This window comes from Klebsiella grimontii, assembly GCF_900200035.1.
Lineage (GTDB): Bacteria > Pseudomonadota > Gammaproteobacteria > Enterobacterales > Enterobacteriaceae > Klebsiella > Klebsiella grimontii.
Map to the genome: position 1 here is coordinate 1 of NZ_FZTC01000006.1, position 101972 is coordinate 101972.

Annotated in this window: 90 protein-coding genes and 1 riboswitch; of the genes, 51 read left to right on the forward strand and 39 right to left on the reverse strand. The window is 55.7% G+C overall.

Annotated features, from left to right (window positions below; translation table 11 throughout):
• Positions 1-58: 58 nt before the first annotated feature.
• Positions 59-3109 carry a formate dehydrogenase-N subunit alpha gene (fdnG, locus tag KOSB73_RS01525; protein ID WP_098140182.1) on the reverse strand — a complete coding sequence of 1017 codons (3051 nt, stop codon included), beginning with the start codon at positions 3107-3109 and terminating at the stop codon, positions 59-61.
• 156 nt (positions 3110-3265) lie between these two features.
• Between fdnG and fdhD the strand changes: the two genes are divergently transcribed.
• The 3 genes from fdhD to KOSB73_RS01540 all read left to right on the forward strand — a co-directional run bounded on the left by fdhD (position 3266) and on the right by KOSB73_RS01540 (position 6099).
• The gene (fdhD, locus tag KOSB73_RS01530) at positions 3266-4102 is read left to right on the forward strand and encodes a formate dehydrogenase accessory sulfurtransferase FdhD (protein WP_004132858.1); all 837 of its coding nucleotides are present in this window, start codon (positions 3266-3268) and stop codon (positions 4100-4102) included.
• A gap of 128 nt (positions 4103-4230) precedes the next feature.
• Entirely contained in the window at positions 4231-4443 is a 213-nt protein-coding gene (locus KOSB73_RS01535) for a YdgH/BhsA/McbA-like domain containing protein (RefSeq protein WP_098140183.1), read from the forward strand.
• Positions 4444-4587: 144 nt separating this feature from the next.
• Positions 4588-6099 (forward strand): glycoside hydrolase family 43 protein, encoded by a 1512-nt coding sequence (locus tag KOSB73_RS01540; protein WP_098140184.1) that lies wholly within the window; start codon positions 4588-4590, stop codon positions 6097-6099.
• Between the two features lie 48 nt (positions 6100-6147).
• Here KOSB73_RS01540 and KOSB73_RS01545 read toward each other — a convergent pair whose 3' ends face one another.
• From KOSB73_RS01545 to KOSB73_RS01575, 7 genes are all read right to left on the reverse strand, one after another.
• Positions 6148-6846, reverse strand: coding sequence for an oligogalacturonate-specific porin KdgM family protein (locus KOSB73_RS01545; RefSeq protein WP_098140185.1), 699 nt, complete (start codon positions 6844-6846; stop codon positions 6148-6150).
• A gap of 223 nt (positions 6847-7069) precedes the next feature.
• The gene (locus tag KOSB73_RS01550) at positions 7070-7912 is read right to left on the reverse strand and encodes a PTS system mannose/fructose/sorbose family transporter subunit IID (protein ID WP_024360602.1); all 843 of its coding nucleotides are present in this window, start codon (positions 7910-7912) and stop codon (positions 7070-7072) included.
• The gene (locus KOSB73_RS01555) at positions 7905-8708 is read right to left on the reverse strand and encodes a PTS mannose/fructose/sorbose/N-acetylgalactosamine transporter subunit IIC (protein ID WP_004132855.1); all 804 of its coding nucleotides are present in this window, start codon (positions 8706-8708) and stop codon (positions 7905-7907) included. Before KOSB73_RS01555 ends, KOSB73_RS01550 begins: the two co-directional genes overlap by 8 nt.
• 11 nt (positions 8709-8719) lie before the next feature.
• On the reverse strand, positions 8720-9217 hold the full coding sequence (locus KOSB73_RS01560; protein WP_024360601.1) for a PTS sugar transporter subunit IIB: 498 nt from the start codon (positions 9215-9217) through the stop codon (positions 8720-8722).
• A gap of 13 nt (positions 9218-9230) precedes the next feature.
• Positions 9231-10409 carry a glycoside hydrolase family 88 protein gene (locus KOSB73_RS01565; protein ID WP_024360600.1) on the reverse strand — a complete coding sequence of 393 codons (1179 nt, stop codon included), beginning with the start codon at positions 10407-10409 and terminating at the stop codon, positions 9231-9233.
• Positions 10406-10888, reverse strand: a complete 483-nt coding sequence (locus KOSB73_RS01570; RefSeq protein WP_024360599.1) for a PTS sugar transporter subunit IIA — start codon at positions 10886-10888, stop codon at positions 10406-10408. Before KOSB73_RS01570 ends, KOSB73_RS01565 begins: the two co-directional genes overlap by 4 nt.
• Before the next feature lie 175 nt (positions 10889-11063).
• Positions 11064-13667, reverse strand: coding sequence for a sigma 54-interacting transcriptional regulator (locus tag KOSB73_RS01575; RefSeq protein WP_098140186.1), 2604 nt, complete (start codon positions 13665-13667; stop codon positions 11064-11066).
• 548 nt (positions 13668-14215) lie between these two features.
• Here KOSB73_RS01575 and KOSB73_RS01585 point away from each other — a divergent pair.
• From KOSB73_RS01585 to KOSB73_RS01615, 7 genes are read left to right on the forward strand one after another with little or no spacing between them, the layout of a single operon-like run.
• Positions 14216-15196, forward strand: a complete 981-nt coding sequence (locus KOSB73_RS01585; protein WP_004132843.1) for a 6-phosphofructokinase — start codon at positions 14216-14218, stop codon at positions 15194-15196.
• Positions 15197-15207: 11 nt separating this feature from the next.
• Entirely contained in the window at positions 15208-15522 is a 315-nt protein-coding gene (locus KOSB73_RS01590) for a PTS sugar transporter subunit IIB (protein WP_004127154.1), read from the forward strand.
• On the forward strand, positions 15515-16882 hold the full coding sequence (locus tag KOSB73_RS01595; protein WP_004127157.1) for a PTS sugar transporter subunit IIC: 1368 nt from the start codon (positions 15515-15517) through the stop codon (positions 16880-16882). The genes KOSB73_RS01590 and KOSB73_RS01595 overlap by 8 nt, the downstream gene beginning before the upstream one ends.
• Entirely contained in the window at positions 16869-17711 is an 843-nt protein-coding gene (locus tag KOSB73_RS01600) for a class II fructose-bisphosphate aldolase (protein WP_004132840.1), read from the forward strand. The genes KOSB73_RS01595 and KOSB73_RS01600 overlap by 14 nt, the downstream gene beginning before the upstream one ends.
• A gap of 56 nt (positions 17712-17767) precedes the next feature.
• Entirely contained in the window at positions 17768-18037 is a 270-nt protein-coding gene (locus tag KOSB73_RS01605; RefSeq protein ID WP_049130090.1) for a hypothetical protein, read from the forward strand.
• A gap of 9 nt (positions 18038-18046) precedes the next feature.
• Entirely contained in the window at positions 18047-18484 is a 438-nt protein-coding gene (locus tag KOSB73_RS01610) for a PTS sugar transporter subunit IIA (protein WP_024360595.1), read from the forward strand.
• Positions 18481-19035 carry a P-loop nucleotide/nucleoside kinase family protein gene (locus KOSB73_RS01615; RefSeq protein ID WP_064342039.1) on the forward strand — a complete coding sequence of 185 codons (555 nt, stop codon included), beginning with the start codon at positions 18481-18483 and terminating at the stop codon, positions 19033-19035. The genes KOSB73_RS01610 and KOSB73_RS01615 overlap by 4 nt, the downstream gene beginning before the upstream one ends.
• A gap of 90 nt (positions 19036-19125) precedes the next feature.
• Here KOSB73_RS01615 and KOSB73_RS01620 read toward each other — a convergent pair whose 3' ends face one another.
• Complete coding sequence (locus KOSB73_RS01620) at positions 19126-19449, reverse strand: AzlD domain-containing protein (protein ID WP_004870654.1); 324 nt, start codon at positions 19447-19449, stop codon at positions 19126-19128.
• Positions 19449-20108, reverse strand: coding sequence for an AzlC family ABC transporter permease (locus tag KOSB73_RS01625; RefSeq protein ID WP_004870653.1), 660 nt, complete (start codon positions 20106-20108; stop codon positions 19449-19451). The genes KOSB73_RS01620 and KOSB73_RS01625 overlap by 1 nt, the downstream gene beginning before the upstream one ends.
• Positions 20109-20208: 100 nt before the next feature.
• On the opposite strand from KOSB73_RS01625, the gene KOSB73_RS01630 reads away from it, so the two are divergent.
• The 13 genes from KOSB73_RS01630 (at position 20209) to KOSB73_RS01690 (ending at position 35932) form a co-directional block, all read left to right on the forward strand.
• On the forward strand, positions 20209-20757 hold the full coding sequence (locus KOSB73_RS01630; protein WP_024360593.1) for a helix-turn-helix domain-containing protein: 549 nt from the start codon (positions 20209-20211) through the stop codon (positions 20755-20757).
• Positions 20758-20986: 229 nt separating this feature from the next.
• Positions 20987-22198, forward strand: coding sequence for a PfkB family carbohydrate kinase (locus KOSB73_RS01635; protein WP_024360592.1), 1212 nt, complete (start codon positions 20987-20989; stop codon positions 22196-22198).
• Positions 22199-22215: 17 nt separating this feature from the next.
• Positions 22216-23139 carry a dihydrodipicolinate synthase family protein gene (locus KOSB73_RS01640; protein WP_098140188.1) on the forward strand — a complete coding sequence of 308 codons (924 nt, stop codon included), beginning with the start codon at positions 22216-22218 and terminating at the stop codon, positions 23137-23139.
• A 15-nt stretch (positions 23140-23154) separates the two neighbouring features.
• Positions 23155-23646 (forward strand): NanQ anomerase/TabA/YiaL family protein, encoded by a 492-nt coding sequence (locus KOSB73_RS01645; protein WP_064342040.1) that lies wholly within the window; start codon positions 23155-23157, stop codon positions 23644-23646.
• Positions 23643-24920, forward strand: a complete 1278-nt coding sequence (locus tag KOSB73_RS01650) for an MFS transporter (protein WP_004870648.1) — start codon at positions 23643-23645, stop codon at positions 24918-24920. The genes KOSB73_RS01645 and KOSB73_RS01650 overlap by 4 nt, the downstream gene beginning before the upstream one ends.
• A 106-nt stretch (positions 24921-25026) precedes the next feature.
• Positions 25027-26022 (forward strand): substrate-binding domain-containing protein, encoded by a 996-nt coding sequence (locus tag KOSB73_RS01655; protein WP_098140189.1) that lies wholly within the window; start codon positions 25027-25029, stop codon positions 26020-26022.
• A 114-nt stretch (positions 26023-26136) separates the two neighbouring features.
• Entirely contained in the window at positions 26137-28260 is a 2124-nt protein-coding gene (locus tag KOSB73_RS01660; protein WP_049085931.1) for an alpha-galactosidase, read from the forward strand.
• A 41-nt stretch (positions 28261-28301) separates the two neighbouring features.
• Positions 28302-29567, forward strand: coding sequence for an MFS transporter (locus KOSB73_RS01665; RefSeq protein ID WP_004870643.1), 1266 nt, complete (start codon positions 28302-28304; stop codon positions 29565-29567).
• A gap of 55 nt (positions 29568-29622) precedes the next feature.
• Positions 29623-30213 carry a maltose acetyltransferase domain-containing protein gene (locus KOSB73_RS01670; RefSeq protein WP_004870640.1) on the forward strand — a complete coding sequence of 197 codons (591 nt, stop codon included), beginning with the start codon at positions 29623-29625 and terminating at the stop codon, positions 30211-30213.
• A gap of 104 nt (positions 30214-30317) precedes the next feature.
• Complete coding sequence (locus KOSB73_RS01675) at positions 30318-31697, forward strand: carbohydrate porin (protein ID WP_098140190.1); 1380 nt, start codon at positions 30318-30320, stop codon at positions 31695-31697.
• Positions 31698-32002: 305 nt separating this feature from the next.
• Positions 32003-33013: a LacI family DNA-binding transcriptional regulator gene (locus KOSB73_RS01680; RefSeq protein ID WP_024360586.1), complete on the forward strand. Its 1011-nt coding sequence runs from the start codon at positions 32003-32005 to the stop codon at positions 33011-33013.
• 69 nt (positions 33014-33082) lie between these two features.
• Positions 33083-34471 carry a glycoside-pentoside-hexuronide (GPH):cation symporter gene (locus KOSB73_RS01685; protein WP_024360585.1) on the forward strand — a complete coding sequence of 463 codons (1389 nt, stop codon included), beginning with the start codon at positions 33083-33085 and terminating at the stop codon, positions 34469-34471.
• A gap of 96 nt (positions 34472-34567) precedes the next feature.
• On the forward strand, positions 34568-35932 hold the full coding sequence (locus KOSB73_RS01690) for a NosD domain-containing protein (RefSeq protein WP_049088285.1): 1365 nt from the start codon (positions 34568-34570) through the stop codon (positions 35930-35932).
• Positions 35933-35986: 54 nt separating this feature from the next.
• Here KOSB73_RS01690 and rhaM read toward each other — a convergent pair whose 3' ends face one another.
• The 9 genes from rhaM to rhaB form a co-directional block, all read right to left on the reverse strand.
• The gene (gene rhaM / locus KOSB73_RS01695) at positions 35987-36301 is read right to left on the reverse strand and encodes an L-rhamnose mutarotase (RefSeq protein ID WP_004870631.1); all 315 of its coding nucleotides are present in this window, start codon (positions 36299-36301) and stop codon (positions 35987-35989) included.
• Complete coding sequence (gene fucO, locus KOSB73_RS01700) at positions 36298-37446, reverse strand: lactaldehyde reductase (RefSeq protein ID WP_049085925.1); 1149 nt, start codon at positions 37444-37446, stop codon at positions 36298-36300. Before fucO ends, rhaM begins: the two co-directional genes overlap by 4 nt.
• A gap of 148 nt (positions 37447-37594) precedes the next feature.
• Positions 37595-38599: an ABC transporter permease gene (locus tag KOSB73_RS01705; protein WP_004870627.1), complete on the reverse strand. Its 1005-nt coding sequence runs from the start codon at positions 38597-38599 to the stop codon at positions 37595-37597.
• Positions 38596-39600, reverse strand: a complete 1005-nt coding sequence (locus KOSB73_RS01710) for an ABC transporter permease (RefSeq protein ID WP_098140191.1) — start codon at positions 39598-39600, stop codon at positions 38596-38598. Before KOSB73_RS01710 ends, KOSB73_RS01705 begins: the two co-directional genes overlap by 4 nt.
• Complete coding sequence (locus KOSB73_RS01715) at positions 39600-41111, reverse strand: sugar ABC transporter ATP-binding protein (RefSeq protein WP_049085924.1); 1512 nt, start codon at positions 41109-41111, stop codon at positions 39600-39602. Before KOSB73_RS01715 ends, KOSB73_RS01710 begins: the two co-directional genes overlap by 1 nt.
• Before the next feature lie 95 nt (positions 41112-41206).
• Positions 41207-42193: a rhamnose ABC transporter substrate-binding protein gene (rhaS, locus tag KOSB73_RS01720; RefSeq protein WP_004127197.1), complete on the reverse strand. Its 987-nt coding sequence runs from the start codon at positions 42191-42193 to the stop codon at positions 41207-41209.
• An 82-nt stretch (positions 42194-42275) separates the two neighbouring features.
• Entirely contained in the window at positions 42276-43106 is an 831-nt protein-coding gene (gene rhaD / locus KOSB73_RS01725; RefSeq protein ID WP_004870621.1) for a rhamnulose-1-phosphate aldolase, read from the reverse strand.
• Between the two features lie 137 nt (positions 43107-43243).
• Positions 43244-44503 carry an L-rhamnose isomerase gene (gene rhaA / locus KOSB73_RS01730; RefSeq protein ID WP_024360580.1) on the reverse strand — a complete coding sequence of 420 codons (1260 nt, stop codon included), beginning with the start codon at positions 44501-44503 and terminating at the stop codon, positions 43244-43246.
• A complete protein-coding gene (gene rhaB / locus KOSB73_RS01735; RefSeq protein ID WP_098140192.1) occupies positions 44500-45966 on the reverse strand; it encodes a rhamnulokinase in 1467 nt (488 codons plus the stop codon). The genes rhaA and rhaB overlap by 4 nt, the downstream gene beginning before the upstream one ends.
• Before the next feature lie 311 nt (positions 45967-46277).
• Between rhaB and rhaS (KOSB73_RS01745) the strand changes: the two genes are divergently transcribed.
• The 9 genes from rhaS (KOSB73_RS01745) to KOSB73_RS01780 all read left to right on the forward strand — a co-directional run bounded on the left by rhaS (KOSB73_RS01745) (position 46278) and on the right by KOSB73_RS01780 (position 58259).
• Positions 46278-47114, forward strand: coding sequence for an HTH-type transcriptional activator RhaS (rhaS, locus tag KOSB73_RS01745; protein WP_024360579.1), 837 nt, complete (start codon positions 46278-46280; stop codon positions 47112-47114).
• A gap of 41 nt (positions 47115-47155) precedes the next feature.
• Entirely contained in the window at positions 47156-48037 is an 882-nt protein-coding gene (gene rhaR / locus KOSB73_RS01750; RefSeq protein WP_165774976.1) for an HTH-type transcriptional activator RhaR, read from the forward strand.
• A gap of 146 nt (positions 48038-48183) precedes the next feature.
• On the forward strand, positions 48184-48726 hold the full coding sequence (locus KOSB73_RS30595; protein WP_133116560.1) for a hypothetical protein: 543 nt from the start codon (positions 48184-48186) through the stop codon (positions 48724-48726).
• Positions 48656-48970, forward strand: a complete 315-nt coding sequence (locus KOSB73_RS01755) for a PTS fructose transporter subunit IIB (RefSeq protein WP_098067505.1) — start codon at positions 48656-48658, stop codon at positions 48968-48970. The genes KOSB73_RS30595 and KOSB73_RS01755 overlap by 71 nt, the downstream gene beginning before the upstream one ends.
• The gene (locus tag KOSB73_RS01760) at positions 48963-50090 is read left to right on the forward strand and encodes a PTS fructose transporter subunit IIC (RefSeq protein ID WP_098067506.1); all 1128 of its coding nucleotides are present in this window, start codon (positions 48963-48965) and stop codon (positions 50088-50090) included. The genes KOSB73_RS01755 and KOSB73_RS01760 overlap by 8 nt, the downstream gene beginning before the upstream one ends.
• A 95-nt stretch (positions 50091-50185) precedes the next feature.
• On the forward strand, positions 50186-52783 hold the full coding sequence (locus KOSB73_RS01765) for a glycoside hydrolase family 38 N-terminal domain-containing protein (protein ID WP_098067507.1): 2598 nt from the start codon (positions 50186-50188) through the stop codon (positions 52781-52783).
• Positions 52784-52787: 4 nt separating this feature from the next.
• Positions 52788-55274, forward strand: coding sequence for a phosphoenolpyruvate--protein phosphotransferase (gene ptsP, locus KOSB73_RS01770; protein WP_098140193.1), 2487 nt, complete (start codon positions 52788-52790; stop codon positions 55272-55274).
• Positions 55275-55434: 160 nt separating this feature from the next.
• Positions 55435-56142, forward strand: coding sequence for an oligogalacturonate-specific porin KdgM family protein (locus KOSB73_RS01775; protein ID WP_098140194.1), 708 nt, complete (start codon positions 55435-55437; stop codon positions 56140-56142).
• Between the two features lie 29 nt (positions 56143-56171).
• Positions 56172-58259 carry a metallophosphoesterase family protein gene (locus tag KOSB73_RS01780; RefSeq protein WP_098067510.1) on the forward strand — a complete coding sequence of 696 codons (2088 nt, stop codon included), beginning with the start codon at positions 56172-56174 and terminating at the stop codon, positions 58257-58259.
• Between the two features lie 35 nt (positions 58260-58294).
• Here KOSB73_RS01780 and rhaT read toward each other — a convergent pair whose 3' ends face one another.
• Entirely contained in the window at positions 58295-59329 is a 1035-nt protein-coding gene (gene rhaT / locus KOSB73_RS01785) for an L-rhamnose/proton symporter RhaT (RefSeq protein WP_049130100.1), read from the reverse strand.
• Between the two features lie 291 nt (positions 59330-59620).
• On the opposite strand from rhaT, the gene sodA reads away from it, so the two are divergent.
• Together sodA and yiiM are read left to right on the forward strand one after the other, a co-directional pair.
• A complete protein-coding gene (gene sodA, locus KOSB73_RS01790; protein ID WP_004127220.1) occupies positions 59621-60241 on the forward strand; it encodes a superoxide dismutase [Mn] in 621 nt (206 codons plus the stop codon).
• Positions 60242-60312: 71 nt separating this feature from the next.
• Positions 60313-60987, forward strand: a complete 675-nt coding sequence (gene yiiM / locus KOSB73_RS01795; protein ID WP_024360578.1) for a 6-hydroxyaminopurine reductase — start codon at positions 60313-60315, stop codon at positions 60985-60987.
• Between the two features lie 91 nt (positions 60988-61078).
• Here yiiM and cpxA read toward each other — a convergent pair whose 3' ends face one another.
• Positions 61079-62452 (reverse strand): envelope stress sensor histidine kinase CpxA, encoded by a 1374-nt coding sequence (gene cpxA, locus KOSB73_RS01800; RefSeq protein WP_004107505.1) that lies wholly within the window; start codon positions 62450-62452, stop codon positions 61079-61081.
• A complete protein-coding gene (gene cpxR, locus KOSB73_RS01805; protein WP_004127228.1) occupies positions 62449-63147 on the reverse strand; it encodes an envelope stress response regulator transcription factor CpxR in 699 nt (232 codons plus the stop codon). The genes cpxA and cpxR overlap by 4 nt, the downstream gene beginning before the upstream one ends.
• Before the next feature lie 149 nt (positions 63148-63296).
• On the opposite strand from cpxR, the gene cpxP reads away from it, so the two are divergent.
• The 3 genes from cpxP to pfkA all read left to right on the forward strand — a co-directional run bounded on the left by cpxP (position 63297) and on the right by pfkA (position 66011).
• Entirely contained in the window at positions 63297-63800 is a 504-nt protein-coding gene (cpxP, locus tag KOSB73_RS01810) for a cell-envelope stress modulator CpxP (protein ID WP_004870604.1), read from the forward strand.
• A 149-nt stretch (positions 63801-63949) separates the two neighbouring features.
• Positions 63950-64846, forward strand: coding sequence for a CDF family cation-efflux transporter FieF (gene fieF / locus KOSB73_RS01815; RefSeq protein WP_004870602.1), 897 nt, complete (start codon positions 63950-63952; stop codon positions 64844-64846).
• A gap of 202 nt (positions 64847-65048) precedes the next feature.
• On the forward strand, positions 65049-66011 hold the full coding sequence (pfkA, locus tag KOSB73_RS01820; RefSeq protein WP_004127238.1) for a 6-phosphofructokinase: 963 nt from the start codon (positions 65049-65051) through the stop codon (positions 66009-66011).
• Between the two features lie 60 nt (positions 66012-66071).
• Here the strand turns inward: pfkA and rraA are convergent, their stop codons facing one another.
• The 7 genes from rraA to priA form a co-directional block, all read right to left on the reverse strand.
• Positions 66072-66557: a ribonuclease E activity regulator RraA gene (gene rraA, locus KOSB73_RS01825; protein ID WP_004127241.1), complete on the reverse strand. Its 486-nt coding sequence runs from the start codon at positions 66555-66557 to the stop codon at positions 66072-66074.
• A 92-nt stretch (positions 66558-66649) separates the two neighbouring features.
• On the reverse strand, positions 66650-67576 hold the full coding sequence (menA, locus tag KOSB73_RS01830) for a 1,4-dihydroxy-2-naphthoate polyprenyltransferase (protein ID WP_024360577.1): 927 nt from the start codon (positions 67574-67576) through the stop codon (positions 66650-66652).
• Positions 67577-67820: 244 nt separating this feature from the next.
• Complete coding sequence (gene hslU, locus KOSB73_RS01835; RefSeq protein ID WP_024360576.1) at positions 67821-69155, reverse strand: HslU--HslV peptidase ATPase subunit; 1335 nt, start codon at positions 69153-69155, stop codon at positions 67821-67823.
• Positions 69156-69164: 9 nt separating this feature from the next.
• Complete coding sequence (hslV, locus tag KOSB73_RS01840; protein WP_098140195.1) at positions 69165-69695, reverse strand: ATP-dependent protease subunit HslV; 531 nt, start codon at positions 69693-69695, stop codon at positions 69165-69167.
• A gap of 91 nt (positions 69696-69786) precedes the next feature.
• Positions 69787-70761 (reverse strand): cell division protein FtsN, encoded by a 975-nt coding sequence (gene ftsN, locus KOSB73_RS01845; protein ID WP_071830616.1) that lies wholly within the window; start codon positions 70759-70761, stop codon positions 69787-69789.
• Positions 70762-70852: 91 nt separating this feature from the next.
• Positions 70853-71881 carry a DNA-binding transcriptional regulator CytR gene (gene cytR, locus KOSB73_RS01850; RefSeq protein WP_004127258.1) on the reverse strand — a complete coding sequence of 343 codons (1029 nt, stop codon included), beginning with the start codon at positions 71879-71881 and terminating at the stop codon, positions 70853-70855.
• A 150-nt stretch (positions 71882-72031) separates the two neighbouring features.
• Positions 72032-74227 (reverse strand): primosomal protein N', encoded by a 2196-nt coding sequence (gene priA, locus KOSB73_RS01855; RefSeq protein ID WP_024360575.1) that lies wholly within the window; start codon positions 74225-74227, stop codon positions 72032-72034.
• A 241-nt stretch (positions 74228-74468) separates the two neighbouring features.
• On the opposite strand from priA, the gene rpmE reads away from it, so the two are divergent.
• The gene (rpmE, locus tag KOSB73_RS01860; RefSeq protein ID WP_004107543.1) at positions 74469-74684 is read left to right on the forward strand and encodes a 50S ribosomal protein L31; all 216 of its coding nucleotides are present in this window, start codon (positions 74469-74471) and stop codon (positions 74682-74684) included.
• Between the two features lie 93 nt (positions 74685-74777).
• Here the strand turns inward: rpmE and metJ are convergent, their stop codons facing one another.
• On the reverse strand, positions 74778-75095 hold the full coding sequence (metJ, locus tag KOSB73_RS01865; RefSeq protein ID WP_004107547.1) for a met regulon transcriptional regulator MetJ: 318 nt from the start codon (positions 75093-75095) through the stop codon (positions 74778-74780).
• Between the two features lie 266 nt (positions 75096-75361).
• Between metJ and metB the strand changes: the two genes are divergently transcribed.
• Positions 75362-76522 carry a cystathionine gamma-synthase gene (gene metB / locus KOSB73_RS01870; RefSeq protein ID WP_004127265.1) on the forward strand — a complete coding sequence of 387 codons (1161 nt, stop codon included), beginning with the start codon at positions 75362-75364 and terminating at the stop codon, positions 76520-76522.
• A gap of 2 nt (positions 76523-76524) precedes the next feature.
• Entirely contained in the window at positions 76525-78957 is a 2433-nt protein-coding gene (locus KOSB73_RS01875; protein WP_004870585.1) for a bifunctional aspartate kinase/homoserine dehydrogenase II, read from the forward strand.
• A 39-nt stretch (positions 78958-78996) separates the two neighbouring features.
• Here the strand turns inward: KOSB73_RS01875 and KOSB73_RS01880 are convergent, their stop codons facing one another.
• Complete coding sequence (locus tag KOSB73_RS01880; protein ID WP_004870583.1) at positions 78997-79368, reverse strand: carboxymuconolactone decarboxylase family protein; 372 nt, start codon at positions 79366-79368, stop codon at positions 78997-78999.
• Positions 79369-79459: 91 nt separating this feature from the next.
• On the opposite strand from KOSB73_RS01880, the gene KOSB73_RS01885 reads away from it, so the two are divergent.
• Both KOSB73_RS01885 and metF read left to right on the forward strand, forming a co-directional pair.
• Complete coding sequence (locus KOSB73_RS01885) at positions 79460-80365, forward strand: LysR family transcriptional regulator (protein ID WP_098140196.1); 906 nt, start codon at positions 79460-79462, stop codon at positions 80363-80365.
• 166 nt (positions 80366-80531) lie between these two features.
• Complete coding sequence (metF, locus tag KOSB73_RS01890; RefSeq protein WP_004870579.1) at positions 80532-81419, forward strand: methylenetetrahydrofolate reductase; 888 nt, start codon at positions 80532-80534, stop codon at positions 81417-81419.
• Positions 81420-81551: 132 nt separating this feature from the next.
• On the opposite strand, the gene KOSB73_RS01895 is transcribed toward metF, so the two are convergent.
• The 4 genes from KOSB73_RS01895 to KOSB73_RS01910 form a co-directional block, all read right to left on the reverse strand.
• Positions 81552-82301 carry a DeoR/GlpR family DNA-binding transcription regulator gene (locus KOSB73_RS01895; RefSeq protein WP_004870577.1) on the reverse strand — a complete coding sequence of 250 codons (750 nt, stop codon included), beginning with the start codon at positions 82299-82301 and terminating at the stop codon, positions 81552-81554.
• A gap of 138 nt (positions 82302-82439) precedes the next feature.
• Positions 82440-83543: a bifunctional L-1,2-propanediol dehydrogenase/glycerol dehydrogenase gene (gene gldA, locus KOSB73_RS01900; RefSeq protein WP_024360572.1), complete on the reverse strand. Its 1104-nt coding sequence runs from the start codon at positions 83541-83543 to the stop codon at positions 82440-82442.
• 56 nt (positions 83544-83599) lie between these two features.
• Positions 83600-84262, reverse strand: coding sequence for a fructose-6-phosphate aldolase (gene fsa / locus KOSB73_RS01905; RefSeq protein ID WP_004107558.1), 663 nt, complete (start codon positions 84260-84262; stop codon positions 83600-83602).
• 205 nt (positions 84263-84467) lie between these two features.
• On the reverse strand, positions 84468-85331 hold the full coding sequence (locus KOSB73_RS01910; RefSeq protein ID WP_004870574.1) for an AraC family transcriptional regulator: 864 nt from the start codon (positions 85329-85331) through the stop codon (positions 84468-84470).
• A 151-nt stretch (positions 85332-85482) separates the two neighbouring features.
• Here KOSB73_RS01910 and zinT point away from each other — a divergent pair, with 151 nt between their 5' ends.
• On the forward strand, positions 85483-86130 hold the full coding sequence (zinT, locus tag KOSB73_RS01915) for a metal-binding protein ZinT (RefSeq protein ID WP_049085918.1): 648 nt from the start codon (positions 85483-85485) through the stop codon (positions 86128-86130).
• Between the two features lie 97 nt (positions 86131-86227).
• Here the strand turns inward: zinT and ppc are convergent, their stop codons facing one another.
• Both ppc and argE read right to left on the reverse strand, forming a co-directional pair.
• Positions 86228-88879: a phosphoenolpyruvate carboxylase gene (gene ppc / locus KOSB73_RS01920; RefSeq protein ID WP_098140197.1), complete on the reverse strand. Its 2652-nt coding sequence runs from the start codon at positions 88877-88879 to the stop codon at positions 86228-86230.
• 254 nt (positions 88880-89133) lie between these two features.
• Positions 89134-90285, reverse strand: coding sequence for an acetylornithine deacetylase (gene argE, locus KOSB73_RS01925; RefSeq protein WP_004127321.1), 1152 nt, complete (start codon positions 90283-90285; stop codon positions 89134-89136).
• A gap of 184 nt (positions 90286-90469) precedes the next feature.
• Here argE and argC point away from each other — a divergent pair, with 184 nt between their 5' ends.
• The 4 genes from argC to oxyR all read left to right on the forward strand — a co-directional run bounded on the left by argC (position 90470) and on the right by oxyR (position 94895).
• Positions 90470-91474, forward strand: coding sequence for an N-acetyl-gamma-glutamyl-phosphate reductase (gene argC, locus KOSB73_RS01930; protein WP_004870566.1), 1005 nt, complete (start codon positions 90470-90472; stop codon positions 91472-91474).
• 6 nt (positions 91475-91480) lie between these two features.
• A complete protein-coding gene (gene argB / locus KOSB73_RS01935; protein WP_086544362.1) occupies positions 91481-92257 on the forward strand; it encodes an acetylglutamate kinase in 777 nt (258 codons plus the stop codon).
• A 77-nt stretch (positions 92258-92334) separates the two neighbouring features.
• Entirely contained in the window at positions 92335-93708 is a 1374-nt protein-coding gene (argH, locus tag KOSB73_RS01940; protein ID WP_004870563.1) for an argininosuccinate lyase, read from the forward strand.
• Between the two features lie 269 nt (positions 93709-93977).
• Positions 93978-94895 carry a DNA-binding transcriptional regulator OxyR gene (oxyR, locus tag KOSB73_RS01950; RefSeq protein WP_004127331.1) on the forward strand — a complete coding sequence of 306 codons (918 nt, stop codon included), beginning with the start codon at positions 93978-93980 and terminating at the stop codon, positions 94893-94895.
• On the opposite strand, the gene sthA is transcribed toward oxyR, so the two are convergent.
• Positions 94878-96278 carry a Si-specific NAD(P)(+) transhydrogenase gene (sthA, locus tag KOSB73_RS01955; RefSeq protein ID WP_004116922.1) on the reverse strand — a complete coding sequence of 467 codons (1401 nt, stop codon included), beginning with the start codon at positions 96276-96278 and terminating at the stop codon, positions 94878-94880. The two genes, oxyR and sthA, sit on opposite strands and share 18 nt — an antisense overlap.
• 196 nt (positions 96279-96474) lie before the next feature.
• Here sthA and fabR point away from each other — a divergent pair, with 196 nt between their 5' ends.
• Together fabR and KOSB73_RS01965 are read left to right on the forward strand one after the other, a co-directional pair.
• Positions 96475-97110, forward strand: a complete 636-nt coding sequence (fabR, locus tag KOSB73_RS01960) for an HTH-type transcriptional repressor FabR (protein WP_004107582.1) — start codon at positions 96475-96477, stop codon at positions 97108-97110.
• A gap of 15 nt (positions 97111-97125) precedes the next feature.
• Positions 97126-97485, forward strand: a complete 360-nt coding sequence (locus tag KOSB73_RS01965) for a YijD family membrane protein (RefSeq protein WP_004127333.1) — start codon at positions 97126-97128, stop codon at positions 97483-97485.
• 46 nt (positions 97486-97531) lie between these two features.
• On the opposite strand, the gene trmA is transcribed toward KOSB73_RS01965, so the two are convergent.
• Positions 97532-98632: a tRNA (uridine(54)-C5)-methyltransferase TrmA gene (trmA, locus tag KOSB73_RS01970; RefSeq protein WP_082237990.1), complete on the reverse strand. Its 1101-nt coding sequence runs from the start codon at positions 98630-98632 to the stop codon at positions 97532-97534.
• A gap of 117 nt (positions 98633-98749) precedes the next feature.
• Positions 98750-98931: riboswitch (cobalamin riboswitch) on the forward strand.
• A 65-nt stretch (positions 98932-98996) separates the two neighbouring features.
• On the opposite strand from trmA, the gene btuB reads away from it, so the two are divergent.
• Together btuB and murI are read left to right on the forward strand one after the other, a co-directional pair.
• On the forward strand, positions 98997-100865 hold the full coding sequence (gene btuB / locus KOSB73_RS01975) for a TonB-dependent vitamin B12 receptor BtuB (RefSeq protein ID WP_029669986.1): 1869 nt from the start codon (positions 98997-98999) through the stop codon (positions 100863-100865).
• The gene (murI, locus tag KOSB73_RS01980; protein WP_024360568.1) at positions 100810-101664 is read left to right on the forward strand and encodes a glutamate racemase; all 855 of its coding nucleotides are present in this window, start codon (positions 100810-100812) and stop codon (positions 101662-101664) included. Before btuB ends, murI begins: the two co-directional genes overlap by 56 nt.
• Positions 101665-101972 lie beyond the last annotated feature (308 nt).

Sequence of the window (101972 nt, forward strand, 5' to 3'; positions counted from 1 at the left end):
CGTTAGTCGCGGAACGACGGATAATGTCTTGCGATTGATAAGCCATAATTCGTCTCCGTTACGCCTTTTCCACGTTCACGAGGAAAGCCTTGAACTCCGGCGTCTGCGTGTTCGCATCACCGACAAACGGCGTCAGGGTATTGGCGATAAACCCTTTCTTCGCCACGCCTTCGTAGCCCCAGTGAATCGGAATACCGATAGTATCGATATCCTTACCGTCCGCTTTCAGCGTGCGAATACGCTTGGTCACCACCGCCTTGGCTTTGATATAACCGCGGTTAGAGGAGACCTTCACGGTATCGCCATGGGCGATGCCGAGCTTGTTGGCCAGCTTCTCGCCGATCTCCACGAACTGTTCCGGCTGCGCGATGGCGTTAAGCAGCGCGTGCTTGGTCCAGTAGTGGAAGTGCTCGGTCAGACGGTAAGTGGTGCCGACGTAAGGGAATTTATCCGCTTTGCCCATCTGCTCAAGGTCGCCTTTAAAGACGCGCGCGGCCGGGTTCGAGACCACGTTCGGGTGCAGCGGGTTAGTGCCCAGCGGCGTTTCAAACGGCTCGTAGTGTTCCGGGAACGGCCCTTCCGCCATCTTATCGATAGCGAACAGACGCCCCATTCCTTCCGGCTGCATGATAAACGGCCCGACATCGCTGTCCGGCGCCGCGGCGCTGTAGTCCGCAATATCCACGCCGCCCCACTTCGCGCCATCCCATTTCAGGAGCTGGCGCTTCGGATCCCACGGTTTACCCGCCGGGTCCGCGGAGGCGCGGTTATACAGAATGCGGCGGTTGAGCGGCCACGCCCATGCCCAGCCCAGCGTATTGCCCAGGCCCGACGGGTCGGCGTTATCGCGACGCGCCATCTGGTTGCCGTCCGGCGTCCAGCTACCGGCGAAGATCCAACAGCCGCTGGAGGTGGTGCCGTCATCGCGCAGCTGCGCAAACGAGCTGAGCTGCTGGCCTTTCTTGACGATCACCGCTCCGGTTGCCGGGTCGGTAATATCTGCCAGCGCCTTACCGTTGCTTTCCATCGCGACTTCTTCTGATGCCGGTTCATGCGGTGTGGCGTAGTTCCACGTCATGTTCAGCACCGGTTCCGGCGCCGGTCCGCCCTGTTCGGCGTACATCTTGCGCAGGCGTAAGAAGATGCCGGCGAGGATCTCACCGTCGGTGGTCGCAATCCCCGGGGCGTCCGCGCCTTTCCAGTGCCACTGCAGCCAGCGGCCGGAGTTGACGATAGAACCGTTCTCTTCGGCGAAGCAGGTGGACGGCAGGCGGAACACTTCGGTCTGGATTTTCGTCGGATCGACGTCGTTCGACTCCCCGTGGTTTTGCCAGAAAGTGGAGGTTTCGGTGTTGAGCGGGTCGATGGTCACCAGGAACTTCAGCTTCGACAGCGACGCGACAACCTTGTTTTTGTTCGGGAACGACGCTACCGGGTTGAAGCCCTGGCAGATATAGCCGTTCACTTTACCCTGGTTCATCATCTCGAAGTATTGCAGGACGTCGTAGCCCTTATCCCACTTCGGCAGCCAGTCAAAGCCCCAGCTGTTTTCCGCCGTCGCTTTATCGCCAAAGAAGGCCTTCATCATCGAGACGAAGAATTTCGGGTAGTTACCCCAGTAGTTCACCTGGCCCTTCAACAGCGGTTTCGGCGTGTTGGCGGCGAGGTAGGTTTGCAGGTCAGTCTGTTTCTCGCTCGGCAGCGTCATATAGCCTGGCAAGCTCTGCGACAGCAGTCCCAGGTCGGTGAGACCCTGAATATTGGAGTGGCCGCGCAGGGCGTTTACGCCGCCGCCCGCCATGCCCATATTGCCGAGCAGCAGCTGGATCATCGCCATGGTGCGGATGTTCTGCGCGCCGATGGAGTGCTGCGTCCAGCCCAGCGCGTAGAGGAACGACGCGGTTTTATCGTGCGCGCTGGTTTCCGCGATGTATTCGCAGACTTTGAGGAAGTCGGCTTTTGGCGTCCCGCAGATGTTTTCGACAACTTCCGGCGTATAGCGGGAAACGTGCTGCTTCAGCAGGTTCCAGACGCAGCGCGGATGCTGCAGCGTGGTATCGCGTTTGGCAAAGCCGTTTTCATCCAGCTCATAGTTCCAGGACGTTTTATCGTACTTGCGGGCTTCGGCGTCGTAGCCGCTGAACAGACCGTCTTCAAAGCTGTAATCTTCACGCACAATCAGGCTGGCGTTGGTATAGGCTTCAGTATATTCACGGTTGATTTTTTCGTTGTTCAGCAGGTACAGGATGACGCCTGACAGGAAGGTAATGTCAGTACCGGAACGAATTGGGGTATAGAAATCAGCCACCGCCGCGGTACGCGTAAAGCGCGGATCGATCACAATCAGCTTCGCGCCGTTGTGAATCTTGGCTTCCATCGCCCAGCGGAACCCAACAGGGTGTGCTTCAGCGGCGTTGCCGCCCATCACCACCACGAGATTGGCGTTCTTGATGTCGACCCAGTGGTTGGTCATCGCACCGCGACCAAATGTTGGAGCAAGACTTGCTACCGTTGGTCCGTGTCAGACGCGCGCCTGGTTGTCGACCGCGAGCATACCGAGCGCGCGGGTAAATTTCTGGGTTAAATAACCGGTTTCGTTACTGGAGGCGGAGGCGCACAGCATACCGGTGGTCAGCCAGCGGTTGACGGTAGTGCCTTCGCTATTCTGCGCGACAAAGTTGGCGTCGCGGTCTTCTTTCATCAGCTTAGCGATACGGTCGAACGCTTCATCCCAGCTGATTTGCTGCCATTTATCAGAGCCTGGCGCGCGGTATTCCGGGAATTTCAGACGGCTTTCGGAGTGGATAAAGTCCACCAGACCGGCCCCTTTAGGGCAGAGCGCACCACGGTTGACCGGGTGGTCCGGGTCACCTTCGATATGGAAGATAGACGCTTTGGCGTTTTTCGCGCCGTCGCCGAGGCTGTACATCAACAGCCCACAGCCGACGGAACAGTAAGTGCAGGTGTTACGGGTTTCGCGGGTGCGCAGCAGCTTATACTGCCGTGTTTCCGCGAGCGCTAAACCGGGCGCAAAGCCCAGCGCCGCTGCCGTGGTTCCTGCCATACCGCCAGCGCAGATCTTAAAGAACTGCCTTCTGCTGACCTGCATGGTTCGCTCCTTGTTTCGACATTGTCACATATAGTTATTTGCTTTGCGGTAAGGGCCGCAAAGGTTCAGAATTAGGGGTAATTTCCCTCGTTCCCGAAGGGATATAAACAGAATACCACATTGTGTGTATGCCTGTTCCAATACGGTTAAGACAAAGTGAACAAGAAGCCTCTTGAACAAATCGAAAATGTGACAGATATCACAGGTTATCGCCAGGTATCGCTCTGGAAGCGCCAAAATTTGCAACATCCTCAGCCAGACGAGTTAGCTGAAGAGGTACCCGTTGCGCTGGTCTATAACGGCATCTCGCACGTGGTGATGATGGCGACGCCGAAAGACCTGGCGCAGTTCGCCGTGGGCTTTTCCTTATCCGAAGGGATTATCGAAAACCGGGGCGAGATTTATGGTATGGACGTCCTTCAGGCCTGTAACGGCCTTGAAGTGCAAATCGAACTCTCCAGCCGCCGCTTTATGGGGCTGAAAGAGCGCCGTCGCGCGCTGGCCGGGCGCACCGGCTGCGGCGTATGCGGCGTTGAGCAGCTCAACGATATCGGCAAGCCCGTGCAGCCGCTGCCTTTTACCCAGACGTTCGATCTGGCGAATCTCGATCGCGCGCTGGCGCACCTGCATGATTTTCAGCCGATAGGCCGCCTTACTGGTTGTACTCACGCCGCGGCCTGGGTGCGCCCTTCCGGGGATCTCGCGGGCGGTCACGAAGATGTTGGTCGCCACGTGGCGCTGGACAAACTCCTGGGACACCGAGCGGAGTCAGAAGGCGCCTGGCAGAACGGCGCGGCACTCGTCTCCAGCCGAGCCAGCTATGAGATGGTGCAAAAGGCGGCCATGTGCGGGGTGGAAATCCTTTTTGCGGTCTCTGCCGCCACCACGCTGGCGGTTGACGTCGCCGAGCGCTGCAACCTGACGCTGGTGGGATTCTGCAAGCCGGGCAGGGCGACCGTTTACACGCATCCGCAGCGGTTAATCGCGGGTTAAATTTAAGTCAATTTTTTTGAATGATGACAACAAATCCTTCCGCTTTTTGTTTGGCGGTGTGCGAGCTACTATTTATCACATCAAGGCACGGCGCCTTATTCAAACAACTAACGTAAAGGGTTTATATCATGAAAAGCATCAAAACTTTTGTCGCAGTTATCGCTCTGGCCGCTTCTTTTGGTTCCTTCGCTGCGAAAACCGTGACCGCAACCGCCGCAACGATGGACGGTGCAGAAGCGAAAATCGCCGCTCAGGCCCAGGCCGCAGGCGCATCGTCTTACAAAATTACCGAAGCGTTTACCGGTAACCGCGTGCACATGACTGCGGAACTGAATAAATAAGCGTAAAGCTACTGTCGAAAGAGCGCCCAAGGGGCGCTTTTTTTGTGTCTACAGAAATATTTATTTCATTGTTAATTAAGTATTTTTATTCGATGGTCCGCTTATTGCAACGCGATGAACAGTCGACAATAAAAGGTCCCCGCTATGTCGCTGTTCTATCAAAACCCCGTGATTCATGCCGATTATGCCGATCCCGATGTCATTCGCACAGGCGATGATTTCTGGATGGTGGCTTCCAGTTTCCATCAATTGCCTGGCTTACCGCTTCTCCACTCACGCGATCTCATCCATTGGCAAATCGTTAACCATATTGTTAAACGCCTGCCTTCGCCGGAATATGACAGCGTTCAGCCGGGAAAGGGGATTTGGGCGCCCTCCATTCGTTTTCATGATGGCCAGTTTTGGGTTTTCTACAGTTTGCCCGACGAGGGTATTTTTGTTTCCCACGCCCGGGATCCGTTAGGCGAGTGGAGCGAACCCTATTGTCTGAACGCCTCCCCCGGCTGGATAGACCCTTGTCCGTTCTGGGACGATGATGGGCGAGCCTGGCTGATTCACGCCTTTGCTTTTAGCCGCAGCGGGGTGAAAAATAAGCTCCAGCTTTTTGAAATGGCGCCGGATGCATCCCGGCTGTTGGATAACGGCCGGATCGTTGTTGACGGAACGCCCTCGCATCCCACTCTGGAAGGCCCCAAGCTGTATAAGCGTAACGGCGAATACTGGATATTCGCCCCGGCCGGCGGCGTCAAGCGAGGCTGGCAAACGGTCATGCGCGCCCCGACGCTATCTGGTCCATGGCAAAGTCGCGATGTCCTGCACCAGGGGAATTCGCCGATAAATGGTCCTCATCAGGGGGCGTGGGTTGAACTGGAGAATGGTGAAAACTGGTTTTTCCACTTTCAGGACAAAGGCGTGTATGGCCGGATAGTGCATCTTCAGCCGCTTTGCTGGGGCGCTGACGGCTGGCCGCAAATTGGCCAGAGGCTTAATGACACCGGTAAAGGCCAGCCCGTCAGCCTGCATCGTTTACCCGCATTGCCCGTTGCGCCGTGCTGTTTACAGACCAGCGACGATTTCCGGCACGGCCAGCCCGGTGTTCAATGGCAATGGCAGGCAAACCCCCAGCGCCACTGGCTCACGCCTCATCAGCAAGGGCTACGCTTGCGCTGCGCGCTAACCTCAGGCGATATCAGCCTGTATCGCTTACCTCAACTGCTGCTGCAAAAGTTTCCCGCTGAACGTTTTGACGTGCAGACCGCGGTTGATCCGATGTTTTCTCAGGATGGCGATGAAGCGGGGATCGCGATTTACGGTCAGCGCTTTGCCGCACTGTGCGTAACGTACCGCGCGGCGAATTTGCAGCTCGCGCTATGCCACGGATGGATAGACGATCGCGGTGAAACGCATCAACAATCCATCGGACTTGAGGAGGTCTCCGGTTGCAAGGAGATTGAGCTAGGATTTCAGGTGGACTATGACGGGGTGGTCCATTTTCGTTATCGGCTTGCGCAGCGTGAATGGCGGCAGGTGACGCCGCAGTTTTCCGCCGGGGCGGGAAAATGGATCGGCGCGCGTATGGGTATTTATGCCCGTGGCGAGCGTGAAAACGTCAAAGGCAGCGCCATATTCTCACCGTTTATCGTGCGTTTGCAGTAAGCCCCGCGGGCGACCCCAGAAGGGCAGCGAAGCTGCCCTTTACGGCGTTTAATCGAAGTAATAGCGAATGCCGAGGCGGAATCGCACCTGATCGTCGTGATTCTGATCCTGATCGAGCCAGGCGACTTCCGCATAGGGGAGCCAGTGTTTATCGACGCGGTAGCGCGCCACAATACTTGGCTCCCAGTGAGTTTTCTGCCCGTTAGAGGCATTGAAGTCGTTTGTGTTGACAAAGAACTCCGGGTTGAGCTGGAGCCACAGTTTCTCGGTCGCCTGGTAATTAAGGTACAGGTCAAACTGATGGCTGTCGTTATAATCCATATAGCCGTTGTAATCGCGATCTTTATGGGTCATATGGTTATAGCGATAGCGGCTGCTAAAACTTAAGGTTTTACTGATTTTATAATCGAGACTGATATAAGGAGCCAGCTTTGTTCCTTTATTATCAATATCGGTTAATCCGCCCGGCGTCAGCGTCCATTTTTCATTAAGCGGGATCGGATACCAGCCTTCAAATTCCTGGAACGAGCTTTTCATTTGATTAAAGTCTTGTCCGAGGTCGTACATTGCTGAGGCCAGCACCCCTGCGCCATTATCAAATATATGACCCAGGCCTATTTTATACTGATTTTTCTCCGAAGCCGTAGTATGCGCGTAGCGATTATCAACCCAGGTTGCCGCGGCAAACGTATTTAGCGTAAAGCAGGACAGCGGTATGCCGATTAAAAGCGTGCGTAATGTTTTCATTTTTATTCCTGTAGGATTTATAGAATACCGTCATTTCGATAAAGCAATAAAAGACACTTATTAAATAGCAATTGCTGTGCCAGAATATAAAACCATTTAAATACATGGGGTTGTTTTTATGTGTTGAGTGTTAATTCGACACTGGTTGGTTTTTTTATTTGCGTCGAGACACATCACGAGTAAGAGGACGGCTCCCTTTTATTAAAGGGAGCCAGGGGCAGCGTTAAATTATGCCAATACCCGCAGCGGCAAAGCCAAAGACAATCAGCATAATTAATACCTTATTCGGGCTAACCTTTTTATTCAGTAGCTTCAGGCAGCCCAGGACTAAAAGCAGAGGAATTAATCCAACGCAAATTTTGTCGAGGATCTCCTGCAGCACAAAGGGCTGTCCGGCGATGGTGGTTTTAAAGGTAGTGGTGAACTTCACCATGCTGGCGCTCATCGCCCCCACCATCATCAATCCCATAATCGACGACGCTTTCGTTATACAGCTCAGCAGTCCCGACTGCGTCGCTTCGGCGATATATTTCGAGCCTAAGCGGTAGCCCATGACGCCGCCGTAATAGCGCAGCAGATAGCTGGGAATATTGTAAATCAGCAGGAACAGCAGCGGCCCAAGCGGATTGCCCTGCGACGCCAGGCCAATAGCGATCCCGGTGGCGATAATACGCAGCACGCCGTAGAAAAATGAATCGCCTACCCCGGCAAATGGCCCCATTAAGGCCACTTTGATGCCGTTAATACTCGAAGTATCAAAGTTCGGGTTGGCGGCGTTCTCCTTTTCCATCGACAGCGTCAGGCCCATAATAAAGGGCGCCAGATGCTGGTTGGTATTGAAGAACTGGCTGTTTCGCTTAAGCGATTCAAGATAACGGTGCGGGTCGTTGGCGTAGATTTTCTTCAGCATCGGCGCCAGCGCCCAGCCGTAGCTTAATCCCTCCATGCGGGTGAAGTTCATCGACCCCAGCAGCGGAAACTGGCGGATAAAAAGCTGACGGAAAAGCTTTTTCTCGCTTTTATCATCGGCGTAAGCGCTAACGCCAGGTGTCTGGATATCAGTCATTGAAGAACCCATCCTTATCGTCGACTGAAGCGGGCGCAGCCGCCGTTGCCGTTTGTTTATTCGCTTTAAGTTGATTGAATTCGTTAAAGCACAGATAGACCGCTACCGAGGCCGCGATAATCGCGATCCCCATAATCGGCAGCTGCAAATAAGCCGCCATCGCAAAACCGATAAAAAAGAAGGCGGCGATATTACGGTTCCACAGCGCCTTCAGCAGAATGGCGAACCCGAGAGCCGGGAGAATGCCGCCAACCGCCGTCATGCCGCGCATGACCGTACCCGGAATGCTCTCGACCAGGCTGCGGATGACCTCGGTGCCGAAGAGCACGCCAAAAAAGGCGATCAGGGCGAAGGGGATGCCGTAAAAGAAGGTCATACCGAGCGTCAGACCCAGCGCCGCACGGTCACGCCCTTGTTCCAGTAGCGCATCGTATTTTTCAACCAGAGCGGTATAGACCAGCTTCAGCACCTGATAAACAAACACCGCCAGCAGGCTGATCGGCAGCGCCAGCGCAACGGCCACCGGCGGTTCGGCGTGGGTCAGGATCGTAAAAGCGGTTGCCAGCACCGAACCCACCGCCAGATCGGCAGGAACCGAGCCGCCGATGGTGATGGTGCCAAGGAAAATCAGCTCCAGCGTGGCGCCGATGATAATCCCCTGCTGCAAATCTCCCAGCACCAGACCCACCAGCGCGCCGCAGATGAGCGGACGTTCGATCAGCGGTTGGCCCAGCGTATGGTCGGCGGTTTTCACCAGAAACATAATGACAGCAACAAGAATTGCGGAAGTTAACATAGCGACCTCGTTTAGCTGGCGGCGTTGCCCAGCATCTCAATCAGGTTTTTTACCGGATGAGAAGGCAGGACCTGGTATTCAACGGCAACGCCGCGGTTGGCGATGGCGTGGAAATCCGCCACATCTTCCGGCGTCACGTAGACGGTATCGCTAATGCGCTTTTTCGCCGCCAGATTGTCGGTGATGCGCCCGAAGTTAGCGACGTTTAACATTTTTATTCCCGGCACCTGCTCGACAAGCCGACGGGCGTCGGCGGCGTTGTTAACGATCACCATAATTTTCATGGCTTCTGAACGCGGGTCGTTAAGCACATCCCCTGCATCCTTTACCGCCATGATGGCGCACTTTGCGGTATCGGGAGCCGCCATGCGCAGCGACATTTTCTGCACTTCGTTATTCACGATCTGGTCATTGGCGACCAGGATGCGGTTCACGCCCAGATGCTTGGTCCATACCACGGCAACCTGTCCGTGGATTAAACGATCGTCAATACGTACTAAAGAAATCATGGTGTAGCTCCAGTTAGCAAAAGTAGGGTGTCCAGACGCGGGAAAGGCGAACCAGGGCTTCGAAATAGAAGTAATCGCCCCAGAGGTTAGGTTCGTTAATGCCCATATTGCGGCCAAAGTTATAAACGCCTTCGCGCAGCAGGCCGTCCTGCGCGTGGGCAAAGTAGCGCTCGCGTAAATTGCGCATCATCAGTTCAATAGCGTTGCCGTAGGCCGGACGCAGCGGGTCGGTGAGGGGTAATAGCTTCAGCAGTTCCGCCAGTCCGCAGGCCGCGATCGCCGCCGCAGAGGTATCCCGGTACTGGTTATCTTCGGCAGTAAAAATCAGATCCCAATAGCAGACAAAATCTTCCGGCAGGCGGTTAAGAAAATAGTGCGTCAGGCGGCGAGAGAGCTCGGGCTGCCAGGCATCGCCGGTGTGGGTATATCCCAGCGCAAAACCGTAAATTCCCCAGGCCTGACCGCGCGACCAGCAGGAGCTATCGCTGAACCCCTGGTGCGTATCCCCGCGTAGCGGCTTGCCGTTATGAACATCCATATAGAACGTATGAAAAGTAGAGGCGTCCTCACGCACCAGATAGCGTGCGGCCTGCGCCAGATGACGGCTGGCGGCCTCGCGCCACCGTGGGTTACCGGTTTCGTTGGCGGCCCAAAACAGCAGCGGAACATTGAGGTTGCAGTCGATGATCATTCGCCCCTGACGCGCCGGGTCGTTTAAATCTCCCCACGCCTGAATCACGCCCGCCGTGGCGTTGAAGCGGCGATAAAGCAGTTCGGCCGCGCGCAGGGCGAGTTCGCGGGCGCGCAGGTTGCCGGTGAGTTTCCAGGCGTTAACGCAGGAGAGCAGGTAGAGGAAGCCGAGGTCGTGAGTATCAACCTTGATTTCCTTATCGAGCCGCTCTTCAAAACTATCGAGCAGGCTTTCCGCTACCGCCCGATATTTTTCGTCGCCGGTGACCTCCCAGGCAAGCCACAGCATGCCGGTCCAGAATCCCTCGGTCCAGTCGACTCTTTCAACGCTTTCATAGCGGCCATGGCTGGCGCTGGCGGCAGGAAAGGTTGCCGTAAAGCGCGGCAGCATGGCGTCAAGCCGGATCAGGATGTCGCCGATGGCCCCGTCAAGCCAGGCACGATCCAGCCCCGGCTGCGGTAAGAAGTAGCGGCTATCAAGCGCTTCAAGTGCGATAGTCACAGGCTGTCCTCCCCGGCAAAGAAATCATCAATATTGTCCTGCGTTTTATGCTGTGTCGCCTGGCGCGCCGCCATGATTTCCGGCAGCAGATTCATGTACTGCATTGCTCCGCTGGCGGCGGCAAATGCGTCCTGGAGCCGCTGGGCGGTATCGGTGTGTTCCGACATGCAAAACTCCATCAACATAATCAGATTGGCGCCGCTGATAACGTGCGCGTGAGGGTATTTGACCATCATCTGTACGGCGGTATTGTTGACGCTGCCGCCGGGCATATCGGTAAACAGCACCAGCTCATTGCCGCGACCGGCTGCCAGCCGGGCGATAGCGTCAAAGCGGGTGGCCAGTTCAGCCGTCGAACCAATTTCGCCGCAGTAGGCGCAGACGGGCGTGACGCCATGATCGTCGCCAATCAGCAGATTTAATGCTGAGACAATCCCTTCGGCATAGCGGCCATGAGTTGCGATGTACATCTCTCGCATTTGCGTTCCTTAATATGTTCTGGGTAGCTGAGGGAGATTTAGCAATCACCGTGCCATGTTTTTATCTTTATGTTTTTAAACGATAAAATAGTTTTTCTGGACGCTGTTTTCAGTGTTGAAAGGGCGAGGTTCGGCAGTGTCGAGCGCGCGGCCAGACGACGCCGACCGCGGAGGGTTAATGTTCAGGGGCAAAGGCGATCCATGGCTCCATGATTTCATAAATCATCAGCACTTCAGTGAGCGGCAGGGTGATATTGTATTTGCGGTTCAGGGCCTGGAAAAAAGTGTCATGGACGGCGACAAAGGCCTGCTGTTCAAGCGTCAGCGCAGTTTCTTCGCGATGGCGTACGCCATTATTCACCATCACCCGTTCGATCATCAGCGCGATATGCATAAACAGATTGATGCGCAGATAGCTTTCAAAATGGATTTTGTAGAAGGATTCATACTGTTTAATGACCGCTTCAACTTCATCAATGATTACCACCGGATTGAGGAAATTAAGCCGGCTGGCGACGCCTTCGACCGTGAATAGCTTGACCACTTCATCAATCATGGGCTCCAGACCGCCTTCCATTAGCAGCCCGTTGAAATAATCACGTTTTAACACCTGCGTCTTTTCTTTAATCAGCTGCTCTACGCTAAGTAGCGGAATATACCCGGCTTCCAGATCGGTAGTCGTAATGATGAGCCGCGTACCGTTCAGCGCCGGATCGGCGTGGGCGATTTTCCATTTCAGATCGTCATACTCCATCGTAATGATATCGATCTCCTCCTGGGCCAGGAAACGCTGGACGATATCTTTCAGCTTGCGGGAGATCCCTTCGCCGGAGATGCAGGAGATAATGATTTTATTGCCCGGCAACACGCCCGCGTAGTAGCGCGTTTCCACCTCATACGCTCCTTTGGCGCTCTCAATAATCGCCTCCATCGACAGCTTGTCCTGGATTTTGGCCGCAATATCCAGCGCCATGGCCGTGCTGACGTTGTTGATAACCAACAGCTCACCGTGCAGATGGAGCTTAATCTCTTCGTAAATCTCTTTTAGCGACCCCATATCCACCAGAATAATCAGCCCCGCCCCCTGCCTAAGACGGGAAACATGGGCGATCAGCAGGTCGATAATCTCCCTGGTCGACGTCGCGTTCGCCATGTCGAAGGCTTTAAAGTAGTAGCCGCCGGTCAGCTGGTTGGCGATACCGGCAATGCTCGACGCGGTGGCGCGGCCGTGGGAAACGATAATCCCCAGAATCGGATCGTCTTCGCCGGCGAGAGTATGAAAAGCGCAGCTTAGCAGGGGCAGCAGCAGGGGCAGCGGCTGCCGGGTGACATGTTTGCTCAGCAAAGCGAGACACTCCTCGGCCAGCAGCCGCGCCTTCGCGGAGACATAGTCGGAAATGGTTTGCAGTTCGCTTGCATTGACCGTCTCCTCAGCGTCATGGCGCGCGTAGCTGACGCAGAGCCAGACCGCCTTGCGGATCTCCTGGCTACAGGAGATGCCGGTCAAACTCTCCAGTTCGTCGAGAGCGTGAACGGTGTTCTGCCAGATATAGCCGCTGTACAGCGCCTCGGCGGCAACCGCGCCGCTGACGGTGGTCAGCAGCTGTTCCATTTTGCGATTCAGCAGCAGCACGTTACCGCTGTGGCAAAAGTCGCGAAAAATCACCTCATCGCGCATCGCCTTTGGCAGAAACTGGCTGGCGCACAGCGCGTCATTATCCGCATTAGCGGCAATACGGATTATTTCGCCGCCGGACGCCGGGCCGCGTAGCGTAATAACCTCGGCCTCGCGATTATCGCTCCAGGCGCTGGCGCACATCACTTTAATCTGGTTTTTTAACTCCCCGATATTGCCGCGCACCGGTGAGGCGACCAGCTGATGCATCAGCTGATTATCGAGATGGATATCCCGACGCAGGCTGTGCGCTTCTTGATGCAAAAAGTGGCTGACCTGCGCGACGCGCTCGGTAAGCGGACGCGAAATATAGTTTGGCAGCGTGACGCGCACCGGAATACGGCGACGGAAGGTGTTGAGCAGGACGGTGTCGATATTTTCCGTTGTGGCGAAGATAAAGCGCAGCGACGCCGGATGGCGCGTACGGTTATCGCCAAGGCGGTAGAAATACCCCTTGTCCATAAACAGAAATAGCTTTTCCTGGTTCTCTGCCGAGAGGCGATGAACCTCGTCGAGGAACAGAAACCCGCCATCGGCATCATCAAAGGCGCCGCGTTTTTCGCGGTCGGCTCCGGTGAAAGCGCCCCGGATATAGCCGAAAAGGGTCGCCGAAAGCAGCTCCGGGTTATTGGCGTAGTCGGCGCAGTTAAGCTCAACGAAAGGTTTGTCTGCTGCGATAACGCCGCGTTCGAGGGCATACTGATAAATTAGCGTCGCCAGGTGGCTTTTGCCGACGCCACTCTCTCCGGAGAGCAGGATAGGCAAGCCGTCACCGGGGTAGTCCACCGCTGAGCGGCACAGCGCGACGGCTTCGGCCAGACTGCCGTGTGCGCCAATCAACGGCTGAAAGGCGTCGTGCTTTTTCGACACTATGAGTGATGCCTGAACGCTTTCCTTACCGTTGGTCTGTACAAAGAAGCGCACCGGCCGGGTATTTTCTTTACTCAGATGGCCGTCATCGCACAGCCTGTTAAGGTAATGGCTGATAACGCTGCGGTTAACCTGCATAAAGTCCGCACAGTCCTGAGCCGTGAATCCCGCGGGTTTATGCGCATAATGAGTCACTATTTTCTGGAATAACTTTTCTTTTGCCGACAGCGCCATTTTTCAATGTCCTGGGTAGAGTAGAAAATAGCGTCGATTTTATTTAGACACTAGACACTACTATTTTTATTAGACACTGAGTACTTTCTACGCCATTAGATAAAAATGAAACTACGTTTTGATTAGAATGTGATGAAGATCGCCACCGATTTGATGGGGTGTAAAAGCTGGCGCCCCGCCCGCAAGCGGCCGAAGAACCGGGCAGCCTGAACGGGGCGATAAACGCGCCGTGAACCTTCCTGACGTAAAAAAATGCGCTATTTATCACATTTCTGCTTTTTCATTATCGCTGGGCTTAAAGATGAAAAGGGGCAGCCCGCCGGCGAAATTATCTCCTCAAGTAACCTAATGATATAAAAGAAAATAAAAACGTAACTGTTAAGATGAGCCCATTTTATAAAAGAGATATTGATCACACAAAATGCGCTAATAAACCCGCTGTCAATATTAGGTTGGCAGAGATTTATCAGCATATTGTGATCTCTCTTGCAAATAATGCCCTTGAACTCAGGGAAAAATGTGGGCAGGCAAAACAGCGGAGACGGGCAATGAAAATTGGCATTGTTATTAGCGGCGGCGATGTTTCAGGAATTAATAATTTTATATTCCAGATTGCCAGACTGGCGAATGCCGATATCACCATTTTTAATGGTGGAATACCTGGGCTGTTGGATAAAAACCATCAGGAGGTGGCCTGGCGCGATCTGGTCGATTTCTCCATCGCCTCTATTCCGATCATTACCTCCGGGCGCACCAGTCGTCGGTTGCTGCGCAGTGAATATGAAACAATAGCCAAAAAAATTAAATCACTGCGCATTGATGTGCTGATTATGGCCGGCGGCGACGGTAGCCTGCAGTTTCTCAATACGCTGAGCGAATTTGATATTAACTGCTTTGGCGTCGGGATGACTATCGATAATGATGTGTACGGCAGTGATTATACGATTGGTTTCTCCACCGCCTGCGAGCAGATTATTAAAGAGGTTTCCCGCTTAAGAAATACCGGAAGAGCATTACCGGGCCGCGTCTTTATGGTCGAAATTCTGGGAGGGTATTGTGGAGAGCTAACGTTGCAATCCGCGATAAAAAGTAACGCCGATATCGCCCTGATCCCGGAATCGCAGCTGCCGTTGGAAACGCTGGCCGAGCGGGTGAAGCATAAGCTGACACAGCAGAACAGCGTGGTGATCCTGTGCTCTGAAGGCTACACCAGGGAATACTCTCCCGGATTTCAGGGAGCCATTGATACCATGATTAAGCAGCTCGAACCGCAAATTGGCGTGCGTATTCGTAAAACTATCGTTGGCTACGGTTTGCGCAATGGCGATCCGACCTGCGAAGAGATTTACCAGGGCACGATTATGGCCAGTGAAGTGGTTCGCTGCATTCAGTCAGGGATGAAAAATAAAGCCATTATAATTAATGCAAGTAACAAACCTATTCCGATTGATTTAATTAGTATGAAAAAACGTCTGGTCGACACTGAAGGACATCATTATAAACTTGCCAAACAACTCAATATAATTTGAGGAGACCCTACATGCTGAAAATTCTATGCGTATGTGGCTGCGGCCTCGGTTCAAGCTTTGCCATTGAAATGACGGCGAAGGCGGTTTTAAAGAAGCTGGAGATTCCAGCACAGATTGAACATACCACTATTTCCGAAGCTGGGGCGTTTAAATCAGATATGATTCTGACGCAAAAAACCTTTGCCGATATATTAACAGCGGATGCCAGCGAGGAGGAAATTAAACGCGTAGTGGTACTGCATAAGCTGACGGATAAAGACGAGATTGAGGCAAAGATCGTCGCATTCTTAAAAGAACGTAACCTGAAGGTAGCGGACTATGAATAGCTTTGTAGAGTTTATCGTTAAAGATTTACTCGGCCAGGCATCGATATTAATTGCATTTATTGCGATGCTGGGCCTGATTCTGCAAAAAAAATCAGCGGGTAAAACGGCGGAAGGGACGTTTAAAACGCTGCTCGGTTTCTTAATTATGATGGCCGGGATCAACATTATTGTCGCCACGCTAACGTTCCTTAACGATATTTTCACGCAGGGATTTGGCATGAAAGGCTACATTACCGATGTCGCCGCCATCGCCGGATTAGCCAACCGTGAATTAGGTTCCGAAGTCGCGTTGACCCTGATGGTGATTTTTGCCGTCAACATCATTATCGCCCGCCTGACGCCGCTTAAATATATTTTTCTGACCGGCCAGGCGCTGCTGTGGATGGCGACTATCGGCGCGGTAATTGGCTATAAAGCCGGGCTGACCGGGCTTCCGCTGATTTTAACCGGCGGTATTTTCGGCGGCGTGATGGCGGTACTGATGCCCGCCCTGGCGCAGCCGGTGGTCAGGCGCATTACCGGTTCCGATGACGTGGCGCTGGGGCACTTCTGCACGATCGGCTATCTGGTGCAGGCGGCGGTGGCTAAAGTGGTGGGGAAAGGGTCTCGCTCAACAGAAGACCTTGAATTACCGGATAACTTTAAGTTTCTTCAGGATACCTATCTCGCGATGGCGGTAGTGATGGTGCCGATGTACCTCATCCCCGCGGTTGCGGCGGGCCCGGAATATATCGCGCAGTTCTCCAACGGCATTAACTACCTGATGTACGCCTTTATGCAGTCCATTCAGTTTGTGGCGGGGGTATTCGTTCTCTACAGCGGCGTGCGCCTGTTGCTTAACGAGCTGGTGCCGGCATTTCGCGGGATTGCGATGCGCATTGTCCCGGACGCTAAGCCCGCGCTGGATTGCCCGGTGCTGTTTCCCTATGCGCCTAACGCGGTGATCGTCGGCTTCCTGGCGACCACCGTCGGCTCCATCATCGGCATGCTGGTGTTTCCCATGTTTGGCCTGGCGATGATCCTGCCCGGCCTGTTAACCAACTTCTTTGCCGGGGGGACGGCGGGTGTCTTCGGCAACGCGCTGGGCGGCCGCCGCGGGGCGATGATTGGCGGCGTCATTCACGGCCTGTTTATCACCTTCCTGCCCGCCATTTTGGTACCGATGCTGGAAAGCTACGGTTTTACCGGCGTCACCTTCAGCGATTCGGACGTCATTAGTTCCGGTCTGGTATTAGGCCACGCTTTCCAGAATAACTGGCTATTTGTCGCCCTGTTCATTGTTTTTGTTGCCGCACTGGCATGGTTCGTAAACGGTAAATCAGCGAAGCCGAAAGGGGAAAATGTTCATGAGTCTGTATAACTTCAACGCTATTCTGAAAATTGCGCAGGAAAGAAATTTTAAGGCCATTGGCTCATTTAATTTGCACTGTATTGAAATGCTGCCAGCATTTTTTAAAGCGGCGCAACAAAGCCATAGCCCGTTAATGATTCAAATCTCTACCGGGACGGCGGAATATCTTGGCTACCGGTTACTGGTGGATGCGGTTCGTTCATTAGCGGAAAGTGAAAACGTGCCGACCTGCCTGCATCTGGATCACTGCTCTGATATTAGCGCCATCGAAACGGCCATGGATGCCGGATTTACATCAGTGATGTACGACGGCTCCCATCTGGATTTGGAAGAGAATATCGGCAATACCCGCATCGTGGTGGAGATGGCGCGCCCGCGGAATATCACGGTAGAAGGCGAACTGGGGGCGATCGGCGGATCGGAAGACGGCAAAGCCGTGGCCGCGGAGGATATCTGCTTCACCACGGTGGAGGACGCCAAACGCTTTGTGGAGGAGACCCGGGTGGATATGCTGGCGGTCTCCGTGGGCACGGTGCACGGCCTGTATACCGGTAAGGCGCAAATCCAGCACCAGCGGCTAAAAGAGATTAGCGCCGCGACCGGCGTGCCGTTAGTGCTGCACGGCGGTACCGGCGTCAGCGATGAAGATATGCGCCAGGCCGTCACTGAAGGCATTAACAAGGTGAACGTCGGCACTGAAATGAATGTCCAGTGGGTCGATCGCTGTAAAACCACCTTTGAAAAAGGCAAAGTGAACGACAGCGTACGCAAATTTTTAATTCCGGCGAATAACGCGGTCACCCATGTATTAATAGAAAAAATCGCGCTGTTTAAATAAAAGCTTATTTTAAACCGTATTTTGTTGCCCTGCTGTCCGTCAGGGAGGAGCTCGCTATGTTTGAATCTTTGAAAACGTTGTGGAAAAAAGAGAGTCAACCACCGCAGGATTATGACGAACAGTCCCGTCAGCTGGCCGGGGAAATAGCCAGACTGGAAGCGGAACTACAGGGCAACCCGGCTAATGGCGAAATACAGAAAGCCTTAATGCTGATGTATAACCGGGCGCTGGCGGTGTATGCCAAAAGTAAGAGTCATCGGCAGGAGATAGATGCGCTCTTTGTGCGTATTGATGAGTTACGCAATGTAATTCGCCGCAATATTTAGGGAGTGATGATGACGATAAAAGAACTGCTGATAGAGGCCGATGCGATTCAGGTCGGCGTCACGGAGTCCGACTGGCAGAAAGTGATCCATCTGGCGGCCAGCCCGCTGGTCGCGAAAGGGTATATCTCGGCGGATTACGGTCAGGCGGTAATCGATAATACCCTGAACCACGGCGCCTATTACGTTTTCGATGAAGGCGTCGCTATCCCCCACGCCAGGCCGGAATGTGGCGTCAGGCGTAACTGTTTTAGCCTGGTCGTGTTGGATAAGCCGATTCATTTTGCCGATAGCGAGAAGGCGGATATTGTCATTATGTTCGGCGCGCAGGACAGCAATGCCCATATTGAGGAGGGCATCCGGGCGATTATCGCCCTGCTCGATAATAACGAGACCATGGCGAAGCTGCGGGCCGCCAGCAGCAGAGAGGAGGTCGTCGCGTTGTTATGAACAGACATCTCACACCCGGCTGCAAAACGGTGATTTTAATTAACGGCATTCCCGCCTCGGGCAAAAGCACCGTCACCCGGCAGCTATCGGCAACCTTCAATCTGCCGCAGCTGACTATCGACGGTATTAAAGAGCCGTTTATGGCGTGCTTTAGCGAAATCGACAGATCTTTCAACCGGCAGCTGGGCTGCGCCGCTTATGAAGTCATCTGGTCGATCGTCGGCCACGCTCCGGCAGGCTGTATCTGGTTAATCGACGCCTGGTTTGGTTTTCAGCCGCGCGAAACGTTGCAGCGGCAGCTGCAGCAGGCGGGCGTTGAAAAGGTTCTGGAGATCTGGAACCGCATCTCGCCCGAGCTTGCGGTGTCGCGCTATGCCAGCCGGTTGCAGGATCGCAGGCCGGGGCACCCGGGCGAAGAGTATCTCCCGGAGCTGGCTCAGCTGGCGCAGCGGGCGGAACCCATGCGGCTGGGGCCGGTGTTTACCGTCGATCAGCAAAAACCGCTGGAGATGGCGCCTGTTATCCGTTGGCTCGAAGTACAAATGCAGTAATTCCTTAACTGCAGCTGCCCGGCGGCGCTTCGCTTTCGTGGCCTACAGGAATTGCGTAATTACTTGATATTTCGGGTTTCGTAGGCCGGGTCAGGCGATACCCGCTATCCGCAGCAGCGCCGTCGCCACGGCGGCGGCGATAATCACCACGATCAGCGGCATCTTGCGCCAGGCGAGGAACACCGCCAGGCCAACGCCCAGCACCCGCGCCATCCCGGCAAAATGTTCGCCCTCGTAAAAGGTGGTCGCCAGCGCCACGGAAAAGAGCAGTACCGTCGCCGCATCGGAGAGCAGCGCCTGGGAGCGCTCGGAAAACGCCAGCCGGCTGCCGAGCTTCGCTCCGCCTAAACGCATTAAGTAGGTGCCCAGCGACAAAATCGCAATACCGGCGATAAATAGCGTCATATTGCCCATTATTTTTTCCTCGTCAGCAGGCCAAACAGCGACAGTAAAACCGGCAGACCAACCGGCGCGAAAGGCACGGCGGCCAGCGATAGCGCCGCTCCGCTACAGGCGCGGATCAACGTGGTGCGGTTTTTAAAGGCCGGCACCACCAGCGCCAGAAGAATCGCCGGGAATACCGCATCGAGGCCAATGGTCTCCGGCGCCGGGAGCAGCTTGCCGACGCCCGCGCCTAACAACGCGCCCAACGGCCAGATCAGCGCCACGCCCAGGCCGCACAGCCAGTAGGCGGCCCGCCGCTGCTCGGGGGTTTTCTGCGACAGACCAAACACTACGCTTTCATCGTTCATGATGTGGCAGCCGAGGAAGCTGGCGGCGCGCTGGCCGACCAGGTCGCGCACCGTTACGCCGAAGGGAATATGGCGCGCGTTGACCAGCAGCCCGGCCGCCGCCGCCGCCAGCGGGTTGCCGCCGCTGGCGACAATGCCGATAAACATAAACTCTGAAGCGCCCGCCAGGACGCAAACCGAAAGCACAAAGGGGACCCAAATCGGGAAGCCGTAGGCGACGGCCAACGAGCCGTAGGACATCCCGACGATGCCTACCGCGAGGCAGACTAAAACAATTGCTCTGAGGGTGTCGCCCTTAAGCGCGGCGAAGTGCTGTTTCATACTCTTTAGCCATATCGAACGAATTTCCATTATAATGAACGTAACAGAATCGCATTTCAAGACGAACGAATCGTTCGTTATAAAAAACACGGAGGGCTGTATGACTCAGCCAATTAGCCTGATTGCCAAAAGCCTGGTACGTGAGCGCGCGCGCACCGGCCTTTCCCTTGCCGAAGTTGCGCGGCGGGCGGGAATTGCCAAATCAACGTTATCGCAGCTGGAATCCGGCAACGGCAACCCGAGCCTGGAAACCCTCTGGGCGCTGTGCGTGGCCCTTGATATTCCCTTTGCCCGGCTGCTGGAGCCGCAGGTCAACACCACGCAGGTTATCCGCCGCGGCGAGGGGACGAAGGTGGTCGCCGAGCAGGCGAACTATCAGGCGATTTTGCTGGCCGCCTGCCCGCCGGGCGCCCGGCGCGATATCTATCTTCTGCTGACTCAGCCGGGCGCGGACCGCATTTCCCACCCCCATCCGCCGGGTTCGGTGGAGCATATTATTGTCACCCAGGGGCGGGCGCGGGTCGGCCTGACGGAAGCGCCGGAAGAGCTGGGGGAAGGCGATTACATCTGCTATCCCGCCGATCGGCAGCACGTTTTCCAGGCGCTGGAGCCGGACACCCAGGCGCTGCTGATTGCCGAGCAGAACTAAATTTAATAACATTCTGCGCATTTATTCGTAATCCGCAGAATGTTATGTCGTTATATATGTTAATGATATATATATTATTTTACTTCCTATAGAACCGGGAATATCGCTTTTCCGTTTATTCTTTTTCTTCATTTTTGTTTGCTTCCGTTTCGTCTGGAAACATGGGATTGATGTCACTCTTCCACCCTTAGGTGGTTCGTATACTGCAACGGTGATATCGGGGTTAATTATGTTTCTTGAAGAACGTAGAAAGTCTATTTTACGATATTTAGATGAACATGAACGTGGTTATGTTAATTATTTTTCTGCTCATTTTAATGTCACGAAAGAAACGATTCGCAGTGATTTAAATACTCTTGCGGCGATGGGCTTGGTGCAGCGCTGTTATGGCGGAGCAATTATTTCGCGCCGTAGTTTGCAGGCGGAACTTATTTCTGAAACCGGTGATAGTTTTGAGGTGCTGCTGCAACCTCTTAATCACCGTAAATCACCAGGCGATGAGCGACAAAAAGGAAAAGTTATGCAGGGTAAGGTATGTGTATTTGGCTCGTTCAACGTTGACATTGTGGCGAAGGTGGAACGCTTCCCGCGAGGCGGTGAATCGCTAATGGCGCTGGGTAGCAGCCTGGGACCGGGAGGGAAAGGTGCAAACCAGGCAACGGCCGCCAGTAAAGCCGGTGCTCAGGTGCATTTTGTTGCCAAGGTGGGTAAAGATCAGTTCAGTCATTTAGCAGCAGATCATTTAACTCGCTCTGCAATTCACTCTTACACGCTTTATCAGTCAGAGAGTGAACCAACCGGTAATGCGATTATTTATGTTTCTCAGGAAAACGGCGAAAATATGATTGCTATTTATTCCGGGGCAAATACTACTATTACCTATAGTGAAATTCAGAAAATTATTCCGGAATTATCTTCATCAGATGTTTTATTGGTTCAGCTGGAAAATAATTTCGATGCTACTCATTCACTAATCAAGATAGCGCATGAGCTGGGTAAGCAAGTTATTCTTAATCCCGCCCCCTATTCTGCTGAAATTATCCCCAGCATCCCCTTTGTAGATGTCATTACGCCGAATGAAACGGAAGCATCTTTATTATCGGGAATCGACATTAGCGATTTTGATACGGCAAAAGAAGCGGCGCTACGTATCGCCAGACTCGGCGCTAAAAAAGTGCTGATTACGATGGGGTCGCGCGGTGCGCTGCTGCTGGATAACCACCAGTTCAGTCATATACGCGCTTTCCCAGCCGTCACCGTGGATACCACCGGTGCCGGCGATGCTTTCAACGGTGCGCTGGCCGCATCGCTTGCCGCCGGAAATAGTCTGGTGCAGGCCGCTACCTGGGCCTCCGCCTTCGCCTCTCTGGCCGTGGAGCTGGAAGGGGCATCCAATATGCCTGAATTTGAACAGGCAAACGCACGACTCCGTACCCTCTGAACTCAGGAAAAAACAATATGAAAACGATTAACGGTATTGTCCCAGTAATGCTGACGCCATTTGCCGCTGACGAACGGATAGATTATCCGGTGCTGGCGAAATTAATCGACTGGTATCTGGAGAAGGGCGTTGATGCGCTGTTTGCCGTCTGTCAATCAAGCGAAATGCAGTTCCTTTCCTTAGAAGAACGCGTTGAGCTGGCGCGTTTTGTGGTACAGCGCGTTAACGGCCGCATTCCCGTTATCGCTTCTGGCCATATCAGTGATGATATTGAAGCGCAAAAAGCCGAGCTGCTGGCGATGGCGCAGACCGGTATTGATGCCCTGGTGCTGGTGACTAACCATCTCGATCCGCGTAATGAGGGGAGCGACGTTTTCTATGCAGTGCTGAATACGTTGCTGGAAACGCTGCCAGCCTCGCTACCGCTCGGCCTTTACGAGTGTCCGGCGCCTTATCGCCGGTTGCTTACCGATGATGAATTTACATGGTGCGCCAATAGCGGGCGCTTCGTTGTGCTGAAGGATGTGAGCTGCGATCTACCGACCGTTGAACGTCGCGTACGTCTGGCGCAGGGCACGCCGCTCAACGTCATTAACGCCAACGCGGCGATTGCCTGGCCAGCGATTTTGGCGGGCTCACAGGGCTTTAGCGGTGTGTTTACCAACTTTCACCCTGAACTATATAGCTGGCTGTGGCGAGAGGGGAAAAACCAACGCGCACTGGCCGATGAACTGGCGATTTTCCTCTCTCTGGGGGCGGTGAGCGAAACGCTGGGCTATCCGAAAAACGCCAAAATCTACCATCAGCGTCTGGGGACTTTCGACAGTATCACCTGCCGGGTTAATAAAGATGATGTGCTGAATAAGTACTGGGGGCTGACGGTGATTCTCGACCAGATTCGCGCCGGAACCGAACAGTGGCGTCAGCGTATCGTGGGCTAAGCGGAGGATGCCATTATGATCGTAACCAGTCTGAAGGCATGGCCCGCACAGTCGATGGCTTATCATCCGGTTATTCGCCAGGCGCTGGCTTTTCTTGCAGAGCAAGATTTTCAGGATTTCACGCTGGGAAAAATCGACCTGATCCCTGACCGACTCTTTTGCCTGCTACAGGAGATGGATAGCATGCCTTTTGCCGAGGCTCGTCCGGAATCGCACCGTCAGTTTATCGATATTCAGTACCTGATTTCAGGCCATGAGCGTATGGGCGTCAGCCGCGTGGAAAGCGGTCTGCATACCGTTGTGGATGATCGAACGCCGCAGCAGGACATCATGTTCTGGCGGGTAGAAGAAGCAGAGACGCAGGTAACGTTAACCCCCGGTATGTTCGCGATTTTCTTCCCGGAAGATATTCATCGCCCCTGCTGCCATCCTCTGGGCGGTGGTGTTAGCCATCTGCGCAAAGCGGTCATCAAAATCGATCGCGCATTACTGGAGGTATCGGCATGAGCACCGTGAATCAGACTTCCTCGGCGGTAATCGAGCCGCCGAAACTCTCTCGCCGGCGCTGGGGGATTATTTTGATTTTGCTGCTGGCTGCGGTGGTGAACTATCTTGACCGCGCCAACCTGAGTATTGCTAATACCACCATTTCGAAGGAGTTTGGTTTCTCCGGAACCGAAATGGGTCTGCTGCTATCGGCGTTTCTCTGGCCTTATGCGCTGGCAAACCTGCCGGCCGGCTGGCTGGTCGACCGTTTCGGCCCAAAGAAGATGTTCACCGGCGCGCTGACGCTATGGTCTGCCGTGACCTTTCTGATGGGATTTGTGAATACCTATAGTTTCTTCTACGGCCTGCGGGTGCTGCTGGGGGTGGCAGAGTCGCCGTTCTTTACCTCTGGTATCAAGATCACCCAAAGCTGGTTTTCGGATAAAGAGCGCGGCCTGCCGACATCGATCATCAATACGGGTTCGCAAATCGCTAACGCCATCGCGCCGCCGCTGCTGACGCTTCTGCTGCTGTGGGTTGGCTGGCGCGGGATGTTTATCGCCGTGGGTCTGCTGGGTATACCGTTGATTCTGGCGTGGCTGAAGTTTTATCGCGATCCGGATGCGCGGGAAGCGATGCTGATCCACACCGGTAAGGTGGTGATGGCTGAGGCCGATAAGCCACAGGTTAGCTGGGGCGAGCTGTTTCGCAATAAAACGACCTGGTTCATGATCTCCGGCAACTTCTGCATCATGTTTACTATCTGGGTTTATCTGACGTGGCTGCCGGGTTATCTGGAAACGTCGCTGGGATTCAGCCTGAAGCAGACGGGCTTTATTGCCTCGATTCCATTCTTTGCCGGTATTCTTGGCGTCCTTTGCGGCGGGATGCTCTCTGACCGTCTGGTGCGTAGAGGGATTAATGCGGTAACGGCGCGGAAGGTGCCTATTGTGGTGGGGGCGGCAATGGCGGCCTGTTTTGTGATGCCAATTCCGTTTGTCAGCAACAGCGGTACCGCGATTACGCTACTGACGCTGGGCTATTTCTGCTCGCAAATGCCGTCCGGGGTTATTTGGGCGCTGGCGGCGGATATGGCGCCCAAAGAGCAGGTCGCTTCTCTCGGTGCGATCCAGAACTTTGGCGGTTTTCTCGGTGCAGCGCTGGCGCCGGTGATCACGGGGATTATCCTTGATGCTACCGGTCAGTTCACCAATGTCTTTATTCTCGGCGGCTGCCTGCTGTTCCTTGGCGCCTGTCTCTATGGCTTCTTTGTGCGTAAACCGCTGGCGCAGTAGTTTTTCCTCAGGACAAAGCGCCGAATGGCGCTTTGTCGCTGTTGCTGGACGCCATGCCCGTATTGCGGGACACTAGCCGCATTCTTCCGCGAAGACAGGCATACCTATGTCGCTGAAAGCCATTGCTAAAGAACTTGGGATCTCGGTAACGACCGTCAGCCGCGCGTTAAACGGCTATGACGACGTGTCGCAGGAGACGCGCGCCCGCGTGGAAGCGGAAGCCCAGCGCCGCGGATATCGCCCCAATACTTTCGCTCGTCGCCTGAAGATGGGCAAAATCGACGCCGTCGGCCTCGTTTTCCCCGTGCGCCCCGCGCCGCTGAATAACAACGTCTTTCTCGAAATGGTGGGCGAAATCAGCCACGAACTGGCGAGCTACGAGATTGATTTACTGCTGATTGCCGACGATGAACAGGCCGATAAGCACGGCTATATGCGTATGGTGCAGAGCCGCCGCGTCGATGCGCTGATCGTCGCGCATACGCTCGATGACGACCCGCGCCTGATTCAACTGCTCTCCGCCGGCTTTCCTTTTCTGGCGCTGGGCCGCAGCCGCCTGCCGCAGCCCTACGCCTGGTTTGATTTCGATAACCAGGCGGGAACGTATCGCGCCACCCGCCACCTGATTAGCCAGGGGCACCGACGCATCGCGCTGCTGAGCGAAAATAACAATCAGGCTTTTATTACCCAGCGCCGCAACGGTTATCTGCAGGCGCTGCGCGAAGCGGGCCTGGCGGATACCTGGCTGCGCAGCGTGCCGCCCACCCGCCGCGGCGGGTTTCAGGCAACCATGGAACTGCTGCGCTTGCCTGAACCGCCAACGGCGATTGTCACCGATTGCAATACTCACGGCGACGGCGCGGCGATGGCCCTGGCTCAACTGGGGCGTCTGACTGGCGATAACCGTGTTGCATTAGTGGTTTACGACGGTTTACCGCAGGATAGCATCATTGAAACTCCGGTTGGCGCGGTGATTCAATCCACCCGCCAGGGTGTGGGTCGCCAGATAGCCAGCATGGTTCGCCGCTTAATCGCCGGTGACGATCTCGCCTCGCTCCAGGTGCTCTGGCAGCCTGAATTTATCTCCGGCGAAACCGCCTGATTTCCCGCCCGTCAGATTAATTTCCTGAACTCGATCACGGATCCGAAACGTTTTGGTTGGCGTCCGAAACGTTTCGGATCAACAGTAAGACATTCCTTGTTGTGGAGATGTCTAATGTCTGATTCGATTTTACGCCTGCAAAGCGCAGTGGCCGACGTGGTGATCAAAACCCATCCGTTCGCCGAAATTATCTACTGGGGGCCGCATTTAAGCCACTTTTCGCCGCAGGATGCCGCCAGCATCGCCCGCCCGGTGGCCAACGGTCGCCTCGATGTCGATTCCCCGGTGACCTTGATGGCCGAACTGGGGCACGGTCTGTTTGGCGCGCCGGGTATTGAGGGCCACCGCCAGGGGCTGGATGCCTCACCGATGTTCACCACCACCGAGGTGGTGCAGGACGGGCAGAAGGTTACTCTCTTCAGCGAAGACGCGCAGGCTGGCCTGCGGTTATGCAGTGAAATCCAGCTTGATAGCAGCGGCGTACTGAGCGTGCGCCATGGCTTAACCAACCTGCGCCCGCAGCCGTGGCAGGTGGATCGCCTGGCCGTCACGCTGCCGGTCGCCGAACGCGCCCGCGAAGTGATGGCCTTTCATGGCCGCTGGATCCGCGAATTCCAGCCCCATCGTCTCATTCTGGAACACGACAGCTTTGTGCTGGAAAACCGCCGCGGACGCACCTCTCACGAACATTTTCCGGCGCTGATTACCGGCAGCCGCGCCTTTAGCGAGATGCAGGGCGAAGTGTGGGGCGTGCACCTGGGCTGGAGCGGTAACCACCGCCTGCGGGCGGAAGTGAAAACCGACGGGCGGCGCTACCTGCAGGCGGAAGCGCTCTATCTGGCGGGCGAAATGGCGCTGGCGGAAGGGGAAACGCTGTGGACGCCGAACCTCTACGCCAGCTATTCAGCGCAAGGGCTGAACGGCATGAGCCAGCAGTTCCACCGCTATTTGCGCGAACAGATTATTCGCTTCCCGGACAACAAGGCGCGCCCGGTGCATCTCAACACCTGGGAAGGGATCTATTTTGACCACGACCCGCAGTACATCATGCGCATGGCGGATGAGGCGGCGGGGTTGGGCGTAGAGCGCTTTATCATCGACGACGGCTGGTTTAAAGGGCGCAACGACGACTGGGCGGCGCTCGGCGACTGGTATCTCGATGAAGAAAAATATCCTGACGGTCTGACCCCGGTTATCGACCACGTGAAGTCGCTGGGGATGGAGTTCGGCATCTGGGTTGAGCCAGAGATGATCAACCCGAACTCCGATTTATACCGCGCGCATCCCGACTGGGTGCTGGCGCTGCCGGGCTATACGCCGATCCCCGGACGGCATCAGTTTGTCCTGAACCTGAATATCCCGGAAGCCTTTGATTATCTGCTGGAGCGGATGAGCTGGCTGCTGGGCGAGCACGCCGTGGACTATGTGAAGTGGGATATGAACCGCGAGCTGGTGCAGCCTGCGCATAACGGTAAAGCCGCCGCCGATGCGCAAACTCGCCAGTTCTATCGCCTGCTGGATACGCTGGTGGCCCGCTTCCCGCATATTGAATTTGAGTCCTGCTCCTCCGGCGGCGGGCGTATCGATTATGAAGTGCTGAAGCGCAGCCATCGCTTCTGGGCTTCCGACAATAACGATGCCCTCGAGCGCAACACCATTCAGCGCGGCATGAGCTACTTCTTCCCACCGGAAGTGATGGGCGCGCACATCGGCAACCGCCGCTGTCACGCCACTTTCCGCCAGCACAGTATCGCTTTCCGCGGCCTGACGGCGCTGTTCGGCCATATGGGGCTTGAGCTGGATCCGGTGAGCGCCGATGAGCAAGAGCGCGCGGGTTACCGCAAATACGCGGCGCTACACAAGCAGTGGCGCGATGTTATTCATCACGGCGTGCAGTGGCGTATCGATATGCCGGACGCCACAACCCTCGCGCACGGCGTGGTGAGTGAGGATAAGAGCCAGGCGATTTTCCTCGTCAGTCAGCTGGCGATGCCGGACTACACCCTGATGGCGCCGCTGCGCGTGGCGGGACTGGAAGCGGGAGCCCGCTACCGGGTGACGCTTCTCGACCATCCCGATATCCAGATTACGGGAGAGGGCGGCCATACGATGCGTAAGCTGCCGGAATGGATGACGACACCGCAGACCGTAAGCGGCGAGTGGTTACAACAGGCGGGGCTGGCGCTGCCAATCCTCGACCCGGAAAGCGCCATTTTGATTGGCCTGCAACGCGTGTGATGGTAACGGGCCGCGCGTCGGCCCTTTTTGAGGAGTACACAATGAACCCGACCGTCTGTACCCATAAAAACAACCCCAATTTCTGGATTTTCGGGCTGTTCTTCTTTCTCTACTTTTTCATTATGGCCACCTGCTTTCCGTTTTTGCCGATCTGGCTATCGGACGTCATCGGCCTGAATAAAACCGAGACCGGTATTGTTTTCTCCAGCCTGTCGCTGTTCGCTATCTGCTTTCAGCCGATACTGGGCGTGATCTCCGATAAGCTGGGGCTGAAAAAGCATCTGATGTGGATCGTGACCGTGCTGCTGGTGCTGATCGCCCCCTTTTTCCTCTATGTCTTTGCGCCGCTGCTGAAAACCAATATCTGGCTCGGGGCACTGAGCGGCGGGGCCTACATCGGCTTTGTTTTCTCCGCCGGCGCCGGGGCGATGGAAGCCTATATTGAGCGTGTGAGCCGCAACAGCGGGTTTGAATACGGCAAGGCGCGGACTTTTGGCTGCCTCGGCTGGGCGCTGTGCGCTACCACGGCGGGGATGCTATTCAGCGTTAACCCCGAGTGGGTGTTCTGGATGGGGTCAGCCGCCGCGCTGGTGCTGGTCGTACTGGTGGCTATCGCGAAACCGCAGGCCAGCCAGACCGCGCAGGTGATGGACTCGCTGGGCGCTAACCGATCATCGGTCGATTTAAAAACCGCCGTGCGCATGTTCCGTCAGCGCAAAATGTGGATGTTTATTCTCTACGTTATCGGCGTCGCCTGCGTATATGACGTCTTTGACCAGCAGTTTGCCACCTTCTTTAAATCTTTCTTCGCCACGCCGGAATCGGGCACCCGCGCCTTTGGTTTCGCGACCACCGCCGGGGAAATATGCAACGCGATTATCATGTTCAGCTCGCCGTGGATTATTAACCGCATCGGCGCGAAGAATACGCTGCTGATTGCCGGGATGGTGATGGCGGCGAGGATGATCGGCTCATCGTTCGCCACGACGGCCGCTGAAGTGGTGGCGCTGAAAATGCTCCATGCGCTGGAGGTCCCGTTCCTGCTGGTGGGGGCGTTTAAGTACATTACCGGCGTGTTTGACGTTCGGCTGTCGGCGACGATTTACCTGGTCGGCTTCCAGTTTTCCAAACAGGTGGCGGCGATTTTTCTCTCCGCTTTTGCCGGAAATATGTATGACCGTATCGGCTTCCAGGATACCTATATGATCCTTGGCGGCATCGCCCTGACCGTCACCTTGATATCCGCCTTTACCTTATCGGGCAAGGCCACGTCGGAAAAGATGCGCGATAACGCCATGACGGTTTAGAAAACAGGTCGATAATGCACAGGGATGTGCTGGAGAGATGAGGAAAATTTGCACTATGGATATGAAAGCAAGAATGAACAGCGGCGAGCTCTATCTTGATTCAGGATATGGTTTACCGGAACAGCGGCTGATGGGCAAGGCGCGGGCCTATGAGTACAATCACTCGCATCCTTTTAATCAGGAATTAAGAGACGATATTATTCGACGCATGTTTGCCAGCGTCGGTAAAGCGTGCTGGATAGAACCGCCGATTAATATTGCCTACGGAACTCACACCACTATCGGCGATAATTTTTACGCCAACTTCAACCTGACGCTGGTTGATGATGCCGACATTATCATCGGCAATAACGTGATGTTTGCGCCCAACGTGACTATTTCCACCGCGGGCCATCCGGTTCATCCGGATCTGCGCCACACCCAGCAGCAATTCTCGCAGCCGGTTATCATCGAGGATGGCGTATGGCTTGGCACCGGGGTGATTATCAACCCTGGGGTCACTATTGGTAAAAACTCGGTTATCGGCGCCGGAAGTGTGGTGAATCGCTCAATACCAGCGAATGTCGTCGCTGCTGGCGTCCCTTGTCGGATATTAAGAGAAATTAGCGATGAGGATAAGAATAAATATCAACTGTTTGCGGGGTGAATAGCCAAAATAAAATAGAAAAATCTGCCTGATATAAAAAACAAAAAATAAATACGGGTGAGTTTATGACTCACCTGGCCCTCTTTTACCTCCGGAAAATAAAAATGAATAAAAAAGCATTATCGATAGCCATGGGTTTGTCTTTAATAACGGGTTCAGCGGTAGCAAAAAATAATCACCTGACTCTTGAACAGCGTATGGAACAACTGGAAGCGCGGCTTGCCGCCGCTGAGAATCGGGCGACGGTAGCGGAAGAGCAGGTTCGGAATTTACAGACGCAACAGGATGCCGCTATTCAGGCGGCACAAACCAGCGTAGCGGTTAAAAGCGTGGCTCCGGCTGCAGAGAGTAAAAAGAATATGACCGCGCCGGAGTTGAAATTAACGGGCTATGGCGATCTGAAAATCTACGGTGACGTGGAATTCAATATGGATGCGGAAAGCAAACGTGGCTTGCTGGCGATGACTAACGCTGATGTTGGTAGCGACCCAACCTACGAGAACTGGGATTTAAACGGTCGTATCCTGCTCGGCTTCGATGGTATGCGTAAAACGGACAGCGGCTATTTTGCCGGGTTCACCGTCCAACCGCTGGCGGATATGACTGGTTCGATGAATCTTGATGATGCCGCGTTCTTCTTTGGTCAGGAAAATGACTGGAAGGTTAAGGTGGGGCGTTTTGAAGCTTACGACATGTTCCCGCTAAATCAGGATACCTTTGTCGAGCACTCCGGCAATACCGCCAACGACCTGTATAGCGACGGTCATGGCTATATCTATATGGTGAAAGAGGGGCGCGGGCGTTCTGACGCAGGCGGCAACTTCCTGCTAAGCAAGCAGCTTGATAACTGGTATTTTGAGCTCAACACTTTGTTGGAAGACGGCACTTCGCTGTATAACGACGGCGGTTACCACGGTCGCGATATGGATCAGAAAAAGAACGTCGCTTACCTGCGCCCGGTGGTCTCCTGGGCGAAGGACGAAGTGTCCGTGGCGGCGGCCATGGAAGCGAACGTGGTGCAAAACGCCTATGGCTATCACGATGCGCAGGGCAACTTCGTCGATCAGTCCGGCCGCACAGGTTATGGCCTGACTATGACCTGGAACGGCCTGAAGAGCGACCCGGATAACGGCGTGGTGGTGAACCTGAACACCGCTTATATGGATGCCAGCAACGAAAAAGATTTTACCACCGGGGTGAACGCGCTGTGGCGGCGCTTCGAACTGGGCTATATCTACGCGCATAACAAAATCAGCGATTATGCTGGAGTCATTTGCGAGAACGACTGCTGGATTAAAGACGAAGGTACCTACAATATTCATACTATCCACGCGTCGTATCAAATTCCGAACGTGATGAATATGCAGAATTTTAATATTTATCTTGGGGCCTATTACTCTATTCTGGATAGCGACGATAAGCTGAGCCAGAGCGATGACGACGATCGCTATGGCGCGCGGTTGCGCTTTAAGTATTTCTTCTAATTATTTAAGTATTCAACGATCATATTATTGAATAGTATTTTTATTGATAATAATTTCAATAATATAAAAATTATACCAATGCCTCATTCTTAGTGAACATGAAATCCACAACGTTGTGGTTTACATGGATTATAAGGATGAGGCCCTTTCATACACGCCCTTCCGATTAAACTTGTCTCAGCCAGCTAAATTGAGAAGGCCGAACGTGCTTCCATGTAACAAAGCAACATGTGAACTGGCTTACATTTCCGATCGCGATCACAATTTATAGTAAGCACCAGTGTTAGGGGGCGTACTCAATCATCATGGCATCGATCAAAGACGTAGCGAAAAGAGCGGGGGTCTCGACGGCGACCGTATCACGAGTGCTTAACAATCATCCCAGCGTGGTGCCGGAAACCCGGCAGGCGGTACGCGATGCGATGGATTATCTCTGCTATGTGCCCAGTAAGAGTTCGTTTCAGCTTAGCGGTAAATGTTCAGGGCTGATTGGTGTGGTGTTGCCTAATCTGATGAATCCTCACTTCTGTGAACTGCTGGCGACAGTGGAGGAAGAGGCCCGGTATATTGGCAAATCGGTGATCGTTAAAACGCATCAGAATCAGCCGCAGCAGGATAAACATATTATTCATACCCTGGTGGGAATGGGCATTGACAGTTTGTTATGGGTACCGACGGAAGCGGAGGCCGAACTTTCCGAATGGTTAACCATTACCCGCATCCCGGTCGCCATCGTCACCCAGGTGTCCCGCTTCTTTAATTCCGTTTCGATTAATCAGGATCGCGGGGCGGAAAGCATTGCGGAACATTTTATCCACACGGGTCATGTTTCATTTGGCTTTGTTGCCCAGGAAGGCGTTGATAATCGCAAGGTATCGTCGTATAGCAAAAAAATAGCGAGCCACGGCTTAACGCTCGCCAAAGATAATTCGTTCTGGATAACCAAAGGTGAAGGTGAGAGAGTTTCCGGGCATATTCAAATTCTTGATGTCATTATCGAGAAGCTCAGCGAGCCAGATCGTACCTGTTCATGCCTGTTGGTTTATAACGATATTGCTGCCAACTATATTATCGATGGGCTTAAAGAAAAAGGTATCTCCATTCCAGAAGATATCGCTATTGCCAGTTTTGATAATACCCTGCTGGCGCAAACCAAAAAAATTACCAGCGTGGCACAGCCGGTCAATGAAATTGCTCACCTCGCGTTCCAGATGGTAAAGCATCAACAGCAGCCGGACAGTATTGAAATGCATGAAATCGTCTCCCGGTTAATTATCCGCGAGAGCAGCGTAAAGATTAATATTACCTCCCTGTAAGGGATAGGTATTTAGTAATGGCGCAACGTTAGCGTCATGGGCTCCTTTTAACAAAAAATAGGTGTATTTATGTCTGCTACCGCAATGGAAAAGCCAGGCGCTTATGAAAAGCTCGGGCTCAGGGAGAAGATCGGCTACGGCATGGGTGACGCCGGGTCGGGAATGATATGGAGCGTCCTGGCGCTATATCTGACGTGGTTTTATACCGATGTTTATGGCCTGAATGCCGGGGTGGTTGGCACATTATTCCTGGTTATCCGTATCTTTGACGCTTTTAGCGATCCGCTAATGGGGGCAATCTGCGACCGCACCGTCTCGCGCTGGGGTAAATTCCGCCCATGGTTATTATGGATGGCGTTTCCGTTTGGCTTGGGCGCGGTACTGATGTTTACTACCCCCGATCTCAGCATGAACGGCAAGATTATCTATGCCTGGGTCACCTACCTTGTCATGTCGCTGATTTACACCGCGATTAATATTCCCTATTGCTCAGTCGGCGGCGTGATTACCCTCAATCAGAAAGAGCGTATGGGCTGTCTGTCCTGGCGCTTTTTCCTTAATGGCCTGGCGACATTAATTATTTCCTCCTCTATTCTGCCGTTAACGGACTGGCTGGGTAACGGCGATCGCGCCTCCGGTTTCCAACTGACCATGATCATTATGGGCGGCGCGGCAACGCTAATGTTCCTGTTCTGCTTCTCCAGCATTAAAGAGCGGGTGGTGTCGGTGAAGCAAAACGAGTCGTTAAAGAAAGACCTGCGCGATATCATCAAAAACGATCAGTGGCTATTGATGATCTCTATTACCTTCCTGAACGTTTTCCCGGCATTTATCCGCGGCGGTGTAACCATCTATTATGCTACCTATGTGATGAAGGCGTCTGTCGGATTTATTACCTTCTTTATGGCGCTGGGCGTGGCCTGTAATATGCTGGGCAGCGTGCTTGCCAAACCGCTTACCGATCGTTTTGATAAGCTGGCGCTGTTCCGCGTTATTAATATTATCCTTGGTATTCTCTCGTTTGCGCTGTGGTTTATTGATCCGCAATCGCTGACCCCGCTGATGACGCTGTTCATCATTATTAACGTCCTGCATCTCATCCAGTCTGGCCCTATTCTGTGGGCGATGATGTCCGACGTCGACGACTACGGCGACTGGAAATTTGGTAAACGCCTGACCGGTATCTCCTTCGCCGGTAATCTTTTTATGCTGAAAATGGGGCTGGCGGTGGCCGGCGCTATCGTCGCCTGGATTCTGGCGTTTACCGGCTATGTCGCGAATGAGCCGCAGCAAAATTCGCAAACCCTCCAGGGCATTATCGTGATGTTCTCCCTGCTGCCGATGGTGAGCTATTTCATCAGCGCGTATCTGGTGCGCTACTTTAAGCTCAATAACGCTTTTCTTGAAAGAATTAAAACGGATCTGGCAAAGCGCGAGCTGGAAAAAGGCCGCGGTTAATGATCGGGAGCGCAGAGTATCGGTTTTATTCAACAATGATATATCTACGATTTAAATATTTTTTATTGATTTCCATTTAATATCAAAGGAGGTTTTATGGTGCCTGAAAATTATTATGACGTCACGCGGTGGCCGGTGGGTAATCCCTATCAGGATATTGGCGAAGTGATTAATAGTATTATCGCCGATATTAAATCCCGGCAAACCGAAACCGATATCAACGACGGTGGAAAACCGGGCGCCGCTATTTTTATCCCGCCCGGCGATTATCATCTGACGACGCAGGTCTTGATTGATATAAGCTATTTAAAAATAATGGGCGCCGGGCATGGTTTTGTCTCTTCAAGTATTCGCTTTAATACCCCTGCGGATGAATGGGCGAACCTGCACGATCTGTGGCCGGGCGGGAGCCGTATCCTGGTCGATCTCTGCCCGCAGGACGGCGATGAAGAGCACGCCGGCGCCGCGTTTTATGTAAAGCGCAGCGGGGCGCCGCGTATCAGTTCGGTCGCGTTCGAAAACTTCTGTATTGATGGCCTGCACTTTGTTGATGATGGGCTGGGAAACAACGACCCGGAAAATACCTACACCAACGGTAAAACTGGAATTTATATCGCCAGCGCGCAGGACGCCTTTCGGATCACCGGGATGGGGTTCATCTACCTCGAGCATGGCCTCACCGCGTACAACAGCGATGCGATGGCGATCCATAATAACTTTATTGCCGAATGCGGTAACTGTATCGAGCTCCGCGGCGCTGGGCAGGCGTCAAAAATAACCGATAACCTGATTGGCGCAGGCTATAAAGGCTATTCCATTTACGCGCAAAACTTCGGCGGGTTATTAATTTCTACCAACAATATTTTCCCGCGCGGCGCCAGCAGCGTCCACTTATCCGGCGTTGTACGCTCCTGCGTCACCAGCAATCGATTCCATTCGTTTTATCCAGGCATGCTGATAATGGAGAACAACTGCGCGGAGAATCTGATCTCGGCAAACCACTTCTTGCGCGATCGTGAGCCCTGGCCGCCGATGCAGGCTTATGACAATGGGCGGGATGATACCTATGGCTTGCTGTATATTGAGGGAAGTAATAACTCGATAATTGCCAATCATATTTCCGAAACCCTCGATGTCCAGTATCTCAAGCCGCGGGGAATAAAGCCGATCGTCATCCGTCTTGTTGCCGGTAAGGAAAACTACCTTGCCAATAACCATATCGTGGCGACAACTGAGGCGTCGGCGGCGCAGGCGCAACCGTCGGAAGAGGATGCCTGTTTTGCGGCGCAGGTCAGCGCCTTGCTCACCACGGACAGATTAAAAGCCCTCGATGCGGTCGCCGTGCTGGTAGAAAAGAGCTCTGCGCAAAACACGATACTGGATAGCGGAAGCGACAGTCAGGTGCTGATGGACAGGGCGGTAAACGCCTTCAGGGCCACGCCCGTTCCCGGAACGATTTAACGCTCTTCAACCTCAAGCGGTGGCCCCGCTAAACGCAGCGGGGCCGTCATGGATTTAATCGAGATAAAACACCTCTTTAAGCTCCGCGCTTACCGGGCTGTTATCCGGGTTGGCGGGCATCACATCGCGCATATGGCGCCACCAGCGCTGGCACACCTCCGTGTTGGCGACGGCGTCCCAGCGCGCTTCCGATTCAATCTCCACCGTGGCGAACAGCAGGTTGCGCTGTTTATCGAGATAAATCGCGTAGCGGTGCGCGCCGTGGGCCTTCAGCACCGCTTCGAGCTCCGGCCAGATGGGGTTATGACGGCGCTGATACTCTTCATGCGCGTCCGGGTTGACCTGCATGACGAAAGCTTTGCGGATCATAAGGCCTCCAGATAGAGCTCGCGGACTTCATCGCGGCTGGCGGCGCGCGGGTTGCACGGCGCGCACGGGTCGGCCAGCGCTTTGTCCAGCCAGCCTTCGATATCGGCTTTGCTAACGCCAAGCTGGCTGAAGCCTTGCGGAATGCCGACGCGTTTGCTCAGCGCGCGGATGGCGTTAATCGCCTCCATGCTGGCCGCCTCATCGCTCATGCCGCGGGTATCGACGCCCATCGCCTGCGCCACGCGGGCGAAACGGGAGATGGCGTTCGGGCGGTTAAAGTTTTCGATGATCGGCAGCAGGATGGCGTTGCACACGCCGTGCGGCAGGTTGTGGGTGGCGCCCGGCTGATGGGCCAGCGCGTGCACCAGGCCGAGACCGGCGCTGTTAAACGCCATGCCCGCCAGATACTGGCCAAACGCCATCTGCTCGCGGGCTTCAAGGTTATGTCCGTCGTCCACGGCTTTCGGCAGCCACAGGTTGATCAGGCGAATCGCCTCCAGGGCGTTGGCGTCGGTCAGCGGATGCGCGCCAACGGACACGAAGGCTTCAATGGCGTGGGTCAGCGCGTCCATGCCGGTGGCGGCGGTAATGGCGGGCGGAATATCCAGCATCACGCTGGCGTCATCGACGGCAATATCCGGGATGATATTGGGGTCGATAATCACCTCTTTCACCTGGCGCTCGGCGTCGATGATCACCGCGTTGCTGGTCATCTCCGCCGCCGTTCCGGCGGTCGTGTTGATCGCCACCAGCGGCACGCCGGGGTTGGTCACTTTGCCGACCCCGGAGTAGGCGGTCGATGGCCCCGGGTTGGCGGTGAGGATTTTGACCGCTTTGGCGGTATCAATCGGGCTGCCGCCGCCGAAGGCGATAAGGTAATCGCACCCGGCCTCGCAATACGCCGCGTAGCCTTTTTGCACCAGCGCCTCGGTGGGGTTAGGGAACACCTCGTCAAACAGATGGTAAGCCATCTGCTGTTCATCCATAGCGGCGAACAGGCTGTCGAGCAGCCCCAGCTTCACCAGTTGGCCGTCGGTGACGATCAGCGCCTTGCCCCAGCGTTTACCCGCCACCAGCTTGACCATATCGCCGATTGCGCCTGCGCCGTGAAGGCTGATTTTGGGCAGTGCCAACATAAAACTCATGATAATTCTCCTTAATATTGATTTTGGGAAATCCGTTTCCCCTCACCCATCCCCGGGTCGCGGCTGGCGCCTTACCCGGGCTACAGGGTGGGCCGGTAGCCCGGACAGGTGCGTAGCACCGCCTCCGGGATTGAGGATGAGGGGGAAATTAAATTCGTCTTCGCTGCATCATCCGCCGGGTAATAATCGGCAGCGAGATCACCACGATCAGCATCGCGCCGATGATGATCGACATCACGATCCCCGGCACGTTGAGCAGGCTCAGGCCAAACGTCACCAGCCCCATCAGGAAGGCGGCGATAATCACCCCCACCATGCTGCCGGAGCCGCCGAGAATATTGACGCCGCCGAGCACCGCCATGGTGACGACCGCCAGCTCCCAGCCCATCGCCAGCGTCGGACGCGTGCTGCCGAGCCTCGAGGTCAGCAGTACCGCCGCCAGCCCGGCCATCAGCCCGACCAGCGCGAACAGCATCAGATTGTGGCGCTTAACGTTGATGCCGGAGAACCAGGCCCCGGTCGGGTTATTGCCGATGGCGTAGGTCCGGCGGCCAAAGTTGGTTTTATGCAGCAGGAAGGTAAAGGCGGCGGCGAGGAGGATAAACAGCGCGAACTCAAAAGAGAGCGCCCCCCATACGTAGCCCTGGCCGAACCAGGCGAAGCTCTCCGGGTAGTGGTTGAGCGCCTTGTCGCCGAGCAGAATGTAGGTTATCCCGCGATACAGGCTCATGGTGCCGATGGTGATGACGATCGACGACAGGTTAAAGCGCGTCACCAGGATACCGTTGAACAGGCCGCACAGCAGCCCCACGCCCAGCCCGACGGCCACCAGCAGCGGCGTATCCATACCCGCCGCCGCGCAGAAGCCCATTGCCGTTGAGCTCAGCGCCATCGTCGACGCCACCGAAAGGTCGATCTCTCTGGCGATAATCAACATCGCCATCGGCAGCACGATGATCGCTTTTTCGGTGAAGTTAAACGTGGCGTCCGACAGGTTCCAGATATTAAGGAAGTAGGGCGACGCCAGGGCGTTAACCACGAATACCGCGAGGGTCACCGCCAGCAGAAACCCTTCCCAGCACAGCAGACGACGCAGCGGCGACGGCGCGGCCGGGGCGCTTTTCATCTCTTCAGACATCATTATTTTGCTCATGATTTCACCGCCTGTTTCTGCCGCGCCAGCGCCGCGTTGCGCAGGATTAACCGCCCGTGGGTCTTATTGCTGCGCTCGTTAAGCAGCACCGCAATCACGATCACCGCGCCGGAAATGGCCATTTGCCAGAACGGCGAAATGCCAATCACCGGCAGCGCGTTATTGATAACGCCGAGGAACAGCGCGCCGCACAGGCAGCCGATCACGCGACCTGTTCCGCCCATGGTGCTGATGCCGCCGATGACGCAGGCGGCGACCACTTGCAGTTCAAAACCGTTGGCGACATCGACATAGGCGACGGCGAAACGCGAGATCCACAGATAGCCGCAGAACCCGGCCAGCGCGCCGGAGAGGCAGAAGCTGACAAACTGCATTTTTCCGGCGTTAATCCCGGTGTAGTACGCCGCCGTCGCGTTGCCGCCCGCGGTGTACAAGGCCCGGCCGGTACGGCTGTAGCGCAGGAAATAGCCCACCAGCAGCAGCGCGGCGATGGCGCACCAGCTCAGCAGCGGCAGCCCCAGCAGCGAGGCGCGCGGCAGGCCGAGAAAATCGGCGCTCATCTGGTGCGAGTTCACCCAGCCACCGTCGGAGAGCAGGAAGATAATCCCGCGGTAAATACTCATGGTGCCCAAGGTGACCACGATGGCCGGAATACCGAGCCGCCAGACCAGAAGACCGTTAATCATCCCCATCAGCAGGCCCAGCAGGGTCGCCAGCGCCAGCAGCGCCGCCACCGGGATACCCGGATAGTGGGCGTTGAGCAGGGCGACGATCATCCCGGTCAGCGCCAGGTTGGCGGCCATCGACAGATCGATGCCTTTGGTGAGCAGCACCATCATCTGGCCGAGGGCGAGGATGATCAGAATGGCGGTGTCGTTAAACATCTCCACCAGATTGCCCGGCGAGACGAATGACGGCGCCCGGCTGCCGATCGCACCGATCATCAAAATGATGACCGCCGCCAGCAGCGCTTCGCGGTGTTTCAGTAGTTGTCGCCACATTACGCTGCCTCCTGACCAATGCCGCTGGCGGCGCTGACGATGGTTTCCGCCGTCGCTTCACCGGCGCGGTACTCGGCGACCATCAGCCCTTCATGCATCACGATAATCCGGTCGGCCATACCCATCACTTCCGGCAGCTCCGAAGAGACCATAATCACCGCCAGCCCCTGGCTGACCAGTTCGGACATAAACTGGTGCACCGCCGCTTTGGAGCCGATATCGATGCCTTTGGTCGGTTCGTCGAGGATAATCACCTCGGGATGGGTCGCCAGCCATTTACCGATCACCACTTTTTGCTGATTGCCGCCGGAAAGGGTCTCCACCGCCTGCCGCCAGCTAAAGGCCTTAACCTGCAGGCGCGAGGCGTACTCATCCGCCAGCCGCCATTCGCGGGCATCGTTAAGCACGCCGCCGGGGTTCAGTTTGCTGAGCTGCGGCAGGCTGATGTTCTGGGCGATCGGCAGGGCGATAATCGCTCCCTGCTTCTGCCGCTCTTCCGGCACGCAGACGATACCGGCGCTGATGGCGTCGGCGGGCTGGCGAAAGCGCATCGGTTTGCCCTTCAGCACGATATCGCCGGAAGAGGGATGCGAGACCCCGGAGAGCGCCTGCATCAGCTCGGTGCGCCCGGCGCCCACCAGGCCGTAAAAGCCAAGAATCTCCCCTTTGCGCAGGCTGAAGCTGATATGGGCGAACTCGGTGGGGTGGCAGAGGTCTTTTACCTCCAGCACCGTTTCTCCCGGAATACAGTCGACTTTCGGATAGGTTTGGGTAATCGCGCGGCCCACCATCATCGCCACCATCCGCTCTTCGGTGATGTCGTTAATCGCGCCGGAGCTGACGTACACGCCGTCGCGCAGAATGGTGTAGTAGTCCGCCAGCTCGAAAATCTCATCGAACTTATGCGAGATAAACAGGATCGCTTTGCCGTCCTGCTTCAGGCGCTCAACGATTTGATAAAACTCTAGAATTTCATGCTGCGAGAGCGCGGCGGTCGGCTCATCGAGGATCACCACCTGGGCTTCAAAGGAGAGCGCCCGGGCAATGGCGACCATATGGCGCTGGGCGATGCTGAGGGTTTTCAGCGTCGCGCGCGGGTCAATCTGCACCTCAAGGCGGGTGAGAATTTCGCTGGCTTTGCGGTGCATGGCGGGCCAGTCGAGCTTCTTCAGCAGGCCGCGATGCAGATACTGGCCGACGAAGATATTTTCGCTGACCGAGAGTTCGTCAAACAGCACGGTTTCCTGATGAATCGCGGTGATCCCGACCTTGTGCGCCGACTCCGGGTTCGGCAGTTGGATAGGGATCGCTTTATAGAGAATCTCGCCCTCTTCGGGCTGATAAATGCCGGTCATCACTTTGACCAGCGTCGATTTCCCCGCGCCGTTTTCGCCGATTAAAGCGGTCACTTTGCCGGGCCACAGATCGAGCTGCACGTTTTCAAGGGCGCGCACACCGGGAAAAACCTTGGTGATGCCCTTCAGCGACAGCAGTGGGGTGGATGCTGACATGATAGTTCTCCGTAAAATTACCCTTTACCCTCCCCCAAAGAGCGAGGGAGGGGGTTGTTCCCTCGCCCTTGAGGAGAGAGGGCCGGTAAGGGGGATCAGAAGATTTTTGAGAACTTATCGATGTTGCTGGCATCGTAGACGAACGGCTCGGCCATCGCGCCGCTACCGTCGGCGTCCAGCTTCACTTTGCCCAGCTTGCCCATATTGGCTTCGGTTTTGGTCGCCGTGCCTTTGACTAAATCGTCGGCCAGATACGTGGCGGCGTAGCCGAGGTCAATCGGGTTCCAGATGGCGAAGCTTTTGCTGGCGCCGGACTTAATCGCCCCGGCCATTTCCGACGGCAGCCCCAGCCCGGTGACGTAGACCTTGCCGATTTTGCCCTGATCTTTTACCGCCTGCGCGGCGGCCACGATCCCCACCGACGAAGGCGAAACAATCACTTTCAGATCCGGGTATGACTTCAGCAGGCCCACCGCTTCGCGGTAGCTTTTATCCGACAGATCGTCCCCGTAGGCGACGGTCACCAGATTGACGGACGGATACTGCGGCAGCACCTTTTTCATCTCCTCAATCCAGATGTTCTGGTTGGTGGAGGTGGGGGTGGCGCTTAAAATCGCCACGTCGCCTTTTTCTACGTTCAGCGCCTTCAGCGCATCGGCGGCGAGCTTGACGTTGGTTTCGCCAATCAGCGCATTGTTGGATGGGTTAAGGTGGATCTGGCGGCCCGCTGGCGCGACGCCGGAGTCCCAGGAGACCACCTTAATACCGCGCTGCATCGCTTTTTTCAGCACCGGCACCACGGCGTCGGGATCGTTAGCGGAAATGGCGATCGCATCCACCCCCTGGGCGATCAAACCATTGAGCACTTCGATCTGCGCTTCGGCGGTGGTAGTGGTCGGGCCGGTATAGATCACTTTGACATCGCCTAACTCTTTGGCCGCCTCCTGCGCGCCGACGTTCGCTGCTTCGAAGAATCCATTTCCCAATGATTTCGCCACGAGGGCGATTTTGACTTCGGCTAAAGCGGAACCGGACAACGCCAGGATGGCAACGGTGAGGATCAAGCTTGTGTTTGTTTTCATTGCTTTTACTCCACATGAGTTAGTTTTGTAGGGTTTGCAGGTGATTTTTTCGCCCCGTCTCGGTGAGCGGGGCGCGATGTTGTTATTGATAAAGGTCTAACGCGGACTGCAGGGGGTGAACGTTGAAGCGTTTGCCAAGAGCTATCAGCTCTTCGCGGGTGATGGTTTGTTTCATCCCGCCCATTGAATAGACTTTCACCAGCACCTCGGCGGATTTCTCAGCGGTATCGATCAGGCCGAAGGTTTCGTCCAGATTGGGGCCGCTGCCGAAAACGCCGTGGAACGGCCACAGCACCAGCGAATGTTTCTGCATCGCCTCGGCGGTGGCCTGGCCGATTTCGTCGGTGCCCGGCACCATCCACGGCAGGATGCCGACGCCGTCCGGGAAGACCACCAGACATTCGGTGCTGCCTTCCCACAGCTTGCGGGTGAACAGATCGCTGCTGTTCTCCAGCACGTAAGTCAGGGCGATCAGGTTGGTGGCATGACAGTGCATGATCACCCGGTCTTTGCCGTTGGTCAGCTTGATGCGCTCGCTGTGCGACAGGAAGTGCGCCGGCAGCTCGGAAGTGGGCACCGCGTCGTTGGTCAGGCCCCACAAAATATGGTATCCCGCGCCGTCGCTGTCGACTTTCACCACCCCGAGGTTAGCCGCCGGGTCGAGCTGGACGTTACGGAAGAATTTACCGGAACCGGTGACGATAAACGGCTGGTTAGCCAGCGTCGGCATCGGCTGGCTCAGGGCGATATAGCGCGGTTTGGCGTGAAAATCCGCCGCGTAGGGTTCAATATCCGCTTCGTCCAGGCGCAGCGTCAGGTTGCCGCCGTTGCGCTCGTCCCAGCCTTTTAGCCAGGCGTCGGAAGTGGCTTTAATCATGCCCTGGACGAACCAGGCGTCGATAATGGTCTGCATAGTCTTGTCTTTCCTGTTGATTCGGCGCGGGGTTGGCCCCTCACCCTGAATATGTGCGAGCCCCCGGATTGCGCCGTAAACGGCTTATCCGGGCTACCGGTTCGTAGCCCGGCCGCGACCCGGGGAACGGCCAGGCATTACCCGCGCTGGCTCAGAACCGCATTTTCATAAGCGCGTACGTTATCCAGCCACTGGCTGCCCGCCGGCGTATCGTGACGCTGACAGTACATCTCCCAGATGGCCTGCCACGGCAGGCACTTCTGCTCTTCCAGCAGCGCCAGACGCGCGGTGTAATCGCCGTCGGCTTCCAACTGACGCAGCTGGGCGGTCGGCTCCAGTAGGGCGCGCAGCAGCGCTTTCTTCATATTGCGGGTACCAATAACCCACGCCGCGATGCGGTTAATCGAAGCGTCGAAGAAATCGAGGCCGATATGCACGCGGTCGAACAGATCGTGACGGATGATTTCGCTGGCGATGGCCTGGGTTTCGTCATCCAGCAGCACCACGTGGTCGCTGTCCCAGCGTACCGGGCGGCTGACGTGCAGCAGCAGGCGCGGGATATAGAGCATCGCGGCGGAGATCTTGTCGGAGATGACCTCCGTCGGATGGAAGTGGCCGGCATCCAGGCACAGGGCGGTCTGGCGGCTGGTGGCGTAACCCATGTAGAACTCGTTGGAGCCGACGGTGTAGCTTTCCGCGCCGATACCGAACAGCTTGCTCTCCACGGCGTCGATGTGGTGTGCCGGGTCGAGCTTTTCGCTAATCACTTCATCGAGCGCGTTCAGCAGGCGCTGGCGCGGCGCGAAGCGGTCGACGGTAATATCCTTCATGCCGTCCGGGATCCAGATATTCATCACCGATGGCGTGCCCAGCTGCTCGCCGAAGTAAGCGGAAATACGGCGGCTGGCCTTACAGTGATCGATCCAGAACTGACGGATTTCATCGTTGGCGTGCGACAGCGTAAAGCCGTCGGCGCTTAGCGGATGCGAGAAGCAGGAGGGGTTAAAATCCAGCCCCAGCTTGTTGGTTTTCGCCCACTCAACCCAGTTTTTAAAGTGCTCCGGCTTAATTTCATTGCGCGATACCGGCGTGTCGGACTCCAGATAGAGCGCGTGCAGGTTCAGGCGTTTTGGCCCGGGGATCAGGCTCATCGCCTGCTCAAGGTCGGCGCGCAGCTCGCTGGCGTTACGCGCTTTGCCCGGATAGTTGCCGGTGGCCTGAATACCGCCGGTCAGGCTTCCTTCCGGGTTTTCGAAACCGACGACGTCATCGCCCTGCCAGCAGTGCATGGACACGGGCAGGCGATCCAGCTGGCGCAAGGCCTCCTCGACGTCCACGCCGACGCTGGCGTAGCGCTGTTTGGCAATTTCCCAGGCTTGTTCAAGTTGAGTGGTCATGCGCAAAGCTCCTTGTTCTGTTGTGGCTGAAACTGCGCGACGAAGCGGGCAATTTCATTTTCAGGATTAGGGGTAAAGGTAGTGAGGGCGTAGTTTTGTCGTACCACCTGACGGAATTCATCGACGTTGTTCAACTCATCCAGGGTCATCAGCTGGATACCAATATTGCCAAGCGTGGAGGCCTCAACCGGGCCGGCAACCACGGTGATGCCGCAGGCGTCGGCGCACAGCTGGTTAAGCAGTTCGTTCTGGCAGCCGCCGCCGACGATATGCAGCTGGCTGAACGGCTGACCGCGCAGCGCCGCCAGCTCGTTGAGCACCCGGGCGTAGAGCAGCGCCAGGCTGTCGAAAATGCAGCGCGCCAGCTCAGCGTCGGTATCAGGAACCGGCTGCCCGGATTCGCGGCAGGCGGCCTGAATTTCCGCGCTCATGTCGTCCGGGTTGATAAAGCGGTCATCGTTACAATCGATGACGAAGCGGCAGGCCGGAAGCGCGGCGGTACGCGCGATCAGCGCCGGCAGGTCGCTGACGTTTTGCTCCCTGAGCACCCGCTGTAGCAGCCACAGACCCATAATATTTTTCAGCACCCGATAGCGGCCTTCGGCGCCGCCTTCGTTGGTAATATTGGCCCTTAGCGCCGCATCGCTGGTGCAGGGGATTTTGCTTTCAAAGCCCATCAGCGACCAGGTCCCGGAAGAGAGATACGCGGCGTTTTTGCTGGCCAGCGGCGAGGCGATAACCGCGCTGGCGGTATCGTGGCTGGCGACGGCGACCACCGGAATGTGATTGCCCTGCGGGCAAATCCAGTGGCCGATGACGTTGCCGGGATGGGTCGGCGTACCGAACCATTCGCGCGGCGCGCCGCTCCAGTTCAGCAGGTCTTCATCCCAGCTATCGCTGTTGATGTTGACCAGCTGCGTGGTGGTGGCGTTGGTGTATTCCCAGTTCATGTTGCCGGTCAGGCGGAAGCTAAAGTAGTCCGGGATCAGCAGCGCGTGCGCGGCCTGGCTGACCAGCTCCGGCTGCTGTTCAACCAGCGCGCGCAGCTGATAAAGGGTGTTAAACGGCAGAAACTGAATGCCGCTGCGGCGATAGATTTCCGCGCGGCCCAGCTGGGCTTCGGCGTGGCGCATCAGGCCCTGGGTGCGGGAGTCGCGATAGGAAACCGGCAGGCCGACGCGCTGGCCCCGTTTATCCAGCAGGACATAATCCACGCCCCAGGTATCAATGCCGATGCTGTCGATCAGGATGCCTTGTTCGCAGACCTTCTCCAGACCGCGGCGAATTTCCCCTTCCAGGCTATCGAGATCCCAGCAGTCGAAGCCATCGACCTTCTGCAGACTATTGGTAAAGCGGTGAATTTCGCGCAGGGCCAGGGTTTGCTGGCCGGGTTGATAGCTGGCCAGCATCACCCGCCCGCTGGAGGCGCCTAAATCGACGGCGACACAATGACGAAGACTCATGGGAAGATCCTTGTGAAAATCATTGCATGCAGTCTAAAAAAGTCGCGTCAGGCTCACCTTCTTGTTACTGACAGGGAAAATTGGCCGCTGGCAAGAAAGCAAAGGTGACCGTGAGAGAGGTCACAGTTTCGTTTTCTCCGCGGTGGCGTGAGGGATGTGATGTTGTCCGCAGTTCCCGATCTTTCCCGTCATTTCTTGAAAAAGCGGCAGGCTTTACGATTTTTACGGTCAAAAATTGAAGGCCGGATCGCCGCCCCTTAATTACTATTTGCTCCACTGATTGATAACATTTCTCATTTCGAGGAGCTGCTATGACCATGTTGCACAGTGTGGATTTCTTTAAGTCCGGCGTTTCAGCTGTCGCCATTGAGCCGCGGCTCCCGCAATCCGCTTTTCCCGAACATCACCATGATTTTCATGAGATTGTTATTGTGGAACACGGTACGGGAATTCACGTTTTCAACGGCCAGCCCTACACCATCAGCGGCGGTTCTGTCTGCTTTATTCGCGATCACGACCGCCATCTCTACGAACATACCGATAATTTGTGCCTGACCAATGTGCTCTATCGCGCGCCGGACGCGTTTCGCTTTTTGTCCGGCCTGAACGCGCTGCTGCCGCAGGAGCAGGAGGGAAATTACCTTTCGCACTGGCGGGTTAATCAGAGTGCTTTGCAGCAGGTGCGCCAGATTGTGGAGCAGATGGAGGAGGTCGGCGCGGATGCGGATATGCACGCTATCGCCAGCCGCGAGATTTTATTTATGCAACTGCTGGTGCACCTGCGTAAAAGCAGCCTGGCGGAAGGGGCGTCGGACAACGAGGCGCGGCTGAACCATTTAATGGCCTGGCTGGAAGATCATTTTGCCGAAGATATCTGCTGGGAAGAGGTCGCGGCGCGGTTTTCACTCTCCCTGCGAACCCTGCATCGCCAGTTAAAACAGCAAACCGGGCTGACGCCGCAGCGCTATCTGAATCGGGTGCGGTTGATGAAGGCGCGCCACCTGCTGCGCCATAGCGATGACAGCGTGACCGATATCGCCTATCGCTGCGGATTCGGCGACAGTAACCACTTTTCGACGCTTTTTCGCCGGGAGTTTGCCTGGTCGCCGCGCGATATTCGCCAGGGACGCGACGCCATTCTTCAGTAACGCGAGAACAGTCAACGTTTTAGCAGGCATAAACGCGAATAATGACTCGTTTTTTCGCGTTTGGAGTTGATGTCGTGGCAGCTCAGCTGATTCTTCGCAAAGATGAATTTTTCGCCTCTCCCGCTCAGGCGGTGGCGGTAGCGGATCGCTATCCGCAAAACGTCTTCGCCGAGCACACCCACGAGTTCTGCGAACTGGTGCTGGTGTGGCGGGGGAACGGCCTGCACGTCCTTAACGATCGCCCGTGGCGCATTACCCGCGGCGATCTGTTCTATATCCGCGCGGAAGACAAACACTCCTACGCCTCGGTGAACGATCTCGTCCTGCAAAACGTCATTTACTGCCCGGACCGGCTGCGGCTTAACTTTGACTGGGCGGCGCACATTCCCGGCCTGTTCGGTACTCCGTGGGTTCCGCACTGGCGGATTGGCAGCAGCGGCATGGCGCAGGTCAGGCAGGTGATTACCCAGCTTGAACATGAGAGCAGCCGCAGCGATGCGCAGGCCAATAATATGGCCGAGCTGCTGTTTGCCCAGCTGGCGCTTATTCTTCAGCGCTATCGCTACGCCACCGATAATCTGGCGGCGACGCAAAGCGAAGCGCTGCTCGATAAGCTGCTCACCGAGCTGGCGGGCAGCCTCAACCGTCCCTTCTTTCTTGACCGTTTTTGCGAGCGGGAAGGGTGCAGCGAACGCGCGCTGCGCCAGCAGTTTCGTCAGCAGACGGGGATGACCATCAACCACTACCTGCGCCAGCTGCGCATCTGCCACGCGCAGTATCTGTTGCAGCATACTGAACGGCTGATTGGCGAGGTGGCGATGCAGTGCGGATTTGAAGACAGCAATTACTTTTCGGTCGTGTTTAACCGCGAGATAGGCATGACGCCGGGGCAGTGGCGGCAGCGCAGTCGCGTAGTGGTCTGATTGATTAGTTTTTGTAATGTATTTTCTGAAATGTTTATTCTGCATTTAGTAAAAAACAAAATAAATATTTAATGCTCTGTGGAATAAATCACAGTTATTGCCCTTTTTTTACTCTACACTCGCTGTACTATTTTCACGGAGGCCTTATGTTAACCTCATTGATATTGCGAGTATTAAAAAGCATGACTTTAATTTTGCTTTCAATCGATAGCAAAATTAAAGTCATGCTTGCTGATTCATGCTGGTTTAATTCCGTCAACGACCTGGCTGAAAGTGATATTGCTCCTGCGCCTTGTGATGAAATCCAGATAACCCAGAAGTGGTCCCAGCTTTGGGATTGCGCGGGCCAGGCGCTGTGTTCCGGGTTTAGCCAGGCCGTTCAGAAAGAGGGGCACTGCCGCCGCTTGCTGCCGCAGGCTTTACTGTGCTCGCGTAAGCGCGATGAACTGGCGTTCAGCTTCCGTATTTCCAGCCTGCATCAGCTTGTAGTGTGCCGCCACGCCAGCGGTGCCGATAGCGACAGCGTCGCAAATAACCCAATTTGTTTTTCTCAAAGCACAATGCGCATTCTCGCCATTGTGCTTTTTTTATCGCCTGAATCGACCAGAAGGATGCGTTATGTACATTGTTTGTGTAGCTGCTTGCCCAACGGGCGTGGCCCATACCTATATGGCTGCGGAAGCGCTTGAAATGACGGGTAACAACCGCGGTCATGAAGTGAAGGTTGAGACGCAGGGGAGCCTCGGTGCGGAGAACGTTATTACCGATGACGACCTGATGCGGGCGGATGCCGTCATTATTGCCGCCGATGTCGCTATCGATGGTAAAGAACGTTTTGACGGCATGATTAAGCTGGAGTGCGCCGTTTCCGATCCGATTAAATTTGGCGATGCCGTGTTTGAAGCGGTGGAGCAGGAGGTCGCCAATGGCTAAGTTTCAGGGGGGAGGGAAGCCTTCGGCGGGCGCTGAAGTGAAAAATGCGATTATGACAGGTGTTTCCTGGATGCTGCCGTTTGTCATTGCCGGTGCGGTGTTAATGGGGATTGCGCGTATCGGCGCTTCTGCCTGGGGCATTGATAATATCTGGGACGCCAGCCATGAGCAGGCCGCCAGCATCGTGGTACAGGCGCTGCATAAGTTCGATGGTTTTGGCGGTCTGGCGCTATCCCTGATGCTGCCGGTGGTGGCGGGGTATATCAGCTTTGCGCTGGCGAATAAGCCGGGCCTGGCGCCGGGTATGGTCGGCGGGCTGCTGGCCAGCAATCTGGGAACCGGCTTTCTGGGCGCGCTGGCGGCGGGATTTGTCGCAGGCTATATCGTGCGGGCGCTCAATCGCTACGTAAAACTACCGAAAGCGCTGGCCTCAGCCGGGCCAATTTTTATTCTGCCAGTGGGCGGGACGCTGCTGACCTGCATCATTATGGCTTTTGTGATTGGCGCGCCGCTGGCGGCACTGAATCACGGTATGGAAAGCTGGCTGCTGTCGATGTCCGGGACAAATAAGGTTCTGCTGGCGGCGGTGATTGGCGGGATGGTGGGCTTTGACCTCGGCGGGCCGGTCAACAAGGCGGCGGTTACCACGGCGATGGCGCTGCTCGCTTCCGGTATTTACGATCCCAACACCGCCGCGCAGGTCGCGATAATTGTGCCGCCCATTGGTCTGGGCGTGGCGACGTTAATCTGGTCATCGCGCTTCCCTGAATCGCTACGAGAAGCGGGAAAAGCCTCGACGTTAATGGGACTGATCGGTGTTTCAGAAGGGGCAATTCCTTTTGCGCTGGCAAACCCGCGCATCATCATCGTTAACGTTATTGGCTCTGCCGTGGGGGCGGCGATGGCGGTAGGGCTAGGCTCGGTAAACCACGCGCCAATCTCTGGATTCTATGGCTGGCTGGCCGTTGAGAGCTGGCCCGTTTATGTCCTGTCTATCGCCTGCGGCTCAGCGATAATCGCAGTAGGATCGCTGCTTATTTTTCGCGGGGTTGCGGAGAGTGCAGAGAAAGACAGCGTGAAAAAAAACTCACCAGCGCCCAAATTTAAAGCCAGTCGATAGATGCGCGCTACGCGCCTCTGAATTTAAATTTTTTCTATTCAGTGTGGATAAATATTTGCACGGGATACGCATGTCTGAAAACAGGAATATAACTAATGAAAACCGTTCATTTAATTCAGCATACGCACTGGGATCGCGAATGGTATTTTACGGAGAATGATTCTCAGGCCCTGCTTTATTATTTTATGGCCGATCTCCTGCAACGTCTGGAAGCCGATGAAACATTAGGTCCGTTTATGCTTGATGGCCAAACCGTAGTGCTCGAAGATTACTTTCAACTGGCACCGGAAAATCGCGAACGCGTGCAGGCGCTGGTGGCGGCAGGGCGGTTGTTAATTGGCCCGTGGTATACCCAGACGGATTTTCTGGTGGTCGGCGCGGAGTCCATCACCCGCAACCTGCTGCTGGGAACGCTGGACTGCGAAAAAATGGGGCCGCGTATGGCCGTGGGCTATATTCCGGACTCCTTTGGCCAGAGCGCGCAGCTACCGATGTTCCTCAATCAGTTCGCCATTGAGCATGCCGTGATCTGGCGAGGCTGGAGTGAATACGATAGCGAAAACAGCGAGTTTTGCTGGCGCAGCCAGGACGGTAGTTGCGTCACGACGGCAGTATTACCTCAGGGCTATGGTTGTGCGAAATGGCTGCCTACTGAGCCGGAGCAGGCCTGGCCGCGGCTCTCTGCGATCCTCGAAAAGCAGGGCCTCTTTAGCCGGAGTTCGCAGCTATTACTGCCCAACGGCAATGACCAGTCGCCTTTTGAATATGGTGTACCCGCGATGCTGGAGGCGCTGAACGCCCGGCAAAATCACTATCATTTTATCCGCAGTGATTTTAAGCGCTATTTTACCGCTCTTGCGCAGTCCGGCACGCCGCTGGATACCTTTGAAGGCGAGCTGCTCAGTCCAAAATATATGCGTATCCATCGTGGGATTTTTTCCACCCGAATGGATATCAAACAGGCGAATGCCCGGCTGGAGAATTTCCTCAGCCGCCAGCTTGAACCGCTGCTCAGCGTCGCTTGGCGCCTGGGGCTTCCATATCCGCAGCAGGCGGTAGAGGCCATCTGGCGCGAGATGATGAAATCTCACGCTCACGATAGCATCGGCGGGTGTAACTCTGACCGGGTTAACGCGATGGTAAAAGCCCGGCTGTTATCTGGCCAGGAGAAAGCAAGCCAGCTCTATGAACTGAATATGCAGATGCTGGCGAAAGGGATCAGCGCGCAGCAGCAGGGTAAGAAAATCCTGGTTTTTAATGCGTTGCCCTACACACGTGATGGCCTGGTAGCGCTGACGCTATACCTTCCCGGCGCTGATTTTCGCATTGTTGATGGTGATGGGCAGACCTGCCGTTGGCAAATCTTGCGCGAAACATCACAGGACATGTCGGTCATAGTCCAGGAGCTGTCGAACAGTAGCGAAGCGGTTTTTTATCGCAAATGCGAAATCTTACTGGAAGCCTCCGCTCTGCCCGCCTGCGGCTATACAACGTTTTATCTGCAAGAAGGGAGGGCGTGTGATTTTGCCGCTCCGTCATCGGCAGACAGCGCGCTGGAGAATCCCTGGCTGCGCCTGACGCTTGAGCAGGGGCGCATCGTTCTGCTGGATAAACGCAGCGGTAAGCGCTGGGCGGACTTAATCCAGTTGGTGGATGGCGGCGATGCGGGGGATACCTATAACTATTCCCCGCCGGAAATTGACTGGCGCATTAGCGCGGAAGGGGCGCTGGTGTCCGTCGCCTGGCAGCAGGGCGCGTTGGCCGATACGCTGGCGCTGAGCTGGTCTATTGCTGCTCCGTTGACCCTGGAAGATCGCCTGCGTCGTCAGCGTAATGCGCGGCTCGACGTCAATATGCTGATTACGCTGGAGCATCAACGTCCCGTGCTTGATGTGCAGGTTCACGTTAACAACACCCTGCGCGATCATCGCCTACAGGTTGAAATACCCACTGACATCGCGCAAAGCGTCCATTTCGCCGATCAGCCGTTTGGCCTGATTCACCGCGATAATCGGCCTTCAACGCTGGATGTCTGGCAACAGGAAAACTGGAGCGAAGCGCCGACCGCGCTCTGGCCGATGCAAAGTCTGGTTATGATGCACGATGGACAGCAAGGCATGAGCGTGGTGACGGAGGGATTACGCGAATATGAGATCCCCGAGGAACGTCCGTCCGTACTGGCGATCACCTTGCTGCGCAGCGTGGGATGGCTGGGGAAAGCCGGCATGCCCTGGCGACCGGGCCGGGCTTCCGGTATGGCTCTCCCCTCGCCGGACTCGCAAATTGCAGGTGAATTCACCGCCCGATTCGCCCTGATTCCGCTGCACGATGGTGAAAGCCCGAACTTCTGGCGCGAAGTGGAGGCCTGGCGTACACCTGCTATTGGCTGGCTGGATTCAGGCTGGGCGCGATTCAAAACCAACCCTTCAGAACAGACCTTCCCGGCGGCGTACAGCCTGCTGCGCTGGGATACGGCGCTGCATTTCAGCACCTTGAAAAAGGCACAGTATGAAGAGGCATTAATTTTGCGTGGCTGGAACCCTGGTTCGCAGCCGGTTAGCAGCCTGACGCCTGAAACGGTTGATGACCTGTGCGAGGTCACGCTCGCCGAACAGCCTTGCGCCCTCCCTCGCACATGCGTGCCCGCCTGCGCACCTGTTACCTGGCGCATTGCGTCGAACTCTAGAGGATAACGTTGTGTTGAAGATTTCTTTTATCTGCCCGCTGGAAAACGGGCTACATGCGCGACCCGCCAGCGAACTGGAGCAACGCGTCAACGCCTTTAGCGCCCGGATTGATCTGTGTAATTTGCGTAACCAACGACGGGCGGATGCGCGCAGCGTGCTGGCGATGATTGGTGCGGATGTGGTCTATCAGGATCCGTGTGAACTGGTGATTGATGGCCAGGATGAGGCGGCGGCGTATCAGGCGCTGAGGCGGTTTATTCATGATGAATTGGCCGGGTGCGATGCGCCCGTTGCGGTGGTTTCAACTCGCTCTGAGCAACCTTTACCGGTGTTCCTTGCGCAGACAACTTCGCCTTTTGTGCGCGGCAACGGCGTGAGCCCGGGGCTGGCCCTTGGCAGGACGATGCTGCTGGGAACGGTCGATCTGTGGGCGCTGGCGCAGCAGCAAGAACCAGAAGAATCCGCAGCTCAGCATAACGCCATGCAACATGCGCTGCTTCAGGTCCGTCAGCAGCTGCGCCAGGAGCATCAGCATGCACAAGGGGACGCGGCGTCGGTGTTACAGGCGCACAGTAAGCTGCTGGATGACGCGCTTCTGGAAAGCACATTACTCGCGCCTCGCCAGCAGAGAAATACCCTGGCGGCGCTGGCGGCGGCGTTGGATGAGCTTTGCGCTCCTCTGCGCGAAAGCAGAAGCGTCTATTTACGCCAGCGGGTGCTGGACCTGCAGGATCTCGGGCTGCGTCTGGCGGCATATCTGACAGCGCAGCCGCTTACTACGCTTGCGCCTTTGCTTCAGGATACGATTGTAATAAGCCCCGCGCCGATGACCCCTGGCCAGCTTCTGGCGCTGCGTGGCCCCAGGCTGAAAGGGATTATTATGGGCGATGGCGGCGAAACGTCGCATACGGTGATTCTGGCGCGTTCGTTTGGTATCCCGCTGCTCAGTCTGCCTGTGGCGGAATCGGGGTCGATACCGGGTGGTGAAACGCTGCTGCTCGATGCTCGCCGTGGCGTAGCGATCCTCTCACCGGACGCGGTGGCGCAGCGTTGGTATCAGCTGGAAACGGAAAAACATCAGCGTATTGCTAACCGCCTGCAACCGTTTATCGACCAGCCAGGGGTCATGCAGGATGGCGAAGGCGTTACGCTGCTGGCGAATATAGCCCTGGCTGCGGAAGCCGATTCGGCGTTTGCTGCCGGAGCGCAGGGTATTGGGCTGTTCCGTACGGAAATGCTCTTCTGCGAACGCAGCTCGCCGCCCGACGAAGAAGAGCAGTACCAGGCTTATCGTCATGTGCTGGAGCAGGCGCAGGGCCGCAAAGTGGTGATCCGCACGCTGGATATTGGCGGCGATAAGCCCTGCGACTACCTGAATTTACCTGAGGAAGAGAATCCGTTCCTCGGCTGGCGCGGGGTTCGCCTTTATCCCGCATTTATGGCCCTTTTTGTCACCCAGATGCGGGCGCTTTTGCGCGCCAGCGCCGTCGGGCCGTTGCATATTATGGCTCCGATGGTGGCGACGCTTGAGGAGATTAAGTGGTTGCATACGCAGTTCACGCAGACTCAGGCTGAGCTGACGGCGCAGGGTGTGGCGACCGGAACCTGGTCACTGGGCATGATGGCTGAAGTCCCCTCGGTGCTTTATTTACTGGATAAAGCCGCCGCCTGGATTGATTTTGTTTCCATTGGCAGTAACGACCTGGCGCAGTATTTTCTCGCCTGCGACCGGGGCAATGCCAGCGTACGCCATCTTTACAATTACTTTGATCCGGCATTTTTGCAGCTGCTGCAAGAGATGACGGCGCGGGCGCATCGTGCAGGCGTGGAGATTAGCCTGTGCGGAGAAATGGGCGGCGACCCGCAGGCGCTGCCGCTGCTGCTGGGGGCCGGGCTGCGCCATATCAGTATGTCCGCCAGCCGTATCGGTAGCGCGAAAGCGCAGTTAACAACGCTTTCCGCCGTTGAATGCCAGCAGATGCTGAAACAGGTCGTGGCGGCCGAGAGCGGGCAAGATGTGGTGGCCCTTTTGCAGAAACAGTCGATAACTACCTTTCCGGTATTCGATCCCCGGCTGATCCTGCTCGATCGGGGCATTGACGCTAAGGCTGAGGTGATTAAGCGCCTGACCGACAACCTGGAAATTGAGCAGCGTGCGCGCTGTGGTGCGGAGGTGGAAGCGGCAATCTGGCAGCGCGAGGCCATCTTTTCAACCGCCCTGGGTTTTGCTATCGCGCTCCCCCACTGCAAATCGCCCGCCGTTACCAGCAGCAGCGTATCGGTTATGCGTCTCGCTTCACCGCTGGCGTGGAATGAGGAGGTTTCCGTATCGCTGATAATTATGCTGACAGTGAGTGAGGAGGAGAAAGGTGACCATATGAAAATATTTTCTCGGCTGGCAAGAAAATTAATGCATGCTGATTTTCGCCAACAATTGCTGGAGGGCAATAACCCGCAGGCGGTTGCCGAATTGCTGCAACGGGAAATTGCGATGTAATTATTTAGCCGTTGCTAAAAGTTAATTTATTGATGTGCTGATTTTTACTGCTTTCAGGGCAGCGGCATCGTGCTGCCTTTATTCACTACGTAATCAGGAGGAGAAACATTTCTTTAGTTAGCTTTCTTATTTTAATAAATTAATAAAATGGATGATTCTTATGAAAAAACAATACCTCTGTGGACTATTTTTAGCAGCAAGTTTTTCCTCGCACGCCACCTATATTGATTACCGGCATGAGTGGCTGGGCGATCAGCATAAACAAGAAGATCGTATCAAAATGGGGCATTCTTTAAATAACGGTATTTACTTTAGCGTTGAGGGGAAGTGGGAGAGTAAACAGGGCGGCTTCTGGGATAATCTCTCCTCAAAAGGGAACGAATTTGAACTTGGCTACAAATATAAGCTACTGGACAATCTCTCCATTACTCCCTCGTTTGCGCTGGATTCGGGGGAACGCGATACGGCATACAAGTTTAGTGTGAAGAGCGTCTATAACTGGACCGATGCTTTCTCCAGCGGAGTTCGGCTGCGCTACGCTGTTCGCGACTATGAACGAGAGTATGATCCCGATAGAGCCAGCCAGCACTACTGGCAGGCAAACTTCTATCTAGGCTACCGGATTTATGACGTCTCTTTTGATTACGATTTTGAATATAAATTCGATACCGACTATCCAGCCTTACGCGGAAAAGAAAAAGATTATGTGCATAATGTGACGGTGGCCTGGAGAGGAAACAAAACCTGGGTGCCTTACGTCGAATTAGGGTATGTTTCATATGATGATGGTTCATATGTAAAAGATGGCAAAACTTATCGTGATGCCTGGGAGATGCGTTATCGCGTAGGTATTACCTACAACTTCTAATTATTTTTATCTAAAAATAAGGAGATGCAATGAGAGTAATTTCCATTGCTGGAGTAGCGGCGTTTTTTCTCTGTACGCACGCGGCTATGGCTACAGAAAATTATCAATACCGTGTCGCATTTATGCCGGATATCCATTTTCATGACGTGTACGGCGAATTTCAGGACGGCGCATTTAGCGGGCTGAAGAATAGCAAGAGCGGGCAGAATGCGATGATTCGCACCATGTATGCGCAGCTTACGTCAACGCGATTATTTAATGAAAACTACTTTGCCCTGCGCGCGGCGCTGGATGACGCCGGGAAAAAGGGGATAAAACTGATCGCGCTGCCCGGAGACTTTAGCGACGATGGACAGTCTGTGCATATTCGCGGACTGGTGACCCTGCTGAAGGAGTATGAGCAAAAATATGCCATGCGATTCTTTGCAACGCCGGGTAATCACGACCCGAACCGACCCTTTGATTTACCTGATGGGGAAGAGGATTTCTTAGGGCAGGGAGGGAAAACGCAGCGGATTTTTAGTTTTGGCGCCAAAGAGTGTACAGGCTATCAGGGGAAAACCGCACTTATTCCAACAGGTGCGGAATTGCCGACTATCTGTAGCGAGGAGATGGTAAGCCGCGGCTATGAGTACATTATGCAAATGATGGCGCCGTTCGGTATCGATCCGCAGCCTGAAGATATCTATTGGGAAACGCCTTACTCATCCTATGGGCAGCAGGATTACACGTTTGACAAAGCCAAACAGGCCAGCGACTTCCGCCAGCGGCAGTATGAGATTTGCGCCCAGGGAACCGGCGGTGCATATCGGCAACCGGATTATGGCCCCTGTTTTACTGTCGCTGATAGCAGCTATCTCGTTGAGCCGATACCGGGTCTATGGCTGTTGGCCGTTGATGCGAATGTCTACGTGCCGCGCGAGGATGCGGATCTGACGAATCCGCAGTCTGCTAAAAACTTCGCGGGTTCAGGTGACGCAGGCTACAACAAAATGCTCACTCACAAGCAGCAGGTGGTGGCGTGGATGACGTCCGTTGCCATGCGGGCAAAAGAGCAGAAAAAGACGCTGATCACCTTTAGCCACTTCCCGATGGTCGAATTCGATAACGGTGCTGCTGGCGATCTGGAGTCCATCTTTGGCGAAGGTAAATTTCAGTTGAAGAGGGCCCCGAAAGAGGATACCAGTCATGCGTTAGCGAAGACGGGTATTGGCGTACACGTAGGCGGACATATGCACTTTAACGATACCGGCGTGCGTAAATATCCTGACGGTAGCCTGCTATTTAATATTCAGGCGCCTTCCATGGCGGCCTACGTTCCGGCGTATAAAATCCTCAATTTCTCTAATCGGAGCGAGATTGATGTTCAGACCGTTATCCTGGACAGCGTGCCGCGCTTTAATGAGCTTTTTGAACACTACCAGCAAGAGTGGGAGCATCTGAAAGCCACAGGTTCTCCGCACCTCTGGAACAAAGCGGTGCTAAGCGCGAAGGATTATTATGACTTTACCAATTGGCATATCACCGAACTTACCCGGCTGCGTTTTATTCCCGAAGAGTGGCCATGTGAAATTCGTCAGATGCTTTTTAGCCTGAACGGTGCGGAAATGTTGACGCTGAGTCAGTTGAGCAGCCATACCTCTTACCATGATGTTCTGACCGTCCCGATGAGCAGCGATCGTGCCGTTTGCGCTAAAGGAGATGCACCGCCTGTTAGGGCTATCGGGCAAATTTATCTGCAAAAGAATGCCGCAGCATGGCAGCTTGCGCAGCAAAAAGCCCAGGCTTTGGCCCAGGATGCTGGTATGACGCTGGATCAGTTCGCCTCATGGAATGGCTTTGATTTGGCAGTGGATTTTTATCGTCTGCGCAATGCCGATGAGCTGGCGCTGCGCGATATTTCCGCACAACGCTTACGCGAATATCAGCTGTTGACTCGCACCCTGGCGCAGTCGTTACCTGCTGAGGCCTCGGCGCTGACGGCGGATAGCGGCTTCGAAGCCATCTTCCGCCTGCGCTTTGGCAGCATTTTTAGCGTGATAGATAAATATCTGCGGGGTAACCCCTCACGAAATTTCCATCTGAATAGCGAAACGGGTGAAATCTCCGCGCGTTAAAACCCTGCCCCTGCCCGATACGGCAGGGGCGTAAATTAGTTTGCCATCCCCAGGCCAACGATATTGGCGGCGATAATAATCACTACGCAGCCGAGGCTGAGTACGCCTACCGGGCGACGACCAGCGTTGTTCCACTCTTTGAGTATCAGACCGACCAGGCCACCGCACAGCACATAGAAGCTCATATGCAGCATCCAGCTCATGTAGTCGTACTGCGCTGGAATACTGGCGTGTCCCCAGGCGTAGAAGAAGAACTGGAGATACCACATCAGGCCGCCGAGGGCGGAAAGCAGGATATTGCTGATGATGAGCGGTTTTGCCAGCGAGAAGTCGGCTTTTATCGACAGATCTTTCACTTTTGCCAGACGGATAAAGCAGAAGCCGAGGTTAACCAGCGCGCCGCCGCCCATGATCACCACATAGCTTGGCAGCGCGGTGTAAAGCGGGTCGACGCCGAGCGCGGCGGCGGCTTCATGCATCGGCTTGGCGGCGTTCATGGCAAACGACATACCGGCCGAGAAGATGCCGCACATCACCGCCAGGACCAGCCCCTTTTTCAGGTTGAAGTCTTCGGCTTTGATACCCATTTTGCGCTCTTTCAGCTGGCCGGCGCGGGTGACGATACCCACGCCAATGACCGCCACCAGCACGCCGAGCAGCGTCATCTGACCGCCTTTAGTGTTAATGAGAACATCAAACTGACCGTTAAGAATCGGGGTCATAAGCGTGCCGACAATCAGCGTGATACCAATGGCGATGCCGATCCCCATCGACATGCCGAGGTAGCGCATCGTCAGGCCGTAGTTGATATTACCGATACCCCACATGGCGCCGAACAGGAAAACGGGCAGCAGAGTGGAGGCGTTAAAAGAACCGTAATAGGCCCAGAAATCGGGCAGCAGCATGGCGCTGATGGCCCAGGGGAGGATCAGCCAGGAGACAATACCGCCGATAGACCACATGGTTTCCCAGGACCAATGTTTAACTTTCTTGAACGGGGCATAGAAACAGGCTGCACTGGCCGCACCTATCAAATGCCAAAAAATACCCATCGTAATCGCGTGATTCATTGATTTTATCCTCATCTATTTTTTATCGGATAAATCTTCTTCCGACCCGATGAGTGTAAAAATCGGTCAGTTTTTCCGCCTTTAAGCTGTTGCCACCGGAAGCCTGAACCTGGCAACCAAAAACTTAATTAGTTGTTCTGTATCACAAAATGACATCTATCACCCCTTGTTATAACCTTATTAAAAATACGGCATTGATAAGCGTTTTCAATATCATTTAATTAACTATAATGAACCAACTGCTTACGCGGCATTAACACTTTCCGCCGCTCGACAATAATGGAGATGATTATGAGTTACACACTGCCTGCCCTGCCGTACGCTTATGACGCCCTGGAACCGCATTTTGACAAGCAGACGATGGAAATCCATCACACTAAACACCACCAGACCTACGTGAACAACGCCAACGCTGCGCTGGAAAGCCTGCCTGAATTCGCGAGCCTGTCCGCAGAAGAGCTGATTACCAAACTGGATCAGCTGCCAGCAGACAAAAAAACCGTTCTGCGTAACAACGCCGGCGGCCACGCTAACCACAGCCTGTTCTGGAAAGGCCTGAAAACCGGTACCACTCTGCAGGGCGACCTGAAAGCGGCTATCGAACGCGATTTCGGTTCCGTTGACAACTTCAAAGCGGAATTTGAAAAAGCGGCGGCGACCCGTTTCGGCTCCGGCTGGGCGTGGCTGGTGCTGAAAGGCGACAAGCTGGCGGTGGTTTCTACCGCTAACCAGGACTCCCCGCTGATGGGTGAAGCTATCTCCGGCGCTTCCGGCTTCCCGATTATCGGCCTGGACGTGTGGGAACACGCTTACTACCTGAAATTCCAGAACCGTCGCCCGGACTACATCAAAGCGTTCTGGGACGTGGTGAACTGGGACGAAGCCGCAGCGCGTTTTGCCGCCAAAAAATAAGGTTGCATTGTGCTGAGCGAGAAGCGAGTCTGATGACTCGCTTTTTTTATATCCGCAGCAAAGGAGCAGCGATGCACTATCCGGTGAATGTCTTTGTGGGCAAGGTAAGGGATTACGACGGCAGCCGTCCAAGCGCCATCGGGAAAGTCCAGGTCGATGGTGAACTGACCCTCGGCGATTTGGGGCTGGAGGGCGATGAGCAGGCCGAGAAGAAAATTCACGGCGGACCGGACCGCGCGCTGTGCCACTATCCCCGAGAACACTACGCCCATTGGGCGCTTGAACTGCCGCAGCAGGCGGATCTTTTCTGCGCCCCGGCGTTTGGCGAGAATCTCTCGACCGAAGGGCTGACGGAAAAAAACGTCTACATCGGCGATATCTTCCGCTGGGGAGAGGCGCTGATCCAAGTGACGCAGCCGCGCTCTCCGTGCTTCAAGCTCAACTATCATTTTGCCGTCAGCGATATGGCCCAGCTTATGCAGAACAGCGGCAAAACCGGCTGGCTGTATCGGGTGGTGGCGGGCGGGCAGGTCTCCAGCGATGCGCCGCTGGCGCTGGTATCCCGGCTTAGCGACGTCAGCGTTCACGAAGCGGGGGCTATCGCCTGGCAGATGCCGTTTGATGATGACCAGTACCGCCGTTTACTTTCCGCGGCGGGGCTGTCGGTAAGCTGGAGCAGAACGATGCAGAAGCGGCGTTTAAGCGGGCAGATCGAGAATAATTCGCGGAGATTGTGGGGAAAGTAGCGCTTCCGTGCGCGTTTTCGTATGGCGGCGCGTTGCGCCTTATCCGGGCTACCCGTTTCGAATCCGGCCTGGCGAAGCGCAGGCCGGGGGATCAGGTGCGCTTGTACAGCGGCAGCCAGAGGGTTAAACGCAGACCGCCCAGCGGGCTGTCGTCGGCTTTTACCCAACCGCGGTGCTGTTGAATCGCCGCTTCGACAATCGCCAGACCCAGGCCGGTACCGCCAGACTCGCGATCGCGCGCCTCATCGGTACGGTAGAACGGACGGAAAATCTGCTCGCGATCCTCAGGACTCACGCCCGGCCCGTCATCATCGACGTTAACCGTAATCCCGTCTTTATCCACCGAGAAGCTCACTGAAATTTTGGTATGCGAGTAGCGCAGCGCGTTGCGCACGATATTCTCCAGCGCGCTTTCCAGCGCATTGGGGTTACCGTACAGCGGCCAGGGCCCCGGCGGATACTCGACGGTGAACGATTTCCCCATCTGTTCGGCTTCAAAGGCGGCGTTATCCAGCACCTCGCCCCACAGCTGGTTGGCTTTCACCGTTTCGCTGACCAGCGCGGTTTTGGCCTGATTGCGCGACATCACCAGCAGGTCGTTGATCATGCTATCGAGCCGATGCGCTTCCATCTCAATACGCTCCAGCTCTTTACTTTCCCCGCTGCGGCGGCGCAGAAGGGCGGTGCCTAACTGCAGGCGGGTCAGCGGCGTGCGCAGCTCGTGGGAGATATCGGACAGCAGACGATGCTGGCTGGACATCATGCGCTCCAGCGCGGTCACCATCTGGTTAAAACTGGTCCCGGCGGCTAAAAATTCCTGCGGACCGGCTTCCAGCTCCGGATGCTGACGCAGGTTGCCCTGGGCGACTTCATCGGCGGCATTTTTCAGCTTACGCGCCGGTTTCGCCAGGCTCCACGCCAGCCACAGCAGCAGCGGGGCGCTGACTAACATGGTGACGATCAGCAGCAGTAACGGCCGGTCGAACAGCAGATTGATGAAGTCAGATTGCGACGTGTTGGCAGGGCGAATCAGATAGAGCTGGTAGTTATCTTCTCCATCCCTGACGGAAAAAGGCCCGACCATTTCCAGACGACCATAGCGCTTTTTCTGCGGATGGTCGGCGTTATCCGCCTGGCCGATAAAGTTGCGGATAATCTGCATTTCGTTGCGTTCGGCACCGATAACGCGACCTTCGCTGGTAACCAGCAGCAAACGCTGGCCCGGCGGAGCCCACTTATCGATGGCGCGAAACAGACGACGCCACCACATCAGGTCGTTTGGCGGATCGTTCGCCAGTTCGGCCTCGACGTGTTGTTCAATCATGATGCCCTGACGTTGCTCGCTCTCCAGCAGCTCGGTCATCTGGCGCGAGTCCAGCTTGGGCAGCATCAGAACCAGCATCAACACCAGCGCCAGCGTGAGCCAGAAAATAGCGAAGATGCGTGCGGTTAAACTTCCAATCATGAAGCCGATACCATCAGATAGCCGCGTCCGCGCAGGGTTTTAAACCACGGGTGGCCGTCTTTGCGCTCCGGCAGCTTGCGCCGCAGGTTGGAGATGTGCATATCGATCGCGCGGTCGAATGGCGTCAGGCGTTTACCTAATACTTCCTGGCTCAGGTGCTCGCGCGAAACCACCTGGCCAAGATGCTGCGCCAGGAGATAGAGCAGGGTGAACTCGGTGCCGGTCAGCTCCAGGGTCAGACCATCGAAGCTGGCTTCCTGGCGACCGGGGTTAAGGCTCAGCGCATCCACTTCCAGCGTCGGTGAACCGGCTTCGGTTGTCTGCTGCTGCTCGCTCCAGTGCGACCGGCGCAGAATCGCGCGTATACGCGCCACCAGTTCGCGATCGTTGAACGGCTTAGGCAAATAATCGTCCGCGCCCAGCTCGAGGCCGAGAACGCGATCCAGCTCGCTCCCGCGGGCCGTTAGCATGATAACCGGGGTCTGGTGCGTCTGACGCAACTCTTTGAGCGTGTCGATACCGTTTTTCTTCGGCATCATTACATCAAGCAAAAGTAAATCGATGCTGTCGTCCAGAAGGGCCAGCGCCTGTTCCCCATCATGGGCCACGAGCACATTAAAACCTTCCATATCGAGCAGCTCTTTTAACAGGGAGGTGAGCTCCCGGTCATCATCTACTAACAGGATTTTATTCATTGTTTAAATACCTCCGAGGCAGAAATTACGTCATCAAGGCTCGCTAATCCATGACTTTACGTTGTTTTACACCCCCTGACGCATGTTTGCAGCCTGCATCGTAAACTCTCTCTCGTTGAATCGCGACACAAACGTTTTGGGAGTATGTGATGCGCAATGTTATCGCTGCCGTCATGGCCTCAACGCTGGCGCTAAGTGCATATAGCCAAGCCGCTGAAGTCGTCACCAGCGTTAACTGGCTTCCCGGAGACGAAAGTGTCCAGCGCAGCAGCCAGAGCCATATGTTTGACGGCATAAGTTTAACTGAACAGCAACGGCAACAGTTACGAGATCTTATGCAGCGGGCACGCCACGACAGGCCACCCGTTAATGTTAGCGAAATGGAGACAATGCATCGCCTTGTCACCGCAGAAAATTTTGATGAAAACGCTGTGCGCGCTCAGGCAGATAAGATGGCGCAGGAACAGGTTGCCCGCCAGGTCGAAATGGCAAAAGTTCGCAACCAGATGTATCACCTGCTAACGCCAGAGCAGCAAGCGGTTTTAAACGCTAAGCACCAGCAACGAATGGATCAGTTGCGTGAGGTTGCACGGATGCAAAAAGGCTCAGCGATGATGCTTTCGAGTAGTAGCAATACCCTGCAACCCCAGTAACAACCCTGTTTTCCTTGCCATAGACACCATCCCTGTCTTCCCCCACATGATGTGGGGGTTTTTTTTGCCCTTTATTCAGCGCCCTCCTGGCTCCCCGTCGCGGTAAAAGATCGGGTTATACTAAGCGCATCGCGAAGTAAGGAGCGTTTATGAGTCAATCCTATGGGCAACTGGTGAGCCGCGCGGCGATTGCGGCGACGGTGATGGCCTCTGCGTTACTTTTGATCAAGATTTTTGCATGGTGGTATACCGGATCTGTGAGTATTCTGGCGGCGCTGGTTGATTCACTGGTGGATATCGCCGCCTCGTTAACCAACCTGTTGGTGGTGCGTTATTCGCTGCAGCCTGCCGATGAAGAACATACCTTTGGCCACGGTAAGGCGGAATCGCTGGCGGCGCTGGCGCAAAGCATGTTTATCTCCGGCTCGGCGCTGTTTCTGTTCTTGACCGGTATTCAGCATCTTGTTCGTCCTGAGCCGATGAATGCGGCAGGGGTAGGGATGGTGGTGACGCTGGTTGCGCTGGTCAGTACGCTGCTGCTGGTCACGTTCCAGCGCTGGGTGGTGAGAAAAACCCAAAGTCAGGCGGTACGGGCGGATATGCTTCATTATCAGTCTGATGTTATGATGAACGGCGCAATTCTGGTGGCGCTGGCCCTCTCCTGGTACGGCTGGCACCGGGCCGATGCGCTGTTTGCATTAGGTATCGGCGTCTATATTTTATATAGCGCGCTGCGTATGGCCTATGACGCCGTTCAGTCGTTATTAGACCGCGCGCTGCCTGATGAGGAACGCCAGGACATTATCAATATCGTGACCGCATGGCCAGGCGTCAGCGGGGCGCACGATCTACGAACGCGGCAGTCAGGGCCGACTCGCTTTATTCAGATTCATTTGGAAATGGAAGACAACCTCCCGCTGGTTCAGGCACACGTGATTGCCGACCAGGTGGAGCAGGCGCTGTTGCTCCGTTTTCCTGGGTCCGATGTCATTATCCACCAGGACCCCTGCTCTGTGGTGCCGTTAGGGCGGCAGGGTGTTTTATGATCTTTAGGTTATAGTCTGTAAACTCGATGTAAAAGTGTGGGGCGGATCGGCATTTTTTGTATAAATTACCGCCATTTGGTCTGACCTGAATCAATTCAGCCAGAAGCGTTTGATATACTATTGCAATTATCGTTGTGCACTCCTGGTGAGGGGCGCTTCAGGCAACAGGATTATTTTTTGCTTCCTAAGTTCAGAGGTAGTCATGATTAAGAAAATCGGTGTGTTGACAAGTGGCGGTGATGCCCCGGGCATGAACGCAGCAATTCGTGGCGTTGTGCGTGCGGCATTAACGGAAGGTCTGGAAGTTTTTGGAATCTATGACGGTTACCTCGGCCTGTATGAAGATCGTATGGTTCAGCTCGACCGCTACAGCGTTTCCGACATGATCAACCGCGGCGGCACCTTCCTGGGGTCGGCGCGTTTTCCAGAATTTCGTGAAGAACATATTCGCGCCGTCGCCATTGAAAATATGAGAAAGCGCGGCCTGGATGCGCTGGTGGTTATTGGTGGTGACGGTTCCTATATGGGTGCCGTGCGTCTGACTGAGATGGGCTTCCCCTGCATCGGCCTGCCGGGCACGATCGACAACGATATCAAAGGCACCGACTATACCATCGGCTTCTTTACCGCATTGAGCACCGTGGTAGAGGCTATTGACCGCCTGCGTGACACCTCTTCCTCCCACCAGCGTATTTCCGTTGTGGAAGTGATGGGCCGTTACTGCGGCGACCTGACCCTGGCGGCAGCTATCTCCGGCGGCTGTGAGTTCATCATGGTGCCTGAGGTTGAATACACTCGCGACGACCTGGTCTCAGAAATTAAGGCGGGTATCGCCAAAGGTAAAAAGCACGCGATTGTGGCGATCACCGAGCATATGTGCGACGTCGACGAGCTGGCTCACTACATCGAGAAAGAGACCGGCCGTGAAACTCGCGCAACCGTACTGGGCCACATTCAGCGCGGCGGCTCCCCGGTTCCTTATGACCGTATTCTGGCTTCCCGCATGGGCGCGTACGCGATTGACCTGCTGCTGCAGGGCTTCGGCGGCCGCTGCGTCGGTATTCAGAACGAGAAGCTGGTGCACCACGACATTATCGACGCTATCGAAAACATGAAGCGTCCGTTCAAAAGCGACTGGCTGGATTGCGCTAAGAAGCTGTACTAAGCCTCCGGCGGAAACAAAAAGGCCTTCTCAGAGAGAAGGCCTTTTTTTATGTGCGGGACGCTACTCGATATCCAGGGCATCCTCGGAAAGGATAATCCCGGTATTATCGGCGTAGAGATGGTCGCCGGAAAAGAAGGTGACGCCGCCGAAGTTGACGCGCACGTCGCTTTCGCCGATTCCTTCACCTGCGGCTCCGACGGGGATGGCGGCCAGCGCCTGGATACCGATATCCAGCTCTTCCAGATCGTCAACCTGACGCACCGCGCCATAGACGACCAGCCCTTCCCACTCGTTTTGTACGGCCAGACGCGCCAGGTCAGCGTCAATCAATGCGCGTCGAACGGAACCACCGCCGTCAACCAACAGGACATGACCACGGCCGTTCTGTTCGAGCATATCGTAGAGCAACCCGTTATCCTCGAAACATTTTACCGTGATGATTTGTCCACCAAACGACGAGCGCCCCCCAAAGTTGGAGAACAGAGGTTCCACGACGTTGACATCCTCCTGGTAGATGTCACAAAGCTCGGAAGTATCGTATTTCATAGGCTTAACGTTCAGTTGCTGCGAGAATTTTCAGTATATCGCGTGAATCATGCTGTTGGCAAAATCATCAATTGTTAATTGATATTTGTCAGTTAAGCCGCAAGCCTGCTGAAAATAATTCCGATAACAAACAGCAGGTTGGTCAGCAGCGCCCCTTTAACCGTTCTTTCGAGCATTGGACGCATGGCGACGGGGTCGCGCTCGCGCATCACATAACGCGCCTGCTTAACCAGCAGCGGCGTCGCCAGCAGGAACAGCCAGCCCCACGGATTATGCAGCGAGATCAGGTTAAACAGCGCCAGGCACAGCAGCGCGCCAAACAGCAGGCAGGCGTGATAGCGGCGAGCGTTAACCGGCCCCAGGCGCACGGCGAGGGTGTTTTTACCGTTTTCGCGATCGCTGTCGATATCGCGCAGGTTGTTAATATTCAGCACCGCCGTCGCCAGCAGGCCGCAGGCGGTGGCGGGTAAGAAAATGACCGCCTCAACGCTGTGCGCCTGCAGGTACCAGCTCCCGACGACGCTAAGCCAGCCGAAGAACACCAGCACGGAGATATCGCCAAGACCGATGTAGCCGTAAGGGCGAGTGCCGACGGTATAGGTAATGGCGGCCACGATCGCGAGCCCGCCGAGGACCATAAAACCGATAAAATCGGCCATGGTTTGCCAGGACAGGAACAGCAGCGCCAGGCCGGAGAGACAAATCAGCGCCACGGTGAGAATCAACGCGCGTTTCATCTGCGCCTGGGTAATGGCGCCTTTCTGCATACCGCGCAGCGGGCCGATACGGTCAGGTTTATCGCTGCCTTTTATCGCGTCGCCATAATCGTTGGCCAGATTGGAGAGGATTTGTAATAAACCGGCGGTAATGATGGCCAGCAGCGCAACCCAGGGATCGAAACTGCCCTGATGCCAGGCAAGCGCGGAGCCGACAATGATGGCGGCAAAGGCCAGAGGTAACGTTTTTGGGCGCAGGCTTTCCAGCCAGGCCTGGGTGCGAGTGATTGCGTGTTCGGTCATAAGTCCCGGCCAATAAAAAATGGGGCTCTACCCTTCATACTTCAAGCTGCAGATACGTAGGCTACGCTGATTCACCCCAGTCATGTACTTATGCACACTCCTGGGGATGAATTCCCTTGCCGCATGATTCGGCCTTCGGGACCAGCGCAAGCGCTGTTCAAACGGTTAACCGTTTTGTCCTGCAACTCAAATTAGTAGGGTATCTATAGCCCCATCTAGTGTGATGAAAATATATTGAACCGGATTATAAGATAAAACGGCTCAGATCTTCATCTGCCACCAGAACATCCAGATGCTTACCGACATATTCCGCATCGATGGTGACGGTTTGGCCGTTCATTTCGCTGGCGTCGTAGGAGATGTCTTCGATCAGACGCTCCAGCACGGTATGCAGACGACGGGCACCAATGTTCTCGGTGGTTTCGTTGACCTGCCATGCGGCCTGAGCGATACGCTTGATACCCTCTTCCGTGAATTCGATATTGACGCCTTCGGTCGCCATCAGCGCTTTATACTGCACGGTGATGGACGCGTTCGGCTCGGTCAAAATACGCTCGAAGTCGTGGGTGGTCAGCGCTTTCAGCTCAACGCGAATCGGCAGACGGCCCTGCAGTTCCGGGATTAAGTCAGACGGGCTGGCGACCTGGAACGCGCCGGAGGCGATAAACAGAATGTGATCGGTTTTCACCATGCCGTGCTTGGTGGAGACGGTGCAGCCTTCAACCAGCGGCAGCAGGTCGCGCTGTACGCCTTCACGGGATACGTCAGGGCCGGAGGAGTTGCCGCCGCGCTTACAGATTTTGTCGATTTCGTCGATAAACACGATACCGTGCTGCTCAACGGCGTCGATGGCATCCTGCTTCAGCTCTTCCGGGTTGACCAGCTTCGCCGCCTCTTCTTCAATCAGCAGCTTCATCGCGTCTTTAATTTTCAGCTTACGCGGTTTTTGCTTCTGGCCGCCCAGATTCTGGAACATGGACTGCAGCTGGCTGGTCATCTCTTCCATGCCCGGAGGGGACATGATTTCAACGCCCATCGGCGCAGCCGCGAGATCGATCTCAATCTCTTTATCATCGAGCTGACCTTCGCGCAGTTTTTTACGGAAAGACTGGCGCGCGGCGGAGGGTTCCTGAGGCTGTTCAGCCTGGCCCCAGTTGTTTTTCGCCGGCGGGATCAGCACGTCAAGGATGCGCTCTTCCGCCAGCTCTTCCGCACGATAGCGGTTTTTGTCGATGGACTGCATGCGCACCATTTTGATCGCCGCATCGGTCAGATCGCGGATGATGGAGTCCACTTCCTTACCAACATAGCCGACTTCAGTGAATTTCGTCGCTTCGACCTTGATGAACGGCGCATTGGCGAGCTTTGCCAGACGGCGGGCGATTTCCGTTTTACCGACGCCGGTCGGGCCGATCATCAGAATGTTTTTTGGCGTGACTTCGTGACGCAGCTCTTCGTTGAGCTGCATACGACGCCAGCGATTACGCAGAGCGATGGCGACGGAGCGCTTGGCTGCGTCCTGGCCGATAATGTGTTTGTCCAGTTCGCTGACAATTTCGCGTGGGGTCATTTCAGACATGGGAGATCCTTACGCTTTGGAGGTCAATTCTTCGATGGTATGGAAGTGGTTGGTATAAATGCAGATATCACCTGCAATACTCAACGCTTTCTCTGTGATATCGCGTGCGCCCATATCGGTATTTTCCAGCAGGGCGCGAGCCGCGGCCTGGGCGTAGGGACCGCCGGAGCCGATAGCAATCAAATCGTTTTCTGGCTGCACCACGTCGCCGTTACCGGTGATGATGAGCGAGGCGTTTTCGTCAGCCACCGCCAGCAGCGCTTCGAGCTTGCGCAGCATCCGGTCGGTACGCCAGTCTTTCGCCAGCTCAACGGCGGCCTTTACCAGGTGGCCCTGATGCATTTCCAGCTTACGTTCAAACAGTTCGAACAGCGTGAAGGCGTCAGCGGTGCCGCCCGCAAAGCCGGCAATCACTTTGTCGTTATACAGGCGGCGCACTTTTTTCACGTTGCCTTTCATTACGGTGTTGCCCAGCGTGGCCTGGCCATCACCGGCAATAACGACATGGCCGTTACGGCGAACACTTACAATTGTAGTCACGAGCAGACCCCTTGGTTGCAAAAGCGGAATAGGGGCCCCGCGGTTTACGCGGGGCAGAATGCAATTATAGATGGGGGGGATTTTGAGGGTTTCAACCCCTGGCGGCGAGACGAATGCAGTTTGCGTGTCCGGCCATTTTCAGCCGTTCAATCATATTGCTGGCGTTTTCTTTGCCTTTCAGCGGCCCAATCACCACGCGATTCCAGCCGTTATTGGTGGTGATGTGCGAGGCGAAGCCTTCAAACGCCAGCTGCGCGCGCACGGTTTCCGCCTGCTCAGCGCCTTTAAAGGAGCCGCACTGGATCATCCAGCTGCGATCGTCTTTTTTCTCCGTCGCGGCGGTTTTCGGCGCTTCTTCTACGCGGGTTACCGGCGCGGCGGCCTGGGCTTTAGGCTGCGCGGTACTGGTATGCGCTGGCGTTTGCAGCAGGTCCTGGTACGGCTGCTGATTAGACGCCGTCTGCCTCGGCTGCTGTTGTACCGGCTTCGGCTGCTCGACGACCCGCGGCTGGGTTCGCGGTTGCTGTACCTGCGTCTGCTGCTGGGCCTGCGCGAGCTGTTGTTGCTGTACCTGCTGCTGAGCTAAACGCTGACGCTGCAAGGTTTGCTGGCGCTGCGCCGGGGTTTGTTCATTCCACGGCACTTCGGTCAGCTGCGTTGGCTGCTGACGCATATCGGCCTGCATCTGCGCCAGCAGCTGGCGCTGCTCGTCCGTCAGCTGCTCCGGCTTCATGACTTCGCCGCCCGCCGTGGGTTCCGTAGGCGCGCGTACCCCGGGCTGACGGCTTTCCAGCTCTTTAATATAGCGCCAACGCTCTTCCGGCTTCGGCGGCAGGCCGTTGCCCGCGGCCTGGCGGTTCTGCAGCGCTTCAGCTTCTTCTTTCTTATGGTGAGTGATGAAGTACAGTCCACCGATAAAGGCCACCAGCACTGCCGCGGCGATGGCCACCATAGTCGGTGAAACCGCCGAAAGGCCGCCTTGTTTGTTCCTTGAGCTTCGCGTATTGCTCTTTTTGCGCCGCGAAGAAGCCGGTTGGCTGCGGCGTACATAATCTCGTTGTGCCACTATCGTTTCGCTGTCTTATTCGTTTTTCAGCCCGCCATGTTACTTAAGCGGCGGGGCTTTGACCAGAAGAGCAGGCCCGAAAGCCTGGTGGTTATGTTCGGATTTTGCGTGTACTGCCGCGAACGATAAGCTCGCAGTCAAGTAATCGTGAACCGCTGCTGACGTTATGACCGTGCAGTTGGTCCAGCAAAAGCAGCATCGCTTCGCGGCCAATATCAAAACGTGGTTGCGCGACGGTCGTCAATGGCGGATCGCAAAATTCAGACAAAGAGATGTTATCAAAACCAATAATAGACAGATCTTCAGGAACTTTCAGGCCGCGACGCTTCGCCAGCGATAATGCGCCCAGCGCCATAATATCGCTATGGCAGAAAATAGCCGTCGGCGGTACCGGCAGCGCCAGCAGCTGTTCCAGCGCGCTGGCGCCGGCTTCATAGGTAAAGTTGCCGCGGGCGATATAGTGCGGATCGACGGTTATCCCGCTGCGACGCAGCGCCTGGACATAGCCCTGCAGGCGGTAATGGCACAGCGGCATCTCTTCCGGGCCGGCGATACAGCCGATACGGCGGTGCCCCAGCTCGTGCAGATAGTTCACGGCGTTAAACGCGGCGGTGAGGTTATCGATATGGACCGTCGGCAGCTCCAGCTCGGGAGCGAATTCATTGGCCATCACCATCGGCGGCAGATTGCGCTGCTCTTCCACGCCCGCATCGAAGGGTAATCGGGAGCCCAGCAGCAGCATGCCATCGATCTGCTTGGTAATGATCAGGTCGATAAAGGTCTTTTCCTGACGGTTCTGGTGGGCGCAATCGCCGATCAGCACCAGGTACTCTTGCTCCGCGGCGGTGACTTCAATACCGCGAATGATCTCGCTGAAGAAGGGGTCGCAGATATCCGGCACAATCACCAGGATGGTGCGCGACTCGTTGCGCTTCATATTGCGCCCGAGCGATTGCGGTAAATAGCCGACTTCAAGCGCGGCCTGCTCAACCCGGTTACGGGTGCTCTGCGAAACCTTATCGGGGTTCATTAACGCTCGGGATACGGTTGCCGTGGAAACGTTTGCCTTTTGGGCAACGTCTTTCATAGTGGCGGCAACGACCTGTTTTTTGGGCTTCACCTGATTTCTCCTCGCTGACTGGCGCAGACACATCCCTGGCGTTCTGACATCAGCAACATTTTTAACAGATAGTACATCCAGAGAGTTACAGAATTTTCATGAAAAACGTGATGACGGTTGAATTTTTCGATCCGCCTCGCAAGAGAAGCCTTAACCTTCAATAGGATCGACGTCCAGAACCCATTTCACTTTTCGCGCTTCCGGCAGCGTGTTAATCAACGCCAGCGTTCCGCTGACGATATGCTGCAGCTGAACGCGCGACGGATGCTGGAGGAGAATTTGCCAGCGCCAGCGGCCGCCGCGCTTTGGCGCCAGCGCCGGAACCGGCCCGAGCACCCACAGTTTCTTATCGGCCAGCGGGCTGGCCTGCAGCAGATTGCGCAGCTGCTGTAAAAAAAGCGGCGCCTGCTGGTTGTTATGATCTTCGGCGCGAATCAGCACGTGGCTGGTCCACGGCGGCAGCTGCATGCTCTGCCGTTCCGCCAGCGCCTCCCCGGCAAACGCGTCGTATCCTTTATAAAGCAGCGTTTGCAGTAGCGGGTGCTCCGGGTGGTGGGTCTGCAGGATCACCTCGCCTTGTTTGCCCGCCCGGCCTGCGCGGCCTGAAACCTGGGTGTAGAGCTGAGCGAAGCGTTCCGCCGAGCGGAAATCGGCGGAAAACAGCGCGCCATCGACGTCCAGCAGGGAAACCAGGGTGACATCCGGGAAGTGGTGCCCCTTCGCCAGCATTTGGGTGCCGATAAGAATGCGCGCGCCGCCGCGATTGACGTCGGCAAGATATTGTTCAAGCGCGCCTTTGCGGCTGGTGGTATCGCGGTCAATTCGGGAAATCGGGATATCGGGAAACAGCGGTCCCAGGGCCTGCTCAAGCTGTTCGGTCCCCAAACCGACCGGTACCAGATGCGTCGAACCGCAGGAGGGGCACTGGCGCGGAATCGGGCGCTGGCTGTCGCAGTGGTGGCAGCGCAGATGATGCTGGGCCTGGTGCAGCGTGTAGTAGCTGTCGCAGCGCGGACACTCCGCTATCCAGCCGCAGTCGTGACACAGCAGCGCCGGCGCGAAGCCGCGACGGTTCAGAAACAAGATCACCTGGTTATCGGCCTGCAGATGCTGGCGCATACGGCCAATCAGCGCCGGAGACAGTCCGGCCTGCAGCTGCTGGCCTTTTAAATCCAGGACGTGCTGCTGAGCCGGACGCGCGTTGCCCGCTCGTTTGGTCAGCTTCAGCTGGCGATACTTGCCCTGGCGGACGTTATAGAGCGTCTCCAGCGCCGGGGTCGCCGAGCCGAGGATAATCGGGATTTGCTCGCTATGGGCGCGCCAGACCGCCAGATCGCGAGCGTGATAGCGCCAGCCCTCCTGCTGTTTGTAAGAGCTGTCGTGCTCTTCGTCGATAACGATCACACCGAGGTCTTTAAACGGGGTAAACAGCGACGAGCGGGTACCGATCACAATCGCCGCTTCGCCGTTTTTGGCTTTTAGCCACGCGGAGAGGCGTTCGCTGTCGTTCAGCCCGGAGTGCAGCACTTCCACCGGGGCGTTAAAACGGTGGCGGAAACGCGCGATAGTCTGCGGCGTCAGGCCGATTTCCGGCACCATCACCAGCGCCTGGCGACCCTGCGCCAGCACGTTTTCAAGGACGCTCAGATACACTTCCGTTTTGCCCGAGCCGGTGATCCCGGCCAGCAGCCAGGCGGAAAAGCTGTCCGAGGCGCTGTGGATCGCGCCCACGGCGGTGGCCTGTTCGGTGTTAAGACGCAGGCGCTCGCCGGGTACCGAGAAGCCTGCGCGCCAGTCGGTGATGGCCGGCGCTTCGCTGGCCAGTTCCGCCAGGCCTTTACCCCTCAGCGCCTGCAGGGCGGCGTCGTTAAATTCCAGTTCGGCGACCTGATGGCGCCAGATCTTCCCCTGACGCAGCGCCGCCAGCGCCTGCTGCTGTTTCGGTGAGCGCTTAAGGCTATTGATATCAACCGCTTGCCCCTGTTCGGTGGCAAACCAGTACCACATTGGCGCCGCGCTGGCGGGTTTCCCCTGGCGCAGCATGATCGGTAGCGCGTGAAACAGCACATCGCCGATGGGATGATGGTAGTAGTCCGCCGCCCACAGCAGCAGCCGCCAGACCGAAGAGGAGAAGACCGGCTCGGCGTCGAGGACTTCAGCCACCGGCTTGAGTTCGTCGAGCGGCAGTTCGCTGCGCTCACTGACCGCCGTTACGATACCTATCCGCTCCTGTTTGCCGAACGGGACGCGCACGCGACAGCCCGCTTTGACCGGCATGCCGTCAGGCAGCAAATAGTCAAAAGTGCGGGGCAGCGGAACGGGCAGGGCAACGTGAGCGACGGGCATTTAATCTTCCTGACTTGAAATCTGGCGGCTTAGTATACACATTGTGATAAGGGCTCGCGGATCAGTTTGCATATGCTGGTCAAATTCTGTATGATTCGCCGCCTTTGATGCGCTTTGTGCGGCATCAAAATCTATTACCCGGCAATTTCGCTTTGCGCAATCGCACCGGGAAATTATTAACATCGCGTGGTGTCTGGCGTTAGGGCTGGAAGAGCGACGCGGCCTTAACTGAGGTTCTCCCATGAAAAAAGATATTCATCCGAAATACGAAGAAGTTACTGCTTCCTGCTCTTGCGGTAACGTCATGAAAATCCGTTCTACCGTAGGTCACGACCTGAACCTCGACGTGTGCGGTAAATGCCACCCGTTCTACACTGGCAAACAGCGTGATGTTGCTACCGGTGGTCGTGTTGACCGCTTCAACAAGCGCTTCAGCGTACCGGGTACCAGCAAGTAATTTGCTGAAGAAGCCGCCTCAGGGCGGCTTTTTTGTCTCTCGCGCGCAACCGCGCAAAAAAAGCAGAAGATTTCTTCTGCTTTTTTTATGGTTTTAGTATTCCCACGTATCCGGGTCGATGCCCAGCTCGCGCATAATCTCTTTCGCCGCTTCCGGGATTTCATCGCTGCGCTCTTTACGCAGGTCTTCATCGTTAGGCAACGGTTGACCGGTAAAGGCATGCAGGAACGCTTCGCACAGCAGTTCGCTGTTGGTCGCGTGACGCAGGTTATTCACCTGACGACGCGTGCGTTCATCGGTGAGGATTTTTAACACCTTCAGAGGAATGGAAACCGTAATTTTCTTTACTTGCTCACTCTTCTTACCGTGCTCAGCGTATGGGCTGATATATTCGCCGCTCCATTCAGCCATGAGTTACCTTTAATCCTCTATTCATTAGTTAAGGGCCTGAACGCGAGTCCTGGCCATAATTACGCGTAGTTTACCGTAGAGGGGCGCGTCTGACACCAAACAAGCCGCTACGGATGTGCGCTAATGCATATAATTTTAACGGCTATTTCCAGTTTGCTCAATCTATACGCAAAGAAGTTTAGATGTCCAGATGTATTGACGTCTATTATAACAATGATTACTCTGGTGCCTGACTTTTCACCGACTCAGCCCAGGAACTCCCCAACATGACGCGTAAACAGGCCACCATCGCAGTGCGTAGCGGTTTAAATGACGACGAGCAGTACGGTTGCGTTGTCCCGCCCATTCATCTCTCCAGCACCTATAACTTCACCGGATTTAACGAACCTCGCGCCCACGACTACTCTCGTCGCGGTAACCCGACCCGTGATGTGGTGCAGCGTGCGCTGGCGGAGCTGGAGGGCGGCGCGGGGGCGGTTCTGACCAACACCGGCATGTCGGCCATTTTGCTGGTCACCACCGTATTCCTGAAGCCGGGCGATCTGCTGGTGGCGCCGCACGACTGCTACGGCGGCAGCTACCGCCTGTTTGATAGCCTGGCGAAGCGCGGCTGCTATCGCGTGCTGTTTGTCGATCAAAACGACGAACAGGCGCTGAGCGCCGCGCTGGCGGAAAAACCGAAGCTGGTTCTGGTCGAAAGCCCAAGTAATCCATTGCTGAGAGTTGTGGATATTGCGAAAATCTGCGGTCTGGCGCGTGAGGCCGGAGCGGTCAGCGTGGTGGATAACACCTTCCTGAGCCCGGCTTTGCAGAATCCGCTGGCGCTGGGGGCCGATCTGGTGTTGCATTCATGCACCAAATATCTGAACGGCCACTCTGATGTGGTGGCCGGGGTGGTTATCGCCAAAGATCCGGCGACCGTCACCGAACTGGCATGGTGGGCGAATAATATCGGCGTCACCGGCGGAGCGTTTGATAGCTATTTGCTGCTGCGCGGCTTACGTACACTCTCTCCGCGTATGGAAGTGGCTCAGCGCAACGCGCTGGCGATTGTCGACTATCTGAAAACCCAGCCGCTGGTGAAAAAACTGTACCATCCGTCCCTGCCGGAAAACCAGGGGCATGAGATTGCGGCGCGTCAGCAAAAAGGTTTTGGGGCGATGTTAAGCTTCGAGCTGGATGGCGATGAGCAGACGCTGCGTCGTTTCCTGAGCGGGCTATCGCTGTTTACGCTGGCGGAATCGCTGGGCGGCGTGGAAAGTCTGATTTCCCACGCCGCGACGATGACCCATGCGGGCATGGCGCCTGAAGCGCGTGCGGCCGCCGGGATCTCAGAAACGCTTCTGCGGATTTCGACCGGTATTGAAGATGGTGAAGATTTAATTGCCGACCTGGAAAATGGCTTCCGGGCAGCAAACGAGGAATAAACATGAGTGTGATTGCGCAGGCAGGGGCGAAGGGTCGTCAGCTGCACAAATTTGGTGGGAGTAGTTTAGCGGATGCGAAATGTTACCTGCGCGTCGCGGGTATCATGACGGAGTATTCGCAGGCGGGCGATATGATGGTCGTCTCTGCCGCCGGCAGTACCACCAACCAGTTGATCAGCTGGCTGAAGCTCAGCCAGACCGATCGCCTCTCTGCGCATCAGGTGCAACAATCGCTCCGTCGTTATCAGATGGATCTCATTTCTGGACTGCTGTCGCCAGACGCTGCCGATACGCTGATCGCCACGTTTATTCAGGATCTTGAGCGTCTTGCCGGGCTGCTGGATGGCGGCGTCACTGACGCGGTATATGCCGAAGTCGTCGGTCACGGCGAAGTCTGGTCGGCCCGCCTGATGGCGGCGGTGCTGAACCATCTCGGCGTAGAGGCCGCCTGGCTGGATGCGCGTAGCTTCTTACGCGCCGAGCGCTCCCCGCAGCCGCAGGTGGATGAAGGCCTCTCCTATCCGCTTTTGCAGCAGCTGATGGCGCAGCACCCGAACAAACGCCTGGTGGTGACCGGCTTTATCTCGCGTAACAACGCCGGGGAAACCGTTCTGCTGGGGCGTAATGGTTCTGATTATTCCGCCACCCAAATCGGCGCGCTGGCCGGGGCGTCTCGCGTCACTATCTGGAGCGACGTAGCCGGGGTTTACAGCGCGGATCCGCGGAAAGTGAAAGACGCCTGCCTGCTGCCGCTGCTGCGCCTGGATGAAGCCAGCGAGCTGGCCCGCCTGGCGGCGCCGGTGCTGCATGCCCGTACGCTGCAGCCGGTCTCCGGCAGCGATATCGATTTACAATTACGCTGTAGCTACACCCCGGATCAGGGCTCTACGCGCATCGAACGCGTGCTGGCTTCCGGTACCGGGGCGCGCATCGTCACCAGCCATGACGATGTTTGCCTGATTGAGTTCCAGGTGCCCGGCGGTCAGGATTTCAAACTGGCGCATAAAGAGCTGGACGCCATTTTAAAACGCGCCCAGCTGCGGCCGCTGGCGGTTGGCGTACACGCCGACCGTAAGCTGCTGCAGTTCTGCTACACCTCTGAAGTGGCCGACAGCGCGCTGAAGCTGCTGGACGAAGCGGGGCTGCCGGGCGAGCTGCGTCTGCGTCAGAAGCTGGCGCTGGTGGCGATGGTTGGCGCTGGCGTGACCCGTAATCCGCTGCACTGCCACCGTTTCTGGCAGCAGCTGAAAGGCCAGCCGGTAGAGTTTACCTGGCAATCAGAAGAGGGCATCAGCCTGGTCGCGGTGCTGCGCGCCGGGCCGACGGAAAGCCTTATTCAGGGGCTGCATCAGTCGTTGTTCCGCGCGGAAAAACGCATTGGCCTGGTGCTGTTTGGCAAAGGCAATATCGGCTCCCGCTGGCTGGAGTTGTTCGCTCGCGAGCAGACGACGCTCTCCGCTCGTACCGGTTTTGAATTTATTCTTGCCGGGGTCGTGGATAGCCGCCGCAGCCTGCTCAATTATGAAGGCCTCGACGCCAGTCGTGCGCTGGCGTTCTTTAATGATGAAGCGATTGAACAGGATGAAGAGTCGCTGTTCCTGTGGATGCGCGCGCATCCGTACGATGATCTTGTGGTGCTGGACGTGACCGCCAGCGCGCAGCTGGCCGACCAGTACCTGGATTTCGCCAGCCACGGCTTCCACGTTATCAGCGCGAATAAGCTGGCTGGCGCCAGTAGCAGCAGTAAGTATCGCCAGATCCACGACGCGTTCGAGAAGACCGGGCGCCACTGGCTGTACAACGCCACCGTCGGCGCCGGTTTACCGGTCAACCACACGGTGCGCGATTTGATTGATAGCGGCGATACCATTCTGGCGCTGAGCGGTATTTTCTCCGGCACCCTCTCATGGCTGTTCCTGCAGTTTGATGGTACCGTGCCGTTTACTGACCTGGTCGATCAGGCCTGGCAACAAGGACTGACGGAGCCGGACCCGCGCGTCGATCTCTCCGGGAAAGACGTTATGCGTAAGCTGGTGATTCTGGCGCGTGAGGCGGGTTACGACATCGAACCGGATCAGGTGCGCGTGGAGTCCCTGGTGCCTGCCCACTGCGAAGAGGGCTCTGTTGATCACTTCTTCGAGAACGGTGAAGCGCTGAACGACCAGATGCTGCAGCGTCTGGAAGCGGCGCGCGAGATGGGCCTGGTGCTGCGCTACGTCGCGCGTTTTGACGCCAATGGTAAAGCCCGCGTCGGCGTGGAAGCGGTGCGCGAAGAGCACCCGCTGGCGGCGCTGCTGCCGTGTGATAACGTCTTTGCCATTGAGAGCCGCTGGTATCGCGATAATCCGCTGGTGATCCGCGGTCCGGGCGCCGGTCGCGATGTGACCGCCGGGGCGATTCAGTCGGATATCAACCGCCTGGCGCAGCTGCTGTAGCCATAAATACAAGACCAGGCGACGCCTGGTCTTTTCGCTCTAGTGCGCCGCGAAAACGTCTTTGGCGGCAAACAGACCGTTCAGAGCCGCCGGGAATCCGGCATAGACCGCCATCTGCATGATAACTTCCGTAATCTCTTCCTGCGTCAGCCCGACATTTAACCCGGCGGCAATATGCACTTTTAGCTGCGGCGCGGCGTTGCCGAGCGCCGTGAGCGCGGCGATGGTGGCTATTTCACGACTGCGTAAATCGAGTCCCGGCCTGGCGTAAATATCGCCGAAGGGGAACTCAATCAGATAGCGGGCGAAATCGGGGGCGATATCTTTCAGGCTGTTGACGACGGCATCGCCGCCTTTGCCGTCCACGCGCTGTAGCATTTCTTGTCCGGTAGTATAACGTTCGCTGCTCATAGCCTATTCCTCGGTGTGATTATGCGTTACGAGGAAGGTTAGGGAAGTTTAGCGGACTTGAGTAATACCCTTTTCGTGATACCTTTTAAGCATGACAAATTCACGCTTACATACCCTCGATATTCGCCTGCTGCGTTACTTTGCCGTGGTGGCGGAGGAAAATAACATCAGCCGGGCCGCAGAGCGGCTCTTTATCTCGCAGCCGCCGCTGAGCCGTCACATTCGTCATCTGGAAACGCTGCTGGGAGTGACGCTCTTTTTACGCCATACCAAAGGCCTGATCCTTACCGATGAGGGAAGACGGGTGCTGGACATCATTCGGCCGCTGCTGGCGCTTCAGGAGCACACCCTGGCGGCGCTGAGCCAGCTCTCGGCGCCTGCGCAGCAGCTTCTGCGACTGGGGCTGACGACGGCCTTTGAACAGGGCGTTTTCGCCGCCGCGGAATCCGCTCTGGGGGAACAGACCGGCGCTTTGCATATCACTCGTCAGTCATCACCGGCGCTGACCCGGCTGGTGCGAAAGGGCAAGCTGGATGCGGCGCTGGTGGCGCTGCCGCTGAATACCGAGGGGCTTCACCTGCATCCTTTGTCTTACCAGGAGCCGCTCATCGCTGCGTTACCCGCATCCTGGCCGGAGGCCGCCACGGCGGACCTGGCGTTAAGCGCGCTCAATCATCGGCCGCTGTTCTGGTTTAGACGCGAGCGTAATCCCGATTTTTTTGACTATACGCGACGTATTTTTGATCGGGCAGGCTATTCGCCCGCTTACGTGGAGGAGCCCGCCGAGCATGATGTTCTGCTGGCGCGCATTGCGCGCGGAGAAGGCATGATCCTCCTGCCGGCATCATTTTCCGCTATCCAGCGTCAGGGGGTGGTTTTTTGTTCTCTGCGTGATGCCAGCCAGCAGCTTCCGCTTAGGCTGGGCGTGGTCACAATGCCCGCAAATGAGGGGTTACGGGAAAGGGTGATAGCAGTCCTTGAAAAATCATTACTTTAGCGAATGCGACTTGAATTAATTTCATCTTGTCTGAATATTCCTCACTGTTTACGCTGATTTTTCTATTGACGCCGGTGCTCTTTTCCGTCATTTTTACATCTGGACGTCTAAACGTATAGAAGTTCGCGACACAACAAACAATAAAATGCGATTGATGAGGTAAGGTATGAGCTTTTTTCACGCCAATCAGCGGGAAGCCCTGAATCAGAGCCTGGCGGAAGTACAGGGCCAGATTAACGTCTCTTTTGAATTCTTTCCGCCGCGCACCAGTGAAATGGAGCAAACCCTCTGGAAATCCATCGATCGCCTGAGCAGCCTGAAGCCGAAGTTTGTCTCCGTGACCTACGGCGCCAACTCCGGTGAACGTGATCGCACCCATAGCATTATCAAAGGCATTAAAGATCGTACTGGTCTGGAAGCCGCACCGCATCTGACCTGTATCGATGCCAGCCGTGATGAGCTGCGTACCATTGCCAAAGATTACTGGGATAGCGGGATTCGCCATATCGTTGCGCTGCGTGGCGACCTGCCGCCGGGGAGCGGTAAGCCGGATATGTATGCGGTCGACCTGGTCACGCTGCTGAAAGAGGTTGGGGACTTTGATATTTCCGTCGCGGCTTATCCGGAAGTCCATCCTGAAGCTAAAAGCGCGCAGGCTGACCTGCTTAATCTGAAGCGCAAGGTCGACGCTGGCGCCAATCGCGCGATTACCCAGTTTTTCTTTGATGTGGAAAGCTACCTGCGTTTCCGCGACCGCTGCGTCTCCGCAGGTATCGACGTCGAAATTATTCCAGGTATTTTGCCGGTCTCTAATTTTAAGCAGGCGAAAAAATTCGCCGATATGACCAACGTGCGTATCCCGACGTGGATGGCGAAAATGTTTGAAGGTCTGGATAATGACGCCGAAACCCGCCAGTTGGTAGGGGCGAATATCGCCATGGATATGGTGAAGATTCTAAGCCGCGAAGGGGTGAAGGATTTCCACTTCTATACCCTGAACCGCGCGGAAATGAGCTACGCGATTTGCCACACGCTGGGCGTGCGCCCGGCGTAAGCAGGCTTCCTTCTATTCTCTCTTTTCTTTGCGGCGTCGAAGCATATTATTCGGCGCCGCGTGTTCTGGTTATTCCTTAAAAGCATCCTGCTGAAACACTTGTACGATCGATAAAACCAGGCGCCTGAGCAATCAGAGGTGTCTATCAGCCAGCAGCAGCGGTACGTTTTGCGTCTTCATCAGAGAAAGGGTATCAGGGGGCAGGCCGGTCTGGCTGATAACGAGGTCAAAGTCGGCCAGACGACCATGGCCCGCAAGGAACGTTTGACCAAATTTACTTCTGTCCGCCAGCAGGATTTTTTGCCGCCCGGCGCGCATCAGCGCTTGCTTGACGTGGGCGTCGGTCATTTTTGGTACCGTTAACTCACCGAGTTCGTTGACGCCTTGAGTACTGAGGAAAACCTTGTCGGCGTGGATATGACGAAAGAAGTCGGCGGTGCTGAAAGAGATCATCCCCTGGCTGTCATCTTCATATTCGCCAGGCGCCACGATCAATTTTATATTTTTTCTTCCTTTCAGTAGATTAACTACCGGAACGGAGTTGGTTATCACCATGATTTTTTTATCGAAAATAAACTGGGCGAGCGCCAGTGGCGTGGTGCCACAGTCGATAATGATCGTGTCGCCGTCCTCAACCTGCCCGGCGGCTTTCTGGCCAATCAGGTGCTTATCATCGACCATTTGTATCGATTTTAGCTGAAAGCTGGGCTCGACGCTGGCGCCGCTGGTTAAATAGGCTCCGCCGTAGGTTGTTTTTACAATGCCTTGTTTTTCAAAGAAAGAGAGGTCGCGACGGATGGTCATTTTGGTGACGCCGAACTTGTCGGCGAGTTCATTAACGACGACTTTTTTGTCCAGTTGCAGAATGGCGTAAATGCTCATTCTTCGATCTGATGACTGCATATCTACGATTCACCCAAAGGAAAATCGCACTATAAAACACATCGTTTTGGCTGGCAATGGGGCGTGAAAGGAACATAAAAGAACACGTCCGTCAAAAGACGGACGTGTCTGGAGGGGTTATTCCCACTCTTGCAGGAAGCGCTGGCCGTACTGGTCGGCCACCAGAAGCGCCGCATAGACCTGATCCGGCGTCGCGCCGCCGGGCATATTGTGGATGGTTTCACCTTCCGCGCAGGCGGCTTCCGCCACGGTACGCATTTTGCCCGGGATATCGGCTTTAATATCCAGCTGCGCCAGGGTGATCGGCAGCCCGACGCTATGGCACAGCGCTGCCACCGTTTCAATCTCTTCCACCGGCGCGTTTTCCAGAACCAGCTGCGTGAGCGTGCCGAAGGCGACTTTTTCACCATGGTAGTAATGATGGGCATCCGGAATCGCGGTCAGGCCGTTGTGGATAGCGTGCGCAGCCGCCAGGCCGCCGCTTTCAAACCCAACGCCGCTCAGGTAGGTGTTGGCTTCAATCACCCGTTCCAGCGCCGGCGTCACAACGTGCTGCTCTGCCGCCAGCATCGCTTTTTCACCCTCTTCAATCAGCGTGTTGTAGCACAGTTCAGCCAGCGCCAGCGCCGCCTGGGTGCATTTACCGCCCGCCATGGTGGTCGCGCCGCTGCGGGAGCAGGCACGCGCTTCAAACCAGGTCGCCAGCGCATCGCCGATACCGGCTGCCAGCAGGCGTGCCGGGGCCCCAGCAACGATTTGCGTGTCAACAATCACCATGTTCGGGTTGCGCGGCAGCATCAGATAGCTATCAAACTCGCCATCATCGGAATAGATGACCGAGAGTGCGCTGCACGGCGCATCGGTAGAGGCAATCGTCGGCGCAATAACCACCGGAAGATTCATAAAATGTGCTAATGCTTTTGCGGTATCCAGCGTCTTGCCGCCGCCGATACCGAGCACGGCTGTGCATTGGGCAGAATCGGCGATACCACGCAAGCGATTGATTTCATTGTGTGAGCATTCACCGCCAAATGGAGCGATTTCGCCGACCAGCCCAGCATCCGCCAGGCTTTTACGCAGTTTTTCTTCGGCAAAACCGAGGACAAATTTATCGCCAACGATGAGCCAGCGTTCAGCCAGCGGTTTGAGGTAGCCGCCAAGGCGAGTCATTGCGTCCGCGCCCTGAATATACTTACCGGGTGATTGAATAATGCGATCCATTTCTATTCCTCCTGGATGACCGTGATGCCACCCCCCTGGGCGGCTCGCCGATCGGGTTACAGGTTCAGAGTTCCAAAGGCGTTATTCCAGTCCTGCTCAAACTTCTCAATGGCTGACTCTACCGCAGGGGTACCGAGCATTTGTTGCGCTACGTCTAACGGAAGGGTAATAGCTTCGCAACCGGCTAACAGGCAGTCCAGAGCCTGACGAGGCGTCTTAAAGCTGGCGGCCAGCACTTTGCTTTCCGGCGCATGCAGTTCCAGCAGGGATTGCAGTTCCTGGACCATACGGATGCCGTCACCGCCCTGGGCGTCGACGCGGTTCACGTAAGGCGCAACATATTTTGCCCCAGCGAGCGCGGCCAGCAGACCCTGAGAGGCGCTGTAGACCGCTGTGCCAAGCGTAGGGATGCCTTCTTTTTTCAACAACTTGATAGCGGCAAGGCCTTCAGCAGTCACCGGAATTTTTACTACAATACCGGGGACGGCGTTGCTCAGGCGTTTGGCTTCTTCCACCATGCCCTGCGCGTCGCGGCTCATGGTCTGGGCGAACAAAATACCTTCCGGGCCGACGGCTTTTTGCAGGCGCGGCAGAACATCCCAAACCGGCGTTTTACCGGCAGCGATAATGCTGGGGTTGGTGGTGACTCCAGCCAGCGGATAGATACGTGCCAGGCGTTCAACTTCTGCTACGTTTGCGGTGTCCAGATAGAGTTCCATGATGCTTTCCTCAGTGCTTAATTCGGTAGTGTCGTTGAGGTAAGAATACGGCTTTCACTCGACGGGTCGCCAGATGACAAATTTGCCAAAAACTGGATAAATGTACGCATTATGAGTAAGGATGATTTAGATCACGTTTATCCCGTCATCCGGATTAAGGCCGGAATAAAAGCGCGCACAAAAGTCAGGTTTAACACACAAAAGTCTAGTTTTTTGCCGGGGCTGTTTTTTCCGTCAGCTGGCTGTGATATTGACGGCGATACTCCGACGGCGAGCGTTCGGTGTTTTTGCGAAACAGGCGGCAGAAGTAGTTGCTGTCGGCGAAACCGCAGGCGTGGGCGATATCTTTCACTTTCATATCGTGGCCTTTTAACAGCATTCTGGCCTGCTCCAGGCGGATGTGATTCAGATACTCGTTAAAGCCCATTGGCCCGCATTTCTGGAACAGGTGGGATAGATAGTTTGGCGAGAGATAAAACGCCTGCGCCACCGACTCCCGGGTTAACGGGTCGGCAAAGTGGGCGTCAATATGCTTACGAATCGCTTCAAAAAGCGCCTGGCTGCGCGATGAGGTTTGTACCTGGCTGCCCAGCAGATCGGCACAGTGGCTGAGCAGGCTGGTGACAATAAAGCGGGCCGTGTGCTGCTCCCGCGGCTGCATCTGCATTTCATTCAGCGCCTGCAGCAGAAAAGAGCCGACCCGGGGACCGCGGCGCGGAACCTGCTGTTTATCCAGCACGTTAAGCGCGCTGCCGTCCCAGTGGCGCAGGACGAATTCCAGCTGCTGTTTACCAAATAAGATAGTGAGCAGAGTGGAGGGCGCCAGCCATTGCGGGTCATTCCATCCGCCAGCGGGAATATACAGCACATCGTGCGGCATGAGCTGGGCGCGATCGGCTTTAATCGCCGGATCGTGAAGCTGACCCGCAAGCATGATTTCGAGGCGCGGAAAATCGACGCATAGCGCATTCTCAGAAGCCGGCCTGGTCTCGGTGGAAAAGCGAATCTTTCCCACGACCGCCGGGCCTTTAACAAAAGAATCAATGACCTGATTAATGTCGCTATCCATTCTCTCTCCGCGTAATGCGATCTTTTTTCATCATACCTAACAAACTGGCAGGGGGAAAAGCCGCGCGGTTTTTCTGCGAAGTGTATTGTAAGACTTGGTTGATATGTTATATCGTAACATATTATTGCAAACATAAACTCAGGAGAGAGTGATGACCAAAAAGATTTCCGCCCTAGCGTTTGGCATTGGCATGGTAATGGCGAGCAGCCAGGCTTTTGCCCACGGTCACCATAGTCATGGCCCGGCGCTGACCGAAGCGGAACAAAAGGCGAGTGAAGGCATTTTTGCTGACCAGGACGTAAAGGACAGGGCGCTGAGCGACTGGGAGGGGATCTGGCAGTCGGTTAACCCCTATCTGCTGAACGGGGATTTAGATCCGGTTCTGGAGCAGAAGGCCAAAAAGGCCGGTAAAAGCGTGGCGGAATATCGGGAATATTATAAGAAGGGCTACGCTACCGATGTCGACCAGATTGGTATCGAGGATAACGTCATGGAGTTTCACGTCGGGAAAACCGTCAACGCCTGTAAGTACAGCTATTCCGGTTACAAAATTCTGACCTACGCATCCGGTAAAAAAGGCGTGCGCTACCTGTTCGAATGCCAGCAGGCGGATTCAAAAGCGCCGAAGTTTGTTCAGTTTAGCGATCACACCATCGCGCCACGCAAGTCCCAGCATTTCCACATCTTTATGGGCAATGAGTCCCAGGAAGCGCTGCTGAAAGAGATGGATAACTGGCCAACCTACTATCCTTATGCGCTGCATAAAGAGCAGATTGTCGACGAAATGCTGCACCACTAATAAAAAATAGCTCCGGTAAACGCGATGCTTACCGGAGCTACGGTTTTTAACCCGGCTCGCGCTACGCTTAGCCGGGCTACAGGTTTCTTAAGGCGAACTAGCCGGTATTACGCATACCTGCCGCGACGCCGGCGATGGTGACCATCAGCGCTTGTTCAACGCGCGGATCCGGTTTTTCGCCTTTCTCTTCTGCCAGACGCGAACGGTGCAGCAGCTCGGCCTGGAGCACGTTCAGCGGGTCGGTATAGATATTACGCAACTGAATAGACTCCGCGATCCACGGCAGGTCCGCCATCAGGTGGGAGTCGTTGGCGATGGCCAGCACCACGTTAATATCGGCGGACAGCAGTTTGCGCAGCTCTTCGCCGAGCTTCCACAGTTCTGGTTTCACCAGACGCTGATCGTAATATTCCGCCAGCCACAGGTCGGCTTTTGAGTAGACCATCTCCAGCATGCCGAGGCGGGTCGAGAAGAACGGCCAGTCGCGGCACATGCTTTCCAGCTCGCTCTGCTTGCCGCCTTCGACGACTTTTTGCAACGCGGCGCCGGCGCCCAGCCAGGCTGGCAGCATCAGGCGGTTCTGCGTCCACGCGAAGATCCACGGAATGGCGCGTAGCGACTCGACGCCGCCGGTCGGGCGACGTTTGGCCGGACGCGAGCCCAGCGGCAGTTTACCCAGCTCCTGCTCCGGCGTTGCGGAACGGAAATAAGGAACAAAATCTTTATTTTCACGCACGTAGCCGCGGTACATCTCGCAGGAGACGTCTGACAGCTCGGCCATGATGTCGCGCCATTGCGCTTTGGGCTCCGGCGGCGGCAGCAGGTTGGCTTCCAGAATCGCGCTGGTATAGAGCGACAGGCTGCTGATGGTGACTTCCGGCAGGCCGTATTTAAAGCGGATCATCTCGCCCTGTTCGGTGACGCGCAGGCCGCCTTTCAGGCTTCCCGGAGGCTGAGAGAGCAGGGCCGCGTGCGCCGGCGCGCCGCCGCGACCGATAGAACCGCCGCGACCGTGGAACAGGGTCAGCTCAATACCGGCTTTTTCACAGGTCTTAATTAAGGCGTCCTGCGCCTGATACTGCGCCCAGGAAGCGGCCATAACCCCCGCATCTTTCGCCGAGTCGGAGTAGCCAATCATGACCATCTGTTTGCCCTGGATAAAGCCGCGATACCAGTCGATATTCAGCAACTGGGTCATCACGTCGTCGGCGTTATTCAGGTCGTCCAGGGTTTCGAACAGCGGGGCGACCGGCAGCGCGAAGCCGATACCGGCCTCTTTCAGCAGCAGATGCACAGCCAGGACGTCAGACGGCGTTTTGGCCATCGAAATCACGTAGGCCGCAATCGAGCCGCGCGGCGCTTCGGCGATCACTTTGCACGTCTCAAGCACTTCGCGAGTTTCTTCGCTTGGCTCCCACTGGCGCGGCAGCAGAGGGCGTTTGGAGTTCAGTTCGCGGATCAGGAAGGCCTGTTTATCGGCTTCTGACCAGCTTTCATAGTCGCCGATGCCGAGATAGCGGGTCATTTCGCCCAGCGCTTCGGTGTGGCGGGTACTTTCCTGACGGATATCGATACGCACCAGCGGTACGCCAAAGGCTTTTACGCGGCGCAGGGTGTCGAGCAGCTCGCCATTGGCGATAATGCCCATACCGCAGGCTTGTAGCGACTGGTAACAGGCGTAAAGCGGTTCCCACAGCTGCTCGTTTTGCGTGATAAGACCCGCTGGTTTCGGCAGTTTCTGCCCTTTCAGGCGCGCTTCCAGCCAGGCCTGCGTCTCCATCAGCTGCGTGCGCAGCTTTTTCATCAGGTAACGATAGGGTTCCTGCGCGCCTTCCGCGCCAGCCAGATCGCGCAGCTCATCGGTACACTCGACCATCGATAGCTCGGAAATCAGCACCTGGACGTCTTTCAGGAACAGATCGGTTGCTTTCCAGCGGCTGAGCAGCAGGACGTGGCGGGTAATGTCGGCGGTCACGTTCGGGTTGCCGTCGCGGTCGCCGCCCATCCAGGAAGTAAAGCGAACCGGAACAAAGTCGACCGGCAGCCGATAGTTCAGGTTGTCTTCCAGCTGTTCATTCAGCTCGCGCAGGTAGTTTGGCACGCCTTCCCACAGGCTATTTTCAACAACCGCGAAGCCCCATTTCGCTTCATCCACCGGGGTCGGGCGATGTTTGCGGATTTCATCGGTGTGCCACGACTGGGCAATCAGCTGGCGCAGACGGCGCATGACCTGATGACGTTCATAGTCCGCAATGTCGTTGTTATCGAGCTGCTTCAGGCAGCTGTTGATTTCACCCATCTTATGGATCAGCGTACGACGCGTGATTTCGGTCGGGTGCGCGGTCAGCACCAGTTCCAGCGACAGGGATTCAACGGCTTGCTTAATAATGTTTTCGTTGAGGTCGGGTTGCTCTTTAAGCTTTCTCAGGGTGCGGGCAATCACTTCAGGATTACTGGCCGCTTCGCCTTTTGGCGAAATGCTGTGGTATTGCTCAGCGGTATTCGCCAGGTTCAGAAACTGGCTAAAGGCGCGCGCCACCGGCAGCAGCTCGTCGTTGGACAAGTTTTGCAACGTGGTGAGCAGTTCCTGGCGGTTGGCTTCATTGCCAGCGCGAGAAGATTTGGACAACTTACGGATAGTTTCGACACGATCAAGAATGTTTTCTCCTAGCGCATCCTTGATGGTGTCGCCCAGCACCTTACCGAGCATACTGACATTACTACGCAAAGCGGAATATTGTTCGTTCATGTTACCCCAGACACCCCATCTCATTTTATTTTGTTATATCCGGCGCTCGATAATTTGAGCAGTGGATAAGCAACCGTCTTTTATAAAGCCACGTAAAAACCCCCACGTCAATTGTTGCGAAATCGCTTCAGCAAACGAATAAATGGCGGCAATTTGCGAAATTTAACTCGGAGGTCGCTTGATAAGTGTTGCTTATGAAAATGTGATAATTGTCACCCTCTCGCGTCGATGAAATCGCCCGAGAGGATGCGTATTTAATGCCAGCAAAAATGGTGGACCACCTGAGTGATGAGCTCGCGGGTCGGCTTAATAAAGCGCGTTTCCAGGTACTCATCCGGCTGGTGGGCCTGGTTGATAGAGCCCGGGCCTAATACCAGCGTCGGGCAGAGGGTCTGAATAAACGGCGCTTCGGTACAGTAGTTCACCACGTCGGTTTGCGCGCCGAGGAGTTTTTCTACGACCTCAACCAGTTTATGGTCCGGCGGACATTCGTAACCGGGGATCGGCGGATGCAGTTCAGAAACGGTCAGGCGGCCAGGCCAGCGCTCGCTCACCGGCGCCAGCGCCTCGTTCAGCAGCCCGTTGAGATCGTTGAGCGTCATTCCAGGCAGCGGACGAATATCCATATGCAGTTCGCAGCAGGCGCAAATGCGGTTGGAGGCATCGCCGCCGTGGATGGCGCCGAGATTCAGCGTCGGCCAGGGAACGGTAAAGGCGGCATAGTGATAACGCTCTTTTAAGTCGTCGCGCAGCTGCATGATGCGGCCAATGGCGTCGTGCATCAATTCAATCGCGTTGACGCCGCGTGCCGGGTCGCTGGAGTGGCCCGACTGCCCCTGAATGCGAACCGCGTTGGACATGTGGCCTTTGTGCGCGCGTATCGGCTGCAGCGATGTGGGCTCGCCGATAATGGCGCAATCCGGTCGCAGCTGGGTCGTCTCGGCGAAGTAGCGGGCGCCGGCCATGCTGGTCTCTTCATCGGCCGTCGCCAGAATATAGAGCGGCTTTTTCAACTGAGTGACGTCAACGTCGCGCAGGGCGTCAAGAATAAAAGCGAAGAAGCCTTTCATATCCGCGGTGCCGAGACCATACAGCTTATTGTCGTGCTCGGTCAGGGTAAAAGGGTCGCGGGTCCAGCGGCCATCATCAAACGGGACGGTATCGGTGTGCCCGGCAAGCAGCAGGCCGCCAGCGCCATGGCCGCTGCTGGCCAGCAGGTTGAATTTATTGCGCGTGTCCGGGACTGGCTGAACTTCAACATTAAAGCCGATATCGCGGAACCAGCCAGCCAGTAAATTGATTAAAGACTCATTGCTTTGATCCAACGCCTCTTCGGTTGCGCTGATGGAGGGTGTGGCGATCAGCGCGCGGTAAATCTCGATAAAGGGCGGTAATTTGTTTTTCATTGTTGACACACCTCGGGTCGTGATAGTATCAATATTCATGCATTATTTGTGAATAAAAATACATTATCGTTGAGCGTAAGAAAACCCATCGAATGTAAGGATGATGCTCTTACGGCTCAGCAGGGTGGGGAAGGCAACGGTCTTCCAGGGCAAATATACGTAAGCAAGAAGGTGAAGAGCCCCAATGTTGAACACGCTGATTGTGGGCGCCAGCGGTTATGCCGGCGCAGAGCTAGTGGCCTATGTAAATCGCCATCCTCATATGACCATAACCGCATTGACGGTCTCCGCGCAAAGCAATGATGCGGGAAAATTAGTTTCCGATTTGCATCCGCAGCTGAAAGGCATTGTCGATCTGCCGCTGCAGCCGATGTCCGATATCAGCGAGTTTAGCGCCGGAGTCGATGTCGTTTTTCTGGCTACCGCGCACGAGGTCAGCCATGACCTGGCGCCGCAGTTCCTCGCCGCTGGCTGCGTCGTGTTCGATCTCTCCGGGGCGTTTCGCGTGAATGACGGCGCCTTCTATGAAAAATATTACGGTTTCACTCATCAGCATCCTGAACTGCTGGAGCAGGCGGTTTACGGCCTGGCCGAGTGGAGCGTCGAAAAGCTAAAAGAAGCCAATCTGATCGCCGTACCGGGCTGCTACCCGACGGCGGCTCAGCTGTCGTTAAAACCGCTGATCGACGCGGGGCTGCTGGATCTTAACCAGTGGCCGGTAATCAACGCGACCAGCGGGGTCAGCGGCGCCGGGCGTAAAGCCTCTATCGGCAATAGCTTCTGCGAAGTCAGCCTGCAACCTTACGGCGTTTTCAACCACCGTCATCACCCGGAAATTTCAACCCACCTGGGCGCGGATGTGATTTTTACCCCGCATCTGGGCAATTTTAAGCGTGGGATTCTGGAGACCATTACCTGCCGTCTGAAGCCCGGCGTGAGCAAAGAGCAGGTCGCGGCGGTGTTCCAGCAGGCCTATGCGGATAAACCGCTGGTACGTTTATACGATAAAGGTGTCCCTGCATTGAAAAATGTCGTGGGTCTGCCATTCTGTGATATCGGTTTTGCGGTCCAGGATGAACACATCATCGTGGTGGCGGCGGAAGATAACCTGCTGAAAGGCGCGGCCGCGCAGGCCGTGCAGTGCGCTAATATTCGTTTCGGCTTCGCTGAGACGCAGTCTCTTATTTAAGGTGTGATGATGAATCCTTTAATTATCAAACTCGGCGGCGTCCTGCTGGATAGCGAAGAAGCGCTGGAGCGCCTGTTTACGGCGCTGGTGAACTACCGCGAATCCCATCAGCGCCCGCTGATTATTGTGCACGGCGGCGGCTGCGTGGTGGATGAGCTCATGAAGCAGCTCAACCTGCCGGTAAATAAGAAAAACGGTCTGCGGGTCACGCCGGCGGATCAGATCGACATTATTACCGGCGCGCTGGCGGGAACTGCCAATAAAACGCTGCTGGCGTGGGCGAAGAAGCACGGCCTGGCTGCCGTTGGGCTATTCCTCGGCGACGGCGATAGCGTCAAAGTGACGCAGCTTGATGAAGAGCTCGGTCATGTCGGATTCGCTCAGCCGGGTTCTCCGGCGCTGATTAACACGCTGCTGGCGGGCGGTTATATGCCGGTCGTTAGCTCCATCGGCGTCACCGATGAAGGCGAGTTGATGAACGTCAACGCCGACCAGGCGGCGACCGCGCTGGCGGCAACGCTCGGCGCAGACCTGATTCTGCTGTCTGACGTGAGCGGCATTCTTGATGGCAAAGGGCAGCGCATTGCGGAAATGACCGCCGAGAAGGCTGAACAGCTGATCGAGCAGGGCATTATCACCGACGGCATGATCGTCAAAGTGAATGCGGCCCTGGACGCGGCGCGGACATTAGGCCGCCCGGTCGATATCGCCTCCTGGCGCCACGCGGAGCAGCTTCCGGCGCTGTTTAACGGCACGCCGATCGGCACGCGTATTCTGGCATAATCAATTTATCATTTTGTCGGCCCGGTAAGCGCAGCGCCGCCGGGCAATAAAATTCAAAGATATTAAGGAAGCATGTTATGGCACTTTGGGGTGGGCGTTTTACTCAGGCAGCGGATCAGCGGTTCAAACAGTTCAACGACTCTTTGCGCTTTGACTATCGCCTGGCGGAGCAGGATATCGTTGGCTCTGTCGCCTGGTCCAAAGCGCTGGTGACGGTGGGTGTTTTGACTGCTGATGAACAACAGCAGCTGGAAGAGGCGCTGAACATTCTGCTGGAAGACGTGCGGGCTAACCCGCAGCAGATCCTCGAAAGCGATGCGGAAGATATTCATAGCTGGGTGGAAGGTAAGCTGATCGACAAAGTCGGCCAGCTGGGCAAAAAGCTGCACACCGGGCGTAGCCGTAATGACCAGGTGGCGACCGACCTGAAGCTGTGGTGCAAAGATACCGTTGTGGAACTGCTGTCGGCGAATCGTCAGCTACAAAGCGCGCTGGTCGAGACGGCGGAGAATAACCAGGACGCCGTCATGCCGGGCTATACTCACCTGCAGCGCGCGCAGCCGGTGACGTTCGCCCACTGGTGTCTGGCCTATGTCGAAATGCTGGCGCGTGATGAAAGCCGTCTGCAGGATGCGCTTAAACGTCTGGACGTCAGCCCGCTGGGCTGCGGAGCGCTGGCGGGTACCGCCTATGAAATCGATCGTGAACAGCTTGCCGGCTGGCTGGGCTTCGCATCGGCGACCCGCAATAGCCTGGACAGCGTGTCCGATCGCGATCACGTACTGGAACTGCTGTCCGATGCCTCAATCGGTATGGTCCACCTGTCGCGTTTTGCCGAAGATCTGATCTTCTTCAATACCGGCGAAGCGGGCTTTGTTGAGCTTTCTGACCGCGTGACTTCTGGCTCATCCCTGATGCCGCAGAAGAAAAACCCGGATGCGCTGGAGCTGATCCGCGGTAAATGCGGCCGCGTGCAAGGCGCGCTGACCGGCATGATGATGACCCTCAAGGGGCTGCCGCTGGCCTACAATAAAGATATGCAGGAAGATAAAGAAGGGCTGTTTGACGCGCTTGATACCTGGCTCGACTGCCTGCATATGGCGGCGCTGGTGCTCGACGGTATTCAGGTAAAACGCCCGCGCTGCGAAGAAGCGGCGCAGCAGGGTTATGCGAATGCCACCGAACTGGCGGATTATCTGGTTGCTAAAGGCGTGCCGTTCCGTGAAGCGCACCATATTGTCGGTGAAGCGGTGGTCGAGGCCATTGCCCAGGGCAAGCCGCTGGAAGATCTGCCCCTGGCCGATTTACAGAAATTTAGCCGCGTTATCGCCGAGGATGTCTATCCAATCCTGTCGCTGCAGTCGTGTCTGGATAAGCGTGCGGCTAAAGGCGGCGTTTCTCCTCAGCAGGTTGCTCAGGCGATTGCCGACGCTAAACAGCGCCTGGTTTGAGTCGTCTGCGGGCTGCCTGTAAGGTGGTCAATATATGAAGCTCGGGCAACGCCCGGGCTTTTTTTATGCCAAAAAAAAGCGGACACAAGGTCCGCAAAAGTTCACGTTGGCTTTAGTTATCCGGGTAGAAAACTGTTGAGGAAGCGCGATGATTTTCTGCAGTTTTCCTCATTTATGGGTTTATTATTGAACAGAAACCTTGATAGGGATAATCGTTCGTTGCTATTCTATCTATCGCCATGGACTATCGTGGCGATGGAGGATGAATAATGAATATTCGCGATCTTGAATATCTGGTAGCGCTAGCCGAACACCGCCACTTCCGCCGTGCGGCGGATTCTTGCCACGTCAGCCAACCTACGCTTAGCGGGCAAATCCGTAAGCTGGAGGATGAGCTCGGCGTGATGTTGCTGGAACGCACCAGCCGTAAGGTTCTGTTCACCCAGGCAGGGCTGCTGCTGGTGGATCAGGCGCGTACCGTGCTACGCGAAGTCAAAGTGCTGAAGGAAATGGCAAGCCAGCAGGGAGAGACCATGTCCGGGCCGCTGCATATTGGGCTGATCCCGACGATTGGCCCTTATCTGCTGCCGTTGATTATCCCGATGCTGCATCAGACCTTTCCCAAGCTGGAAATGTACCTGCATGAAGCACAAACCCATCAGCTTTTAGCGCAGCTTGATAGCGGTAAGCTCGACTGCGCGATTCTGGCGCTGGTCAAAGAGAGCGAAGCGTTTATTGAGGTGCCGCTGTTTGATGAGCCCATGATGCTGGCTATTTACGAAGATCACCCGTGGGCGAACCGCGAGTGCGTGCCGATGTCGGACCTGGCCGGTGAAAAGCTGCTGATGCTGGAAGACGGCCACTGCCTGCGCGATCAGGCGATGGGTTTTTGCTTTGAAGCGGGCGCCGATGAAGATACGCATTTCCGGGCGACCAGCCTCGAAACGTTGCGTAACATGGTGGCTGCCGGTAGCGGCATCACGTTGCTGCCAGCCTTAGCCGTGCCGCAGGAGAGAAAGCGCGATGGCGTGGTCTATGTGCCCTGTATCAAGCCGGAACCGAGACGTACCGTGGGGCTGGTTTATCGCCCGGGTTCGCCGCTGCGTAGCCGCTATGAACATCTGGCAGAGGCCATCCGCGGGAAGATGGATGGCCATTTCGATACCGCGTTAAAACAGGCGGTTTAAGCCATTTAACGCGGCTACCCGATAGGCTTCCGCCATCGTCGGGTAGTTAAAGGTGGTGTTAACGAAGTACTCAATGGTGTTACCACCGCCTTTCTGCTCCATTATCGCCTGGCCGATGTGAATGATTTCGGCCGCGCGCTCGCCAAAGCAATGAATCCCAAGGATCTCTTTCGTTTCGCGATGAAACAGGATCTTCAGCGTACCGACGCTCATGCCGACAATCTGCGCTCGCGCCAGATGCTTGAACTGCGCGCGCCCTACCTCGTAAGGCACTTTCATGGCCGTCAGTTGCTGCTCGGTTTTGCCAACGGAGCTGATTTCCGGAATGGTGTAAATACCGGTAGGGATATCTTCAATCAGATGCGCCGAGGCTTCGCCTTTCACCAGCGCCTGGGCTGCGATGCGCCCCTGGTCGTAGGCGGCAGAGGCCAGGCTCGGGTAGCCAATCACATCGCCGACGGCATAAATATGCGGCAGGGCGGTTTGATACATACTGTTGACCTTCAGCTGACCGCGGCTATCGGTTTGCAGGCCGATATTTTCCAGCGCCAGAGAGTCGGTATTCCCGGTGCGGCCGTTAGCGTACAGCAGGCAGTCCGCTTTGAGCTTTTTACCGGATTTCAGGTGCATGATGACGCCATCATCCACGCCCTCAATCTTTTCGTACTCTTCATTGTGGCGAATGACCACGCCGCTGTTCCAGAAGTGATAGGAGAGGGAGTCGGACATTTCCTGATCGAGAAACGCCAGCAGGCGATCGCGGGTGTTGATCAGATCCACCTTCACTTCCATTCCGCGGAAGATCGACGCATATTCGCAGCCGATCACCCCGGCCCCATAAATGATCACATGGCGCGGTTCGTGGTGCAGGCTCAGGATCGAGTCGCTGTCATAAATGCGCGGGTGATGGAAGTCGACGTCTGCCGGATGGTACGGGCGTGAACCACAGGCAATCACGAACTTTTCCGCCGTCACCGTTTCCACGGTACCGTCGTGGCACTCCAGCGCGATAGTGTGCTCATCAACAAAATGGGCATTGCCCTGCAGGATTTCGCAGTGGTTACGCTCATAGAAACCCTGACGCATATGGGTTTGCTGGTTAATGACGCTGTCTGCATGGTTCAGGATGTCGGCGAAGGAAGAACGAAGAAGACGGGAATGGTCGCTGTAGAGGGGATTTTGGTTAAACTCGATAATACGGCTGACGGCATGGCGGAGGGCTTTTGACGGGATGGTACCCCAGTGGGTACAACCGCCGCCGACGTTATGGTAGCGCTCAATGACGGCAACGCGTGCTCCCTGTTTCACCAGCCCCATGGCGGCACCTTCTCCGCCAGGACCGGAACCAATCACAATTGCATCATAATCCCAAGAGTGTGACATGGCATTACTCACCTGTTTTATACATAAAATAAACACGATGATAACATTCGCCGCGCTTTAACCCAATTATCGTTGTGCTTTTTTGCGGCATAAAAGCAGAAACAGCTCGTAAACAATCATTCACAATCCAGTGTAAACCGATTGGTTCTGATCTCTGGTATAGTGCCGGAAGGGCTTATGGAAGGATTCAGACAACGTGATGGGCGTAAGAGCGCAACAAAAAGAAAAAACCCGGCGTTCGCTGGTGGAAGCGGCATTTAGTCAGCTAAGCGCTGAACGCAGTTTTGCCAGCTTAAGCCTGCGCGAAGTTGCGCGGGAAGCGGGGATCGCCCCGACGTCCTTCTATCGCCATTTTCGTGATGTCGATGAGCTTGGTCTGACCATGGTGGATGAAAGCGGGCTTATGCTGCGCCAGCTGATGCGCCAGGCGCGCCAGCGTATTGCGAAAGGCGGCAGCGTCATTCGCACCTCTGTTTCCACCTTTATGGAATTTATTGGCAACAATCCGAACGCCTTCCGCCTGCTGCTGCGGGAACGATCCGGTACGTCTGCGGCGTTTCGCGCCGCCGTGGCGCGTGAAATTCAGCATTTTATCGCGGAACTTGCCGACTATTTAGAAATCGAAAACCATATGCCGCGCGCCTTTACCGAAGCGCAGGCTGAAGCTATGGTCACCATCGTATTTAGCGCTGGCGCCGAGGCTCTCGATGTGGGCCCGGAGCAGCGTCGACAGCTGGAAGAACGCCTGGTGCTGCAGCTCAGAATGATCTCGAAAGGCGCGTATTACTGGTATCGCCGTGAACAAGAAAAAATATCAAATCATTCCGAATAACGTGAAGGACGAGCAATGAAACACTCAGTACAAGATAGAGGTACGCTGCTGCTGGCGCTGATCGCAGGTTTATCCATTAATGGTACCTTCGCCGCGCTATTCAGCTCCATTGTCCCTTTTTCCATCTTCCCTATTTTGTCGTTGGTGCTGACGGTTTACTGCCTGCATCAGCGCTATCAGAATCGTAGTATGCCCGTGGGTTTGCCGGGGCTTGCCGCAGCCTGCTTTATTCTCGGCGTGCTGGTTTACAGCACCGTCGTGCGCGCGGAATATCCGGACATCGGCTCTAACTTCTTCCCGGCGGTTCTGTCGGTGATTATGGTGTTCTGGATTGGCTACAAGTTGCGCAATCGCAAGAACGCGGTCGCGGAATAATCTTTCCCCCGGCAACAGCGTTGTTGCCGGGTTTTCTCACCCGACTTTACTTCTTCGTCAACAGCACGCCGCATTCCATATGATGGGTATACGGGAACTGGTCGAACAGCGCCAGGCGCGCGATCTCGTGGGTCTCACTGAGCGTTTCCAGGTTCTGGCATAGGGTCTCAGGATTGCAGGAGATATACAGAATACGCGGGTACGCCTGCACCATTTTCTCCGTCTCGCTATCCAGCCCGCTGCGCGGCGGATCGACAAAAATCGTCTCACACTGATAGCTCTTCAGGTCGATACCCTGTAGACGATTAAACTGCCGTACGCCATTCATCGCCTGGGTAAACTCTTCCGCCGACATCCGGATAATCTGCACGTTATCAATGTGGTTCGCTGCAATATTGTATTGCGCCGCCGCGACGGACGGTTTGGCGATTTCCGTTGCCAGCACCCGTTCGAAATTACGCGCCAGCGCCAGCGAAAAGTTGCCGTTACCGCAGTACAGCTCAAGCAGGTCGCCGGTTGCGTCTTTGGTAGCATCGATAGCCCACTCCAGCATCTGGACGTTCATCGCCGCGTTCGGCTGGGTGAAGCTATTCTCAACCTGACGATAGATCATTTCGCGCCCGCCAACTGGCAAACGTTCATCGATATAGTCCTGATCCAGCTCGATTTTCGTCTTTGTGGCGCGGCCAATCAGGTGCACATTCAGATTTTGCGCCCGCAGCGCATCGCGGAAGCGCTCAGCCTGCTGACGCCATTCGTCGTCAAGCTTCTTATGATACAGCAGTGATATCACGGCCTGATTACTCAGGGTGGTCAGATAATCCACCTGAAACAGTTTATGACGCAGTACCGGGTTATCGCGTACGCCTTCAATCACCGCGGCCATCAGCTGATTAATCAACTCGCTGGCGGCCGGGAAGGTATCGACGCGGATACGGGATTTGGTCTGCTGATCGAACATAATGTGGTACAGATCGTCGCCATCGTGCCACAGACGGAACTCTGCGCGCATACGATAGTGGCTGACCGGCGAACGAAACACTTCCGGAACCGGGGCGCTGAAAGGCGCCATCATTTTCTGCAAACGGACGACTTTTTCTGCCAGCTGCGCTTCATATTGTTCGGTAGGAAGGTGTTCGGGGGTCATGATGCATCCTGAATAAAATAAGTACGCGGGGGATTGTAGGGAAAGCGCCGGGGATGTCCAGCCCTGATGATATAAGGAAATATAACGGTAGAAGTCTGGACATCTATATGTTTCTGATTATAGCATCGTGCTACCGGTCCTATGAGTTAATAGGGAATCCAGTGTAAATCTGGAGCTGACGCGCAGCGGTAAGGAAAAGTGGGATGAGCGCATTATGCAGACACTGCGGTTATTTAGCGGGAAGTCCTCATCCATCAAACACTCCAAGCCCGAAGACCTGCCGGAATACGTCGCATTTGGTTTCTATCATCGCGTGCTACTGATAGAGCCGGCGGCATCCTTTGTTTATTACGGATGCTTTAAAATGATTAAAAAAGCTTCGCTGATGACGGCGCTCTCCGTCACGGCATTTTCCGGCTGGGCGCAGGACAGCAATTCAGATACGTTAGTGGTCACAGCAAACCGTTTTCAACAGCCGGTCAATACGGTCCTTGCGCCGACTGATGTGGTTACCCGGGAAGATATCGAGCGCTGGCAGGCGAAAGATTTGAACGATGTGATGCGCCGATTGCCTGGCGTGGACGTCGCGCAAAATGGCGGCATGGGGCAATCTTCCTCTCTGTTTATCCGTGGTACTGAAGCCAAACAGGTACTGGTGCTGGTTGACGGCGTTCCCATGGCCCGACCTGGAATTACAAACAACCCTGATTTGAATCAGATCCCTTTATCACTGGTGCAGCGCGTCGAATATATCCGTGGCCCGCGTTCGGCGATTTATGGATCCGGGGCTATGGGCGGGGTGATTAACGTCATTACGCATTCTGATAAAGAACAATCCAAAATTACCGCTGGGGTAGGTTCTAAAGGTTACCAACAATATGACGGCACCCTGCGCCATCGCTTTGGCGATACGGTGGCGACGGTTGCGGGCTCCTATGAGGGTAATAAAGGCTTCAACGTTCAGCCGGGTTCAACCTGGGAGCACGACGGCGATCGCGACGGTTTTCGTAATAAAACGTTTTGGGGCAGCCTCGAGCATAAATTTAACGAGAATTTTGACGGTTTCTTCCGCGGACACAGCTATACCAACAACTCTGATTACGATCTTGGAAGCCCGCCGTATAGCCCGGCCTACAGCGCCGATGAAAGCCAGCTCTATAACCAAAGCTGGGATGCGGGGCTGAACTTTAATTCCGGTATCTACTCCTCTCAGCTTATCGCCAGCTATCAGAAGGTAAAGGACTATAACTACAGCAGTATTTATGGGCGTTATAATGATGGGACGACGCTCGACAGGATGACGCAGCGTAACCTGCAGTGGGGCAATAACGTTATTGTGGGTCATGGCTCTGTCAGCGCAGGGGTGGACTGGCAGCAGCAGCGGTTAACGTCATCAGACACGACGATGTCGGATACCTATAAACGTGATAATACGGGGTTATATCTGACGGGCCAGCAGCAGTTTGGCGATGTGACCCTCGAAGCTTCCGGGCGTGAAGACCACGATGAGCAGTTTGGCTGGCACGGTACCTGGCAGACGACCGCAGGCTGGGAATTTGTCGAAAACTATCGCCTGACCCTCGGCTACGGTACCGGCTTCCTTGCGCCTTCGTTAGGGCAACAGTTTGGTTCGACCCGATTTGGTATCAACGCGAATCCCAACCTGAAGCCTGAAGAGTCGAAGCAGTGGGAAGCGGGGCTGGAAGGGCTCACTGGTCCCGTGGACTGGCGCTTGTCCGCGTACCATTACAAGATTACTAATCTGATTACCTATTACTCCGATCCTGTCACCTATGAAGGGGAGTACGACAATATTAATGCCGCGACGATTAAAGGCGTGGAGTGGACGGGAAGTGTCGACACCGGTATTTTCAGCCATCGCGTAACGCTGCAGTATGTCGATCCGCGTAACGATGATAACGGTGAAGTGCTGGCCCGACGTTCTAAACGACAGGCAAAGTATCAGCTGGACTGGTCCGTGTTTGATGTCGATATGGATGTGTCCTGGCAGTATTATGGGAAGCGCTACGATAACAACACCTCCCAGTACAACAATACGCAAAGGATTTTGCCGAGCTACAGCACGGTAGACGTTTCTGCATCGTATCCGATCACCGATCGCCTGACAGTTCGTGGTAAAATAGCTAACCTGTTCGATAAAGATTACGAGACAGCTTATGGCTACCAAACTGCAGGACGAGAATACTACTTGTCTGGCAGCTACACCTTCTGATCCACGTCCCACCGTGCTGGTGTTTGATTCCGGCGTCGGTGGGCTGTCGGTTTACAACGAGATTCGGCAGCTTCTGCCGGATCTGCATTATATCTACGCTTTCGACAACGTTGCTTTCCCGTACGGCGAGAAGAGCGAAGCGTTTATTGTTGAACGCGTCCTTGAGATCGTTACCGCAGTTCAGCAGCGCTATCCGCTGGCGCTGGCCGTTATTGCCTGTAACACCGCAAGTACCGTTTCCCTCCCCGCATTACGCGATAAATTCGCCTTTCCGGTTGTCGGCGTCGTTCCGGCGATAAAACCCGCGGCACGCTTAACGGCGAATGGCGTTGTTGGCCTGCTGGCAACGCGCGGAACGGTAAAACGTCCTTATACGCGCGAACTGATCTCCCGCTTTGCGAATGAATGCAAAATCGAAATGCTGGGGTCGGCAGAGCTGGTGGAGCTGGCGGAGGCTAAGCTCCACGGTGAGCCGGTCCCGCTGGATGAACTGCGGCGTATCCTGCGTCCCTGGCTGCGAATGCAGGAACCGCCTGATACGGTTGTGCTGGGGTGTACGCATTTCCCTCTATTACAGGAAGAGCTGCAGCAGGTTCTGCCGGAAGGGACGAGAATGATCGACTCCGGGGCGGCGATTGCGCGTCGCACGGCCTGGCTATTAGAGCACGAAGCGCCTGACGCAAAATCGAGTGATGCCAATATTGCCTACTGTATGGCGCTGACGCCTGAAACCGAACAGCTTTTGAGCGTTTTGCGGCGCTACGGCTTCGAATCGCTGGAAAAATTACCGCTTTCATAGCGTTTTGCACAAAAAAGAGACGGTTGAAATATTTTTTGAAAACAGGGCTTGTCAACGTCTCAGAACTCCCTATAATGCGCCTCCACTGACACGGAACAACGGCATGCAAGCCGCCGGGTCAGCGGGATTCAGCGATGAATACCGGCAGAGAAAAGCGAAATTAAACGCTTGACTCTGAATGAGGAAAACGTATTATACGGGACCTCGCAACGGTGCGCGACAGCCGCGTTTCACTGCTCTTTCACAATTTATCAGACAATCTGTGTGGGCCCTCAAAGTGACATGGATTCTTAACGTCTTCGGCCGAA

Excerpts from the sequence above, each read along its gene's own strand:
- KOSB73_RS01880 (WP_004870583.1), bottom strand. The coding sequence starts at position 79,368 with ATGAGCAGCGAACGTTATACTACCGGACAAGAAATGCTACAGCGCGTG.
- KOSB73_RS01650 (WP_004870648.1), top strand. The coding sequence starts at position 23,643 with ATGAGCACCGTGAATCAGACTTCCTCGGCGGTAATCGAGCCGCCGAAA.
- KOSB73_RS01680 (WP_024360586.1), top strand. The coding sequence starts at position 32,003 with ATGGCATCGATCAAAGACGTAGCGAAAAGAGCGGGGGTCTCGACGGCG.
- KOSB73_RS01595 (WP_004127157.1), top strand. The coding sequence starts at position 15,515 with ATGAATAGCTTTGTAGAGTTTATCGTTAAAGATTTACTCGGCCAGGCA.
- gldA (WP_024360572.1), bottom strand. The coding sequence starts at position 83,543 with ATGGATCGCATTATTCAATCACCCGGTAAGTATATTCAGGGCGCGGAC.
- KOSB73_RS01635 (WP_024360592.1), top strand. The coding sequence starts at position 20,987 with ATGTTTCTTGAAGAACGTAGAAAGTCTATTTTACGATATTTAGATGAA.
- KOSB73_RS01630 (WP_024360593.1), top strand. The coding sequence starts at position 20,209 with ATGACTCAGCCAATTAGCCTGATTGCCAAAAGCCTGGTACGTGAGCGC.
- sodA (WP_004127220.1), top strand. The coding sequence starts at position 59,621 with ATGAGTTACACACTGCCTGCCCTGCCGTACGCTTATGACGCCCTGGAA.
- KOSB73_RS01675 (WP_098140190.1), top strand. The coding sequence starts at position 30,318 with ATGAATAAAAAAGCATTATCGATAGCCATGGGTTTGTCTTTAATAACG.
- btuB (WP_029669986.1), top strand. The coding sequence starts at position 98,997 with ATGATTAAAAAAGCTTCGCTGATGACGGCGCTCTCCGTCACGGCATTT.
- KOSB73_RS01555 (WP_004132855.1), bottom strand. The coding sequence starts at position 8,708 with ATGTTAACTTCCGCAATTCTTGTTGCTGTCATTATGTTTCTGGTGAAA.
- KOSB73_RS01660 (WP_049085931.1), top strand. The coding sequence starts at position 26,137 with ATGTCTGATTCGATTTTACGCCTGCAAAGCGCAGTGGCCGACGTGGTG.
- KOSB73_RS01685 (WP_024360585.1), top strand. The coding sequence starts at position 33,083 with ATGTCTGCTACCGCAATGGAAAAGCCAGGCGCTTATGAAAAGCTCGGG.
- fsa (WP_004107558.1), bottom strand. The coding sequence starts at position 84,262 with ATGGAACTCTATCTGGACACCGCAAACGTAGCAGAAGTTGAACGCCTG.
- rraA (WP_004127241.1), bottom strand. The coding sequence starts at position 66,557 with ATGAAATACGATACTTCCGAGCTTTGTGACATCTACCAGGAGGATGTC.
- pfkA (WP_004127238.1), top strand. The coding sequence starts at position 65,049 with ATGATTAAGAAAATCGGTGTGTTGACAAGTGGCGGTGATGCCCCGGGC.
- KOSB73_RS01640 (WP_098140188.1), top strand. The coding sequence starts at position 22,216 with ATGAAAACGATTAACGGTATTGTCCCAGTAATGCTGACGCCATTTGCC.
- rhaA (WP_024360580.1), bottom strand. The coding sequence starts at position 44,503 with ATGACCACTCAACTTGAACAAGCCTGGGAAATTGCCAAACAGCGCTAC.
- KOSB73_RS01535 (WP_098140183.1), top strand. The coding sequence starts at position 4,231 with ATGAAAAGCATCAAAACTTTTGTCGCAGTTATCGCTCTGGCCGCTTCT.
- KOSB73_RS01625 (WP_004870653.1), bottom strand. The coding sequence starts at position 20,108 with ATGAAACAGCACTTCGCCGCGCTTAAGGGCGACACCCTCAGAGCAATT.
- KOSB73_RS01885 (WP_098140196.1), top strand. The coding sequence starts at position 79,460 with ATGACAAATTCACGCTTACATACCCTCGATATTCGCCTGCTGCGTTAC.
- KOSB73_RS01910 (WP_004870574.1), bottom strand. The coding sequence starts at position 85,331 with ATGGATAGCGACATTAATCAGGTCATTGATTCTTTTGTTAAAGGCCCG.
- KOSB73_RS01780 (WP_098067510.1), top strand. The coding sequence starts at position 56,172 with ATGAGAGTAATTTCCATTGCTGGAGTAGCGGCGTTTTTTCTCTGTACG.
- KOSB73_RS01875 (WP_004870585.1), top strand. The coding sequence starts at position 76,525 with ATGAGTGTGATTGCGCAGGCAGGGGCGAAGGGTCGTCAGCTGCACAAA.
- KOSB73_RS01620 (WP_004870654.1), bottom strand. The coding sequence starts at position 19,449 with ATGGGCAATATGACGCTATTTATCGCCGGTATTGCGATTTTGTCGCTG.
- rhaT (WP_049130100.1), bottom strand. The coding sequence starts at position 59,329 with ATGAATCACGCGATTACGATGGGTATTTTTTGGCATTTGATAGGTGCG.
- cpxA (WP_004107505.1), bottom strand. The coding sequence starts at position 62,452 with ATGATTGGAAGTTTAACCGCACGCATCTTCGCTATTTTCTGGCTCACG.
- sthA (WP_004116922.1), bottom strand. The coding sequence starts at position 96,278 with ATGTCACACTCTTGGGATTATGATGCAATTGTGATTGGTTCCGGTCCT.
- zinT (WP_049085918.1), top strand. The coding sequence starts at position 85,483 with ATGACCAAAAAGATTTCCGCCCTAGCGTTTGGCATTGGCATGGTAATG.
- fieF (WP_004870602.1), top strand. The coding sequence starts at position 63,950 with ATGAGTCAATCCTATGGGCAACTGGTGAGCCGCGCGGCGATTGCGGCG.
- cpxP (WP_004870604.1), top strand. The coding sequence starts at position 63,297 with ATGCGCAATGTTATCGCTGCCGTCATGGCCTCAACGCTGGCGCTAAGT.
- KOSB73_RS01895 (WP_004870577.1), bottom strand. The coding sequence starts at position 82,301 with ATGAGCATTTACGCCATTCTGCAACTGGACAAAAAAGTCGTCGTTAAT.
- KOSB73_RS01575 (WP_098140186.1), bottom strand. The coding sequence starts at position 13,667 with ATGGCGCTGTCGGCAAAAGAAAAGTTATTCCAGAAAATAGTGACTCAT.
- metB (WP_004127265.1), top strand. The coding sequence starts at position 75,362 with ATGACGCGTAAACAGGCCACCATCGCAGTGCGTAGCGGTTTAAATGAC.
- KOSB73_RS01560 (WP_024360601.1), bottom strand. The coding sequence starts at position 9,217 with ATGATTTCTTTAGTACGTATTGACGATCGTTTAATCCACGGACAGGTT.
- rhaM (WP_004870631.1), bottom strand. The coding sequence starts at position 36,301 with ATGATCCGCAAAGCTTTCGTCATGCAGGTCAACCCGGACGCGCATGAA.
- oxyR (WP_004127331.1), top strand. The coding sequence starts at position 93,978 with ATGAATATTCGCGATCTTGAATATCTGGTAGCGCTAGCCGAACACCGC.
- metF (WP_004870579.1), top strand. The coding sequence starts at position 80,532 with ATGAGCTTTTTTCACGCCAATCAGCGGGAAGCCCTGAATCAGAGCCTG.
- rhaD (WP_004870621.1), bottom strand. The coding sequence starts at position 43,106 with ATGCAGACCATTATCGACGCCTGGTTCGTCCAGGGCATGATTAAAGCC.
- KOSB73_RS01590 (WP_004127154.1), top strand. The coding sequence starts at position 15,208 with ATGCTGAAAATTCTATGCGTATGTGGCTGCGGCCTCGGTTCAAGCTTT.
- argH (WP_004870563.1), top strand. The coding sequence starts at position 92,335 with ATGGCACTTTGGGGTGGGCGTTTTACTCAGGCAGCGGATCAGCGGTTC.
- KOSB73_RS01655 (WP_098140189.1), top strand. The coding sequence starts at position 25,027 with ATGTCGCTGAAAGCCATTGCTAAAGAACTTGGGATCTCGGTAACGACC.
- KOSB73_RS01765 (WP_098067507.1), top strand. The coding sequence starts at position 50,186 with ATGAAAACCGTTCATTTAATTCAGCATACGCACTGGGATCGCGAATGG.
- KOSB73_RS01965 (WP_004127333.1), top strand. The coding sequence starts at position 97,126 with ATGAAACACTCAGTACAAGATAGAGGTACGCTGCTGCTGGCGCTGATC.
- cpxR (WP_004127228.1), bottom strand. The coding sequence starts at position 63,147 with ATGAATAAAATCCTGTTAGTAGATGATGACCGGGAGCTCACCTCCCTG.
- KOSB73_RS01760 (WP_098067506.1), top strand. The coding sequence starts at position 48,963 with ATGGCTAAGTTTCAGGGGGGAGGGAAGCCTTCGGCGGGCGCTGAAGTG.
- KOSB73_RS01715 (WP_049085924.1), bottom strand. The coding sequence starts at position 41,111 with ATGTCAGCATCCACCCCACTGCTGTCGCTGAAGGGCATCACCAAGGTT.
- rpmE (WP_004107543.1), top strand. The coding sequence starts at position 74,469 with ATGAAAAAAGATATTCATCCGAAATACGAAGAAGTTACTGCTTCCTGC.
- menA (WP_024360577.1), bottom strand. The coding sequence starts at position 67,576 with ATGACCGAACACGCAATCACTCGCACCCAGGCCTGGCTGGAAAGCCTG.
- yiiM (WP_024360578.1), top strand. The coding sequence starts at position 60,313 with ATGCACTATCCGGTGAATGTCTTTGTGGGCAAGGTAAGGGATTACGAC.
- ppc (WP_098140197.1), bottom strand. The coding sequence starts at position 88,879 with ATGAACGAACAATATTCCGCTTTGCGTAGTAATGTCAGTATGCTCGGT.
- rhaB (WP_098140192.1), bottom strand. The coding sequence starts at position 45,966 with ATGAGTCTTCGTCATTGTGTCGCCGTCGATTTAGGCGCCTCCAGCGGG.
- rhaS (WP_004127197.1), bottom strand. The coding sequence starts at position 42,193 with ATGAAAACAAACACAAGCTTGATCCTCACCGTTGCCATCCTGGCGTTG.
- KOSB73_RS01600 (WP_004132840.1), top strand. The coding sequence starts at position 16,869 with ATGAGTCTGTATAACTTCAACGCTATTCTGAAAATTGCGCAGGAAAGA.
- KOSB73_RS01665 (WP_004870643.1), top strand. The coding sequence starts at position 28,302 with ATGAACCCGACCGTCTGTACCCATAAAAACAACCCCAATTTCTGGATT.
- KOSB73_RS01710 (WP_098140191.1), bottom strand. The coding sequence starts at position 39,600 with ATGTGGCGACAACTACTGAAACACCGCGAAGCGCTGCTGGCGGCGGTC.
- KOSB73_RS01550 (WP_024360602.1), bottom strand. The coding sequence starts at position 7,912 with ATGACTGATATCCAGACACCTGGCGTTAGCGCTTACGCCGATGATAAA.
- KOSB73_RS01615 (WP_064342039.1), top strand. The coding sequence starts at position 18,481 with ATGAACAGACATCTCACACCCGGCTGCAAAACGGTGATTTTAATTAAC.
- KOSB73_RS01645 (WP_064342040.1), top strand. The coding sequence starts at position 23,155 with ATGATCGTAACCAGTCTGAAGGCATGGCCCGCACAGTCGATGGCTTAT.
- priA (WP_024360575.1), bottom strand. The coding sequence starts at position 74,227 with ATGCCCGTCGCTCACGTTGCCCTGCCCGTTCCGCTGCCCCGCACTTTT.
- KOSB73_RS01585 (WP_004132843.1), top strand. The coding sequence starts at position 14,216 with ATGAAAATTGGCATTGTTATTAGCGGCGGCGATGTTTCAGGAATTAAT.
- murI (WP_024360568.1), top strand. The coding sequence starts at position 100,810 with ATGGCTACCAAACTGCAGGACGAGAATACTACTTGTCTGGCAGCTACA.
- KOSB73_RS01610 (WP_024360595.1), top strand. The coding sequence starts at position 18,047 with ATGACGATAAAAGAACTGCTGATAGAGGCCGATGCGATTCAGGTCGGC.
- KOSB73_RS01540 (WP_098140184.1), top strand. The coding sequence starts at position 4,588 with ATGTCGCTGTTCTATCAAAACCCCGTGATTCATGCCGATTATGCCGAT.
- argC (WP_004870566.1), top strand. The coding sequence starts at position 90,470 with ATGTTGAACACGCTGATTGTGGGCGCCAGCGGTTATGCCGGCGCAGAG.
- KOSB73_RS01705 (WP_004870627.1), bottom strand. The coding sequence starts at position 38,599 with ATGAGCAAAATAATGATGTCTGAAGAGATGAAAAGCGCCCCGGCCGCG.
- argB (WP_086544362.1), top strand. The coding sequence starts at position 91,481 with ATGATGAATCCTTTAATTATCAAACTCGGCGGCGTCCTGCTGGATAGC.
- trmA (WP_082237990.1), bottom strand. The coding sequence starts at position 98,632 with ATGACCCCCGAACACCTTCCTACCGAACAATATGAAGCGCAGCTGGCA.
- hslU (WP_024360576.1), bottom strand. The coding sequence starts at position 69,155 with ATGTCTGAAATGACCCCACGCGAAATTGTCAGCGAACTGGACAAACAC.
- KOSB73_RS01545 (WP_098140185.1), bottom strand. The coding sequence starts at position 6,846 with ATGAAAACATTACGCACGCTTTTAATCGGCATACCGCTGTCCTGCTTT.
- KOSB73_RS30595 (WP_133116560.1), top strand. The coding sequence starts at position 48,184 with ATGTTAACCTCATTGATATTGCGAGTATTAAAAAGCATGACTTTAATT.
- rhaS (WP_024360579.1), top strand. The coding sequence starts at position 46,278 with ATGACCATGTTGCACAGTGTGGATTTCTTTAAGTCCGGCGTTTCAGCT.
- metJ (WP_004107547.1), bottom strand. The coding sequence starts at position 75,095 with ATGGCTGAATGGAGCGGCGAATATATCAGCCCATACGCTGAGCACGGT.
- KOSB73_RS01670 (WP_004870640.1), top strand. The coding sequence starts at position 29,623 with ATGGATATGAAAGCAAGAATGAACAGCGGCGAGCTCTATCTTGATTCA.
- KOSB73_RS01570 (WP_024360599.1), bottom strand. The coding sequence starts at position 10,888 with ATGCGAGAGATGTACATCGCAACTCATGGCCGCTATGCCGAAGGGATT.
- KOSB73_RS01775 (WP_098140194.1), top strand. The coding sequence starts at position 55,435 with ATGAAAAAACAATACCTCTGTGGACTATTTTTAGCAGCAAGTTTTTCC.
- KOSB73_RS01755 (WP_098067505.1), top strand. The coding sequence starts at position 48,656 with ATGTACATTGTTTGTGTAGCTGCTTGCCCAACGGGCGTGGCCCATACC.
- argE (WP_004127321.1), bottom strand. The coding sequence starts at position 90,285 with ATGAAAAACAAATTACCGCCCTTTATCGAGATTTACCGCGCGCTGATC.
- fucO (WP_049085925.1), bottom strand. The coding sequence starts at position 37,446 with ATGAGTTTTATGTTGGCACTGCCCAAAATCAGCCTTCACGGCGCAGGC.
- rhaR (WP_165774976.1), top strand. The coding sequence starts at position 47,156 with ATGACTCGTTTTTTCGCGTTTGGAGTTGATGTCGTGGCAGCTCAGCTG.
- KOSB73_RS01605 (WP_049130090.1), top strand. The coding sequence starts at position 17,768 with ATGTTTGAATCTTTGAAAACGTTGTGGAAAAAAGAGAGTCAACCACCG.
- KOSB73_RS01690 (WP_049088285.1), top strand. The coding sequence starts at position 34,568 with ATGGTGCCTGAAAATTATTATGACGTCACGCGGTGGCCGGTGGGTAAT.